Genomic DNA, 105,903 nt, shown 5'->3' on the forward strand with positions numbered 1-105,903 from the left:
GGCAAAAGCGAACAGAGCTGAAGGCTGCCCAAGGCAGCCTTCAGCTCTGAAAAGGTTTTACCGGACACTAGTGACGCAGAGCGTGGGAACGATCAGTGAGGTGTTAGATCGGGCACGTCACGCCAGTACCGCCAATCCCGCAATACCCCTCAGGATTCTTGGCCAGGTACTGCTGGTGATACGCCTCGGCGTAGTAGAACGTCGGGGCTTCGTCGATTTCGGTGGTGATGATGCCTTTGCCAGCCTTGGTCAGTTCCGCCTGGAACACTTTCGCGCTGTTCTTCGCCGCTTCCAGTTGTTCCGGTTTGGTGCAGTAGATCACCGAGCGGTACTGGGTGCCGATGTCGTTGCCCTGGCGCATGCCCTGAGTCGGGTTGTGCAGTTCCCAGAACATTTTCAGCAGCTGTTCATAGCTGACTTTTTCCGGCTCATACACCACGAGTACCACTTCGGTGTGCCCGGTCAGGCCCGAGCAGACTTCTTCGTAGGTCGGGTTCGGTGTGAAGCCGCCGGCGTAACCGACCGACGTGCTGAACACGCCTTCGCGCTGCCAGAATTTACGTTCCGCGCCCCAGAAGCAACCCAGGCCGAAGATTGCGAATTCTACGTTGCCCGGAAACGGGCCCAGCAGCGGGTTGCCGTTGACGAAGTGTTTCTCCGGAACCTTGATCGGGGTTTCGCGGCCAGGCAGAGCTTGTTCTTTAGTCGGGAGCACGTTTTTATTCACCAGAATTTCCGAGCGCAGAACCATGATCAGTCCTCTCAGTCAGGTTGAGATGTAAATACAGACTGCCAGTTTGCCCGAGTGTTACGTCGCTGTCAGGCGATTGGGCCGCGCGGGTAGCGTTTGAGCTTTTCGATCAGCTCGGAGCCCGGGATCGGTCGGTCGAACAGGTAGCCCTGGCCGACGTCGCAGCGGTGGCGGCGCAGGAAGGCCAGCTGCTCGGCCGTCTCGATGCCTTCAGCCACGACCTTGAGTTTCAGGTTGTGGGCCATGGCGATCACGGCGGAGGTGATTTCCATGTCGTCCTGGTTATCCGGGATTTCGTGGATGAAGCTTCGATCGATCTTGATGATGTCGATCGGGAATTTTTTCAAGTAGCTGAGCGACGAGTAACCGGTACCGAAGTCATCCATCGCCAGGGTCAGGCCCAAGCGTTTGAGCTGATCGAGCTGCAAGTGCGTGTCTTCGGTGGCTTCCAGCAGCAGGCCCTCGGTCAGCTCCAGCTCCAGCAGGTTCGCCGGCAGCGCTTCTTCCTTGAGGATGTTGGCGATGGACGCCACCAGGTCCGGGTCGGAGAACTGCTTGGGCGACAGGTTGATCGCCACTTGCAGGTTGCCCAGGCCAGCGGCGGTCAAATCCTTGCTCATGCGGCAGGCCTGGCGGGCGATCCATTTGCCGATCGGGATGATCAGGCCGGTTTCTTCGGCCACGCTGATGAACTGGTCCGGGCGGATCATGCCTTTTTCCGGGTGGTTCCAGCGCAGCAGCGCTTCCATGCCCAGCAAGCGACCGCTGCGCAGGCACAGCTTGGGCTGGTAGAACACGTCCAGCTCGTTCTGAGTCAGGGCGCGGCGCAGGTTGTTTTCGACGAACAGTTTGTAGCTGGCCTCGGCGTTCAGCGCTTCGGTGAACACTTGCACCTGGTGTTTACCGTTGGCCTTGGCCTTGTGCAGCGCCAGGCCGGCGTTGCGCATCAGTGTCTGTGGATCGCGGCCGTGCAGCGGCGCGCAGGCCAGGCCCACGGAGCCGGTGACGCTGATCAACTGGTTGTCGACGAACATCGGTTTGTCGAGGGTTGCCAGCAATTGATTGGCAACCTGCTGGCCCGCCGAGAGGTCAGTGTCGTCCAGCAGCACCGCGAATTCGTTACTGGCAAAACGCGCCAGACTGCCGCTCGAACTCAGGCTGTTGCGCAGGCGCCGCGCCAGGCTGATCAGCAGTTTGTCGCCGGTCTGGTGGCCGAGGCTGTCGTTGATCCGCTTGAAGTTGTCGATGTCCACCAGCAACAGGCTGATCGGCGTATCGCTGTCTCGGGCGAAGCGCTCATCGAGGTTGCGGATGAACGCCGGACGGTTGCCGAGGTTGGTCAGGTTATCGGTGTAAGCCAGACGCTCGATGCGCTGCTGGGCGAGCTTGGTATGGGTGATGTCTTCGTAGATGCCGATGTAATGGGTCAGCTCGCGGTTGTCGCCGTAGACCTTGGAGATCGACAACTGGCCCCAGTAGGGTTCGAGGTTTTTGCGCCGGCTCTTGAACTCGCCCTGCCAGCTATTGCTCTTGGCCAGCGCCGATGGGGCGTCGAACAGCAGTTCGCTGAGGTTCTCCAGCGCCGGCAGCTCCGACAGCCGCTGGCCGTGGACTTCCTCGGTGGTGTACTGGGTGATCGCGGTGAAGCTTGGGTTGACGTACTCCACCACGCCGTCGCAATTGACCAGCAGAAAGGCGTTGGCGCTTTGCTCCACAGCACGCTGGAACAGGTGCAGGGCGCTGGTGGCGGTGCGGCGGTTGTGGTTGTTGATGACTTGGGCGAATTGATCCGCCAGTTCGCCGGCAAAGGCGATTTCGTCCGACTGCCAGGCGCGAGTCGCCCCGATCTGTTCCAGGCAGAGCACGCCGACCACCTGGCCATCGACGCGGATGCTGGCGTCGAGCATGGCGTTGACGTCGCGCGGGCGCAGGTGCTCGGCGATTTCCCGGGTGCGCGGGTCGCGCATGGCGTTGTGGGCGTCGATGGCGCGGCCAGTGTGCAAGGCGTCGAGGTAATCGGGAAAACCACTGGCGTCGATCGGCTCCGGCAGTTGGCGACCCCGGGTGGCGCGGTGATAGGCCGAGATCGGCGTCAGTAGCGAGCCATCGAGGTTCCACAGGCTGGCGCAGTCGATTTCGTAGATATCGCAGGCGCTGCGGGTGATCAGTTCGGCAGCTTCTTGCAGGGAATTGTTGGTGCTGTAGCGCTGGCGGGTCAGCAGCAGGATCAGGTCTTGCTGAGCGCGCACCCGGTCCAGATGCTGCAGTTGTTCCTGCTGGGCACGTTGATTGAGTTCCAGGGCGATTTGCAGGCGTGAATTCTGGGTTTCCAGATCCAGCGCCGGCAGCAACGGTTCGCCTTCGAACAGACCGTCCACCACCATCAGGTAGCCGCGTAGCAGGTGTCGATTGTGTTGTTTGTAAGCTTCGCCCAGTTCCAGCAGGCTCAGAACGCCTGCGGCGGTGTGCAAGGTGTAGCGGATCAGGTAATGCGGGCTTTCGGTGAGTTGCTGCTGGATCGTGTCATGCAGTTGATAACGTGCTTCGGGTTCCATCAGGCTGGCGTAGGGCGAACCGACCAGAGCACAAAGCTCCACCGCCGGCAGGCCGAACTGTCGTTCGCAATTGGGATCGAGAAACAGCAGCGCCCAGCTCGGTTCATTCAGCCGTTCGAAACGCAGCATGCCGAGCCGCGAGGGCACAGGCAACTGCGTCACTACCTCGGCCACCATACGGCTGGCGGCATCGGGTTGGCTTTTCATTGAGGGAAACTCGCTTCGAATATGCTGATCGCGCCGGGCTCTCGCCCTCTTTACTGTTGCCTGCGGCAAGGTTGCATCATTGCGACACCGACTGACAAGAGACATGAAGGCCAAGTGCTATAAGAATATGTCGGCAGACGCGCAGTTTTCTCCAGCGAGGCGTCAAAAAGTAATGTTGCAGGTCAAAAGATCGCAGCCCGTAGGCGCCGCCGAAGGCTGCGATCTTCTCCAGGGGTCAACGCAATTTGATGCTGATCGACTGCAATGGCTTGCCATCCCGATCGTGATAATTGACGCGTACCTGCTCGGCCTCGACGATCAGATGCGCGAAGTTGTCCTGGCTGATCACCTCGCTGGTCAGTTCATGCCGATAGTCGCCCGCCGCTGTTCGGGCCAGGGCTTGATCGAGGATGAAGGTCGATGCCTTGGCGTACGGCAGCAATTTGCTGTTGCACAGCGGTGAAGACACGATGGTGTGGACTTCAAAATCCGGGTTCTCGCTGTGGGTCAGGCGACTGGTGAGGGAGCCGTGGACATCGCCGGAAATGAACAGGACGTTCTTGATACCGCGTGTACGAATCGTCTCCAGCAGCCGTAGTCGTTGCTCGGGGAAGGCTTTCCAGGCGTCATCGCCGTTTAGTTTGCGGTCGGGATAGAACATGACGCTGGTGACCACGAATTTGACCCGGGCCCGGCTATTGATCAGCCATTTGAGCAGCGCCTGTTCCTGTTCTTCGTCAAGGATGCGTCGGTCACTGTCCGACAGATTGCGTCGGGTTCGACTGTCGGTGATAAACCACTCGATATCGCCCTCGGAGAACTGATACCAATACTGTTCCAGTCTTCTGCTTACTTGCCCATTGGCCAGCAGTTCATACGTGGGGCTGTGACTGGCTTGATATAACTCATACGCTGCAATGGCATTTTTGTATAAGTGATCATCGTCCTTGCTTTTATTGGCGGGCCAGTTGTCTTCAATTTCATGGTCGTCGAGGATCATATAAGTCGGCATGCCTGACATTAACTTGGAGATGTGAGGCTGCGAAAAGGCTGTGCGGTACTTCTTGAGGATGTCCTGGTATTCCCGGTCGGGGGCCACGAGGTTCAGGTCATCGACGTAAATCTGGTCGCCAGTCATCAGCATGGCGCTGATGGGCGGTTCGGCGCTGTCCGCCAGGCTGTTGATCGAGGCAAAAATCCGGTCGCCCAACTGCGGGGTCGATGCAATGCCGGCGGTCATTCGCAGGTAACGACATGAGCCGACGACATAGGCCCGCGGCTGGGTGGTTTTGCTGGACTGTGTACGAAAGCGGTAAATCTCCCGCGGCCATTGCAGCGGCAGTTCCTGAACCGTCTCCACGGTATGCACCGGGTTCATGGGGCTGAACCAGCCTGCCTGGTATTCATAGTCGGTGTCGGTGGCCAGATCGTTGAGTGCAATCACATCAGACATGTCGCGCAAGACGGACAGTTTTGCAAATACGCCTTTGGACCAATACTGCTCACCGGTGCGTCGATAACGGATGCCCGCAAATACCAAGGCATCGTTCTGTAATTCACCGCGCAAGAAAATACGCGCATGGTTAGTTGTGGTGTGGCCGATAATTGGGCCGACAGTTGGTTTGAACATGTTCGAATCCATTCGAGGTAATGCTAACTAAGCAGATTAAGTCGTCGAGGTTTCTATAAGAAATCTCCCAACTAAGCCTAGTTATTGGCTGGAAAAAATATCGGGCGGAAGTGGACTGGGGTTGTAGGTGGCGTAAGCCGTGAATGTAGGAATAAAGTGCGAATGAGGGCTTTTTTCAGGCAAAAAAAAGCCCCGCCAAATCGACGGGGTTGAGGTACGAGCGTGGCGCTCGGAAAACGTGGAACGCGATTGGCCCTCCGCCAGGGGAGGGCCAGTCGGTGTTACAGCAGGATGGTGCGGATGTCCGCCAGCAGGTCGCTCAGACGCTTGGTGAAGCGTGCAGCAGCGGCGCCGTTGATCACACGGTGATCGTAGGACAGTGACAGCGGCAGCATCAGTTTCGGCTGGAAGGCTTTGCCGTCCCAGACTGGCTGGATGGTTGCCTTGGAAACACCGAGGATCGCCACTTCCGGCGCGTTGACGATCGGCGTGAAGCCGGTGCCGCCAATGTGGCCGAGGCTGGAAATGGTGAAGCAGGCGCCTTGCATCTCGTCCGACGAAAGCTTCTTGGTCCGGGCTTTTTCAGCCAGGGAAGCAGCTTCGGCGGCCAGTTGCAGGAGGCTCTTCTGGTCGACGTTCTTGATGACCGGTACCAACAGGCCATCCGGGGTGTCGACGGCGAAGCCGATGTTCACGTATTTCTTGCGGATGATCGCTTTGCCGCTTGGTGCCAGCGAGCTGTTGAAATCCGGCAGTTCCTTGAGCAGGTGTGCGCAGGACTTGAGCAGCAGCGGCAGGATGGTCAGCTTGACGCCGGCCTTCTCGGCCACGGCTTTCTGGGCGTTGCGGAACGCTTCCAGCTCGGTGATATCCGCCGAGTCGAATTGCGTTACGTGCGGCACGTTCAGCCAGCTGCGGTGCAGGTTGGCGGCGCCGACCTGCATCAGGCGGGTCATCGGCACTTCTTCGATTTCGCCGAAGCGGCTGAAGTCGACGACCGGAATCGGCGGGATGCCCGCGCCGCCGGTTGCACCAGCCGCAGCGGCCGGAGCTTCCTTGGCCTTCTGCATCATGGCCTTGACGTAAACCTGCACGTCTTCCTTCAGGATGCGACCGTGCGGACCGCTGGCGCCAACGGCGCTCAGCTCGACGCCGAACTCGCGGGCTAGTTGACGCACGGCAGGGCCAGCGTGAACTTTCGCGCCAGGCTTGGCAGGAGCAGCAGCCGGGGCAGCAGCAGGAGCGACGGCAGCCGGAGCAGCAGCGGCAGGCGCTGGAGTACTCGGCGCAGCAGCAGCAGCCGGAGCCGGGGCTGCAGCAGGTGCCGCGCCTTTGACTTTCAGCTTCAGGATCAGGTCGCCGGTACCGACTTCGTCATCCAGCTTGATGGAAACGCTTTCCACCACGCCAGCGGCAGGTGATGGGATTTCCATGCTCGCCTTGTCGGATTCCAGGGTGATCAGCGACTGGTCGGCGGCAACGGTGTCGCCAGCCTTGACCAGCACTTCGATGATCTTGGCCTTGCCAGCCGAACCGATGTCCGGGACGTGAATGTCCTGAACGCTGTCAGCAACCGGTGCAGCCGGAGCCGCGGCGGCTGGCGCCGGAGCAGCGGCAGCAGGCGCAGCAGCCTGGGCTGGCGCGGCAGCAGCAGGGGCCGCAGCACCCGCCACTTCCAGAGCCAGGATCAGGTCGCCCGTGCCGACTTCGTCGTTGAGCTTGACGCTGATGGCCTTGACCACGCCAGCGGCGGGCGAAGGGATTTCCATGCTGGCCTTGTCGGATTCCAGGGTGATCAGCGACTGATCAGCCTCGACGGTGTCGCCGACCTTGACCTGGATCTCGATGATCTGGGCCTTGCCCGACGAACCGATGTCCGGCACGTGCACTTGCTGAATGCTGGCAGCAGCCGGCGCGGCAGCAGGAGCCGCCGGCGCAGGTGCGGCAGCCGGTTTGGCTTCAGCTTTGGCAGCTGGCGCAGCGGCAGCCGCAGGGGCTGGCGCAGCAGCACCTTCGACTTCCAGTTCCAGCAGTTCGTCGCCTTCTTTCAGGCGATCGCCCAGCTTCACTTTCAGGCTCTTGATGATGCCGGCTTTAGGCGCAGGCACTTCCATGCTCGCCTTGTCCGATTCCAGCGTCAGGATGCTCTGATCGGCTTCGATACGGTCGCCGACCTTCACAAACAGTTCAATTACTTCACCTTCACCGCTGCCGATGTCAGGTACGCGAATGAGTTCGCTCACAGAGTGTCTCCTCAGCAGTCCAGTGGGTTGCGTTTTTCCGGGTTGATGCCGAACTTGGCGATGGCTTCAGCCACCACTTTAGGTTCGATGTCACCACGGTCAGCCAAGGCTTCCAGGGCTGCCAACACCACGAAATGACGGTCTACTTCGAAGAAGTGACGCAGCTTCTTGCGGCTGTCACTGCGGCCGAAACCATCGGTGCCCAGGACTTTGAATTCCTTGGACGGGACCCACTGACGAATTTGTTCAGCGAACAGCTTCATGTAGTCGGTAGAGGCAATGACCGGACCTTTACGGCCGTTCAGGCACTCTTCCACGTAGCTCAGCTTAGGCTTTTGGCCAGGGTGCAGACGGTTGGTACGCTCAACGGCCAGGCCATCGCGACGCAGTTCGTTGAAGCTGGTAACGCTCCAGACGTCAGCGCCGACGTTGAACTCTTCACGCAGGATCTTCGCTGCTTCACGGACTTCACGCAGGATGGTGCCGGAGCCCATCAGCTGAACGTGGTGCGCCGCTTCGCGGGTGTCTTCCTCGAGCAGGTACATGCCTTTCTTGATGCCTTCTTCGGCACCGGCCGGCATGGCTGGCTGCTGGTAGGACTCGTTCATTACGGTGATGTAGTAGAAGACGTCCTGTTGCTCTTCGGTCATCTTCTTCATGCCGTCCTGAATGATCACCGCCAGCTCGTAGCCGTAGGTTGGATCGTAGGTGCGGCAGTTCGGGATGGTCGCGGCCAGCAGGTGGCTGTGACCGTCTTCGTGTTGCAGGCCTTCACCGTTCAGGGTGGTACGGCCTGCGGTGCCGCCGATCAGGAAACCACGGGTACGGCTGTCGCCAGCGGCCCAGGCCAGGTCACCGATACGCTGGAAGCCGAACATCGAGTAGAAGATGTAGAACGGCAGCATCGGCTGGTTGTGGCTGGAGTACGAAGTACCGGCAGCGATGAAGGAGCTCATGGCGCCCGCTTCGTTGATGCCTTCTTCGAGGATCTGACCCTTCTGGTCTTCCTTGTAGAACATCACCTGGTCTTTATCGACTGGCTCGTAGAGCTGGCCGACGGAGGAGTAGATGCCCAACTGACGGAACATGCCTTCCATACCAAAGGTACGGGCTTCGTCCGGGATGATCGGTACGATGCGCGGGCCGATTTCCTTGTCCTTGACCAGTTGCGCGAGGATCCGCACGAAAGCCATGGTGGTGGAAATTTCACGGTCGCCCGAGCCGTCCAGGATCGCCTTGAGGGTGTCCAGTGGAGGGGTCGGGATGTTGAAGCTCTTGGCGCGACGCTGAGGTACGAAACCGCCCAGCGCATTGCGACGCTCGGCCAGGTAACGGGCTTCGGCGCTGCCTTCTTCCGGTTTGAAGAACGGCAGGTTCTCCAGCTCTTCGTCCTTGACCGGGATGTCGAAACGATCGCGGAACAACTTCAGGCTGTCGACATCGACTTTCTTGGTGTTGTGCGCAGTGTTTTTCGCTTCGCCGGCACCGGTGCCATAACCTTTGATGGTCTTGGCCAGGATGACAGTCGGTTGTTCTTTGTGGTTGACCGCTTCGTGGTACGCCGCGTAGACCTTGTACGGGTCGTGGCCGCCACGGTTGAGTTTCCAGATCTCGTCGTCGGACAGATCGGCAACCATCGCCTTGAGTTCTGGCGTGTTGAAGAAGTGTTCACGCACGAACGCGCCGTCTTTGGCTTTGTAGTTCTGGTACTCGCCGTCGATGACTTCGTCCATGCGGCGTTGCAGGATGCCGTCGACGTCCTTGGCCAGCAGTGGGTCCCAGAAACGGCCCCAGATGACTTTGGTCACGTTCCACTGAGCACCGCGGAACACGCCTTCGAGTTCCTGGATGATCTTGCCGTTGCCGCGAACCGGGCCGTCGAGGCGCTGCAGGTTGCAGTTGATGACGAAGATCAGGTTGTCCAGCTTCTCGCGGCCGGCCAGGGAAATTGCGCCGAGGGATTCCGGCTCGTCGCACTCGCCGTCGCCCAGGAAGCACCAGACTTTCTGTTTGCCTGGCTGGATGAAGCCACGGTGCTCCAGGTACTTCATGAAGCGTGCCTGGTAGATCGCCTGGATCGGGCCCAGACCCATGGATACGGTCGGGAACTGCCAGAAGTCAGGCATCAGCCATGGGTGAGGGTAGGACGACAGGCCCTGACCGTCGACTTCCTGGCGGAAGTTGTTCATCTGGTCTTCGGTGATGCGGCCTTCCATGAACGCACGGGCGTAAACGCCTGGCGAGGTGTGACCCTGGAAGTAGATCAGGTCGCCGCCGTGTTCGTCGGTCGGGGCCTGGAAGAAATAGTTGAAGCCGATGTCGTACAGGGTTGCGCTGGAAGCGAAGCTGGAGATGTGACCGCCCAGGTCAGAATCTTTCAGGTTCGTGCGCATCACCATGGCCATCGCGTTCCAGCGTACCAGCGAGCGAATGCGGCGTTCCATGAACAGGTCGCCAGGCATGCGTGCTTCGTGGGTAACGGGAATGGTATTGCGGTATGGCGTGGTGATGGCGTAAGGCAATTGCGAACCGCTACGGGTTGCGAGTTCGCCCATACGGGTCATCAGATAGTGAGCACGGTCTTCGCCTTCTTTGTCGAGAACCGATTCCAGGGCGTCCAGCCATTCCTGGGTTTCGACGGGATCGAGGTCTTGCATGGCTTGCTCCAGGGCGGAAAGGCTTCCAGAATCGGTTGCCTGAGTTTGCGACTGGCCTTGTGGGCAGACGATATAAATTCTTGGATTGCCGATAGGTTGTTCCGGCGGCGTGTAGTTTTACTACAAATCTTCGGGCATTTCAGCCTTTCGAATGTATAGACGAGTAGTAAAACTACAGATGATTGGCTTGTGGCCTCCGGCTGCGTTGTGAGAATAATCGTTAAGGTTGGTCTTTTGCCAATCGAAAAAGGTGGAAGCTTGATGATCGCTGCCAAAAATAAAGAAATTTCAGCTATTTCTAACCTTTGTTCGACAGTCAGTCACGTAGCGTGTTTTCACGAATCACTACATGCAGCCCTTCACACGCCGACCAAGGATAGACCATGAGCCTCCCTTCGCTTACCGAACTGCCCGATGGGCTCCTGCCGTTTGTCACCCGCGCCGAGCAGTCGTTCCGTACGACCGTCGGGGTTCTTCCCGACGACCATGGCCTGTCTGCCTGGACGCCTGAACGCTGGGCGCAGTTTGCCCGCGTCACCGCTGCCAGCGACTTTGTGATTGAACAGAGTCTGCGTGACCCTTTGATGTTGCTGGAACTGGTGCAGTCCGGCGAACTGGACCGCGCCTTGGCGCCGGGCGAGTTGTGCGCACAGATCGCCACGGCGGTGAGCGCCGCCGAAACCGACGACCAGCTAGGCCGTGCCCTGCGCCGCCAGCGTAATCGTCACCAGGTGCGGATCATCTGGCGCGACCTGACTCGCCAGGCTGATCTGGTGCAGACCTGTCGCGACCTCTCGGACATGGCCGATGCCAGCATCGATCAGGCCTATCAGTGGTTGTACTCGCGGCATTGCCAGCAGTTCGGTGTGCCCACCGGGCGGCGCAGCGGCGAGCCGCAGCAGATGGTCATCCTCGGCATGGGCAAGCTCGGCGCGGTGGAGCTGAACCTGTCGTCGGACATCGACCTGATCTTCGCCTACCCCGAGGGCGGCGAAACCGTCGGCGTGAAACGCTCGCTGGATAACCAGGAATTTTTCATTCGTCTCGGCCAGCGTCTGATCAAGGCGCTGGACCCGATGACCGTCGACGGTTTCGTGTTCCGCGTCGACATGCGCTTGCGGCCTTACGGTTCGTCTGGCGCTCTGGTGCTGAGCTTCAATGCGCTGGAACAGTATTACCAGGATCAGGGTCGCGACTGGGAACGCTACGCGATGATCAAGGCGCGGGTGGTGGCCGGCGATCAGGTGGCGGGCGCCCAGCTGCTCGAGATGCTGCGGCCGTTCGTTTACCGGCGTTACCTGGACTTCTCGGCCATCGAAGCGCTGCGCACCATGAAGCAGTTGATCCAGCAGGAAGTCCGGCGCAAGGGCATGGCCGACAACATCAAGCTCGGTTCTGGCGGCATCCGTGAAGTCGAGTTTATCGCCCAGGCCTTCCAGCTGATTCACGGTGGTCGCGACCTGAGCCTGCAACAGCGCCCTCTATTAAAAGTACTGAGTACCCTGGAGGGGCAGGGCTACCTGCCGCCGGCGGTGGTCAGTGAACTGCGCGAAGGTTACGAATTCCTGCGTTACACCGAGCACGCGATTCAGGCGATTGCCGACCGCCAGACCCAGATGTTGCCGGACGGCGCGCAGGATCAGGCGCGCATTGCCTTTATGCTCGGGTTTGCCAACTGGACGGCATTCCACGAACAACTGATGTACTGGCGTGGCCGGGTGGCCTGGCACTTTGGTCAGGTGATTGCCGATCCCGATGAAGAGCAAGGCACCGAGAGCGAAGTGGTGGTCGGCGGGGAATGGCTGCCGCTGTGGGAAGAAGCCCAGGACGAAGAAGCCGCGTGCCGCCAACTCGAAGAGGGCGGTTTCGCCGATGCCGGCAAGGCGCTGAAAGCATTGGCCAGTCTGCGCAGCAGTCCGCAATTGCGTGCCATGCAGCGTCTGGGGCGGGAGCGTCTCGATGCATTTATTCCGCGCTTGCTGGCCCAGGCCGTGGAGCACGCCAATCCCGATCTAGTGCTGGAGCGCGTGCTGCCACTGGTTGAGGCGGTGGCGCGGCGTTCCGCCTATCTGGTGCTGCTGACCGAAAACCCCGGTGCGCTGCGCCGTCTGCTGACACTGTGCGCGGCGAGCCCGTGGATTGCCGAACAGATTACGCGCTTCCCGTTGCTGCTCGACGAATTGCTCAACGAAGGCCGGCTATTCAAGCCGCCGCTGGCGCCGGAACTGGCGGCCGAGTTGCGCGAGCGTCTGACGCGGATTCCCGAAGACGACCTCGAACAACAAATGGAAGCCCTGCGGCATTTCAAACTGGCGCACCGCTTGCGCGTCGCCGCTTCGGAAATCGCCGGCAGCCTGCCGTTGATGAAGGTCAGCGATTACCTGACCTGGCTCGCCGAAGCGATCCTCGAACAAGTGCTGGCCCTGGCCTGGCGCCAGACGGTGGCCAAGTACGGTACACCGCTGCGCACCGACGGCAGCGTATGCGACCCTGGATTCATAATTGTCGGTTACGGGAAAGTCGGCGGTCTGGAATTGGGGCACAGTTCGGACCTGGACCTGGTGTTCATCCATGACGCGGATCCGCAAGCGGAAACCGACGGCCCGAAACCCATCGACGGCGCGCAGTTCTTTACCCGGCTCGGGCAGCGGATCATTCACTTGCTGACGGCCCAGACCAACTCCGGTCAGCTGTATGAAGTGGACATGCGTCTGCGACCGTCCGGTGCTTCCGGTTTGCTGGTGAGTTCATTGGGGGCGTTTGCCCGGTATCAGGAGAACGAGGCCTGGACCTGGGAGCACCAGGCGCTGGTGCGGGCGCGGGTGCTGGTGGGTAGTCAGGATGTCGGCCAGGCGTTCGAGAAGGTTCGCGCGACGGTATTGGCCAAATCGCGGGACCTGTCGACCTTGCGCCAGGAGGTCAGCGAGATGCGCGCCAAGATGCGCGATAATCTCGGCAGCAAGAGCACTGCGGCGGGGACGGCGGCAAATGCCTTCGAGGCCACGGCGCCGTTCGATCTCAAGCAGGACGCTGGAGGTATCGTCGATATTGAATTTATGGTGCAATACGCGGCTCTGGCGTGGTCTGAAACACATCCGTCATTGCTGCGCTATACCGACAATATCCGCATTCTGGAAGGGCTGGAGGAGGAAGGGTTGATACCTGCCGAAGACGCCAGCCTGTTGCGTGAGGCCTATAAAGCCTACCGCTCCGCCGCTCACCGGGAGGCCTTGCAGAAGGATGCCGGTGTGATACCGGGCGACCAGTTCGTGGATGAGCGACGGCAGGTCATGCGGATCTGGCGTGAGCTGGGGTTAAGCTGAAGCTGACTGTGGCGGGCTTTTGTGGCGAGAGAGCAAGCTCCCTGTCCACAGAGATTTATGCTAACTGACATGGATGTGTATTAATTTTATCCGACGAGCCCCAACCGGCTCGTCCAAATGACCTGGCGGCTCACCCCGCAGGTGCTGGATTCTCGAGGCGGGGAGGCGTATGCCTCCCCGGTTCGTTTTTGGAAACCACATGAAAATTCTGATCGTTGGGCCCAGTTGGGTCGGTGACATGGTGATGGCGCAGACACTTTTTCAGTGTCTCAAACAACGCCACCCGCAGTGCGAAATCGACGTGCTGGCCCCCGAGTGGAGCCGGCCAATCCTCGAGCGCATGCCCGAAGTACGCCAGGCCTTGAGTTTCCCGCTCGGCCACGGCGTGCTGGAGCTGGCGACGCGTCGGCGCATCGGTAAATCCCTGGCCGGTCAGTACGACCAGGCCATCCTGCTGCCCAATTCGCTGAAATCGGCCCTGGTGCCGTTTTTTGCCGGCATCCCGAAACGCACCGGCTGGCGTGGCGAGTTCCGCTACGGCCTGCTCAATGACGTGCGCACGCTCGACAAAGAACGTTATCCATTGATGATCGAGCGCTTCATGGCCCTGGCCTTTGAGCCTGGCATCGAGCTGCCGAAACCTTATCCACGACCGAGTTTGCAGATCGACCCGGTGACTCGCGACGGCGCGCTGGCCAAGTTCGGCCTGGCCCTTGACCGTCCGGTGTTGGCGCTGTGCCCCGGCGCCGAGTTCGGCGAGTCCAAGCGCTGGCCGTCCGAGCACTATGCCAAGGTCGCCGAGGCGAAGATTCGTGAAGGCTGGCAAGTCTGGCTGTTCGGCTCGAAAAACGATCACGCGGTGGGTGAAGACATTCGTGGGCGGTTGATTCCGGGGTTGCGTGAAGAGTCGGTGAACCTCAGTGGCGGCACTTCCCTGGCCGAGGCCATCGATCTGCTGTCCTGCGCCGACGCGGTGGTCTCTAACGACTCCGGTCTGATGCACGTGGCTGCCGCGCTGAACCGCCCGTTGGTGGCGGTGTACGGCTCGACGTCGCCGGGCTTCACGCCACCGCTGGCCGAGCATGTCGAGATCGTGCGCCTGGGCATCGAATGCAGTCCGTGCTTCGATCGCACCTGCCGTTTCGGTCATTACAACTGCTTGCGCCAGCTCATGCCCAAAGCGGTGAACGAAGCCTTGCAGCGTTTGCTGGGCACTGTGGTCGAGGTCAAATAGTTTGCGGGTACTGTTGATCAAGACTTCTTCGCTGGGCGACGTGATTCACGCGTTGCCAGCGTTGACCGATGCGGCGCGGGCGATCCCCGGCATCAAGTTCGACTGGGTGGTGGAAGAAGGTTTCGCCGAGATTCCGACCTGGCACCCGGCCGTGGGCAAGGTGATTCCGGTGGCGATCCGTCGCTGGCGCAAAAACATCTGGCAGACCATCAAAAGTGGCGAGTGGAAGCGCTTCAAGCAAAGCGTTCGCGCGACGAAATACGACTTGGTGATCGATGCTCAGGGCCTGCTGAAAAGTGCGCTGCTGACTCGCTATGCCAAAGCCCCGGTGGCCGGGCTGGACAAGAATTCGGCCCGCGAACCGATCGCCGCGCGCTTCTATTCCCGACGTCTGGCCGTGGCCCGTGGGCAGCACGCGGTTGAACGAGTGCGTCAGCTGTTCGCGTTGGCCCTGGGTTACGACCTGCCCAAAGGCCTGGGTGATTACGGCCTGAACGTCGAGCGGCTGGTGGAATTGCCGCGCAAGAATCCGTACGTGGTGTTTCTCCACGGCACCACCTGGGACACCAAACACTGGCCCGAAGCCTATTGGCGCGAGCTGGCCGAGCGGGTGGGGTATCTCGGCGTGGCGGTGAAGCTGCCGTGGGGCAACCCGGTCGAAAAGGCCCGCGCCGAGCGCATCGCCAAAGACATGAAACACGTCGAAGTGCTGCCCAAGCTGAACCTGGCGGGTGTCGGCAAAGTCCTGGCCGGCGCGCAAGCCTGCGTTGCGGTGGACACCGGTCTCGGTCACCTGGCCGCGGCGCTGGACGTGCCGACCCTGTCGCTGTTCGGCCCGACCAATCCGGGCCTGACCGGCGCCTACGGCAAATCGCAGATTCACATGGCCAGCGACTTCCCTTGTGCACCGTGCCTGCAAAAGAAATGCACCTATCAACCGACGGCCGACGATGCCCGTCGGTTCGACCTGAAACGCGAGTGGCCCCTGTGCTTCACGCGTCTGAATCCCGAGCGTGTTGCGAGCCGACTGAGCACGTTGTTACTGGCTGAGGAGCTGCGCTGATGCAATTGGCATTTGTCCTGTACAAGTACTTTCCGTTTGGCGGCTTGCAGCGTGACTTCATGCGCATCGCCCTTGAATGCCAGCAGCGCGGCCATCAAATTCGTGTCTACACGTTGATCTGGGAGGGCGACATCCCTCCGGGCTTCGAAGTGTTGGTGGCGCCGGTCAAGGCGTTCTTCAATCATCGGCGCAACGAGAAACTCACCGAATGGATGGAGGCCGATCTGGCCAAGCGTCCGGTGGACCGCCTGATCGGTTTCAACAAAATGCCGGGCCTGGACGTTTACTACGCCGCCGACGGCTGCTTCGAAGACAAGGCGCAAAACCTGCGCAACTCGCTGTACCGTCGCTGGGGCCGCTACCGGCACTTCGCCGAGTACGAACGCGCGGTGTTCGCCAAAGATGCCAAGACCGACGTGCTGATGATTTCCGAAGTCCAGCAGCCGCTGTTCATCAAGCATTACGACACGCCGATCGAACGTTTCCACCTGCTGCCACCGGGCATCGCCCAGGACCGTCGTCGCCCCGCGAACGCGGATGAAATTCGCGCCGGGTTCCGCGCCGAATTCAACCTGAAAGACGATGAGCTGCTGTTGGTGCAGATCGGTTCCGGGTTCAAGACCAAAGGCGTGGACCGCAGCCTCAAGGCACTGGCCGCGCTGCCCGCCGAGCTGAAAAAACGCACCCGGCTGTTTGTAATTGGCCAGGATGACCCCAAAGTATTCCAGTTGCAGAGCGCCACATTGGGGCTCGGTGACAACGTGCAGTTCCTCAAGGGCCGCAGCGATATCCCGCGTTTCCTGCTCGGTGCCGATCTGCTGATCCACCCGGCGTACAACGAAAACACCGGGACGGTATTGCTTGAGGCCCTGGTGGCCGGATTGCCGGTGCTGGTGAGCGCAGTGTGCGGTTATGCCCATTACATCGCCGAGGCCGACGCGGGGCTGGTGCTGGACGAGCCTTTCGATCAGGCGCAACTGACTCAATACCTGACCGGCATGTTGAACGACACTGATGCACGGGCGGCCTGGAGCCGCAACGGTCTGGCCTTCGCCGAGACGGCCGACCTCTACAGCATGCCGCAGCACGCGGCCGATGTGATTCTGGCGGAGCACGCTTAATGAAGTTGATGCTGGCTGAACCGTTCAAGAGCCGCTGGGCCGGACGCGACCCGTTCGCCGAAGTCGAGGGCCTCAAGGGTGAGGTGTACCGCGAGCTCGAAGCGCGCCGGACACTGCGAACTGAAGTGGACGGTCACGGGTTCTTCGTGAAGATCCATCGGGGCATCGGCTGGGGCGAGATTTTCAAGAACCTGCTGACCGCCAAGCTGCCGGTGCTTGGCGCGGGCCAGGAGTGGAAGGCCATTCAGCGCCTGCAAGAAGTCGGTGTGCCAACCATGACTGCTGTCGCATACGGCGAAAAGGGCAGCAACCCGGCGGACCAGCATTCGTTCATCGTCACCGAAGAGTTGGCGCCCACCGTCAGCCTTGAAGATTTCAGCATCGACTGGGTCAAGCACCCACCGGAGCCAAAGCTCAAGCGCGCCCTGATCGCCGAAGTCGCACGCATGACCGGCATGATGCACCGCGCCGGGGTCAACCATCGCGACTGCTACATCTGCCACTTCCTGCTGCACACTGATAAACCGGTGACCTGCGATGATTTCAAGTTGTCGGTGATCGACCTTCACCGTGCCCAGACCCGTCCGACGATTACCCAGCGCTGGCGCAACAAGGACCTGGCGGCGCTGTATTTTTCGGCGCTGGACATTGGCCTGACCCGTCGCGACAAACTGCGTTTCCTCAAGGGGTACTTCCAACAGCCTCTGCGCCAGATTCTGGTTGAGGAAGCCGGGTTGCTGGCGTGGCTCGAAGGCAAGGCCAACAAGCTTTACGAGCGTAAACAGCGATACGGGGATGCGCTCTGATGCCAGGTTGGAAACTGGAACCGGCCTACAGCGATCTGGCAGAAGATTTCGGCAGTCTTGACGCGGTGTTTGCCCTCACGGGCGAGCAAGTGACCTGCGATCCGCTGTCCGAGGTCATTCGTGTCCAGCGCAACGGTGTCAACTATTACGTCAAACGTTACGTCAGTGCAGGTAAAGGCCTGCGCCGCTACCTGGGCAAACCTCGGGTCAAAGCCGAGTGGCAAAACCTCAAGCGTTTCGCCAAGTGGGGCATTCCCACTGCCGAAGTGGTGGCCTGGGGGCTGGAGCGGCACGGCGTGACGTACGCCCGTGGGGCGATGATCACCCGCGAACTGCCGCAAACCGAAGACTTGTCGGCCCTGGCCAACCGGCATGATCCGAAGCTGGCGGACCGCGCCTGGGTCGATACCGTCAGTCGCCAATTGGCTGGTTACACCCGGACCATGCACGACAAGCGTTTTACCCATAACGATTTGAAGTGGCGCAATCTGTTGGTCGACGATGAGGCCCGGCTGTTCCTGATCGATTGCCCCAACGGCGATTTCTGGCGCGGTTTCTGGCTCAAATACCGTATCACCAAAGACCTGGCCTGCCTCGACAAGGTCGCCAAGTATCACCTGTCGGCCACCCAGCGCCTGCGCTTTTACCTGCAATACCGCCAATGCGCCCGGCTCAATGCCGCGGACAAGAAACGTATTCGGCACGTGGTGAGATTTTTTGAGGGACGCGAATGACTGATTTTCTGGCTGCTGAAGACCGTGCGCTGTTCGAGCGTCATGGTCTCGGCACCTTCGACGCACTTTGGGCCAAACAGCTCGATGCGGTGGACGAGCCCAACACCGGCCGGGGTGGCTGGAGCAGTGTGTTTCGGCTGGATCTGGACGGTCATGGCTACTACCTCAAGCGCCAGAGCAACTACCTGACGCGCTCCCGGCATTCGCCCTTTGGCGAGCCGAGTTTTGCCCGTGAATTTCGCAACATCAGTCGTTATCGGACACTGGGTATTCCGGCGCTGCAGGCGGCGTTTTTTGGTGAGCGCAAAATCGACGGCGAAGTTCGGGCGATTCTGCTGACTCACGCGCTAGACGGTTGGGATGATCTGGATTCGCTGTTGCAGCGCTGGTCGGAGCTGAGCGCGACACAGCACTCGGCTATTCTCAAGGCCTGTGGGCAACTGGCGCGACGCCTGCACGGCAGGCGCCAGGTCCACGGTTGCTTCTACCCCAAGCACATTTTTCTTCAGGCCACCGGCGACGGCTATCAGGCGCAATTGATCGACCTGGAAAAAACCCGGCCACTGTTTTTCGGCCGGCGTGACCGGATCAAGGACCTGGAGCCGTTGCTGCGTCGGGCGCCGGAATGGAGCGACAGCCAGCTGCGCGAATTGTTGGCGGTTTATCTGGATCAGCCGCTGGACAGTTCGCGGGTGGACCGTTGGGTATCGCGCCTGAGTGCGCGACGCAGTAACAAGGAGACGCGTTGATGCGTTTGTCCGAACTGAAAAACGCCGGCCGCAGCCCGAGCCTGCCGCTGAGCATTCCACTGGCCGATGCTGCGGGGCCTGCCGATTTGCAGCTGCTGAGTCTGCTGCGGGTGTTGCCGGGGCAGCGTTATGTGGGTGCTGGCGTCTGGCGCGGCCGGCCGGTGCTGGCCAAGTTGTTGGTTGGTGGCAAAGCGGCGCGGCATTTTCAACGTGAACTGGACGGCGTGCGTTTGCTGGCCGCTCAGGGGCTGACCACGCCGTTGTTATTGGCCGATGGCCTCAAGGACGGCGAGGGCGGTTGGCTGTTGTTCGATTTCCTTGAGGGCGCCGAGAGCCTGGGGGTTGCCTGGAAGCAGGTCGAACACTTGCCCGCATTGGCGGATGAACAATCCGCGGTGCTGGCCGAGGCGTTGGGCGCCATCGGCCAACTGCACAGCAAAGGCCTGTGGCAGGAAGACCTGCACCTGGACAACCTGCTGCGCCATGGCGGCCAGTTGTATTTGATCGATGGCGCCGGGATCTGTGTCGAAACGGCGGGCAAGCCGCTGTCGCAACAGAAAGTCCTGGAAAACCTTGGGGTGTTTTTCGCCCAGTTGCCCAAAGTGCTGGAACCCTTCACCGAAGAGTTGTTGGTGTATTACCTGCTGAGTAACGGCGAACACGCGTTGCCGATGGAGGCGTTGCAAAAACAGATCGACAAGGTCCGTCGCTGGCGCTTGAAGGACTTTCTGATCAAGGTCGGCCGTGAATGCACGCTGTTCAGCGTCCAGCGCGGTGCGTTCGGCTTGCGGGCGATTCGCCGTGAGGAAGAGGCCGCGATGCTGCCGGTGCTGGCACAGGCCGATGCCTTGCTCGATCAGGGTCATCTGTACAAGACCGGCGGCGCGGCGAGCGTCGGCAAGGTCGAGGTGGCCGGGCGCACATTGGTGGTCAAGCGTTACAACATCAAAGGCTTTGCCCACTGGTTCAAGCGTTTCTGGCGCCCGAGCCGCGCCTGGCACTCATGGCGCGAAGGCAATCGCCTGGCGTTCCTCGGTATTGCCACGCCAAAACCCTTGGCGTTGCTGGAGAAGCGCTTTCTCTGGCTGCGCAGTCGGGCGTACCTGGTGACCGAGTATTTGCCGGGGCCAGACATCATCGAGCGCTTTGCGCCGTACGTTGAGAGCGGGGACGCGCCAGAGGCTGAGCTGCAGGCTCTGGATTACCTGTTTGCCGAGCTGATTGGCGAGCGGATCAGCCATGGCGATTTCAAGGGCCATAACTTGTTCTGGCAACAGGATCGCTGGGCGCTGATTGACCTGGATTCGATGTGTCAGCATGGTTCGCTCAGCAGCTTTGCCCCAGCGTATGCGCGGGATCGGGCACGGTTCATGCGCAACTGGCCCGAGAGCAGTGCGCTGTACCAAGTGATTGATCAGCGTCTGCCCAAAGATATCTCCGGCGCTGCCTGAATCGGGTCTTCGACCCTTTCGCGGGACGCTCCCACAAGGTTAGCGCTGAACCTGTGGGAGCGGGCTTGCCCGCGATGGCGCCAGATCAGTCTCCCGAGATCTGGAGGACAAGTTCTTGTGAATCGTCCTACATGATCTGCAGAGCCCATGAACTATGCCCTGAATAGCCACGATGCTAGTTTGCCTGACGTTCTCGGAGGGCAGATTTTGACGATAAAAATGGCTGTGATGTTGAGCTCTTTTTCACTGGTGCTGTCTGGCTGCGGGACCGCTGTCACGGTGCTGCAGCATGACGAAGAGGCCGCCCGTGGCCTCAGAAAGCAAAAGACCTACTGTCAGTCCATTCCTCGCATCTACAGCGGTCTGGCTCACGACTTTTGCCTCTTGCACGCGCCGCCCGATCCCACGGGTATTCTGGTGCCGTTCGTATTACTGGATTTGACCCTTTCGGGGGTATTCGACACGGTTTTCTTGCCCTATACGATTTACCGGCAGGCTGCCGACGGAAATATCAGGATCTACTGGCGGCGGGGTCGCGGGTAATTCTTTTGTATTCCGACGTGTCAGTGCTACACCTAACGCACCTGGCTCGAAAAACAAAGGGTAAATAGCTCGTGTCGACCCCGATCTTGCCCTCTCAACAGTTTTTTCTTTTTGAAAACGAAACCTCAACTAATGTTGAGGCGAAAAAGCTTTCACCTCCGTTCGGGAGGTACAGCGATTTCATAATCTATGTGGATGAGAGCGGCGATCATGGGATGCAAACATTAGATCCAAACTATCCAATGTTTGTGCTGGCATTTTGTGTGTTTCATAAAAGACATTATTGCGAGAGGGTTATTCCTGCCCTTCAGAAGTTTAAATTCAATCATGTGGGGCACGACCTGATCGGTCTGCATGAATTGGAAATTCGAAAAGAAAAGGGCGCGTTCTCTAGTCTATTCACGTCGAGGCAACACAAACATGCTTTTCTCGATGAGTTGACGGGCATCATTGAAGCCAGCAATTTCGTCCTGATCAGCTGTGTTATCGACAAAGCTGCCCTTCGCGAAAAACAAGGTCCTGTCCACAATCCTTATCACGTCGCACTCGGCTTCTGCCTGGAAACGCTTTATGAGTATTTACAGGAAAAGAATCAACAGAGCGTTTTAACTCATGTGATATTCGAACGTCGAGGGAAGCGGGAGGATAACGAGCTTGAACTCGAGTTCCGTCGCATGTGCGATGGCGCGAACCGATTAGGCATTCAGTTGCCGTTCGATATCGTCTTTGCAACCAAGCAAGTGAATTCTACGGGGTTACAGCTAGCGGATCTTGTTGCAAGACCCATTGGTATGAGCGTTTTGCGGTCAGGGCAAGAAAATCGTGCCTTTGACGTACTCAAGCGCAAGTTCTACTGCAGTGGTGGGCGTAATAATGCGGGGGAGGGTTTCGAGAACTGGGGTTTAAAGATTTTCCCTCTCTCAGAAAGCGAAAAGCCCCGGTGAAACTCACCGAGGCCACAACGCCGACCGGGATCCCCCAGTCCATTTGCGCAGGAGTCTATGTCGAGGTCCTTCATCTGTCAACGCGCCGGCTTGCCACTTCCCGCTAGAGGCTTGCCGCCGCTTTTAAGCTATAATCCCGCCCTTTAGCTGTCTCTCGCCCCTTGCGAGGGCACATTAATTTTTGAGGCGCGTTGCGCCTGCATGCAGACTAAAGAGGCTAGACCCCTGTGGCATTGACGATTCTTGGCCTGTCCGGCGCCCTTAGCCATGATCCTTCCGCAGCCTTGTACATCGACGGCAAGCTGGTCGCGGCGGCTGAAGAAGAGCGTTTCGTGCGTGATAAACATGCAAAGAACCGCATGCCTTACGAATCGGCGAAATTCTGCCTCGAGCAGGCTGGCATCAAGCCATCCGACGTTGATGTGGTGGCGATTCCGTTCGCACCGATCAGCCTGTTCGGCAAGGCTCGCTGGCACTACGCCAAGCGCTACTGGTACGCCCCGGACCGCGCCCTCGACGCGATCCTGATGGGTAACCGTCGCTACAAGCGCTATCGCAACAAGATTGTCTGGTGCCTCGAGCAATTGGGCTTCGATCCGAAAAAGATCAAGATCGAGCCGGTTGAGCACCACTTGGCCCACGCCTCCAGCGCCTACCACTGCTCCGGTTTCAAAGAGAAAACCGCGATCCTGGGGATCGACGGCAAGGGCGAATACGCCACGACTTTCTTCGGTTATGGCGAAAACGGCAAGATCCACAAGATCAAGGAATTCTTCGATCCGGACTCCCTCGGCGGCCTGTACGGCGCGATCACCGAGTTCCTCGGCTTCGAAATGCTCGACGGTGAGTTCAAGGTCATGGGCATGGCGCCGTACGGCGACGCCAGCAAATACGATTTCTCCCGTCTGGCCTCGTTCGAAAACGGTGAGTTGGTGATCAACACCGACTACGCCAACGTCATCGGCCTGCGTCGTTATAAAGAGAAGGGCAAGGGCTTCTACTTCTCGCCGAAGCTGATCGAATGGCTGGGTCCGAAACGTGAAGGCGACATCGCCGACGAGCCCTACATTCACTACGCCGCCAGCATGCAAGCGCTGTTCGAGAAACTGGCGTTGCAGATGATCGACCATTACCTGGGCGATGTGCTCAAGGAAACCGGCAAGCTGGCCTTCGCCGGTGGCTGTGCGTTGAACGTCAAGCTGAACCAGAAAATCATTGCCCGCAACGACATCAAAGAACTGTTCGTCCAGCCTGCGTCCGGCGATGCCGGTACCGCGGTGGGTGCGGCGGCTTACGTGTCTCATGCCCGTGGTGTACCGGTCGAGAAGATGGAGCACGTCTACCTCGGCCCGTCCTACAGCAACGAAGACGTGATCGCGGCCTGCGCCCGTCACGCCGACAAGCCAAACTGGCGCAAGCTCGACAATATGCCGGAGCAGATCGCCAGGATCATGGTCGATGGCAACCCGGTGGCCTGGTTCCAGGGTCGCATGGAGTTCGGTCCGCGTGCCTTGGGCGGTCGTTCGATCATTGGCTGCCCGAGCGTGGCCGGCGTGGCGGATCGTATCAACCATCAGATCAAGTTCCGCGAGCGCTGGAGGCCTTTCTGCCCGTCGATGCTCGACACCGTTGCGCCGCAAATGATCAAGATCGATCACCCGGCACCGTTCATGACCTTCACCTTCGAAGTGGCTGAAGAGTGGAAAACCCGCGTGCCGGAAGTCGTCCATGAAGACGGCACGTCCCGGGCCCAGGTGCTCAAGCGCGAATACAATCCGCGCTACTACGACATGATGAAGGCGCTGGAAGTACTGACCGGCAACGGTGTGTCGCTGAACACTTCGCTCAACCGTCGTGGCGAGCCGATGATCTGCTCGCCGACCGACGCCTTGAACATGTTCTTCGGTTCCGACCTGCAGTACCTGATCATGGAAGACATTCTGGTGGTCAAAGAAGGCGCGGACGCTTATGACTCGCTCGGCTGAACGCCATGTGCTGCAGTTCTGTCACGGCTATGACGGGCCGTTTCTGGACTGCGCCCGGCAGTACGCCAGCCTGTTCGCGGGGACCGGTTATCGCGTGACCACGGTGTTCCTGACCGGGGCTGCAGATAGCCAAGTCGCCGCGAACTGTGCGTCCGACGAAGTGCTGTTCATGGAGTACAGCTCCAAGGCCATTCGTGGCCTGAAGCTGGGCGCCATCGGCGATCTGCGCAAGATCGCCGCATCGCGCAACTTCAGTTTCTGCATCGCTCACCGTTTCAAACCGATCTACATCGCCCTGCTCGGCACTTCGTTGCCGGTGATTGGCGTGCATCACGCATTTGGTGATTACCAGCGCCGCACCCGCAAACTGTTCGCGCATATTTTCCGTAAGCGCCTGAGCCTGCTCGGCGTCTCCGATGCGGTACGTGACGACATGCGCCGTTGCTTGCCGAAATGGCCGCAGGCGCGGATTCAGACGCTCTATAACCGGATTGATGTACAGGCGTTGCAGGCCAGTCAGGTGTCGGTTCGTGAGGCCCGGGAAACCCTCGGTCTGTCGATGGATGCCTGGATTGTCGGCAACGTCGGGCGCCTGCATCCGGACAAGGATCAGACTACGTTGTTGCATGGTTTTGCCACGGCATTGCCGGGGTTGCCGGCCAACAGTCAGCTGGTGATTCTGGGCAGCGGTCGGCTGGAGCAGGATCTCAAGGCCCTGGCGCGTGAACTGGGTATCGGCGATCGCGTGCTGTTCCTCGGACAGGTGCCCGAGGCGCGTCGCTACTTCCGCGCTTTCGATGTGTTTGCCTTGAGTTCCGATCACGAACCGTTCGGCATGGTATTGCTGGAGGCTATGGCCGCCGGTGTGCCGTTGCTCGCCACCGCGTGTGGTGGCGCCAGGGAAGTGGTCGAAGGTGTGGGCATTCTGTTTCCGCTGGGCGATGCCGGGCACTTGGCTCAAGGGCTGCAACATCTGGCCGCGATGGACGAGCAGCAACGCCGCCAGTGCGCCGAGCTGATGTTCGACCGCTTGCGTGAGCGCTTCTCCGATCGCGCTGTGCGCGATGCTTTCTGGCATTTGCCGCACGTTACCGAACTGGCACCGAGGGGCTGATGCTCAACCGATTTCAAGGCTGGCGCGAGCGTGGCTGGGTGCAGGTCGACGCCTCGACTTATGCACAAACCTGGCAGCGTTTTGGCGGCAGCGTCGCGACTCATCCTCTGGTGGTCGAGCGTCTGGCACAGTTGGCCGACATCCCGGTGCGTTACCTGGCTTGGGAGCAGGACGGCGAAGTGAAAGCCGCCATCCCGACCTGGGGGCGCGACCTGGCACTGTCCAAGGACGTGCTCAAGCGCACGGGTAAAAAGGGCCTGTTTGACCTCGGTAATGCCGAACTGATTCTGCCGGCCGCCGCCGATGCCCAGGCACCGCTGCGCCATCGCGGGCGTTACCTGTCGGCGCTGAGCGAAGGTCGTTTTACCGGTATCAAGTTGCAGACAGAACAACTGGCGCTGGCCCGCACACCTGAAGAGCTGTCGAAAAAGTTTCGCTATAACCAGCGCCGAGAGTTGCGCCTGCTGGAAGAGGCGGGCGGCGTGGTGCGGCCGGTCAGCGAGTTTTCCAGCAGTGAACTGGCGGCGATCTATTGCGACCTGTTCCAGCGTCGCTGGGGCTTTCCGGCTACCGGTGCCGAGCGCATGGGTGAGGTGATCGAGTTGTTGCGCGAGTTGCTGATCGGCTCGGTGGTTTTCCTCAACGGTGCACCGATTGCGACTCAACTGGTGTACCGCGTCGAGGCGCCGGAATGGATCAGCGTCGAATACGTCAACGGCGGTGTCGATCCCGAGACCCGCGAATTCAGCCCCGGCAGCGTGCTGAGCTTCCTCAACACCCAAAGCGCCTGGGAACATGCTCGTGCGTTGGATAAGCCCCTGCGGTTTTCCTTTGGTCGAACCGACCGTGAGTACAAGGACCGCTGGTGCAATTCTGTGCCGGTCTTCACGGTATGAGCCAACCCATGAGCCGCAAACAGCAACTGCTCAAGCGCCATCGGCGCAACAAACGTATTGGCCTGTTGATTGCGTTGATGCTACTGATCGCGATCGGCGTGCTGGTGGCCTGGTGGTTGCCGCCGGTGTTTGCGGTGCTGGGCTGGATCGCCCATGAGGCGTGGTTTGCCGACCATCTGTTTTATTCCCCCCAAGACGATTACCAATACAGCTTCCCGCCGTATACCCCGCAGCCCAAGATCCATCTGGACGGTGAACGGCTACGGCTGGATGAGGGCGTCATGGTGGTCGATGACGCCACGCTGATACTGGCGCTGCGGGTGAAAAGTACTTGGCTGGGGCGCTTTATCGATCCGGTGGTCGAGTTGCTGGGGGGCGATAATCCCGACCGGCAAACTTTCGAGCGCGGTGTAAACGGGCTGCGTTATCTCAACCTCAGTGGTCAGGCACGGGTGCTGTCACAGGGTGAATTACGTTTGCGCGGGCGTTTCTGCCGATTGCTTGGTGAGCCAGTGCTTTGGGCGTTTGAGCATCCGGATTACAGTCGTCAACGGGTGATGGTGATCGCCCCGCACGCCGACGACGCCGAGCTGGCGGCATTCGGGCTGTACAGCAGCGCAAGTCAAAGTTGGGTGGTGACCCTGACCGCCGGTGAAATCGAGGCCGGGTACTATCGACAGATGGGGCTCAATGACGTCGAAGCGTCCCGGATGAAAGGTTCACTGCGTGCCTGGGACAGTGTCAGCGTGCCATTGTGGGGAGGTGTGCCTCATGAGCGCTGTATACAACTGGGGTACTTCTGCCTGCAATTGCCCGCCATGCAGAGAGCACCGGCCGAGGCCGTAGCGTCCCGCGAGGCAGAGCTTGGCGATACCCGATATTTCCGACGGTTCAATCCGTTTGCCTTGGGCAGTGACGTTGATGGTCTGCCGTCCTGGAACAATCTGCTGGCGGATCTGCGTGAGTTGATCGAGCGCATCGAGCCTCAGATCATTGTTTTGCCGCATCCACGCTTTGACCCTCATCCAGACCATCTGTGCTCGCAGCAGGCAGTGATGCAGGCACTAAGCGGCACGACTTGGCAGCCCGACACCTTATTGCATTACGCCAATCATTTGCACGACAACGATCGCTGGCCAATGGGCGATGCCGGTACAGGCGTAGCGCTGCCACCGCAGATGGGTACGCATGAGCCGCTGCGGCCCTGGACGCTTTGTTTGTCTGCTGAAAAACAGTGGCACAAGGCCATGTCGTTGGGCATGATGCACGACCTTCAGCCCCGGCCTCCCTTCAAGCGTCTACTTCGCCGGGCAATACAACGTTGCCTGGCGGCCCGACGCTGGCCGGCATTTGGCGAAAACGAGTTCTTCCGTAAAACAGTGCGACGCCACGAGTTGTTTTGGGTCCAGGAGCAGTCTGGAAAGAGAGAGTCCAATTGAAAGTTCTGTTTCTGGTTCAGAAGGAGCAGCGAGCGATCCTTGACCGACTGTATGACGGGATCGCCGAGCATTGCGAGTGCGACAAGCGTGAATTGACCAGTGCAGAGCAGGACGACTTGCGTGGGTACTTTCGCAGGCATGTCGATGTGGCACTCTATGACCGGATCGTGTTTTTCCTGCGCTTCAAAAAAGAAATCAGACAGGTGAGGTTCATACAAACCCTGCCCAATCTGGTTATTCTTGAACACGATGCGTACCAGAATTACATCCCGTGCAAATACACCGGAAAATTCAGTGCCCATTACCGCAAGCTGCCTTGGGTACGGGTGATCAGCTCGGGTTTCATGGTCAGCCAGCGTTTGTGTGATGAAGGTTTTGACGCGCATTTCGTACCCAAGGGCTACGATCAGGCGCTGTTGCAAAACCGTCAACGTGAGCGTGATATCGAGCTGGGTTTCGTTGGCAGTCTCAATAGCGTGGCGTATGCCGGTCGCAAGGCCATGCTCGAGTCGGTGGCCGACGTCGAAAACTTACTGATCACTCGCACCAGCTCGGGTGAGGAGTACTGCGAGACGTTGAGCCGGATCCGTTATTTCGTGAGTGCCGATGTCGGCATGGGCGAATACATGATCAAGAATTTCGAGGCCATGGCCTGTGGTTGCGTGCTGTTTGCTTACGATCAAGGGGACGCAGAGAATCGCGCGCTAGGTTTTGTTGATATGCAGAATATTGTGCTCTATCGAACACGCGACGAACTCAGAGAGAAACTCGCCGTGTTGCGCGCGTCCTCGCAGCTGACCGAGGCCATTTCGTTGGCCGGTCAGGCTCTGGTAGAGCAGCGCTATACCTTCCGGGCGGTGGGGCATGCGATTGTCGATGCCATGCGTGCGCCGTTGCGCGAGCGGGTGCCGCTGAGCTGGAAAGAGAAACTACGCTTGTCGTTGGGGCTGTGAAGCCGGGCGATTAAACAATCAATGGTGCGGTGTAAATAAATGCTGTTCAGCGATACTAGCGACATTTCGATCGTCATCACCAGTTGCGGCCGCTTCGATCTGTTGAAGCGGACACTGGAGACACTTGACCGGTTCAACACGGCCCCCATCCGTAAAGTGTTCATTACCGAGGACTCCGGCGACAGTGCCGTAGAGGCCTGTATTCCGGAGCACTGGAGGGCGCACACCCAGTTCTTCATCAACAATCCGCGTCTGGGTCAATTGCGATCCATCGATGCCGCCTATGCTCAGGTGCAGACGTCATGGATCTTCCATTGCGAAGACGACTGGGATTTTTATCGCGAAGGGTTTATCGAAGATTCCCAACGCCTGTTGGAGGAAGATCCACAGGCGCTGCAGGTGTGGTTGCGCAGCTTCAATCATGACCTGATGGTTCACAGTCCTTATGTGTTCCTGGGCGAACGAAAAGTCAGCCATGGCGTTCCTTTCTACATGCTGGGCTCGCACAAGGCCGACTGGCAGGGTTTTTCCTTTAACCCGGGGCTACGCCGTCGCGCGGATTACCTGTTGCATGCACCGTATTCCGGGTTTTCCGGAGAGAAAGACTTGTCGCGTCTGTATGCCGGGGAAAACCGCTATGCGTTGATTCTGGAAAACGACGCGGTATTGCACACCGGCTTTGGTGAACATGTGGTGGTCCCACAGGAGCGTGCGGACAAATTGAAGCGCAAACGTCTCGATCGGCTCAAGCTGATGGCGGCCCTTATTATCGGTTTGGCAACAGGTTGGGTGCTCCATGGGATTTAGCGGCGCGAAGCCTGGAAAGATCACCGTCAAGTCTTATTTTGGAACGATGCTCTGTCTGTTTCTGCTGAGCTTCATAGTGGGCTGGTCGTCGAAGTGGACCAACAACCTGTTTTACGGACTGATGGTATTGCCGGGCCTGTTTTTCCTGATCAAGGAACGCGGTAACGGCTTGCTCAAGCAGCCGTTGATGTGGGGCTGGCTGGCATTTCTTCTGTGGTTTTTGGTGCCTGCGGCGATTGCCGGACACTTGCAGTTCTACAAACACATTTTCTATGTGCTGATGTTCGTCATGGTGCTCGGCGCATTAACCGAACCTAGGTTTTTCCGCAGCCCTCTGTTTGTTCGTGCGCAGTTCTGGATCCTGGCGGTGTACATTTTCGCCTGCGCGCTCTACAGCTGGGTAACCGGTGAGTATGCCGTCGGCAGTCGGGTGGCATTGCTTCCTGCGCGTTTGCAGAACGTCATATATGCCAGTATCTGGCTGTTGTGCGCGTTGGCGCTGGCGTTGCCATTCTGGCTCAGGGAACGCAAGTTCGTCGAAGCTGGCCTGGCCGTCGCTTTTTCGTTATTCGCGGTGGTCTACATCCTGCAGGCACGCACGGCGTTGGTAGGGGCGGCGTTCCTGGCGGGTGTCTGGGGGCTTTACGGTATCTACCACAAACCGCGGCTGGTCGGTGGCATCGTGGCGATTGGTCTGGTGCTCATGGGGCTGTTGTTCCTGACGGTGCATAACGACGCCTGGTACCAGGCACTGTGGACACGCGGCGATTCGTACCGCATCGAGATTTTCGATGTCATGGTTGGCGAATGGCACCGTTGCGGCTGGGTACTGGGTTGCGGCATCGACTTCCACACCACTCAGTTGCTCGATGGCGGGATGCCGATTCAGCATCCGCACAATATTTTCGTCTCGCTGGGGCTTTACAGCGGCGCAGTCGCACTGGTGTTGTTCATCGCACTGATGGCGGCCTCGCTTTGGCAGGCCTGGCGTATGCGTGATGAGTGGGGCGTGTACCTGGCGTGTGCGCTGGTGATGCTGAACTTCGACGGCAGCTTGTTGATCGGCAATCCCGACGAGCTATGGCCATTGGTGCTGTTACCGGCGGGGATGATCCTTTCTCGTGCGTTGCAAGCGCAGCGCCAGGCGCTAGTGTAATACCTGACCTTCGTCCCAGCCCCGGGGACGAAGGTGTCTGGATCATTTTTGCAGAGCGATGCTCAGTTCTTCCGGGGAGCAGGTGCTCTGCGTCTGGCCATAATTCTCCATGAAGACTTCGCCGCGACCGTCGAGCAGCCATAGGCGGTCTTGAGGGTATCGCACCATGTGCTTGAAGTTGCGCAGCCGTAGGCTCTTGCGCAGCGGACGGCGATAAACCCGCATGTCTGCAATATCGATCAGGCCCAGCTGATGCTCGGGCGTGAGCACTATATTGCCCAGGTGCGCCGAACGGAAGTAGATCCCGCGCTCATGCAAGGTGGCCATGAAGGCCCCCAGCTGACCGCGCAGTGGGTCGGCATCGTCCTGGGCATCCAGAAGTTGGCGCAGGGTCCGACCCGGTAACGGGTCGTAATGTACGGCATCGCGCTCGATGCTGGGGATGCGGTAGACCTGACGTATCGACGGGCAGGGAATCTGCCGCTCATGCAGTGCGTCGCAGTTGTCGGCAAAGCGTTTGGCGTAGGGGTACCAGGCAGCCGATGTCAGCAGGCGCTTGCGGCGAAACAGCTTGAGGATCGAGCCGTCCGTCAACCGCAGAACCTTGTCCCCGGAGCCATCGGCTTCAAGGACTTGTGCTCCCTCGCGCAGGGCGAGGTATCGGGGGTGGTCAAGCACTTGCATCAATACTCCAGGTTTCGACGCTGTGAGGCATGGATAGCCGGTAATGTTACCGCAGCTCAGTGACTAAAATGGCCTGTGTTACACTCGCGGGCTCTTTTCTCATACAACGGGTTCTCATGACTAGCCCTGATTCGCCTGCGCCGTCGAGCTTGAAGATTTACCTGCGCCTGCTGTCGTATGTGCGCCCGTACTGGGGCATGTTCGCCATCAGTATCGTCGGCTTCGTGATTTTTGCTTCGACGCAGCCCATGCTGGCCGGGATTCTCAAGTATTTCGTCGATGGCTTGAGCAACCCGGAAGCAGTGCTCTTCCCCAATGTGCCTTATCTGAAGGACTTGCAGCTGCTGATGGCCGTGCCGTTGCTGATCATTCTGATCGCCGCGTGGCAAGGCCTGGGCTCGTTTCTTGGCAACTACTATTTGGCGAAGGTTTCGCTGGGGCTGGTGCACGACTTGCGCGTCGAGCTGTTCAACAAGTTGCTGGTACTGCCTAACCGTTATTTCGACACCCATAACTCCGGGCATTTGATTTCACGCATCACCTTCAACGTGACCATGGTTACCGGCGCCGCCACCGACGCTATCAAGGTAGTGATCCGCGAAGGCCTGACCGTGGTGTTTCTGTTTGCCTACCTAATATGGATGAACTGGAAGCTGACCCTGGTCATGCTGGCGATCTTGCCGCTCATCGCGTTCATGGTCGGCAACACCAGCAAAAAATTCCGCAAGCAGAGCAAGAAGATCCAGGTGGCCATGGGCGACGTGACCCACGTCGCGTCCGAGACCATCCAGGGTTATCGCGTTGTGCGCAGTTTCGGTGGCGAGAGCTATGAAGAGCGCCGCTTTGCCGAAGCTAGCCAGGGCAACACGGACAAGCAATTGCGCATGACCAAGACCGGCGCAATCTACACACCGATGCTGCAGTTGGTGATCTACAGTGCCATGGCCGCGCTGATGTTCCTGGTGCTGTTCCTGCGCGGTGATGCGACCGCTGGTGACCTGGTGGCATACATTACCGCCGCAGGCCTGTTACCCAAGCCGATTCGGCAGCTATCGGAAGTCAGTTCGACGATCCAGAAAGGCGTCGCCGGAGCCGAAAGCATTTTCGAGCAACTGGATGTCGAGCCGGAGATGGACAAGGGTACGGTCGAGAAAGACCGGATCAGCGGTCATCTGGAGGTGCGCAACCTGAGCTTCACCTATCCGGGAGCCGACCGTGAAGTACTGAAAAACATCAGTTTCACCGCGGCGCCGGGGCAAATGATCGCACTGGTGGGGCGTTCCGGCAGCGGCAAGTCGACCCTGGCCAGCCTGATTCCACGCTTCTATCACCACGAAACCGGCGAGATCCTGCTCGATGACGTGGAAATCGAAGACTATCGCCTGCGCAATCTGCGTCGTCATGTTGCCCAGGTGACGCAACACGTCACGCTGTTCAATGACACGGTTGCCAATAACATCGCCTACGGTGATCTGGCCGGCGCGCCGCGTGCGGATATCGAGAAAGCTGCCGAAGACGCCTATGCCATGGATTTTATCGCCCAGCTGCCGCAGGGGCTGGACACCGCCGTCGGCGAGAACGGTGTGCTGCTCTCCGGCGGTCAGCGACAGCGTCTGGCGATCGCCCGCGCCTTGCTGAAAAACGCGCCTCTGCTGATTCTCGATGAAGCGACGTCGGCACTGGATACGGAGTCTGAACGGCACATTCAAGGCGCGCTGGATCGAGTCATGAAAGGTCGCACGACGCTGGTCATCGCTCACCGGTTGTCGACCATTGAGAAGGCTGACCTGATTCTGGTCATGGATCAGGGCCGGATCGTCGAGCGCGGCACCCATGCCGAGCTTCTGGCGCAGAACGGCTACTACGCCCGCCTGAACGCCATGGGCCTCGACGCCCCGGCTGAAGACATCGCCTGACTCGATGCGAGGGTGAGCCTGGCTCACCCTTGCGTTCACCGGCGTGCAACGCGTCCGGTGGATTGTATCCAGACCTTTACGCTTCTTGACCAAACCGGAATAAATCTCGGCAACGCGCTTGTTAAGGTTCCTGAACGAACTTTGACTTCAATCGAGGGGGCCAACCCTTTCGCGCGGGTACTGCCATGCTGCAACGTTATCTCTGGAAGCTCTTGCCCAAGCCGCAGCGGGATTTCCTGCTGGGCCGCCTGTCGGTCGTGGACCGTCAGGTGATCAACAAGTCGATGTCGGCCAGCCTGGGTTTCCCCCAGGCCTTCGAGCAGCGTTCCTGTCTATTCATTCATGTTCCCAAGTGTGCCGGGAGCAGCGTGTGTGCAGCGATGTTCGATGGCTGGAGCCCCGGGCACTTGCCGTTGTACTGGTACGAGCAGCAATTTCCCGAGCAGTTTGCCGCCAGTTTCAAGTTCGCCTTCGTTCGTGATCCGCTGGAAAGGGCCTATTCGGCTTATGCTTTTTTGCGCGGCAATGAGTTGAGCCGGCGCGATCAGGCGGCGCAGAAGCTGGTCAGCCACTACCGCGACTTCGATGATTTCGTCGCTCGCTGGCTGCATTCGGAGACGATCAGCCGGCAAATGCATTTTGCCGCGCAAACAGATTTTCTGACCGATTCCCTGGGTCATCTGGCCCTGGATTTCATCGGCTACCAGGAACATCTGGAGCGGGATTTTCGGCTGGTCTGCGAGCGGGTAGGCCACTCGGCGGTGTTGCCCCACATCAACGGCTCGCAGCAGCGGCGTCCGATGCTTGCCCGCGATTTTTGCTCGGTGCGTACCCGTCGGCTGGTGCGACGGGTGTACCAGCGCGATTACGAAATGCTCGGTTATGAATGAGACCCTGTCGATACCTGTTCCAGAGATCAGGCCTTACGATTTATCACTGTCGAACCGCGACCGCGCCGCAATCAAATCCCAGCACCCGCGTTGCCTCTGGCTGACGGGCCTGTCAGGCGCGGGCAAGTCGACCCTGGCCAATGCACTGGAGTTGCAACTCAATCGGCACGGGCTGCACACGTTCCTGCTCGATGGCGACAACCTGCGCAATGGCCTGTGCCGTGATCTGGGGATGAGTGCTGAGTGTCGCCGGGAAAACATCCGGCGCATGGCAGAGGTGGCACGGCTGATGGTCGACGCCGGTTTGATTGTGATTGTTGCGGCGATCTCGCCATTTCGCGCCGAGCGTGATGCCGCCCGTCGGTTGTTCGCTGAGGGCGATTTCATTGAAGTGTATGTGAGCACGCCCTTCGCGGTGTGTGCGCAACGTGACCCCAAAGGGTTGTATCAAGCGGCCCGGCAAGGACGGATCAAGGACTTCACCGGCATCGACAGCCCTTATGAGGCGCCGCTGACGGCGGAGTGCGAGATCGACACCCAGACACTGCAACTTGAGGATGCTTGCCGTCGCTTATCGCAATTTCTGTTCAATAAATGAACAGAAATCCCTGCCGATTCATCCGGTTGCAGCCGCTCCGCAAGCCAGCGCCAACCCTGTGTTAATATCGCGCCCCTGTTCATTTTGTATGTGGGTTGCTCCATGAAGTTGTCCATGCCGCGATTCAATCAAGCCCCTGTCTTGGTGGTCGGCGATGTCATGCTCGACCGTTACTGGCATGGTGGTACCTCACGGATCTCCCCTGAGGCGCCGGTACCGGTCGTCAAGGTCGAGCACATCGAGGACCGCCCGGGCGGTGCCGCCAACGTTGCCTTGAACATTGCCGCGCTCGGTGCGCCGGCCTCGCTGGTCGGTGTGACCGGCGACGACGAAGCTGCCGACAGCCTGGTCAATAGCCTCAAGGGCGCCGGCGTGCGTGCGTTGTTCCAGCGCATTGCGCACCAGCCGACCATCGTCAAGCTGCGGGTCATGAGCCGTCACCAGCAATTGCTGCGTATCGACTTCGAAGAGCCTTTCGCAACTGACGCCCTGGCGCTGGGCGAGCAAGTCGACGAATTGCTCGAAGGCATCAAGGTGCTGGTGCTGTCCGACTACGGCAAAGGCGCGCTGAAAAACCATCAGGTGCTGATCCAGGCCGCCCGTGCCCGTGGCATTCCGGTGCTGGCCGATCCTAAGGGCAAGGATTTCTCGATCTACCGTGGCGCGAGCCTGATTACCCCGAACCTCAGCGAGTTCGAAACCATCGTCGGCGGCTGCGCCGATGAGCACGAACTGGTGAGCAAGGGCGCGCAGCTAATGCACGACTTCGACCTCGGTGCGTTGCTGGTAACCCGTGGCGAGCACGGCATGACCTTGCTGCGCCCGGATCACCCTGCGCTGCACCTGCCGGCTCGTGCCCGTGAAGTGTTCGATGTGACTGGCGCCGGTGACACGGTGATTTCTACCCTGGCGGCGGCGATCGCTGCCGGCGAAGAACTGCCCCACGCGGTGGCCCTGGCCAACCTGGCGGCAGGCATCGTGGTCGGCAAGCTCGGTACCGCGGCCATCAGCGCACCGGAACTGCGTCGCGCAATCCAGCGCGAGGAAGGCTCCGAGCGCGGTGTGCTGGGCCTCGAGCAGTTGCTGCTGGCGGTCGACGACGCGCGTGCACACAAAGAGAAGATCGTGTTCACCAACGGCTGCTTCGACATCCTGCATGCCGGCCACGTGACTTACCTCGAACAGGCGCGCGCCCAAGGTGATCGCCTGATCGTGGCGGTCAATGACGATGCGTCGGTGAGCCGCTTGAAAGGGCCGGGTCGGCCGATCAACAGCGTCGACCGTCGCATGGCGGTACTGGCAGGTTTAGGCGCCGTGGACTGGGTGATCAGCTTCTCGGAAGGCACCCCGGAAAACCTGTTGCGTGCGGTCAAGCCGGATGTACTGGTCAAGGGCGGTGATTACGGGATCGACCAAGTGGTTGGCGCGGACATCGTCAACGCTTACGGCGGGACCGTGAAAGTGCTGGGGCTGGTGGAAAACAGCTCGACCACGGCGATTGTCGAGAAGATCCGCAATCACTGACGTGGCGCGGTCACTGTGGCGAGGGAGCTTGCTCCCGCTGGGTCGCGAAGCGGCCCCAAAGCCATAGACCGCGGTTTTTCAGATCGACCGCATCCAGCTGTTTTACGACTGCTACGCAGTCGAGCGGGAGCAAGCTCCCTCGCCACAAGTGTTCTATCGTGCTGCCTTGCGCGGCACGATTCTTTTCAGCAGTTGCTTCGCCTTCCCGCGTAACCGGGCCAAACCCGAATCCTTCCCCGGTGGGGTCAAACCCTGCTGTCGCACCCAATCCTTCCAGCGAATCCGCTCATCCCTCACCAGCCAGCCTTCCTGCCGGGCAAAACTCTCCGCCAGATACAACCCTCGGGTACTCGCCGGGTACAGGTGATCCTTTTTCAGGGTATAGAGCTCGGCCATCGGCTGACCGTCCTGCAGTGGCATCAGGTACAAATCGGGACGTTTGCGATCGAGCCGGGCTACCAGTTGATCGCCCTCCAGCCGCTCGTCGACATGGAACAGGCTCAGGGATTTGGCTTCCTTGGGCACGTCCAGGCGCAAATCGTAGATCAATTGCAGCGAGGCTGTCGGCAAGTGCACGTAGGCCCGGGGACGTTCGATCAGCGGCATGTTTGCGCAGCGCACCGGCCGCGCCGAGCCGGATAACGGCGTCAGGCGAAACGGCAAAGCCTCGCGATAGTGCAGCGCGGACGAGTAGGGCGCTGGCAGCCAGGTTTCGTTGAAGCGCCCGCTGAGCCAGCCTTCCGGGGTTTCCAGCAGGCACTCTTCGGCAATTTCCTGGGTTGCCGTGTGCAGCGGCAGGTTCAGCTCATGGGCCGGCACGTAACCGGAGATCAGCTTGAGCACCACGTCGCCGCGATCCTGCCGACGCTGACGCACCAACACCCAGTAATCGCGATTCTGCCAATGCAGGGTCAGGCGCACCGAAACCCCGAGGTTCGCCAGCTCCAGGGCAAACCGCTCGCTGTCGGCCACCGTCACCGGACGGCGGCGTTGCAGGGTCTGGGAAAAATTCAACGGCATCCCGACGCTCTGATAACTCAAACCTTCGGGCGTGGCTTCGACGAACAGCGGCAGGGTCTTGAAGTTGCTCGGGTTCTTTCTGATCAGCGTACGCGGCATGTCGGCTCCTGCTTAAGGCCGCGTGGGCGGCATCAATGGCTAGGGTCTGTTGACGTTTGGTGGCGAACCGCGTTGCGTGCCAAAGAGCGCGAGGCAAGGCGCGGGATGCCGCCCATGGTTGTTCCCTTGGCAAATCCCGCAACGCAGCCTCGCGCTCTTTGGCGCGCAACCCGAAGGGCCGGCGTCGCGGTCGTCACCAAACGTCAACAGACCCTATGAAGGACCTGGGCAACGGTCGCGACGTTGTGGGCGAGGTGCAGCGGATTGATGGTCCCGACAATAGCACTGGCCACGCCCGGGTGTTCAAACAACAACTCGAAGCTGGCACGCACCGGATCAACGCCCGGGCTCAGGCAGACGTGGCCGCTGGCCAGGGCCTTTTTGACCAGGATCGCTTTGCCGTGAGCAGCAGCATAGTCAATGACTGGCTTCTCGTTCTGTTCGTTCAGATTGTAGGTGACCATTGCGCAATCACCTTGTTCCAGAGCCTTCAAACCGCCTTCGACGGTTTTACCGGAGAAGCCGAAGCCGCGAATCTTGCCTTCGCGCTTGAGCTCGGCAAGGGTCGCATAGACCTCATTGTCGTTGAGGATCGCCAGGTCGTTGCCGTCGGAATGCACCAGCACCAGATCGATAAAGTCCGTTTCCAGACGTAGCAGGCTGCGTTCCACCGAGAACCGGGTATGCGCGGCGCTGAAATCATGGCGGGACTGACCATCGGCAAACTCTTCGCCGACCTTGCTGACGATCACCCAGTCCTGACGCTGACCACGCAGCAACGGGCCGAGACGCTCTTCGCTGCGGCCATAGGCCGGCGCGGTATCGATCAGGTTGATGCCCAGGTCGCGAGCGAGTTTGAGCAGCCGGTGCGCTTCGTCATCGTCGGGAATCTGGAAACCGTTGGGGTATTTCACTCCTTGATCGCGGCCAAGTTTCACTGTGCCCAGACCCAGCGGCGATACCAGCAGGCCGGTGCTGCCCAACGGGCGATGCAGATCATGCAGGGTCGGTTGGCTCATGGCAGCAGTTGCTCCCAGGCAGGGACACCCATCGGCGGTTTCGGCAGTTCCGGCAGCGGCGCGGCATGGCTTGGCTGAATGCCGTCGCGTTGCAACAAGGCGATGACGCGGTCAGAGAAGTCCGGTGCCAGGGCCAGTTTGGTCGGCCAGCCCACCAGCAAACGATTCTGCTCGGCGAGGAAGGCGTTGTCCGGGCGGGTCAGGCCAGATTGCAGCGGCTCGGCACGGTTAACCCGCAAGGTCGTCCACTGCGCGGTGCTCAGGTCGATCCACGGCAGCAGCTGGCCAAGTTCTTTCTGGGCGGCGGAGATTTGCGCGGCAGGCTCGCGGGCCACGCCTTCGGCTTCGGCAATGTCGCCACCTACGTACCAGATCCATTGGCCATCGGCAGCCGGATGAGTGGTCACAGTAATGCGCGGCTTCGGCCCACCGCCCAGGCAATGGGCGTACAGCGGTTTGAGGCCAGGGCCTTTGACGATGACCATGTGCAGGGGGCGGCTTTGCATGGCCGGCTGGCTCAGGCCCAGTGCTGTCAGCAGATCGGCGGTGCCGGCGCCGGCGCTGAGGACGATGCGTTGGGCGCGGATCTCGCGCTCATCTACTTTCAAACCGACCAGTTCGCCGTTTTCCAACAGTGGTTCGATGTGCTGACCAGCCAGCAAGCCGTTACCCGCCAGATCGGCCAAACGCTGGATCAGGCTCGGCACGTCAACCACCAATTCCGCCAGGCGATAGACCTTGCCCTTGAAGCGCTTGTCTTGCAGGGCTGGGGGCAGTTGCTCGCCCTTGACCTGATCGACCCGTCCGCGCACGGCTTTACTGGCGAAGAAACTGGTGAGGTTGCCGGCGAGAGTGCCAGGGGACCAGAGATAGTGAGCGTCAGACAACATGCGTACGCCGGACAGGTCCAGCTCGCCGTTGCCGGCCAGCGCTTCGCGCCAGCGACGGGGCATGTCGGCGATGGCCTCCGAAGCACCGGTCAGGGCACCGTGCAGTGCGTACTTGGCACCGCCGTGGATGATGCCCTGGGACTTCAGGCTCTGCCCGCCACCGAGGCTGGCGCTTTCCACCAGCACGGTCGAAAAACCCTGGCGGCGCAGGCGTGCATTCAGCCAGAGGCCGGCGACACCAGCGCCGACAATCAGAACGTCGGTGGAAATAACGGATGGCATGCAGCGACCTCAGTGTTCAAGACGAGGGCGCAGTATACAGACTCGATGCGCAGGAGATTTGTTGGTGATCAATAGAGCAGATGCAAAACCTGTGGCGAGGGAGCTTGCTCCCGCTGGGCTGCGAAGCAGTCGCAAATCCGGCTGCCTCGGTGTGTCAGGCGTATCCCGGATTCAGGTTTTGGGGGCTGCTGCGCAGCCCAGCGGGAGCAAGCTCCCTCGCCACAGGAGGTTGATGTCAGCAGTTAATGCCCCGCGGTTTTCGAGAACAGCTGAATAACCACGACGCCCAGCACAATCAGCGCCATCCCCAGCATTGCTGGCACATCCAGCTTCTGCCCGTAGATAAACAGCGCCGCGACGCTGACCATCACGATGCCCATGCCGGCCCACACCGCGTAGGCCACGCCCACCGGAACGCTGCGCACCACCAGGGTCAGCATCCCGAAAGCAATACCGTAACCGACGATGACCAGCAGCAACGGCAGTGGCGTGCTGATACCTTTGACCGCTTTCATCGAAACGGTGGCGATCACTTCGGCGCAGATGGCGATGGCCAGGTAGTAGTAAGCGGTCATGGGTCAATCCTCGTGTGAAGTGTTGCTTTCTGAGGTCGGCATTCTAGAGATGCGCCAGATGCGGTAAAGTCATTACCTATCTGTTCTGAAGATGGGTTGAGCCATGAACATGCAATGGAGTCTGGAACAGCTGCACTTGTTTGTCAGTGTCGCGGAGCAGCGTTCGTTTTCCGCGGTGGCGCGGGATCAGCGCAAAGCGCAGTCGGCGGTCAGCAGTTCGATTGCGCTGCTGGAAGAAGACTTGGGCGTCAGCCTGTTCGATCGCAGCAGTGGTCGTCAGCCGAAACTCACCGAAGCCGGAACTGCGCTGCTTGAAGAGGCGCGGGAAGTGCTGCGCCAATGTGAGCGCCTCAACGGCCGGGCATTGGCGATGATGCGCGGCCAGGAAGCGAGTTTGCGGGTGGCTCAGGATGAGGCAATGCCTTATCAAGCTGTGGTTGAGAGCTTCGAGGCCCTGGCCGAACGATTTCCCAGTCTCGAAGTGCAACTGACCAGTGCCGCCCAGGGCGATGTCGCGCGCAAACTGGTAGAGCGTCGGGCCGACCTGGGCTTGCTGTTTTATCACGAGCAGATTCCCGAAGCCCTCGAACGGCGGGTGTTGGGCAGCGTTGAAATGGTCACCGTGTGCGGCGTGGGGCATCCATTGGCGCAGCAGACACAGGTCGATTGCCAGCAATTGGCGCAGCATCGACAGCTGCTGATGTCCACGCAGTCCAGTGTCTATCCCGGCAGTGAGCCGGCCAGCCCGCAGGTCTGGCGTGCCGACAGTTTCTATGTGATGGCCGAATGGGTGATGCGCGGCCTTGGCTGGGCCTGGTTGCCGCGCCATGTGGTGCAGTACCCGGCGTATCAGAATCTGATGGTCGAACTGACCAGCGAATGGACGCCGCCAGCCTTGATTGTGGAACTGGTCTGGCGCCGCGACGAGCCCCTCGGCCCGGCAGCCCGTTGGCTAGCGGAACGTTTTGCCGTGCACTTGCAGGCGATCGGTTAAAAAACCGATAAACTCCGCCGCCATGAATAGAACTCTCTACACCGCGCTGTTTTACCTGGGGCTGCCATTGGTAGCGATTCGGCTCTGGCTGCGGGCGCGCAAGGCGCCGGCGTACGCCAAGCGTATTGGCGAGCGTTTCTCCCTCGCGCTTCCGGCGATGAAGCCGGACGGCCTCTGGGTGCACGCGGTGTCGGTGGGCGAAAGCATCGCCGCGGCCCCGATGATCCGTGCCTTGCTGCAACGTTATCCGACGCTGCCGATCACCGTCACCTGCATGACCCCGACCGGGTCCGAGCGGATCCAGGCGCTGTTCGCCAACGAGCCGCGCATTCAGCACTGCTATTTGCCTTATGACTTGCCCTGCGCCGCGGCGCGATTCCTTGATCGGGCCCGGCCGAAACTGGCAGTGATCATGGAAACCGAGCTCTGGCCCAACCATATCCATCAGTGCGCCAAGCGTGGAATTCCCGTGGCCCTGGCCAATGCGCGACTGTCCGAACGTTCGGCCAAAGGCTATGGCCGCTTCCATAAACTGACCCGGCCGATGCTCGCCGAGATGAGCCTGTTCGCGGTGCAGACCGAAGCCGAAGCGCAGCGTTTCCGCGATTTGGGGGCACGCCCGGAAACGGTCGAAGTGACCGGTTCGATCAAGTTCGACCTGACCATTGACCCGCAATTGCTGCAGCGTGCTGCCGAGTTGCGCGGACAATGGCAGGCGCAGGAGCGCCCGGTGTGGATCGCCGCGAGCACCCATGAAGGTGAAGACGAAGTGGTGCTCGATGCCCATCGTCGGCTGCTGGCCAATCACCCCGATGCCTTGCTGATTCTGGTGCCGCGTCATCCGGAGCGCTTCAACCCGGTGTTTGAGTTGTGCCGGCAAAAAGGTTTCGCCACGGTACGGCGTTCGACGGGCGAGCCGGTGACCGCAGACACTTCGGTGTTGCTGGGCGACACCATGGGCGAGTTGCTGTTTCTCTACGCCTTGGCCGACAGCGCTTTCGTCGGTGGCAGCCTGGTGCCCAACGGCGGCCATAACCTGCTGGAGCCGGCGGCCCTGGCCAAACCGGTGCTCAGCGGGCCGCACCTGTTCAACTTCCTCGAAATCGCCGCGCAGTTGCGCAGCGCCGGGGCGTTGGCCGAGGTCGATGATGCCGAAGGTCTGGCGCTGGCGGTGCAACGGCTGTTCGAACTGCCGCGCGATGCACAGCGGATGGCGGAGGCGGGGCTGAAGGTGATGCGCACCAATCAGGGCGCGTTGCAGCGGTTGCTGGATGGGTTGGGCAGGTTGATCGACAAGTCTTGAGTTTGTCACCGACCAATTGTGGCGAGGGAGCTTGCTCCCTCGCCACAGGTTTACCTTTTAATGAGCGGGATTAGCTCGTAACTGCTCCGCCGCAGCCTTCGCCAGATCCGGCGGCAGGAAGTCCTTGTCCGGGTTGTAATCGGCTTTGAGATAACGCGTCAGGTCCTGCAAGTCCCCTGGGTTCAAGGTGCCAGCGGCCTGCTTCAGGCGCAGGTTGTCGAGGATGTAGTCGTAGCGCGTGTTGTTGTAGTTGCGCACCGAGGTGTACAGCTGACGCTGGGCATCGAGTACGTCGACGATGTTGCGCGTTCCCACCTGATAACCGATTTCGGTCGCTTCCACCGCGCTCTGGTTGGAAATGATCGACTGCCGACGTGCCTGCACTTGCTCGACGTCGGTGTTGACTGCGCGGTGTAGGTTGCGGGTGTTTTCCACGACCTGACGACGCAAGGCTTCGCGTTGTTGTTCCGTTTGATCCAGTCGTGAGTACGACTCGCGCACCTGGGAGCTAGTCAGCCCGCCGCTGTAGATCGGAATGCTCAATTGCAGGCCGACAGTGCGCTGCTCGACATCGCCGCCGTAATGCACGCCGGTCGCGCTCGGGTTGGTAAAGCCGAGGGCGTCGTTGTCACCTTTCTTGTATTGCGCGACCGCATCCAAGGTGGGTGCATGCCCGGCCTTGCGCTGCTTGAGGGTTTCCTCGGCGGCGCTCACCGCATAATTGCTGGCCAGCAGGTTGAGGTTCTGCTTGGCGGCGGTATCGACCCAGGCTTTGGCGTCGTTCGGCGCCGGCGGCAGGATCGGCAAGGTGTGGACAATGCCCTGGATCGAGTTGTACTGACGGTTGGTCAGGGTGATCAGCGCTTCGAACGCGTCATCCACCTGACGCTGGGCGAGAATCCGGTTGGCCCGCGCCGTGTCGTAACTGGCCTGGGATTGCAGCACATCGGTCTTGTCCGACAGGCCGACGTCGAAGCGCTCGTTGGACTGGTCGAGCTGGCGTTTGAAGGCTGCTTCTTCGGCCTTGGTCGAGGCCAGGTTGTCCTGACTGCGCAGTACGTTGAAGTAGCTTTCGGCGCTTTGCAGGATCAGGTTCTGTTCGGTGGCCGAGAGTTGCAAGGCGGCCTGTTCGTTGACGTCCTTGGCGGCCTGGAACTGGAACCAGCGGTCGGCGCGGAAAATCGGTTGCGACAGGGTCGCCTGATACACCGTGCCGCTGCGGTTCGTGGTCACCGATGGCTGATCGAGCGCGGTACGGGTGTCGTTCATGTTGGCACCGGCCGACAGGTTGGGCAGCAGCCCGGCGCGGGCCTGGGGCACGACTTCCTTCTGGGCGCCGTATTGGGCGCGGGCGGCGGCGATATCGGCGTTGTTGTCCACCGCTTCCTGATAGACGCTGACCAGGTCGGTTTTGGTCGATAAGGGCGCTTCTGCTGCCCAGGCCATTCCATTGGACGCACAAGACACGGCAAGGGCCAGTGAGAGTTTGCGCAGCATGAGGCCATCCCTAAAAATTACGCTGATAATTTGAGCGCCAAGGCTACGGCGCGGCGCCCTGCAGCGTCAAGGCGCAGCACGGCGTAGCGAGTGTAGTTGCACGCAGGTACGACAACAATCCGCTAATTGCGCCATTCATCATGGCGTTTGCTGCGGTGTTGGCGTTCTTTGCCGGTTATGTCTAGACTGGCCGGGTTCTTGTCGGGGTGCCTTGCTATGAGGCTGAGATCGAATAATTTCGGATCCCGTTGAACCTGATCAGGTTAGCGCCTGCGTAGGGAACAAGATTTCTCGTCACCCGGCGAGTCCTCTTGTGCTTCGTCCGGGATGTTGTTCGACAATCGAACACCCCTCGAGCATCGAGCACAGCACCTGCTGGATTTTTCAGCGCCCGTGCGTCCATTCGTTTACAGGTTCGCTCCGACAAAAATCCACTGCCTGGATGTGTGTCTGGAGAGCCCGTGATGACTACAAAATCAAAAATCGCAACCAACCTGAGTGATTCGGCCAAGGTCGATCAGCAATCGGTTCAGCCGTTTACCCGCTCGCAAAAAATCTATGTTCAGGGCACACGCCCCGACATCCTCGTGCCGATGCGCGAAATCAGCCTGGACGTGACCCCGACCGACTTCGGCGGCGAAATCAACGCGCCGGTGGTGGTGTATGACACCTCGGGCCCGTACACCGATCCCAACGTCATCATCGACGTGCGCAAAGGCCTCGCCGATGTGCGCTCGTCGTGGATCGAATCCCGTGGCGACACCGAGCGCCTGTCCGGCCTGAGCTCCAACTTCGGCCAGGAACGCCTCGCCGATCCGGAGCTGACCAAGCTGCGTTTCGCCCACGTCAACAACCCGCGTCGCGCCAAGCCGGGTGCCAACGTCAGCCAGATGCACTACGCCCGCAAAGGCATCATCACCGCCGAGATGGAATACGTTGCCATCCGCGAAAACATGAAGCTCGAAGTGGCCCGCGCCGCTGGCTTGCTGGACCAGCAACACGCCGGCCACAGCTTCGGCGCCAGCGTGCCGAAAATCATCACCCCGGAATTCGTCCGTGAAGAGATCGCCCGCGGTCGCGCGATCATTCCGGCCAACATCAACCACACCGAACTGGAACCGATGATCATCGGCCGTAACTTCCTGGTGAAGATCAACGGCAACATCGGCAACAGTGCCTTGGGTTCGTCCATCGAAGAAGAAGTGGCGAAACTGACCTGGGGCATTCGCTGGGGTTCGGACACGGTCATGGACTTGTCCACCGGCAAGCACATTCACGAAACCCGCGAATGGATCATCCGTAACTCGCCGGTGCCGATCGGTACCGTGCCGATCTATCAAGCACTGGAGAAGGTCAATGGCGTCGCCGAAGACCTGACCTGGGAGCTGTTCCGCGACACGCTGATCGAGCAGGCCGAGCAGGGCGTCGACTACTTCACCATCCACGCCGGTGTGTTGCTGCGCTACGTGCCGCTGACCGCCAAGCGCGTGACCGGTATCGTCTCCCGTGGCGGTTCGATCATGGCCAAGTGGTGCCTGGCGCACCACAAGGAAAACTTCCTCTACACCCATTTCGAAGACATCTGCGAAATCATGAAGGCCTACGACGTCAGCTTCTCGCTGGGTGATGGCCTGCGTCCGGGCTCGATTGCCGACGCCAACGACGAAGCGCAATTCGGTGAGCTGGAAACCCTCGGCGAGCTGACCAAAATCGCCTGGAAGCACGACGTGCAGTGCATGATCGAAGGCCCGGGCCACGTGCCGATGCAGTTGATCAAAGAGAACATGGACAAGCAGCTGGAGTGCTGCGACGAGGCACCGTTCTACACCCTCGGCCCACTGACCACCGACATCGCCCCAGGCTACGACCACATCACCTCCGGTATCGGTGCGGCGATGATCGGCTGGTTCGGTTGCGCCATGCTCTGCTACGTGACGCCGAAGGAACACTTGGGCCTGCCGAACAAGGATGACGTGAAGACCGGGATCATCACCTACAAGATTGCCGCTCACGCTGCCGACCTGGCTAAAGGGCATCCGGGTGCACAGATTCGTGACAACGCCTTGAGCAAGGCGCGTTTCGAATTCCGTTGGGAAGACCAGTTCAACCTCGGTCTGGATCCGGACACCGCGCGTTCGTACCACGACGAAACCCTGCCGAAGGATTCGGCCAAGGTCGCGCACTTCTGCTCCATGTGCGGGCCGAAATTCTGCTCGATGAAGATCACCCAGGAAGTCCGTGAGTACGCGGCCAACCAGCGGATCGAAACCGTCGATGCCGAAGTCGCCAAGGGACTGGCGGAGCAGGCTGAACGGTTCAAGCAGGAAGGCAGTCAGCTGTACAAGAAGGTTTGATCCCGCACTGATCGTTCCCACGCTCTGCGTGGGAATGCCTCTTGTGACGCTCTGCGTCACGCTTTGGGACGCGGAGCGTCCAGGGCTGCATTCCCACGCGTAGCGTGGGAACGATCACAAAGAACAACACATGTTCCTCTGAGATAACACCCTTGAGCATTCAACCCAGCACTTACTCCCCGGACATCGCGGTGCCAACTGACAAACGCGTCTTCGGCGGTCGTGATCTGTTTTCCCTGTGGTTCTCCCTCGGCATCGGCCTGATGGTGTTGCAGACCGGCGCGCTGCTCGCACCAGGTCTGGGCCTGTCCGGCTCGGTGCTGGCGATTTTTCTTGGCACGCTGGTCGGCGTGCTGTTGTTGGCTGCCGTTGGCGTGATCGGCAGTGACACCGGCCTGTCATCGATGGCCGCGCTCAAACTCAGCCTCGGTGCAAAAGGCGCGAGCCTTCCGGCGGTGCTGAACCTGCTGCAACTGATCGGTTGGGGTTCGTTCGAAATCATTGTGATGCGCGATGCCGCCAGCCTGCTCGGCGCCCGTGCATTCAGCGAAGGCAGCCTGTGGTCGAATCCGCTGCTGTGGACGCTGTTCTTCGGTGCACTGGCCACCTTGCTGGCGGTCAGCGGTCCGCTGACCTTTGTGCGCAAGATCCTGCGCAAGTGGGGCATCTGGCTGTTGCTGGCCGCGTGCATCTGGTTGACCTGGAACCTGTTTGCCAAGGCCGATCTGGCTGCGTTGTGGGCGCAGGCCGGCGATGGTTCGATGCCGTTCGCCGTGGGCTTTGACATTGCGATCGCGATGCCGCTGTCCTGGTTGCCGCTGATTGCCGACTACTCGCGCTTTGGCAAGCGTGCGAAGAATGTGTTCGGCGGTACGGCGCTGGGTTTCTTTATCGGTAACTTCTGGCTGATGAGCCTGGGCGTGGCGTACACCCTGGCGTTCGCACCGAGCGGTGAAGTAAATGCCTTGCTGCTGGCTCTGGCCGGTGCGGGACTGGGGATTCCGTTGCTACTGATTCTGTTGGATGAATCAGAAAATGCCTTTGCCGATATTCACTCGGCGGCGGTGTCCAGCGGGATTCTGCTGCGCTTGAAAGTCGAGCATCTGGCCTTGGCCATCGGCGTGATCTGCACGCTGATCGCTTGCCTGGCGCCATTGGCCCAGTACCAGAATTTCCTGCTGTTGATCGGTTCGGTGTTTGCACCGCTGTTCGGCGTGGTGCTGGTGGATCACTTCATCCTGCGCAAACGCAGTAGCCAAGTGGCCTCGGCCGCCTTGCGCTGGCCGGCGTTGCTCGCCTGGTTGGGCGGGGTGAGTACTTATCACTTGCTGGCCAATCTCTATCCGGACATCGGCGCAACCCTGCCGTCGCTGGTACTGGCAGGGCTGCTGCAACTGGTGCTTGGTCGAGCCTTCAGCTACGGCCGGGAAACAGCTCAGGCTTGAGAATGCCGTTCAGGCGCGGGTAGGGGATCTTCAGTTCGACGTGGCCCAGCGCGTAAGGCGCGAGGGTGCTCACTTCGTACTTGAGGATCACCCCGCCATACGTCAACGCCACGTTCTGGGTTTTCACGAAGGGCCAGCTCTTGACGAACTCTGGCTCCTGATCGAGTTTGGTGCTGATCAGCCAGCTGTTGTGCGCCACTTGGGCCGCTTTCCAGAACGCTTCTTCCTGCCCCGGGATCACCATGTCCGACAGCGTCAGCACTTTATGCTGCTGACGCGAGTAGTTGATGAAACCGCGGCCCGGCGTGCCATGGGCACCGCCGTTGTCCAGGTAGCTGGACAATTCAATGATCACCAAGCCGTCATGCTGCTCACGTACCTTGGCTTGCAGGTAGCTGCTATAGCGCGGCTCGGCACTGCTCAAAAATTGTTCGCGATACGCCGCCAGCGTAGGTGCTACAGGGGCATTGGGCGAGGTGCGGGTCATTTGCAGCAAACGTTTTTCGATGATGCCGTCAAGCGCAGGCTCAGCCGGGAAGTGCAGCGTATCGATGTTCACCAGCGGGCAGTCAGGGTTGGCGCAACCCGGTTTCAGTTGTTCGGAAGCGTCGCGGGTGGTTTCCAGCGGCGCCCGGTAATTGGGCTGGAAAAGACTCTGGCACGCACCCAGGGTCAGGGCGATGGCGGCCACGGAGGCGATCTTGAAAAGCGACATGGGCGTCCTTAATGAAACAGGGGAAGGCGAAAAGTTACCCGCTTCGACTCTCAACGGAGCAGTCAGTTCGCCACTAAGCTAATTAGAGTTGGTTTCGCCCTCACCGTCTATCCCGCTGACTGTAAAGGGGCTGCATCAAACATCGCGGGCGCGTTAGGATGGCGCGAAGTCGAGGTTGCAAGTAACAAAAAGGAGCCTCGTAACGGATTTGCAGTAAAGAGGATTGTCATGACTGATTTTGCCAACGCCATTCCGACCGCCGTTGATATCGTTCGGCGCGAAAAGTGCTACGAGGGCTTCTACAAGCTCGACCGCGTGCACTTGCGCCACGAACTGTTCGCCGGTGGCATGAGTCGCGAGATCAATCGTGAAGTGTTCGTGCGCCACGATGCGGTGTGCGTGCTGCCTTATGATCCACAGCGCGACGAAGTGGTGCTGATCGAGCAGTTTCGCGTCGGCGCCATGGGCAAGACCGACAATCCGTGGCTGATCGAACTGGTCGCCGGTCTGATCGACAAGGAAGAAGTACCGGAAGAAGTTGCTCACCGCGAAGCGCAGGAGGAAGCTGGGCTTGTATTCGGGGCGCTCTGGCCGATGATCAAATATTTTCCATCGCCGGGTGGCAGTAACGAGTTTGTGCATTTGTATCTGGGGCGTTGCGACAGTGCCGGGGTTGGCGGCCTGCATGGGCTGGAGGAAGAGGCAGAAGATATTCGCGTCACGGTCTGGGCTTTCGAAGATGCCCTGCAAGCCGTGCGCGACGGACGTATTGCCAACGCGGCGAGCATCATTGCCTTGCAGTGGCTGGCTTTGAACCGCGTGGAAGTGAGGGGGTTATGGTCGTAAACAAGCTGCGCGATCGCTATCGGGTCGACCTCGTGGGGCTGCAAGCCTCTTGCGAGGCCAACTACGCGCGCCTGATGCGACTGTTGCCGGACATGCGCAACGATCCGGCGGCCCGGCGCATTGCCGTGACCCAGGGTGACCAGATGCTTGGCGTGCTGGCCCTGGAAGTGCTGCAAGCCTGTCCGTACACCACCACCCTGCAGGTGCGTCAGGAGCACAGCCTGCCCTGGTTGCCAGTGCCGCAACTGGAAGTGCAGGTGTATCACGACGCGCGCATGGCCGAAGTTATCAGCGCTGAACATGCACGACGCTTTCGCGGCATCTATCCTTACCCGAACGCCGCGATGCATCAGCCGGACGAAAAGGCTCAACTCAATCTGTTCCTGGGGGAATGGTTGAGTCATTGCCTGGCTTGCGGACACGAGTACGCCGTTGTGCGCTAAGAGTGCTGTGTAGTTGTGAACTGCTTCCGGTTCACAGGTTTCCTCTTTTGATCGTCCCCCAGCATAATTGCGGCACTTTCCAATCCCGTGATCACGCCCTGGGAGAACGCCTTGCCGAGCGTATCCACATTGACCACCGCCGATCCGGCGTTGCTGGTGCAACTCTCCGACAGTCATCTGTTTGCCGAGGCGGACGCGACGTTGCTGGGCATGAATACCCGCGACAGCCTGCAACAGGTGATTGAGCTGGTGTTGAAGCAGCAACCGCAGATCGATCTGATGATTGCCACTGGCGATCTCTCCCAGGACGGGACGCTGGAGTCATACCAGCTGTTTCGCGACCTCACCCGGCAGATCGATGCCCCGGCGCGCTGGATTCCCGGTAATCACGACGAGCCGCGGATCATGGCCGAGGCGGCGGTGCAGAGTGCATTGTTGAAACCGGTGGTAGACATCGGCAACTGGCGGGTGACGTTGCTCGATTCGGCGGTGCCAGGTTCGGTGCCGGGGTATTTGCAGGATGAGCAGTTGCAATTGCTCGTGCGCTCGTTGAGCGAGGCGCCGCAGCGGCATCATCTGGTGTGCTTCCATCATCATCCGGTGTCGATCGGGTGCGCGTGGATGGAGCCGATTGGATTGCGCAATCCAGAGGCGTTGTTCGCGGTGCTGGATCGATTTCCGCAGGTACGTGCGGTGCTTTGGGGGCATGTTCATCAGGAGATTGATCAAGTGCGCAACGGTGTTCGCCTGATCGCATCGCCCTCGACCTGCATCCAGTTCGAACCGGGCAGTGATGATTTCAAGGTGAGTGAGCAGGCGCCGGGGTATCGGTGGTTGCGGCTGTTGCCCGATGGTCAGCTTGAAACTGGCGTTGAGCGCGTGACCGGGTTCGATTTCCAGATTGATTACGGTTCCAACGGCTACTGACACTTACCGATTCCCCCTGTAGGAGCTTGTAGGAGCTGTCGAGTGCAACGAGGCTGCGATCTCTTGATCTTGCTTTTAAACAAAGTCAAAAGATCGCAGCCTCGTTGCACTCGACAGCTCCTACAGTAAACTCCGCCTTCTTTACCCGACGCACAGGGAGCTCAAATGTCTGGTTCGATCCTTTATATCCACGGTTTCAACAGCGCGCCTGCCTCAAAAAAGGCCACTCAGTTGATCGAAGTGATGGAGCGGCTGGGCTTGAGCGATCAGTTGCGTGTGCCGGCCCTGCATCACCATCCCCGCGAGGCCATCGCTCAGCTGGAACAGGCGATTGCGGAGCTGGGGCGGCCACTGCTGGTCGGCAGCTCACTCGGCGGCTACTATGCGACTCACCTGGCCGAGCGCCATGGCTTGAAAGCCCTGTTGATCAACCCTGCCGTCAGCCCACACCGGATGTTCGACGGGTTTCTGGGGACGCAGAAAAACCTGTATACCGATGAGACCTGGGAAATGACCCACGACCACGTGACGGCCCTGGCCGAGCTGGAAGTGCCGGCGCCCCAGGATCCGCAGCGGTTTCAGGTATGGTTGCAGACTGGCGATGAAACGCTGGACTATCGCCTCGCCCAACAATATTACCGGGCCTGTGCCTTGCGCATTCAGGCCGGCGGCGACCATAGTTTCCAGGGTTTTGCCGCGCAACTGCCGGCAATATTGAGTTTTGCCGGCATCGGCGCAGATTTGTATCAGGCGATCGATTTCACAGCACTGTGATTGCTCGCCTCTTTTTTTACTGACACTGACGACGAGACCCCATGGCCACTCCCAGCGCTAGCTCTTATAACGCAGACGCCATCGAAGTCCTCTCGGGCCTCGACCCGGTGCGCAAACGCCCCGGCATGTACACCGACACCAGTCGGCCGAACCACCTCGCCCAGGAAGTCATCGACAACAGCGTCGACGAAGCCTTGGCCGGGCATGCGACGTCGGTGCAGGTCATCCTGCACGCCGATCACTCCCTGGAAGTCAGCGATGACGGCCGTGGCATGCCGGTGGATATTCACCCGGAAGAGGGTGTGTCGGGCGTCGAGCTGATCCTCACCAAACTCCATGCGGGCGGCAAGTTTTCCAACAAGAACTACCAGTTCTCCGGCGGTTTGCACGGGGTGGGTATTTCCGTGGTCAACGCCTTGTCGACCGAAGTCCGGGTGCGTGTAAAACGTGACGGCAACGAATACCAGATGACGTTCGCCGACGGTTACAAAAAAACCGAACTGGAAGTGGTCGGCACCGTCGGCAAGCGCAATACCGGCACCAGCGTCTTCTTCGCACCGGACCCGAAGTATTTCGATTCGCCGAAATTCTCCATCAGCCGCCTCAAGCACGTGCTCAAGGCCAAGGCCGTTCTGTGCCCGGGGTTGCTGGTCAGTTTTGAAGACAAGGCCACCGGCGAGAAGGTCGAATGGCATTACGAAGACGGCCTGCGCTCCTACCTGGTAGATGCGGTCAGCGAATTCGAACGCCTGCCGGACGAGCCATTCTGCGGCAGCCTGGCAGGTAACAAGGAAGCCGTCGATTGGGCGTTGCTGTGGTTGCCCGAGGGCGGCGACAGCGTTCAGGAAAGCTACGTCAACCTGATCCCGACAGCCCAGGGCGGTACTCACGTCAACGGTCTGCGTCAGGGCTTGCTCGACGCCATGCGCGAGTTCTGCGAGTTCCGCAGCCTGTTGCCGCGTGGTGTGAAGCTGGCGCCGGAAGACGTCTGGGAGCGTATTGCGTTCGTGCTGTCGATGAAGATGCAGGAACCGCAATTCTCCGGTCAGACCAAAGAGCGCCTGTCTTCCCGTGAGGCGGCCGCCTTCGTTTCCGGTGTGGTCAAGGACGCCTTTAGCTTGTGGCTCAACGCGAACCCGGAAACCGGCATGTTGCTGGCCGAACTGGCGATCAACAACGCCGGCCGTCGTCTGAAGGCCAGCAAGAAGGTCGAGCGTAAACGCATTACCCAAGGGCCGGCATTGCCGGGCAAACTCGCTGACTGCGCCGGGCAGGACCCGATGCGCTCCGAGCTGTTCCTGGTGGAAGGTGATTCCGCTGGTGGTTCGGCCAAGCAGGCGCGAGACAAAGAGTTTCAAGCGATCCTGCCGTTACGCGGCAAGATCCTGAATACCTGGGAAGTCGACGGCAGCGAAGTGCTGGCCAGCCAGGAGGTGCACAACATCGCCGTGGCGATCGGTGTCGACCCGGGCGCGGCGGACATGAGCCAGCTGCGTTACGGCAAGATCTGCATCCTCGCCGACGCCGACTCCGACGGTCTGCACATCGCAACGTTGCTTTGCGCCTTGTTCGTCCAGCATTTCCGCCCGCTGGTGGATGCCGGTCACGTCTACGTCGCCATGCCACCGCTGTACCGTATCGACCTGGGCAAAGAGATCTATTACGCCCTCGACGAGGCCGAGCGCGACGGCATTCTCGATCGCCTGGTGGCCGAGAAGAAACGCGGCAAGCCGCAGGTCACCCGATTCAAGGGCCTGGGTGAAATGAACCCGCCGCAGCTGCGCGAAACCACCATGGACCCGAACACACGGCGTCTGGTGCAACTGACGCTGGGTGAAGATTTCGCCGAGACCTCGGAAATGATGGACATGCTGCTGGCGAAAAAACGCGCAGGCGATCGCAAAACCTGGCTGGAGTCCAAAGGCAACCTGGCCGAGGTTCTGGGCTGATGCGCTTTGGCTGGGCCCTGGCGTGTGCGTTGCTGCTGACTTCGGTGACGATTTGCGCGGAACCCGTGCCAGAGCTGCGCCTGTTGTCCGAACATGCCGTCGACGGCATGCGCGGCGGCAATCTGTCGGGGCTGGCCCAGTGTGGCAAGGAGCTGTGGACCGTTTCGGATCGCGACGATGATCAAATCTATCGCCTCGACACCCGCAACCCCACCTGGCAAGCCGAAACCGTGCACATCGACGTACCTTTGGTGCCCGACAGCGGTTTGCCCTGGGGCTTGCGTTCGCGGACCTGGGCGGCGTCGTTCGTACGGGGCGGAGACCTGGATTTCGAAGGTATCACCTGCGACAGTGCCGGCAATCGTTACATCGTCAGTGAAGGTCACGCCACGGTGTTGCAAGTACCGCCAGTCGGGCCTGCGTCCTGGCTGAAAATCTCGCCGATGCTGGTGCGCGAAGCGCGGGCCAGCGGCATGTTGTTGCACTTCAATGCGTTGTTCGAAGGCCTGGCGATCAATCCGGCCGGTGACACGCTGTGGCTGGCCGCCGAACGTGAGCGCCGCGGTTTGCTGCTGATCAAGCGCCAGCAAACGGTGTGGGACTGCGACGGTGGTTGTGTGCTGCTGAGTGAAGGCGGGGTGGAAATGCAACCAGCGCAATTTCCCAACGCCAAAGCGCGCCCCCGGGATTTTGCCGATCTGTCATTGTTCGACGGCAAACTGTTTACCCTTGAGCGCAATGCCTTCCAGATCTGCCGCCGTGATGCGGTGACAGCCAAGGTCGAGCGCTGCTGGTCGTTTGCCGTCGAGGCCTTGCAGGAAAATCGTCGTTATTCACAACCCTTTGGGCTGGCGGAAGCGTTGATCGTGGACGTCGACGGTGCCTGGATCGGTATCGACAACAACAACGGCGCGCGCGCCGACGGTGAGGTACGCCCGATTGTCTGGCGCTTTGCCGCGCCTGAAGGTGGCTGGAGCGCCAAGCCATGAGTCAGCAACCACCGGGCAAGCGCGCCGGTCGGGTGTTGATGGTGCTGGCCTGGTGCGCCGCGCTGTTTCTGGCGACGCGGTTCTTCGGTCAATGGGAGGAGCGTCAACAGAATCCCAACACCGTCGTCAGCTCTGAGCAGGGCCAGGGTTTTATCGAAGTGAAGCTGATCGGCAACAGCCAGGGGCATTTTGTCGCCACCGGCCAGATCAACGGCCAGCCCGTGGAGTTCATGCTCGATACCGGTGCGACCGATGTGTCGATCCCGGCCGAAATGGCTGAACGATTGAAACTGGAAAAAGGCTTCGGGGTGACCCTGAGCACGGCCAATGGCTTGAGCGAGGGCTATCGAACCCGCCTCGACCGGCTGCAATTGGGCGCCATCGTGCTGCGTGACGTTCGCGCGCTGGTGGCGCCCGGTTTGCACGGCAATCAAGTGCTGCTCGGCATGAGCGCACTGAACAAACTTGAATTTACCCAGCGCGGTGGCACCATGCTGCTGCGCCAGACCACGAAATAATGAGGCCCGCATGAGCGACTCCCTTGATCTCAGCCTGGACGGTGTAGAGCGCCGGTCACTGGCTGACTTCACCGAAAATGCCTACCTCAACTACTCCATGTACGTGATCATGGACCGTGCCTTGCCGCATATCGGCGACGGCCTGAAACCGGTTCAGCGACGCATCGTCTATGCGATGAGCGAGTTGGGGCTGGACGCCGATTCCAAGCACAAGAAGTCGGCGCGTACCGTCGGTGACGTGCTCGGTAAATTCCACCCTCACGGCGACTCGGCGTGCTACGAAGCCATGGTGCTGATGGCCCAGCCGTTCAGCTACCGCTACACGCTGGTCGACGGCCAGGGTAACTGGGGTGCGCCGGACGATCCCAAGTCCTTCGCGGCCATGCGATACACCGAAGCGCGGCTATCGCGCTATTCCGAAGTGCTGCTCAGCGAACTGGGCCAGGGCACCGCAGACTGGGGCCCGAACTTCGACGGCACCCTGGAAGAACCTCTGGTGTTGCCGGCCCGTTTGCCGAACATCCTGCTCAACGGCACCACCGGTATCGCCGTGGGCATGGCCACCGACGTCCCGCCGCATAACCTGCGCGAAGTCGCGACCGCTTGCGTGCGCTTGCTGGATGAACCGAAAGCCACGGTCGAGCAGCTCTGCGAACACATTCAGGGTCCGGATTATCCGACCGAAGCGGAAATCATCACGCCGCGCGCCGACCTGCTGAAAATCTACGAAACCGGTCGCGGTTCGGTGCGCATGCGCGCTGTTTATCACGTCGAAGACGGCGACATCATCGTGACATCGCTGCCGCATCAGGTCTCTGGCGCCAAAGTGCTCGAGCAGATTGCCGCGATGATGCAGGCCAAACCGTCGAAAGCCCCGCAGATTGCGGACTTGCGCGACGAGTCTGACCACGAGAACCCATGCCGCATCGTGATTATCCCGGTCAACAGCCGGGTCGATCACGAAGCGCTGATGCAACACCTGTTCGCGACCACCGAGCTGGAATCCAGTTACCGGGTCAACATCAACATCATTGGCCTCGACGGCAAGCCGCAGCTCAAGAACCTGCGTGCCTTGCTGGTGGAGTGGCTGGAATTCCGCGTTCGCACCGTGCGTCGACGCCTGCAATTCCGTCTGGACAAGGTCGAGCGTCGCCTGCACCTGTTGGACGGCTTGCTGATTGCCTACCTCAACCTGGATGAAGTGATCCACATCATCCGTACCGAAGAGCAGCCGAAGGTCAGCCTGATCGAGCGCTTTGCCCTGAGCGAAATCCAGGCCGACTACATTCTCGACACCCGCTTGCGTCAGTTGGCGCGACTGGAAGAAATGAAGCTGCGTGCCGAGCAGGATGAACTGCTCAAGGAACAGGCCAAGCTGCAAGCCCTGTTGGGTAGCGAAGCCAAGCTGAAGAAACTGGTGCGCAGCGAGCTGATCAAGGATGCCGAAACCTATGGCGACGACCGTCGTTCGCCAATCGTCGAGCGCGCCGAAGCCAAGGCAATGACCGAACACGATCTGTTGCCGAACGAGAAAGTGACGGTCGTGCTGTCGGAAAAAGGTTGGGTTCGCTCTGCCAAAGGTCACGAAATCGACGCCACCGGTCTTTCCTACAAGGCCGGGGATGGCTTCAAGACCTCGGCAGCCGGGCGTTCCAACCAGTTTGCGGTGTTTATCGACTCCACCGGTCGCAGTTATTCGGTTGCGGCCCACACCTTGCCATCGGCCCGTGGCCAGGGCGAACCGCTGACCGGCCGTCTGACACCGCCGCCAGGGGCGAGCTTCGAATGCGTGCTGATGCCTGAAGACGACGCGCTGTACGTGATTGCGTCCGACGCCGGTTACGGCTTCGTGGTCAAGGGCGAAGACCTGCAAGCCAAGAACAAGGCGGGCAAGGCCCTGTTGAGCCTGCCGAACAACGCCAAGGTTATTCTGCCGCGTCCGGTAGCCGATCGTGAACAGAACTGGCTGGCCTCGGTGACCACCGAGGGTCGCCTGCTGATCTTCAAAATCAGCGATCTGCCACAATTAGGTAAAGGTAAGGGTAATAAGATCATCGGGATTTCCGGTGAGCGTGTTGCCAGTCGCGAAGAATATGTCACGGACATCGCCGTTTTGCCGGAAGGTGCCACGTTGGTGCTGCAGGCCGGAAAGCGTACCTTGTCACTGAAGGCGGACGACCTCGAACACTACAAAGGTGAGCGTGGACGTCGCGGTAACAAACTGCCACGGGGCTTTCAGAGGGTGGATGCGCTGTTCGTCGAAAACCTCAATTAACCGTCCTAGAGCGCTCGATCTACGATTTAACGCGTAGATCGACGCTTTGGCGCTGGAGTCGGAACGCATATTCACGGATGATATGGCCTTTCAAGCGCCGGCGTAGCCGAGCGTTCTTCATATTTTTTGAGTATTTTCACTGTGGTGAGCCTTGTGGCAGCCACCTGGATGGGACGATGACTGCTCTGCGCCTTCCTTTTATTTTGATGCTCGCTGGCGTTCTTGGCCTGGCGGGTTGCAGTGTGCACCAGCCGGTGTCGCTGTATCAGCTGGACAGCGGAAGTCCGGCTCAGCCTGCGCAAAGCGCGGGCATGGCGGTTTTGTTGGGTCCGGTAACGGTTGCGGACTACCTGCAACGCGAAACCTTGTTGCAACGTCAGCCGGATGGCAGCCTTCAAGCATCGGCCGACGGTCGTTGGGCGGGCAGTCTGTCGTCGGACATCGATCAGCTGTTGCTGCGTCAGGTCGCCGGTCATCTGGACAGCCAACGCGTTGTCCTGGCACCTGCGACAGTGGGTTTCACGCCGGATGTCCAGGTTCTGCTGACCATCACCCGGCTGGACTCGGGTGTGTCGCAACCGGCGATCCTGGACGCGCAATGGCGCCTGATCGACCGTCGTGGTCAGGTGCGTGATAACCGCATCATTCATCTGCAAGAGCAGCACGCCGGCGGTACGGCGTCTCAGGTTCAGGCTCAGGGTGTGTTGCTGCAGCGTCTGGCCGAGCAACTGTCGACAGCGCTCAAGCCGCTGGCCAACCAGCCGCCGATCGCTGAGGCACCGCGCAAGCCCGCCGCCAAGCCTGTGGCGCCGACAGCAGAGCCGGAGAAGCAGCCGAAAATCCCGATGGCTTCGCCGATTCGTACGGATATGGAAGTGTTCAGGTTCTGAGCCTGGATTGAGTCCAGAACAAAGCCCGCCTTGTGCGGGCTTTGTTGTTTCTGCAGGTTGGAGATGATCGTTCCCACGCTCTGCGTGGGAATGCAGCCCGTGACGCTCTGCGTCACATCAGTGCAAGGTTCCGGGTGGAACGCGGAGCGTCCCTGGAGGCATTCCCACGCGGAGCGTGGGAACGATCAGCCCGCAGACGATCACTCGTCTGCGGGCTTCTTTGCAGCGGGGGGGCAGGTTTACGCCCGGCGTTCGTGCATCCGCGCCAGTTGCCGCTCCAGCATCGACGGATAAGGCTCCATCAGGCGTTCTACGCAGCACGCACCCTCAGGGCTTGCAATCGGGCGGATCCGCGCACGCTGGCGAATCAGCGCGTCGTCGCTGATCTTGCGCTCCACCAGCAGCAGGTTGCGGCTGTGTTGCGACAGGGCCAGCGCATCCTGAGCGGTTTCGGTCAGCAGCAGGTCGATCTGGCTCAAGCCGAACAGTTCGTCGCCCAGTGTCAGGCCCAACTGCAATTGCAGGGTGATGCCGCTGTCGGCGACTTCGATCTGCAATTGATGGCCCAGGGCGCGCAGCAACTCACCGCAGCAGATGGCGTTGGTCAGGTAGTCCTCGCCGCTGTCTTCGGTGTGGAACAGCATCAGCGTGCTGCCATCGTTCAGAGTGTGCAGTTCGCTCTGGTAGAGCGACGCCGCCTGATCGAGGCAATCACGGTAGCGTTTGAGCAGCTCTTCCAGACGTGCGCGGGGCAGGCGACGCAGTTGATCCTGTGCACCCAGTTGCACCGCCAGTACCGCGCTGTGTTGAGGTACGTTCGATACCTGCGGTTTTGCGACAGGTTTCGGCGCGCTGTCTGTCGAGTCGTCACGCAGATCGGCAAACGGATCTTCGTCGTCCTCGTCGTCTTCGACCGTGCTGACAATGCGTCGCGGTGCAGGCTTGAGACCTGCCACCGGTCGGGTTTCATCGAAGCTCGGATCACGCAGGTTGCGTACTTCGAAGGCCGGATCGGTCTCTTCGTCGTCATTGCTGTCGTCGAACTCGGGCTCAGGAACGGGCTCAGGCTCGGCCGGCTCAGGCGCGAAATTGGCGTGCAGCTGACGAGCGAGATCGCCGACTTCATCCTGACGCTCGGTGGCCGGGGTGTATTCGTCGATATTGCGCAGCCACACCCGCAGCTGCAGCAGCGGCGTGGAGATATTGCGCCCAAGGCGCAGGCTCAAAGCCAGGGACAGCGCCAGCAGAATCGCGCTCAGAATGCCCATGCTTTGCAGGCTGATCGTCATCGGCTGCTGGAACTGATCCATGTCCAGGCTGATGCGCAGTTGCCCGGCGGTCACGTCCTGGAAGGTGATCTTGCTCTGGTACATGCCTTCGGCTTCGCCCAGCAGGCCGTGCTTGGGACGCTGACCGGCTTCGGCGAGGATGCGGTTATCCACGCTGTAGATGGCAGCGTGGGCCACCAGCTTGTTCTTGGTCAGGTTGTTGAGCAGCACATTCAGGCTGAGGATGTCGTTGGACACCAACAGCTCCGTGGCCGACGTAGCCGTCTGGGTAGTCAGGCTTTCGCCCAGGGCATCCGCCTGCTCGTGCATGGCCTGCTTGAACTGCAAACCCATCACACAGGCATAGATCACCAGGGCCAGAGCGACCAGGATCACGTTATGGCTGGCAATGCGTAATGCGATCGGTACACGGCGATGACGCAGTGCCCGGAAGATCAGCAGAAAGAAGTTATCGGTTTTTACTGGCGTGGGCCGGTTCACTTGAGCTCGGCTCTTTGTCCGTGAAGTTGACGCGCAGTATAGCGACAGGCCCTAGGCCGTCAAAGCGCTCGCGGTGCCCGATGGTCACTGAAAATGGGTAGAATGCGGTTTTTTTCCACCTGCGGGGGTGCGCCTTGCGCGAAATCGTCCTGATAAACATCACGGGAGTCGACCGTCCGGGTCTGACTGCGGCCATAACCGGCGTTCTGGCCCAGGGTGGTGTGAACATTCTCGACATCGGTCAGGCGGTGATCCACGACACCCTGTCGTTCGGCATCCTGGTTGAAATTCCTGATACCGAGCGAGGCAACTCGGTGCTCAAAGACATCCTGTTCAAAGGCTATGAGCTTGAGCAACAAGTGCGTTTCACGCCGGTGTCCGAAGAGGATTACCAGCAGTGGGTCGGCAATCAGGGCAAGAAACGCCACATCGTCACCTTGCTGACCCGCAAAGTGACCGCCGAGCAATTGCAGCGTGTGAGTTCGATCACCGCCAAATATGGCCTGAACATCGACCATATCGATCGCCTTTCCGGGCGCATGCCGCTGGACACCCCGGCCGACAAGGGCAAGGGTTGCATCGAGTTTTCCGTACGCGGCGAGGCGGCTGACCCGCAAGCGTTGCGGGCTGAATTCCTCAGCGTCGCGCAAGAACTGAACGTCGACATCGCTTTCCAGGAGGATTCGCTGTTCCGCCGTAACCGTCGTCTGGCGGTGTTCGACATGGACTCGACACTGATCGAAGCCGAAGTCATTGACGAACTGGCCAAGGCCGCCGGCGTTGGCGACCAGGTATCCGCGATTACTGAGCGGGCGATGGCCGGCGAGCTGGACTTCCGCGCCAGCTTCAAGGAACGCCTGGCCCTGCTGCAAGGGCTGGACGTCAGCGTGCTGGATTCCATCGGTGCTTCCCTGCGCCTGACCGAGGGCGCCGAAACCCTGTTCGCCGAACTCAAGCGCCTGGGCTACAAGACCGCGATTCTGTCGGGCGGCTTCACCTACTTCGCTAAGCAACTGCAGGCCAAGCTAGGCATCGACTATGTGTTCGCCAACGAACTGGAAGTGGTCGACGGCAAAGTCACTGGCGTGGCGGTCGAGCCGATTGTCGATGCACAGCGCAAGGCGGATTTGCTGCGTGAGCTGGCGCATAAAGAAGGTTTGCGTCTGGAGCAGACGATTGCCGTCGGTGACGGTGCCAACGACCTGCCGATGCTGGCGATTGCCGGGCTGGGCGTAGCGTTCCGCGCCAAACCATTGGTCAAGCAATCGGCGAAGCAGGCGATTTCCACCCTTGGGCTGGATGGCGTGCTGTATCTGCTGGGCTTCCGGGATCGCGACGGGCAGCTCTAAAGAATCAAAAGATAATAAAGATCGCAGTCTTCGGCAGCTCCTACGCGCCTGTGGGCGCCGCCGAAGGCTGCGATCTTTTGCTTTTCGGCTCCCCCAATCAAAGCGACTTCCACAACGAATCAAACTCTTGTGCTGCCCCGACCACGCCGCTCTGCGCGGCGTTTTCATTTCTGGCTACCTCCAGCGAACGGTAGGCAAACTGATTGAAGCTGTTGGTGCTCGTCATCCGATGCTCCAGCTCGGCCGGGCGTTCCTGGCCATTGGTGTTGATCAACACCTTATTCCCTTCCTGGAACGGCAAGCGCGGCGTGAGCAGGGTGGCCGGCAGGTCGATGGCACTGATGGCGGGCAGTAACAGCCCGCGCAAGTACTGGCTGTGTTCGTCTTCGGAGCGAATCAGTTGCAGGCCGCAGGGTTCGGCGTAAGGCGCAACTTGCTCGATACCCATCTGCGTGCCGCCGCCCCGTACCTGGCGGATCCAGCGCACCACGGCAACGCTCCAGCCTTGACCGGCGGCATCCTCGATACCGACCATTTCACCGGCCTGCAACTCGGCGGGCACTGCGCCGGGCCAGGCCAGGCAATAACCGCCAGGACTGTGATTGATCACCGGTAGCGCGTAGGTCGGGAAATGCTGTTGGCCGAACGCCTCGTGGCTGTCATGTTTCTGAAGGTGTGGGTATTCGATTTCTTCGTAGGGCAGCAGCGTGTCTGCCGTGCCCTGGGGGGCGGCGTCGAAGGCTTGTTTCCATTGGTCCTTGGCGCGTCCTGCCGGTTCTGCTGCCGAGAACTGCGCGGGACGGGCGCCGGGTTTTTTCAGGATGTCGTTGAACGAGCGTTTGCCGCCGAGATAATAGTGCAGGGCGCTCATGCCCACACACAGGGTCAATGTGCCGTGGCCGACGGTACGCTGGAAGCCACGCTCGGAGGCCTGCCCCCAGGCAGCATGCAGGTGTTGCAGCGTATCCAGATTCAGTCCCATCGGAACCGGCAGCGGCGATGCCTTGTCGGCCGATTGTTGCAGATGGATTTCGATGGCTGCGACCAAGGGTTGCGGGTCGATCCCCAATAAGCGCTCCTGATATTCGGCAGGGAACTTGGCGCGATAACGCGGGCCGCTGTCGAGGTCCGGGGCGACGGCAAAAAGCCCGCTGTCCGGTTTGGCCGGTTGCAATTTGATCCATTGGCTCCAGGGCTCCAGCACCTCGGCGAGCCGGGCGATCTGGTTCTGGCGCAGTTGATTGCAGCGTGAAGCACCCAGCAGGAGGGCGACGACGTAGGTCTGCTCGATGCTCAGGCTTTGCGTCTGGCTGGCCAGTTCATCGCGCACGCTCTGATGTTGCAGCTGATGTTCGCAGCCGATCCGGTACAGCTGATGCAGTTCCAGCCACAGCCCTTCGGGCGCCGGGCAATAGAGTTCAGTGGCGCGGATCAACGTACCATTCAGGCAATGGACGGCCCGTTGCAATGCCTGGGTCAGCAGCGGTGCCCGGTCCTTGCCGAAGTGCTGCGTAATTCGGATGACGATCTGCTTGTAGCCAATCGCCAAGTGGCTCTGCAGCGCCTGGCAAAGGTTGGCGATTTTGCGCGAACGCTCGTCGAGCACAATAGCCTGATGCAGGAAATGCCGCTCCAGGTGCTTGCAGACGTAATACACCTCGGGCCGCAGCAGTTCGAGCAATTGCAGGCGATTGTCGCTGGGTGTGAGCAGTTGGTTGAGTTCGCTCAAGCCTTGATACAACTGGCGAGCGGTTTCACCGATGTTGGCTTTGGGCAGGTTGGCGATCCAGCGCTTGAGGTCGCGTGGCGTGGCTTCGCAGAAAGACAGGCGCGACAGCGTTGGGATCGGTGCGCGTAGCAGCGGGGCAGGATTGGTCTCATTCATGCCGTGGACAAACTCCGACCGGGGAAATGGGCAACGAATGACTTTGACTGTAGCAGCTATGAACGCTGGAGGAGGGTGTGCAGCGGGAGGAAATGTCCGACCCCACGAAAGGCGTTCGTGGGGTCGGATCGAGGGATCAGGCGGTTGGCAGACCGATGCCCTGGCCCATTTGCACTGGCGAAAGAGCGCCCAGCCCTTCAGCCCATTTCACTTGATCCGGCCCGAACAGCACGACCGCCGTAGAACCGAGTTTGAAACGACCCAGTTCCGCGCCTTTTTCCAAGTGAATCGGTGCACGGGCCGCTTCGTCGTAGCGGAAGGTTTTCAGCTCGCGTTTTGGCGGTGTGACCAAGCCAGCCCAGACGGTTTCGATCGACGCCACAATCATTGCGCCCACCAGTACCACGGCCATCGGGCCGCGCTCGGTGTCGAAAATGCACGCTACACGCTCGTTGCGGGCGAACAGTTCCGGAACGTTTTCAGCGGTGGTCTGGTTGACCGAGAAGATGCGGCCGGGGATGTAGACCATCTCGCGCAGAGTGCCGGCCAGCGGCATGTGCACACGGTGGTAGTCTTTCGGCGACAGGTAAATGGTGGCGAAATCGCCGCCCATGAAGGGCGCCGCGTTGGCTGCGTCGCCACCCAGCAATTCCAGCACGCTGAAGCTGTGGCCCTTGGCCTGGAAAACGCGGCCGTGTTCGATCGGTCCGAGCTGGCTGACGGCGCCGTCGGCCGGGCTGAGGATCGCGCCAGGCGTTTGATCCAGCGGGCGAGCACCGTCTTTCAAGGCGCGGGTGAAGAACGCATTGAAGTGCTCGTAAGCCGTCAGGTCTTCGACCAGCGCCTGGGACATGTCCACTTGATAACGCTTGGCGAACCAGGCGGTAAAGGCGTTCTTGAACCAGCGCACGCGGCATTCGGCAATGCAGCCGGCCAGTCGCGAGAGCAAGTGATGGGGCAGCAGGTATTGGCTGAGGATAAACAAACGCTTATTCATTAACTGTCCTTGAAAAACTTAAATCTCTACGGGCGTGTCGGGGTGGTTGCCCCATTCGCCCCAGGAGCCGGCGTAGCCTTTGACCCGCGGATAACCGAGCGCCTTGGCCACCAGATAGGTGAAGCCAGAACGATGGTGTGTCTGGCAGTGGGTAATGACTTCTTTGTCTTTGGTAATGCCGAGTTGTTCCAGGATTTTCGGCATGTCGGTGCGGATACGCAGGTTGCGCGCCTGGTCCATGCCGGCGGTCCATTCGAAATTGACCGCGCCGGGGATGTGCCCGCCCTTGGCCGCCAGCACTTTCTCGCCGGAGTATTCCAGCGGGCCACGTGCGTCCCAGATCGCCAGGTCAGCGGCGCCGAGGCGGCTTTGCAGGTATTCGCGGGTGGCGACAGGTTCGTCGTGCAGGGTCAGGGCGACCGGACCGCCGACTGCCGGCGGGATCTGGATTGACATGGGCAAGCCTTCTGCCAGCCAGGCCGGAAGGCCGCCGTCGATATAGTGATACTTGCTGTGGCCGATGACATCCAGCAGCCAGATAAAGCGCCCGGCCCAGCCGCCGCCTTCATCGTCATAGACGACATAGACCGCATCGGGGTTGTGCCCCAGTTCACCGAACAATGCTTCAAGCGCGGCGTGGGTCGGCAGCAGGCCCGGCGCAGGCGCCTGGCCCAGCTGAGTGCGTTTTGGATCGACAAAGCGTGCACCGGGGATATGCCCTTCGGCATAGCGGGCGCTGCTGGTCAGGTCCACCAGAATCAGTTCGCGGGAGTCGAGACGCGGGAGCAGGTCGCTCGGTTCGATCACCAGCGCCAAGCCAGAGAAGTCAGACATGTGAGGTCTCCAGAGCACAAAGGGGAGGATTGTAGCGCAGCGTCATGAGGGCCTGTTATCAGTTATTTTTTGGCAGGGAATAACTGTAAACAGGCCCTGATGGTTAATGCCTCGCCGTAGCAGCTGTCGAGCTTGCGAGGCTGCGTTCGGCTGCGAAGCAGTCGTGAATCCGGCTGACGCGGTTTGCCTGATGTACCGCAAGTTATGGTTTGACGACTGCTGCGCAGCCGAACGCAGCCTTCGGCAGCTGCTACACGGCCCTAGCGGTGGCTAAAGCTGTGCAGGGCCTTTTCGATGCATTGTGCGGTTTTGCCGAAGGCTTGCACGGTGATTTCCGAGAACGGTCCGCCGCCCTGATCCGCTACCACGATCATGATCACCCGGCCGTTGTTGACCAGTGAGCGCAGCAGCAGGTGTTCGCCGCTGAACTGTGAGCGCAGGCTGGCTGGCAGCAGGGCCGAGAATTGTGCGTTGTTGGCCGGCGTCAGGCGCACCTGGGCCTGTTGCGCGAGCAGGCGTTGCAGCACGGTGCTCTGGCTGACCACCAGGTTCAGGCCGGCCACTTCCTTGGGTAGCCCGGCGGTCTGGTGCACGCGCAAATTGGCGTGCGTGCGGTCGGCCATCAGAATCATCACCCGCCGCATGCCACACGCCACCAAGGCATCCAGGGCCGATGTGGTCAAGTGCATGGCATTGGTAAAACGGCTCGGCTCCACCAGCAATTCGGCACATTGCTTGCGCCACTTCGCCAGGTCTTCGGCGGTCGGCGCCGGGGCGGGCAACAAACCAGCGTGAACGCGGTTCGCACCTGGTGGCCAGATCAGCGATTCGGCCGGGTGCCAGAGGTCCGGCATGGCGTGTTGACGAGCGCTGTTGGCAGCCTGCTGGTGCAATTGTTGCTGCACCTCATCCATCAGCATTTGCAGGTAAAGGCTGGTCAGGTACTGCCAGCGCTCGCAGTGGGGACTGTCCCAGGCCTGTTGTGCCGCCAGCGCCAGACCGTTGGCCAGCAGCACGGTATTGGCGGGCTGATTGAGCCAGCGGCGCAACGTCGGGTCGTCATCGAGGCGGTTCTGTTGGCGCAATGGGTGATCGCTGTCACGCGCGATGCGCAGGACTTTCACCAGTTCACGTTGCTCGCTGCGCAGCAGTCGATAACCTTGCTGCACCCAGATTGGCAGGCGCCAGACGTCCACCAGCGCCAGACAGATTTCCAGTAGGCGCAGGCCGAACAATTGCTTTTCGACTTTGCGTGCCGACTCGCCTTTATGGATGACCCGCAGCTCCCATTCTTCAAGCAACTGGGGATGGGTCAACGCCATGGGCCAGAGCGGCGAGAGAAACAGCAGGCTGCCCCAGTGGATGTCCTGCCACAGTCGCGCCAGGCGACTGGCGAAAAAACCGTTGGCCTGTTGAGTGGCGTGTTGGCTGATCAATTGAAGCTGGCGCAGGGCGACGGGGATTTGCAATTGGGGTTCGGCGGGCAGGCGGTCGAGCAGTTCTTCGGTGCGTTTCAAACCGAGGCGATTGATCGCCACCTCAAGGTTTTCAGCAGGCTCGGTCATGCTGCCATGGGTGTGACGGTTGGCTTCGCGAATCACGCTCAAGGCCAGGGCCGGGCTTTCCTGCATCAGTTCGGCGATGTCGCGCAGTGAGCTGCGGTTATCGCGGATGGCTTTGCAGACCAGGTCGTGGCTGGCTTGCGGAACCGGCAGGCGCACGCCATCGAGAAGCTTGACCCATCCTTCAAGCGTGGTTGGTTTTGGCGTTGGGACGTTCGTTTCGTTAGCCATGTCTGGACGCGATCATCGTCTGCTTTACCTATGCCCTGAACGGGTCAAATTAGCTTTTCGCCTTAACTGGCTATAGTCTGGCGCAGTTTTGCCGATAAGTAGAAGAAGAGATTTTTTAACTTCCGAATATGACCTTGAACCCGACTCAGTAAGTGCTCTCCTACCTATGGCTAAAATTATCGGCATCATCGTCGTATTCGCGAGCGTGCTCGGCGGATACGTGCTTTCCCACGGCAAGATTGCCGCTCTCATCCAGCCTTTCGAGGTGATGATTATCGGCGGCGCGGCCCTTGGCGCATTCCTGCAGGCCAACCCCGGCCACATGACAATGCACGTGCTCAAGAAGTCCTTGGGCATGTTCAGTTCGCGTTTCAACCACACCTTCTACCTGGAAGTGCTGGGGCTGATTTACGAGATCCTCAACAAGAGCCGTCGCGAAGGCATGATGGCGATCGAAGGCGACATCGAAGATGCCGCCGCGAGCCCGATCTTCGCCAAGTACCCGGCGGTGCTCAAAGACGAACGCATGACCGCGTTCATCTGCGATTACCTGCGCATCATGTCCTCCGGCAACATGGCTCCCCATGAGCTGGAAGGCCTGTTCGACATGGAACTCTACAGCCTCAAGGAAGACCTCGAGCACCCGTCCCACGCGGTGAACGGCATCGCCGACGCCATGCCCGGTTTCGGTATCGTCGCGGCGGTATTGGGGATCGTGGTGACCATGGCATCCCTGGGCGAAGGCGACCAGAAGTCCATCGGTCTGCACGTGGGGGCGGCACTGGTCGGTACCTTCTTCGGTATTCTCGCGGCCTACGGTTTCTTTGGCCCGCTGGCCCACTCCCTGGCTCACGATGCCAAGGAAGAACTGAACACCTACGAAGCCATCAAGGCCTCGCTGGTGGCTTCGGCTTCCGGGATGCCGCCGTCGCTGGCGGTGGAGTTCGGTCGCAAGGTTCTGTACCCGGCGCACCGTCCTAGCTTCGCTGAGCTGGAACAAGCGGTTCGCGGTCGTTAAGTCATGGAAAATAACCAGCCGATAATCATCAAGCGCGTCAAGCGCATCGCCGGCGGACATCACGGGGGCGCCTGGAAAATCGCCTTCGCGGACTTCGCGACGGCGATGATGGCGTTCTTCCTGGTGTTGTGGCTGCTGTCCACCGCGACGCCTGAACAGAAGATCGCCATCGCCGGTTACTTCAAGGACCCGGTCGGGTTTTCCGAAAGCGGTACGCCGTACATCATCGACCTGGGCGGCACGCCGACCCTGGCGCCGGAGAACACTCTCAACCCGGAGGTGAAATCTCAGCCGCAGCCAGACAAGGTGACCATCGACGCCGAGCAGGTTGAAGGCATGGCCGAGCAGGTCGAGAAGGAACGCCTGGAGTTGTTGCTGCAAGAGTTGCAGAACAAGGTCAATGAAAACCCGCAATTGCAGAAATTCAAGGACCAGATCCTCTTCGAGATCACCCAGGACGGTTTGCGCATCCAGATCATGGACGCTGAAAACCGCCCGATGTTCGACTCCGGCAGTGCGCGTCTGAAGCCGTACTTTGAAGACATCCTGCTGGCCATGGCCGACACCATCAAAGCGGTGCCGAACAAGATCAGCATCAGCGGCCACACCGATGCCAAGCCGTACTCGGGCACCGGCGATTTCGGCAACTGGGAACTCTCGGCCAACCGCGCCAACGCGGCTCGTCGTGCATTGGTCGCCGGCAGCTATCCGGACGCTCAGGTGGCGCGCGTCGTGGGTTATGCCTCGTCGGCACTGTTCGACCGGGAGAACCCGTTCAACCCGGTCAACCGCCGGATCGACATCGTGGTGCTGACCAAAAAAGCCCAGCGCGCCATCGAAGGCGAACAAGGTGCCGAGCCGGCGCCAGTGCCGACGCAAGGGCAGGGTGGGCCAGGCGAAGTGCATGCCGATCCGAACGCATTGCCTGCGGATAAGGAACCGCTGCCGGCTCATGAGCTTCGCGAGCGTTTGAATCTGTTTGATAATCCGGCGCCGAAGCCGGCAGCGCCAGCCAAGTAGTGACCCACAAAAAAGCCGCGAATGATCGCGGCTTTTTTGTCTCTGCTGCTTCGTCCTGAATAAGGTTTACACCTTCTGGCTTCTTATCAGGAAGTCGTTATGGACAATCACTCCTTGCCACAGCTTCAACGGCAAAACCGCTGGATTGGATACCGCTAATCATTTTCGTGGCGTCACGAAAATGATCGGCAAAGGCGGGTAGCGACTGTCGATCTGGAACTCGAATAAGACAGCAACGAACGGAAGGTGGATTGATTGATTCACCGCGCGATGGGCTGACGGTGCCAGCGGTAAAAATCAAGGAATGAGGCTTGTTCGGAGAATGATGTAGGACAGTTCCGAGGCGTATTGGCCGGGTTTACTTCCCCAGATTGCTCACCTACAGTTCGCTCGTCGCTGACGAATCAGCGATCGATCTTAGCCGGTCGAAACAAAGATGAAACCTCACCCAAGTGACCGGAGTTAGACCTAATGGCTAAGTATCACCCCCTGCAAGGCAATTTCAGCGTCGGCCCGACTCTGTATATCGACACCGAAGCCAAAGTCTCGGATCTCCTCGAAACCGCCACTCACCGAATCAAAGCTGCGCGCAATCTGCTCAATAGCGTCACCTACCTGTGCATCAAAAACGTCGAAGGTCACGATCTGGAGCATTTCGCCAATGCTGCACACCTGTTGATTCAGGACGGCTGTGACGCCTTGGATGCTTTGGGCTGGAAGCTGGAAAAAGCCGCACGTTGAAAACCTCAAAGCCGCGATCGTCGCGCATCTGGTCGCGGTAGGGTTGTAGATAACTCTATCCCTACCGCGACTGTCACTCGCTCCTCGGCCATTATTTTTATCTCGCTTCGCAGAGACTCTGCATCAGAAGTCACGGGGGATATCAGGAATTTTGCACGCTATCAGAGCCTCTGATATCGTGATGAAATCGTGATACGGAAGAATGACCATGGTTGATTTTACCAGCTACGACCACGACCTCCATGAGAGGCGCGACCTGATCGAGCTCAAGGTCTATGTAGAGAGCGTGCTAGGCCTAAAGCTACGCTTAAAACCGTGGGAACACGTCAAAATCCTTCCGTATGTGCTGCGTGACCGATACGAATTTTTCGTCACGGAAATCTTGGGTGCCAAGTGCCTTATCCTCAAGGAGCGTCTACAACGGGAATCTAGCGTTGCGGATGTAGCCAAGCATATGCAGGCAATCAGCAAGCTGCTGGCGAAGAAGTCGCCCGAAACAAGTGACCTCATGGTTTTCGTCACAGACGCGCTCCCGAGCTATGACAGAAAACGGCTGGTCGAGAAAGGCGTCCAATTCATCGTGCCGGGAAACCAGCTTTATCTTCCCGCGTTTGGAATGGATTTGCGTGAGTACTACAGGCAGCGCCTGGAAAAACCTCAGGTTCTGAGCCCCGCCACTCAATCCATGCTTATTCAATTCTTGATCAAAGGATGGCAGCCCCGGTTACTGACCACTCGCTCTACTTTCGAGAAGTCCTTTACCTACGCAAAAATGACCGTTACCAGAGCCATCAAAGAGCTGACCGATCTGGACATCGTTCAGCCTGGAAAGGAAATGGGTGAAGCCGCGATCTTTTTTCACTTGTCTCCTAAAGAGACTTGGGAAATGGCGAAAGACTACATGCGTACGCCGGTCAAAAAAACGCTTTGGTTAAATGCAATTCCTGAGGCGTTTGACACCCCAATGCTGCTGGCGGGGGAGGCGGCCCTGGCAGAGATGAGCCTTCTCGTCAGTCCAAAAGTACCTGGCTTTGCAATGACGACTGCGCAGTTCGATCACATTCGAGAGCTTGCTCAGTCTGATCACCTCCAAAAAGTGAATACGGCATATGGGGTAGAGATCGGCTTTTGGGGCTCGACTTCAAAGACGGCCAAATCTAAACGCGAGACCACGTTTCCCTATTTTGAGGTGCCGCAAAACCATGCAGCGTGCTGCATCCAGTTTTGGAACTATGAGCCACTGCACAGCAACATAGCTATTGGAGCTGTCGACCCATTTTCTCTCTATCTAAGTCTCAAGGATGACCATGATGACCGGGTGCAAATGTGTTTGGATGAAATGATGGAGAACGTGAAATGGTAGTGGGTATCGACCGGTTTAGAGAGTATTTCAAAGACTATCAGGGCAGCTACGTTCTGATAGGCGGGGTAGCAGCCTCGATAACCATGGAGGATCTGGGTGAGCGATTTCGACCCACCAAGGATCTGGATGTCGTACTGGTCGTTGAGGCTCTCAATCGTGAGTTCGTAGGTCAGTTCTGGAAGTTCATCAAGGACGGCGGATATGCCATTCGCCAAAATGGAGACAGAGAAGGCGACTCCCCTGTTTTCTATCGCTTCCAGAATCCTGAGGACAAATCCTTTCCAGTTCAGATCGAGCTTTTTTCTCGTCTCCCAGATGGCTTGGAACACGAAGAAGCGGCCCGAATGACCAGAATCCCCGTAGAAGAGCAAGCCGCAAGTCTTTCTGCGATCATCCTCGATGATGAGTATTACAACTTTCTCCTGGCCGGCGTCGATCACACCCAGGAAATCAGTCACATTGGGGCCGACAGGCTCGTTCCGCTCAAAGCCCATGCCTGGCTTAACAAGAAGGCGCAGATCGAGAACGGCGTGCAAGTGGACAGTCGCGATATCAAGAAGCACTTCAGAGATGTGATCTTGCTTTCTGTCGGTCTTACGGAAGGAATGACCGAACTCCCTGAACGAATGGCTCTCGATTTGACGTCATTTCTCAGCCAAGTGCCCGCTGAACTTGCGTCAAACCCCCAAGGTTACAAAGGGGTGGATGGCGACCGCTTGATCAAGACCATTCAAGAAGCCTTCAGCCTCAATTAATTCATTTTTTTCGCACGGTATCACTAGCGCTGATAGCGTGCATAAATCCTGTTTTAGCCATGCGTACCTTTGTGGCGAGCGAGCTTGCTCGCGCTGGGCTGCGTAGCGGCCCCAAAATCTGACAATCATTGCCGATTTTTGTGAGTGCTACGCACTCAAGCGGGAGCAAGCTCCCTCGCCACAGGTTCTCTGGCTCAAGACTTTCTCAAGTGATCATCGCGGCTTTTTTGCACCTGTCAGTAACCCCGTCGGATGCGGTTTTTGAGCTGGTCGTGGAACACCTCGGCATTGCGTCTGTAGGTGCCGTAAAGGGATTCGCTGATCGAATCCAGCGTCATGGAGCGCTTGGTCGCCACTTCTTCACGGTAGGCATCAATGAAAAAATCCAGATCCTTGTCAGTGCTGAGCTTTGGCCATTTATCGAGGTACAGCGGCAGTTCCGCCGGTTCGGTCTTGAATGAGCAGATCCGCCGGTTGCTGATGGTCGCTTCGCCGATTTCGAACGGTACCCACCACGAGAGCGCAGTCTTGTCAGAGACCACCGCCATCAGATGCGTGCATGCGGTGATGTTGCGGGTGATGACCCCGGTGATGTCGTCGGTGGTCTGTGATTCCGGATCCAGCACGTCGAAGTAGGTCTTGATGTTGGCCTGTATCAGACGGCTGTTGATGGCGATCGCGTGGGGGCGATCCACGTGACGGTAGCTGATGAATACGGGCATCAGAAATGTCCTTTGAGGGCGAGTTCGCGGTAATAGGCGCCGAGTGCCGTGAGGCAGCAACCGGTGGAGTTGATGGCCGCGTAGTACATGTGTTCGGCGTCCACCGGTTCGATCAGGCTGTGGCGGTTGCACTTTTGCAGTTGCTTGAAGACGTCGCCGTGCTCCGGATCGAACGTCGTTTCCGTGGGCTCGTAGCTGGGATCGAGGGGGAACACGGACTCTGCTTCGGCGAACCAGTCGGGCAGTTTGCGCAGGATCTCCTTGGGGATCAGTGGCGACACTTCGCGCAGGGAAATGAACTGCGACACGTTGGTCTTGAACACCGGACGCTGCTCCCAGGCGTCGAGGGCGTTGTCGACAAACGAATAGAGGCTGCCGGGGGTGATCTTGCCGAGAATGTTCGCCGCGCCGCCGTGCAGGGCCTGGAGCAATAACCCGGTGAACACGCCGTGTTGCGCACCCTCCATGGCCGGCTCTTCCTTTTTGCAGGCGGTAAGAATCGTCATGCCTTCGCCGACCATGCTGCTTTCGCTGCGCAACGCGCGCACCTGGCCAGCCGAGCCGCTCTGGCAACAGTCGAGAATGATCACTTTGTTTTTGATCTTGGTGGCTTTGGTCGCCCAGTTGAGGATGTCGCTGATGCGAATTCCGTCCTTGGCGTTTTTGTAGTCCTGCGGGATCAGCATGCCTTCGTCGGTATCGGCGTCAAAGCCACCATGCCCGGCGAAGTACAACAGCGCGACATTGCAGTCACCGGAAAACAGCTCGCGGATCTGGTCTTCGAGTTTTTCCCGGCTCAGGTAATCCTCGGCGGAGGTCAGCACGATGTTCTTGAAGTTCGGATCGCCGTTGGCGTCGGTTTTCAGCACGGAAGCCATGGCGATGGCGTCATTGCTGCAGCCGCTCAAGCGCGAAACATGGGTGTAGTCGTTGATACCGATAAACAGTCCCTTGCGCATGATCACACCGCCGTATGCAGGCGAATCGCATTGACGATGCTCTTGGTGTTCCACGCGCATTCGGCGTGTGCGGCTTCGCGCACTACGTTGGAAATCCGCTCGGCGCCGAACGGTTTGATCGCGATGATCACTTTGCCCATGCGTTTGGCGATCTCGATTTCCTTGTTGATCCACTTGCTGTAGGTCGAATACATCCCGGCCATGATCAGCACTGCCGAGCAGGGGCGAATCTTGTTCTCGATGGCTTCTTCGAGCTGTTTGTCGGTGCGGGCACCCATGATCGGGTTGTGCGGTGGCACCGAGAAATTCTTGAAGCTGAAGTCCGGCTGTGCGCCCAGCAGGCGGACCAGATTGTCGTGGGCGTCTGAATAGTTCCACGAGTGGCTGATGAACAAATGATAGGTTTGCATGGCTGTCCCTCGGTATCGCTAATGTGCGAAGAGGGCTTGAATGTATGCAGTTGAATGGCTGGAACAAGGCCTTCACGGTTAAAGAGAAGTGCCCTTCAAACAGGTGTGCGGACGCCCTACAGAAATATCTGATGTTTAAGTCGACGGGTAGTTTTGTAGGTTGTTTTGTAGGTAGTTACGAGCGGCCAGCCGTCCGATTAATGTCGGGGCGGCTGGCGCGTCGGTTTAATAGCTGTTTTCAGGCAAGCTGGCGATGATCGAGCGGTAGCTGTTCATCCGCTGCTGCTGCACGCGGCCGTCTTCCAGGGCCCTGAGCAAGGCGCAGCCCGGCTCGCGGTCGTGTTTGCAGTCGCGGAAGCGGCAGGTGCCGAGCAGGTCGTTGAACTCGATGAAGCCGGCTTCGACGTCGGCACGGCTGACGTGGCCCAGGCCGAATTCCCGAATGCCCGGGGAGTCGATCAACTCACCGCCACCGGGGAAGTGGAACAACCGCGCGGTGGTGGTGGTGTGAGTACCCTGGCCCGACAGCTCGGACAGCGGGCCGACGCGGGTTTCGACTTCCGGCAGCAAGCTGTTGACCAGCGACGACTTGCCGACGCCGGACTGGCCGACGAACACGCTGATGCGCCCATCCAACAGTTTTTGAAGTTGCTCCATGCCGTTGCCGTGGTGCGCCGACACTTCCAGCACCGGGTAACCCAGCGTGCGGTAAACCGCCAGCAAGGCATTCAGCGCCGGGGCGTTCTGCTCGTCGATCAGGTCGAATTTGTTCAGCAGCAGCAACGGCCGGATACCCGCGTGTTCGGCGGCGACCAGATAACGGTCGATCAGGTTGGCGTGAGGCTCGGGCAGCGGGGCGAAGACGATGACGATCATGTCGACGTTGGCCGCCACCGGCTTGAGTTGGCCACGGCTGTCCGGGCGGCAGAGTTCGGTTTTGCGCGGCAGTTGCGCCACGATCACACCGATGCCCTGGTTGCCGGCACGCCACACGACCTGATCGCCGGTCACCAGCGCCGGCAGGTTGGCGCGCAAGTGGCAGCGGAATACCTGGCCGGCCAATTCGCCATCGAGGGCCTCGACTTCGACCTGTACACCGAAGTGCGCGATCACCAGGCCCGTCTGTTCCGGACCCAGGTCGCCACCTTCGAGTGCCTCGACAGCCGAGGACTCGCGTTTGGCGGCGCGGGCAGCGCGCTCGCCCTGAATCTTTTCGATGCGCCAGTTTTGACGACGATTGAGTTGGCGTTTGGCCATGGGTGTTCCGTATCGAGAATGCAGCGATTAGGTAAAACGGCCGCGAGTTTAGCACGCCCGGCCACCGGCCTAGGCTAAACTGCGCACCATTGCCTAGGAGCCGACACAATGCAAAACCCGCAGAATCTGATCTGGATCGACCTGGAAATGACCGGTCTGAACCCTGATACCGACGTCATCATCGAGATGGCCACTATCGTTACCGACAGTGATTTGAACACTTTGGCCGAAGGCCCGGTGATCGCCATCCATCACAGCGACGAGATCCTCGCCGGCATGGACGAGTGGAATACCCGTCAGCACGGCGGCTCCGGGCTGACCCAACGGGTTCGCGACAGCCGCATCAGCATGGCCGAAGCGGAAGCCGAGACCATCGCCTTCCTGGAGAAATGGGTGCCGAAGGGCAAGTCGCCGATCTGTGGCAACAGCATCTGCCAGGACCGTCGCTTCCTTTATACCCATATGAAGTCGCTGGAAAGCTACTTCCACTACCGCAACCTCGACGTGTCGACCCTCAAAGAGTTGGCCGCGCGCTGGGCACCGGACGTGCGCGACAGCTTCAAAAAAGGCAGCACTCACCTGGCCCTGGACGACATCCGCGAGTCGATCGCCGAGCTGCAGCACTACCGCAAGAATTTCATCAAGTTCTGATTGGGCGGCAACGAGGGCTTTTGTGGCGAGGGAGCTTGCTCCCGCTCGGCTGCGCAGCAGTCGTAAAGTCAGCTGGCGCGGTCTATTTGAAGAGTTGCTCTGTCAGCAAATGGGGCCGCTCTGCGGCCCAGCGGGAGCAAGCTCCCTCGCCACAGGTTCCCTTGCCCCCTTTTGGTGCCCTGACGATCTGAGTAGACTGCGCGCCTTCTCGTAAGGACCGCCACCATGTTGCTGATGCTCTACCTGATCGCCATTACTGCCGAGGCCATGACTGGCGCCCTGTCTGCGGGTCGTCGCGGCATGGACTGGTTTGGCGTGGTGCTGATTGCGTGTGTCACGGCGCTGGGCGGCGGTTCGGTGCGCGACGTGTTGCTCGGCCATTACCCGCTGACCTGGGTCAAACACCCGGAATACCTGGTGCTGACGTCGATCGCAGCAATGTTCACCGTCTTCGCGGCCCGCTGGATGCGCCACCTGCGCTCGCTGTTTCTGGTGCTCGACGCCGTGGGCCTGGTGGCGTTCACCCTGATCGGCTGCATGACCGCCCTGGAAATGGGCCACGGCATGCTGGTGGCCTCGGTCAGCGGCGTGATCACCGGGGTATTCGGTGGCATTCTGCGGGACATCTTCTGCAACGACATCCCGCTGATCTTCCGCCGCGAACTCTACGCCAGCGTCTCGTTTGCCGCGGCATGGTGCTATTTATTCTGTGTCTACCTGCAATTGCCGGGGGAGCAGGCGATCCTGATCACCCTGTTCGGCGGCTTCCTGCTGCGCTTGCTGGCGATCCGTTTCCACTGGGAAATGCCCAAGTTCGTTTATAACGACGAGGCTTGACCGATACACGGCCCCTGTAGCAGCTGCCGAAGGCTGCGTCCGGCTGCGAAGCAGTCGTAGATGTTCAGATCCGCCGCGAGTCCTGCGGCCTCGAACGCAGCCTTCGGCAGCTGCTACAGGAGGCCGTGTTGTTTCAGCGCCCATTCGACATGTTCGCGCACCAGTTCCGACGGATAGTCCCGCCGGGCCTTCAACGCTTCCAGCACCGGAATGCTCGACGGCGCATTGCCCAGGCCGACCGCCAGATTGCGCAACCAGCGCTCGTAACCGGCTCGACGCAACGGCGAACCTTCGGTGCTGCTGAGGAATTTTTCTTCGTCCCACATAAACAGTTCGGCCAGTTCGGCGTTGTCCAGGTTGTGCCGGGGTTTGAAGTCGCTTTCCCCGGAAGGCCGGGCGAAGCGGTTCCAGGGGCAGACGATCTGGCAGTCATCGCAACCGAACACCCGATTACCGATCAGCGGTCGTAAATCTTCAGGAATCGCGCTTTTCAGTTCGATGGTCAGGTACGAAATGCAGCGCCGGGCGTCCAGTACATAGGGACCGACGAAGGCGTTGGTCGGGCAAATGTCCAGGCACGCCGTGCAGCGGCCGCAGTGTTCGGTGGCGTGGGGCGGGTCCACCGGCAGCGGCAGGTCGACGAACAGTTCGCTGAGGAAGAAGTAACTGCCGGCCTTGCGATTCAAGACCAGCGTGTTTTTGCCGATCCAGCCCAGGCCAGCCTGTTCGGCGATGGCCTTTTCCAGTACCGGGGCGCTGTCGACAAAGGCGCGGTAACCGAACGGGCCGATCACTGCCTGGATTTTTTCCGCCAGTTGTTGCACGCGTTTACGAATTAATTTGTGGTAATCGCGGCCCAAGGCATAACGCGAGACGTAGGCTTTTTCCGGTTGGGCCAGCCGCTGTGCCATGTGCGTGTCGCCCGGCAGGTAGTCCATGCGCAGGGAAACCACGCGCAGGGTGCCCGGCACCAGTTCTTCCGGGTGCGAGCGTTTGCTGCCGTGGGCGCCCATGTAATCCATTTCGCCGTGGTAGCCGGCGGCGAGCCAGCGCTCCAGGTGCTGCTCATGCTCGGCCAGGTCGAGGCCGCTGATGCCGACTTGCTGAAAGCCCAGCTCGCGGCCCCAGTCCTTGATGGATTGGGCGAGGGCGGGCAGGTCTGTGGTAATAGCGGGCATGAGGCGAGAGAAACCGGAGCTGAGATGCGTATAATTCTGCCAGACATCGGAGCCTGAAGACGCATGCCGCACACTAAAGATGAATTACCCGACGCGCTGTATAGCGCCGCGCAAGTCCGAGGGCTCGATGCGAGCCTGATCGCGGCCGGTACACCGGGCTTCGAATTGATGCAGCGTGCGGCGCGGGCGACCTGGCGTGCGTTGGTCCGCCATTGGCCGACCGGGCACGAATTGAGCGTGGTGGCCGGCCATGGCAATAACGCGGGCGACGGTTACCTGGTGGCCGTGCTGGCCCGACGTGCCGGCTGGCATGTGCGGGTGCTGGCCGTCGGCGACCCCGGGCGTTTACAGGGTGATGCCGCGTCGGCGCATGCCGAGGCGGTGGCCGAAGGCGTGGCCATTCAAGGCTGGAGCCCGCACTCCGAATTACGCGGTATTGTGCTGGATGCCTTGCTCGGCACCGGCCTGACCGGTGAAGTGCGTGAGCCGTATGCCAGCGTTATCGCCGCGATCAACGCCAGTGGGCTACCGGTTGCGGCGGTGGATATCCCCTCAGGGCTGTGCGCCGATACGGGGCGCCAGCTCGGCATTGCGGTTCGAGCAGACCTGACGGTGACGTACATCGGTTTGAAGGTAGGGCTGTTCACCGGTGACGCGGCGGATGTGGTGGGCGATTTGGTATTCAACGATCTGCACGTCGCCCCCGAGACATTTATCGGGGCCGAGATCAGTGCACGTCGCCTGACGGCCGGTAATGTGCCGCGTCTGACCGGCCGCGCTCCAACTGCCCACAAAGGTAAGTTTGGCCACGTATTGCTCATCGGCGGTGATCGCGGTTTTGGCGGCGCCATCCTGCTCAGTGCACAAAGTGCCCTGCGCAGCGGTGCCGGCATGGTGTCCGTGGCCACGCGCAGCGAGCACGTTCCGGCCGCCCTGGCGCGTTTGCCGGAAGCCATGGTGCTCGGTACGTCGTCGGCCAATCAATTGATGGGCCTGCTGGAAAAGGCCACGGTGCTGGTGGTCGGCCCGGGTCTGGGGCAGGCCGCCTGGGGGCGCAGCCTATTGTCGGCCGCGGCCAATGCGTCGCAGCCACAAGTCTGGGATGCCGATGCATTGAACCTGTTGGCCGAAGGTGGCGTGAGCTTGCCCACAGGCTGTGTCATCACCCCGCATCCTGGCGAAGCAGCGCGATTGCTGGGGATATCGACGGTCGAGGTTCAGGCTGATCGTCCGGCAGCAGCTCATGCGTTGAGCAAAAAATATACAGCGGTGGTGGTGCTCAAGGGCGCTGGCAGTCTGATCGCCAGTCCCGATGGGCGTCTGGCGTTGTGTCATCAGGGCCATCCGGCCATGGCCAGCGCAGGCTTGGGCGATGTGCTGGCCGGTCTGGTCGGTGCCTTGCTCGCTCAGGGCATGGACGCGTATGACGCGGCCTGCCTGGCGGTCTGGCTGCACGCCAATGCCGGCGAGCAACAAGGTAAATTCGGCCGCGGGCTGGCGGCCAGTGATCTGATTCCAGCCATTCGTCAGTTGTTGGAGGAGCAAGCACCGTGTCTGAAGTAACCCTGTACCTGGCCGACGAGCAGGCCATGAGCGACTTTGGCGCACGTATCGCCAAAACCACCCAAGGGCACGGTCTGATTTTTCTTGAGGGGGATTTGGGCGCGGGGAAAACCACGCTGTCCCGGGGCATCATCCGTGGCCTGGGGCATACAGGCGCGGTAAAAAGTCCGACCTTCACCCTGGTCGAGCCTTACGAGATCGGCGCCATCCGCGCCTTCCATTTCGACCTGTATCGATTGGTCGACCCCGAGGAGCTGGAATACCTCGGCATCCGCGACTATTTCGAAGACGACGCATTATGTCTTATTGAATGGCCCCAGAAGGGTGCAGGCTTTTTGCCAAAGCCCGACCTGACCATTACCATTAGCCCGCAAGACAGCGGGCGTTCGCTGACAATTTTGCCCCAGGGCTCGCGTGGCGAGTCGTGGTGTGCCGTTTTGGCATTGGAATTCAATTAAATGATGGGGTTAGGTATGCGCTTTCGCGCGTTGGTTGCTGCCGTAGGATTGTTGTTTTTGGCGGTGACCGTCGACGCTGTGGCCGAGACGAAGGTCAACAGTGTTCGCCTGTGGCGGGCGCCGGACAACACTCGACTGGTGTTCGACCTGACGGGGCCTGTGCAGCACAGCGTCTTTACCCTGACCGCACCGGATCGGCTGGTGATCGACATCAATGGCGCGACGCTCGGTTCGCCACTGAACGTCTCCACGGCCAACACGCCGATCACGGCAATGCGCTCGGCTCAGCGTACGCCGACCGATTTGCGGGTGGTCATCGACCTGAAAAAAGCCGTCACGCCGAAAAGCTTTACCCTGGCGCCGAACGCCCAGTACGGTAATCGCCTGGTAGTCGACCTGTTCGACAACGCGGCCGACGCCGCGCCACCGCCTGCGCCAACACCGTCTGTGGCCACGGTACCCGCCGTACCCGTCACGCCGTCCGAGCCTTCGATCAAGCTGCCACCCGCACCGGCTGGCAAGCGCGACATTATTGTGGTGATCGATGCCGGTCACGGCGGCGAAGACCCGGGCGCCTCGGGCTCTCGCGGTCAGCGTGAAAAAGATGTGGTGCTGGCGATCGCCCGTGAGTTGCAGCGTCAGGTCAATGGCATGAAAGGCTTCCGCGCCGAGCTGACGCGTACCGGCGACTACTTCATTCCGTTGCGCGGCCGTACCGAAATCGCCCGCAAGAAGGGCGCCGACCTGTTCGTTTCGATCCACGCCGACGCCGCGCCTTCAGCCGCCGCGTTCGGTGCGTCGGTGTTTGCCCTGTCTGACCGCGGCGCTACGTCGGAGACCGCCCGTTGGTTGGCCGACAGCGAAAACCGTTCCGACTTGATCGGCGGTGCCGGCAACGTCAGCCTCGACGACAAGGACCGGATGCTCGCCGGCGTGCTGCTCGACCTGTCGATGACCGCTTCCCTGACTTCCAGCCTGAACGTTGGCCAGAAAGTCTTGAGCAACATCGGTCGCGTCACGCCGCTGCACAAACAACGTGTCGAGCAAGCCGGGTTCATGGTGTTGAAGTCGCCGGACATCCCGTCGATCCTGGTGGAAACCGGGTTCATCTCCAATGCCAACGAAGCCTCGAAACTCGCGGCGTCGAGCCACCAGCAGGCGCTGGCGCGCTCCATCAGCAGCGGCGTGCGGCAGTTCTTCCAGCAGAACCCTCCGCCGGGCACCTACATTGCCTGGCTGCGCGATTCCGGCAAGATCGCCCAAGGCCCGCGTGACCATCGTGTGAGCCCCGGCGAAACCCTGGCGATGATCGCCGTGCGTTATCAGGTGTCTGCGGCCACCTTGCGCAGTGCCAACAACTTGCAAAGTGACGAGCTGAAGATTGGTCAGACGTTGACCATTCCAGGCACAGAACTGGCGGCCAAAGAATGAACCAGGTGCTGACAAACACGGCGCGTATCGAGCTACTCAGCCCACGACTGGCGAACCAGATTGCCGCCGGTGAAGTAGTTGAGCGCCCGGCCTCGGTGATCAAGGAGTTGCTGGAAAACAGCCTCGACTCCGGCGCCAGGCGCATCGATGTCGATGTGGAGCAGGGTGGCGTCAAGCTGCTGCGGGTGCGCGACGATGGCAGCGGCATTTCTGCCGATGACCTGCCTTTGGCCCTGGCCCGTCACGCCACCAGCAAGATTCGCAACCTGGAAGACCTCGAACAGGTCATGAGCTTGGGGTTTCGTGGTGAGGCGCTGGCATCTATCAGTTCCGTGGCGCGCCTGACCCTGACCTCCCGCACTCGCGATGCCGATCAGGCCTGGCAGGTGGAAACCGAAGGCCGGGACATGGCGCCTCGCGTGCAACCGGCGGCGCATCCGGTGGGCACTTCGGTGGAAGTGCGTGATTTGTTCTTCAATACCCCGGCGCGGCGCAAGTTTCTCAAGACCGAAAAAACCGAATTCGATCACCTGCAAGAAGTGATCAAGCGTCTGGCGCTGGCGCGCTTCGATGTGGCGTTCCATCTGCGCCATAACGGCAAAACCATCCTCAGCCTGCACGAAGCCCATGATGACGCGGCCCGCGCCCGGCGTGTGTCGGCGATCTGCGGGGCGGGTTTTCTGGAGCAGGCGCTGCCGATCGAAATCGAGCGCAATGGCCTGCATTTGTGGGGCTGGGTCGGGTTGCCGACCTTCAACCGCAGCCAGGCGGACTTGCAGTATTTCTTTGTGAATGGCCGTGCCGTGCGCGACAAGCTGGTGGCGCACGCGGTGCGTCAGGCTTATCGCGACGTGCTGTTCAACGGTCGGCACCCGACATTCGTGCTGTTTTTCGAAGTCGATCCGGCGGGCGTCGACGTCAACGTGCACCCGACCAAGCACGAAGTACGCTTCCGTGACGGGCGCATGGTTCACGACTTCCTTTACGGCACCTTGCACCGCGCCTTGGGCGACGTGCGGCCGGAAGACCAGTTGGCCGCGCCTGTCGCGACGGCCATGGTCCGGCCGACCGGTATCGAAGCCGGCGAGTTCGGCCCACAGGGTGAGATGCGTCTGGCGGCCAATGCGCTGCTGGAGCAGCCTCAGGCCCAGCCGTCCTTCAATACCTCGGCGGGTACTGGCGCCGGTGCCGGTTATCAGTATCAATACACGCCGCGGCCTCAGTCTGGCGTGCCCGTTGCTGAAGCCCAGGCGGCCTATCGCGAGTTCTTCGCGCCGTTGCCCGAGGCCAACGCAGTCGCGCTGCCGGCCGGGCAGGACGACATCCCGCCGCTGGGCTACGCACTGGCGCAGCTCAAGGGCATCTACATTCTTTCGGAAAACGCCCAAGGCCTGGTGCTGGTAGACATGCATGCCGCCCATGAGCGGATCATGTACGAACGCCTGAAAGTCGCCATGGCCAGCGAGGGGTTGAGCGGTCAGCCGTTGCTGGTGCCGGAATCCCTGGCGGTCAGCCAGCGCGAAGCCGACTGCGCCGAAGAAAACGTCGCCTGGTTCCAGCGTCTGGGTTTTGAATTGCAGCGTCTTGGCCCGGAAACCCTGGCCATCCGGCAAATCCCCGCCTTGCTGAAACAGGCCGAGGCTAACCGACTGGTCAGCGACGTTCTGGCGGATTTGATGGAGTACGGCACCAGCGACCGGATTCAGGCACACCTGAACGAACTGCTCGGCACCATGGCCTGCCACGGCGCGATTCGCGCGAATCGGCGCCTGGCCTTGGCGGAAATGAACGGCCTGCTGCGGGACATGGAAAACACCGAGCGCAGCGGTCAATGCAACCATGGCCGACCGACCTGGACCCAACTGGGCCTGGACGATCTGGACAAACTGTTCTTGCGCGGTCGTTGATGAGCCAGTTCCCTCCCGCGATTTTCCTGATGGGGCCGACGGCCGCCGGCAAGACCGACCTGGCCATCGAACTCACCAAGGTCCTGCCTTGCGAGCTGATCAGCGTCGATTCGGCGCTGGTTTATCGCGGCATGGACATCGGCACCGCCAAACCCTCCAAAGAGATTCTGGCCGAATTCCCGCACCGCCTGATCGATATTCTCGATCCGGCCGAGAGTTATTCCGCCGCGGATTTCCGTCGCGATGCATTGCAAGCCATGAGCGAGATCACCGCGCGGGGCAATATTCCGCTGCTGGTGGGCGGCACAATGCTCTATTACAAGGCTTTGCTCGAAGGCTTGGCTGACATGCCTGCAGCCGATGCGGACGTTCGTGCGCAAATTGAAGAAGAGGCTGCACGCCTTGGCTGGCAAGCCCTGCACGATCAATTGGCGGTGATTGATCCGCAATCCGCGGCGCGAATTCATCCGAACGATCCGCAGCGCCTTAGTCGTGCACTGGAAGTTTATCGCGTCAGCGGTCAGAGCATGACTGAGCTACGCTTGCGACAATCTGCGCAAAGTACTGAAGCAGCCGCTTCGGGACTGCAACAATTGCCCTATACTGTCGCGAACTTGGCCATCGCTCCGGCAAATCGCCAGGTACTGCACGAGCGCATTAAACAAAGATTCACAAATATGTTGGAACAGGGATTCGTCGACGAGGTCGTAGCCCTGCGAGATAGAGGTGACTTGCATTCCGGGTTGCCGTCTATACGTGCTGTAGGTTATCGACAAGTCTGGGATTACCTGGATGGCAAGCTGACGCAAGCCGAGATGCAGGAGCGTGGAATCATTGCCACGCGCCAATTGGCGAAGCGCCAGTTCACCTGGCTGCGCAGTTGGGCTGATTTACACTGGTTGGACAGCCTCGATTGCGACAATCTGCCGCGCGCCTTGAAATACCTCGGGACCATCTCCATATTGAGCTGAGTCCTTGCAATTGCCGTCTATCCTTGGGGGTGTGACGGCCCCAAGCCATCTGTTTACCTATTTTTTATATTGAATCCTTAAAGGAGTGCGGCACATGTCAAAAGGGCATTCGCTACAAGACCCTTACTTGAATACTTTACGTAAAGAGAAAGTGGGGGTTTCCATCTACCTGGTCAACGGGATCAAACTGCAAGGCACGATCGAGTCTTTCGACCAGTTCGTTATCCTGCTGAAAAACACCGTCAGCCAGATGGTTTACAAACACGCTATCTCTACAGTGGTGCCAGTTCGTCCAATTCGTCTGCCTAGCGCAACCGAATCCGAAGCAGGTGACGCTGAGCCAGGTAACGCCTGATAGGAGTCTCCTTTGTTCTTTGAGCGCCACGGTGGTGGTGAGCGGGCAATTCTCGTTCACTTGGATGGTCAGGACCCTGAGGCGCGCGAAGATCCGCAGGAGTTTCAGGAGTTGGCAATTTCGGCAGGTGCCGAGACCGTCGCGTTTTTTAACGTGCCGCGTCATCGGCCAACCGCCAAAACCCTGATCAGCAGCGGCAAGGTCGAAGAGTTACGCGACCTGGTCAAAGCCGAGCAGGTCGATCTGGTGATTTTCAATCACATCCTCACGCCCAGTCAGGAACGTAACCTCGAACGTATTTTCGAGTGTCGCGTGATCGATCGCACGGGTCTGATTCTCGATATCTTCGCTCAACGCGCCCGCACCCATGAAGGCAAGCTCCAGGTCGAACTGGCCCAGCTTGAGTACATGAGTACGCGACTGGTTCGCGGCTGGACTCACCTTGAGCGGCAGAAGGGCGGTATCGGTCTGCGCGGCCCGGGTGAAACCCAGCTGGAAACCGACCGGCGCCTGTTGCGGATTCGTCTGCGGCAGATCAAGGGGCGCCTGGAAAAGGTCCGAAGCCAGCGCGAGCAGTCCCGTCGCGGGCGCAAACGTGCTGACATCCCGACGGTTTCACTGGTGGGTTATACCAACGCCGGCAAATCGACGCTGTTCAACTCGGTCACCGATTCCGACGTCTTCGCCGCCAACCAGCTATTCGCGACCCTCGACCCGACCTTGCGCCGACTCGAGCTCGAGGACCTCGGGCCGATCGTGCTGGCCGACACTGTGGGCTTCATTCGTCACCTGCCGCACAAACTGGTCGAGGCATTTCGAGCTACGCTCGAAGAGTCGAGCAACTCCGACCTGTTGCTGCACGTGATCGATGCGCACGAGCCTGATCGTATGGCCCAGATCGAACAGGTCATGGTGGTGCTTGGGGAGATCGGGGCACAAGACTTGCCGATCCTTGAGGTATACAACAAACTCGATTTGCTCGAGGGGGTTGAGCCGCAGATCCAGCGCGATGCCGATGGCAAGCCGCAGCGGGTCTGGTTGTCGGCCAAGGACGGTACCGGTCTGGACTTGCTCAAGCAGGCAGTGGCGGAGCTGTTGGGCAGCGATTTGTTTGTTGGCACCTTGCGCTTGCCGCAACGTTTTGCTCGACTGCGTGCGCAGTTTTTCGAACTCGGTGCGGTGCAAAAAGAAGAACACGACGAAGAAGGCATCAGCCTGCTGGCCGTTCGCTTGCCACGGATCGAATTGAATCGACTCGTGAGCCGCGAAGGTCTGCAACCGATGGAATTCATCGAGCAACACACTTTGCAATAAAAGCCTGAGAAAGCGGTTGTGCCGCGGTGACAGGCATTCTGTAGCATTGGTCGGCGCGCCGTGGGTGCGTCTTTGCTTTATCAGATGGAGAGCGCTATGGCTTGGAATGAGCCGGGTGGCAACTCGAATAATCAGGATCCTTGGGGTGGCAAGCGCCGCAATAACGGCGACCGCAAGGGGCCACCGGATCTCGACGAGGCCTTCCGAAAGCTGCAGGAAAGCCTGAACGGGTTGTTCGGTGGTGGCAAGAAACGCGGTGACGAGGGCGGTGGGCCGGGCAAGAGTGGCGGCTTTGGCGGCCTGCTCGGCATCGGCCTGACCGTGCTGGCAGCCGTGTGGCTGTACAGCGCTGTCTACGTGGTCGACGAACAGGAGCAGGCCGTAGTGCTGCGCTTCGGCAAATACTATGAAACCGTCGGCCCGGGCCTGAACATCTATTTCCCGCCGATCGATCGCAAGTACCTGGAAAACGTCACGCGTGAGCGTGCCTATACCAAGCAGGGTCAAATGCTGACTGAAGACGAAAATATCGTCGAAGTGCCGCTGACCGTGCAGTACAAGATCAGCAACCTGCAGGACTTCGTGCTGAACGTCGATCAGCCGGAAATCAGCCTGCAGCACGCGACCGACAGTGCCTTGCGTCATGTGGTGGGTTCCACCGCCATGGACCAGGTGCTGACCGAAGGTCGCGAATTGATGGCCAGCGAAATCAAGGAACGTCTGCAACGTTTCCTCGATACCTATCGCACCGGTATCACCGTCACTCAGGTCAACGTACAGAGCGCAGCTGCACCGCGTGAAGTCCAGGAAGCCTTCGATGACGTGATTCGCGCCCGTGAAGACGAGCAGCGTTCGCGCAACCAGGCTGAAACCTATGCCAACGGCGTCGTGCCGGAAGCCCGTGGTCAGGCCCAGCGCATCCTCGAGGATGCCAACGGTTACCGCGACGAGACCGTTTCCCGCGCCAAGGGTGAGGCCGACCGCTTCACCAAGCTGGTGGCCGAGTACCGCAAGGCGCCTGAAGTTACCCGTCAGCGTCTGTACCTGGACACCATGCAGGAAATCTTCAGCAACACCAGCAAGGTTCTCGTGACCGGCAACAAGGAAGGCCAGAACAATCTTCTGTACTTGCCGCTGGACAAGATGATCGACAGTGGTCGCAGCTCCGGTGCTCCAGTGACCGGCGCGGCAGCCAGCAGCAATGAAGTGAATGTGCGTGCGGCAGCTGATCTGCAGCAACAGCAGGCACGTACCAGGGAGAGTCGCTGATGAGCAATAAATCGCTGATCGCCCTTATTGTCGGCGTCGTCGTGGCGATCGTTGCCTGGAACTGCTTCTACATCGTGGCTCAGACCGAGCGCGCGGTGTTGCTGCAGTTCGGTCGCGTGGTTCAGGCCGATGTTCAGCCGGGCCTGCATGTGAAAGTGCCTTACGTTAACAAGGTGCGCATATTCGACGCGCGCCTGATGACGCTGGATGCACCGACACAGCGTTTCCTGACGCTGGAAAAGAAAGCCGTGATGGTCGATGCCTACGCCAAGTGGCGCGTGAAAGATGCCGAGCGCTTCTACACCGCGACTTCCGGCCTCAAGCAGATTGCCGACGAGCGTCTGTCTCGTCGTCTGGAGTCGGGCCTGCGTGACCAGTTCGGTAAACGCACTCTGCACGAAGTGGTGTCCGGTGAGCGTGATGCGCTGATGGCGGACATCACCGCTTCGCTGAACAAGATGGCGGAAAAAGAGCTGGGCATTGAAGTTGTCGATGTCCGGGTCAAAGCCATCGACCTGCCGAAGGAAGTGAACCGCAGTGTGTTCGAGCGCATGAGCACCGAGCGTGAGCGTGAAGCTCGCGAGCACCGCGCCAAGGGTAACGAGCTGGCCGAAGGCATTCGTGCCGACGCTGACCGTCAGCGCCGCGTGCTGCTGGCTGAAGCCTATCGTGAATCCGAAGAGGTTCGCGGTGACGGTGACGCCCAGGCTGCTTCGATCTACTCCAAGGCATACGGCCAGGATCAGGAGTTCTACGCGTTCTACCGTAGCCTGCGCGCCTACCGTGAAAGCTTCGCGAACAAATCCGACGTCATGGTCCTGGACCCGAGCAGTGACTTCTTCCGTTACCTGGAAAAAGCCAAGCCTTGATACGACGTTGACCTGAATCATCCCCCGCCTGGCGGCTAAAGCCTCGGGCGGGGTGATCCTTTGGGAAAACGTGTGTATGATGCGGCAGCCGGGAAATTCCCGGCTTTTTTGCGTCTGCACGTTTGATTGCTGTTTTTATGCAGGCGCCCGAGTTGAATGACTCGACAGGTTTTTCGAGGAAAGTGGTTGGCGAAGCCGGTTTCAGGCTTTTCGCCACGTTGTTCATGCGCGGGGTTTATGCACATGAGCCGATCATTTTCTGCTTCACTCAAGGCTCGCCCAAAGGCTTGCTGCCCGGATCATAGGGGAATGGCGTAATGGCAACGGTAGACCGCTGGCTGCTGCCAGATGGCATCGAAGAAGTACTGCCACCGGAGGCTGCGCGCATTGAAGTTGCGCGTCGCCAGGTGTTGGATCTGTTCCAGAGCTGGGGTTACGAGTTTGTCGTGACTCCCCATATCGAGTACCTGGAATCCCTGCTGACCGGCGCAGGCCAGGACCTCGATCTGCGCACCTTCAAGGTCATCGACCCGCAGTCGGGCCGGCAGATGGGTTTCCGTGCCGACATCACGCCGCAAGTGGCGCGCATCGATGCGCACACCCTGCGTCGCGAAGGCCCGAGCCGTCTGTGCTATGCCGGTAGCGTGCTGCATGCTCAGCCACGTGCGTTGTCGTCCTCGCGCAGCCCGATTCAACTGGGCGCCGAGTTGTACGGCGATGCCAGCCCGAGCAGCGACGTGGAGGTCATCAGCCTGATGCTGGCCATGCTGCAACTGGCCGATGTGCCGGATGTGCACATGGACCTCGGGCATGTCGGCATCTACCGCGGCCTGGCCCGCGCCGCCGGTTTGTCCGGCGAAGTCGAGCAACAGTTGTTCGATGCATTGCAACGTAAAGCCATCGACGAGGTCACTACCTTGACCGAAGGCCTGCCTGCCGATCTGTCGGGCATGCTGCGAGCGCTGGTCGACCTGTGTGGCGGTCGTGAAGTGTTGAGCGCTGCCCGCGAGCGTCTGGCCAATGCGCCGGCGCCTGTTCTGGCGGCCCTGGACGATTTGCTGGCGATTGCCGAGCGTCTGTCCACGCGTTTCCCGGAGTTACCGCTGTACTTCGACCTGGGCGAATTGCGCGGCTACCACTACCACACTGGTGTGGTGTTCGCCGTGTTCGTGCCAGGTGTTGGCCAGTCCATCGCTCAAGGCGGTCGTTACGACGACATCGGTGCCGACTTCGGTCGCGCCCGTCCGGCGACAGGCTTCTCCACCGATTTGAAAACCCTGGTGACCCTGGGGCGTGCTGAGATCGAGCTACCGTCTGGCGGTATCTGGATGCCTGACAGTACGGATGCAGCACTCTGGCAGCAGGTTTGCCAGTTGCGCAGTGAGGGTCAGCGTGTCGTTCAGGCATTGCCTGGGCAACCTTTGGCCGCCGCCCGTGAAGCGGACTGCGACCGGCAATTGATTCAGCAGAACGGGCTTTGGCAAGTATCGCCACTGGCTTCTTGAGTTTTCCTGCCGGCCGCCGCCGGCACCAAGTTTGCGCGAATGAGGACAAGTGTTATGGGTAAGAATGTCGTAGTCCTGGGCACCCAATGGGGTGATGAGGGCAAAGGCAAGATCGTTGATCTGCTGACCGAACATGCTGCCGCCGTAGTGCGCTACCAAGGTGGCCACAACGCTGGTCACACCCTGGTGATCGACGGCGAAAAAACCGTCTTGCACCTGATCCCGTCTGGCGTGCTGCGCGAAGGCGTGCAGTGCCTGATCGGTAACGGCGTGGTGGTTGCACCCGACGCCCTGCTGCGGGAAATCAACAAGCTGGAAGAGAAAGGCGTTCCGGTGCGCGAGCGCCTGCGTATCAGCCCGTCCTGCCCGCTGATCCTGTCCTACCACGTAGCGCTGGACCAGGCCCGTGAAAAGGCCCGTGGCGAGCTGAAGATCGGCACCACCGGTCGTGGCATCGGCCCGGCTTACGAAGACAAGGTGGCCCGTCGCGGTCTGCGCATCGGTGACCTGTTCCACCGTGAGCGTTTCGCCGCCAAGCTGGGCGAGTTGCTGGATTACCACAACTTCGTACTGGTCAATTACTACAAAGAGCCAGCGATCGACTTCCAGAAGACACTCGACGAGTGCATGGAATACGCCGAGCTGCTCAAGCCGATGATGCTCGACGTCACCGCAGAGCTGCACAACCTGCGTCGTGCCGGCAAGGACATCATGTTCGAAGGCGCCCAAGGCTCCCTGCTGGACATCGACCACGGCACCTACCCGTACGTCACCAGCTCCAACACCACCGCTGGCGGCATCGCCACCGGTTCGGGTGTTGGCCCGATGTTCCTGGACTACATCCTCGGCATCACCAAGGCCTACACCACGCGCGTCGGTTCCGGTCCGTTCCCGACTGAGCTGTTCGACGACGTCGGTGCGTTCCTGGCCAAGCGTGGCCACGAGTTCGGTGCCACCACCGGCCGTGCTCGTCGTTGCGGCTGGTTCGATGCCGTGATCCTGCGTCGCGCCATCGATGTGAACAGCATCTCGGGCCTGTGCCTGACCAAGCTGGACGTGCTGGACGGTCTGGAAACCATCAACATCTGCGTAGGCTACAAGAACGAAGATGGTGCAGTGATCGACGCGCCGACCGACGCCGACAGCTACATCGGCCTGGAGCCGGTGTACGAGCAGATGCCGGGCTGGAGCGAGTCGACCCTGGGTGCCAAGACCCTGGAAGAGCTGCCTCAAGCCGCGCGCAACTACATCAAGCGCATCGAAGAGCTGGTCGGCGCGCCGATCGACATTATTTCGACGGGCCCGGACCGCAACGAAACCATCGTTCTGCGTCACCCGTTCGCTTAATAAGTCGTTGATGTAAAACACAAAGGCCCCTTAATCGGGGCCTTTGTCGTTTATGCCTGTTGGACGGCATGACCTTTGCTGTGAATATCGCCTTCAGAATGCCATCAATTTAATGGCGTTAGAGTAGAGGGATTTCCTGTGTCGGCCGTTCTCTCACTGTTACAAAGCCGTTTGTTGCGGCCCGTGTTCGTTACCCTTGGTATCGCCCTTTTGGTGCAGGTGCTGGTGGCTGTCGCTCTGACCCGGAGCACGGTGACTGCGCTTGAAGCCGATCTGGGTGCGCGCCTGAGCGCCGATAGCCAAAAGCTCTCCGGTGAGCTTGAGCAGGCCGGGCGTGAAGTCACGTCGAGCCTGGATAACCTGTCCAGCAGTACCCGTCAGCGCCTGACTGCCGGGCTGTCTTCACGTCTGAAAGACGAGCAGGCACAATTGCGTACGACGCTGGAGAAGGACCTGAAGGAATCGGCCAACGACATGGCGCAGCTTCTGGCCTCGGTCGCACCCCGCGCCATGTGGGACAGTGACATTCCTACCCTGTCTGAATTCGCTCGCCGCGCCCAGCGCAATCCCAACGTGCTGTTCGTGGTCTATGACGACGCCACGGGCCAGCACCTGACGCGCTACCTCAACCGAGAGAACCCGATCAACAAGGTGCTGCTGGAGAAAGGCCAGGGCGAGCGGGCGCTGGACAAGGTGCTGGATGCAGCGAAGAGCGATCCGTCGGTCTACTACCTCGAAGCCTCGATCAGTCCCAATGGCGTGGAAATCGGCAAGGTCTTGATGGGGGTCTCAACTGCCTCCGTGGAAACCGATCTGGCGGCGCTGGACAAGCGCTTCTCGGCGCTGATCGCCAGCAGCGATCAATTGGTGGGTGACAGCCTCAAAGGTGCGGCGGCCGACAGCGCAACGGCGATGCGCGGGCGTCTACAGTCGGCGCAGTCTACCGCTTCTGAAATGAAAGCCAACACCACGGGCGCTGTGCAGGATGCCGCTGGGGCTTTGCGCTGGCGCATCGGCATGGGCCTGGCGGTGGTGGGTTTCGGTGTGCTGCTGTTACTGGCGGTGGTGCTGGGGCGTCGAGTGGTCAATCGCCTGAAAATGCTCATTGTCGCGATGGATGACCTGGCAGCGGGTGAGGGCGACCTGACCAAGCGCGTGCAGATCAACAGCCAGGACGAGATCGGCGACATGGCCTCGGCGGTCAATCGCTTTGTGGATAAGTTGCAGCCGATCGTGCGTGAGGCGGGCGATGTGGCTCAGCGTACCGGCGTGGAAATCGGCGCCATGACCTTACGCAATGCCGGTGCCGATGCGGCGGCTGGCATGCAGCGCGATGAAGTGGCCGAAAGCCTGCGCGCGTTGTCGCAAATGGCTGATGAGGCTCAGTCTGAAAGTCACGCCATGCAGGCCGCTTTGCGGCAGGTGGTGGACATTCGTCAGGCCACGGATGAGAACACCCGGACTTCGGCGAAAGTCGGCAGTCTCATCGAGGCATTGGCCGGACAAGTCGACACCGGTGCGAAAGTTATCGAGCGTCTGGCGCAGCAGAGTGAGCAGATTGAAGTGGTGCTGACGGTGATTCATGGGATTGCTGAACAAACCAACTTGCTGGCGCTGAACGCGGCGATTGAAGCGGCGCGTGCCGGCGAGACCGGTCGCGGGTTTGCCGTGGTGGCGGACGAGGTGCGGGCGCTGGCGAGCAAGACCCAGAGCTCCACCGGTGACATTCAGGCGCACATCGTTGCACTGCAGCAGGGCGCGCGTGAGGCTGTTGCGGCAATCGGGCAGGCTGGGCGTCAGGCCAGTGAAGGCCTGCTGGTGTTGCGCGACAGTGCGCGGTTGCAGCAGTCGGTGCAGGCGTCGGTCGAGCAGGTGCATGCGGCGATCGGCCTGGCGACCCAGGCCGCGGCGCATCAGGCGCAAGGTGCACAGGCAGTGCGTGGGCGGGTTGAGACCATTCATGCTCAAGCTGAGAAGGCGGCTCAGGCGGTGGTGGAGACCACGGCCAGCGGCAAGGTGCTGGATGGGTTGGCGGCGCAGTTGAAGGCGAGCCTGGGGCAGTTCAGGGCTTAGTTTCTCGTTCGCAGGTCCGGTGCCTTCGCGGGCAAGCCTCGCTCCTACAAGGGCTACGTAATCCTTGTAGGAGCGAGGCTTGCCCGCGAAGCTTTTCAGCGGCTCAAATACATCCGCGTCGTCAGTAGATACACAGGCAACCCCGACACCACAATCAGCAACGCCGCATAAGGCGCCGCCGCCGCAAACTCCACATTCGCGGTATGCGCCCAGACTTCCGTCGCTAGTGTATTGAGCCCGGTCGGACTCAGCAGCAGCGTCGCCGTCAGTTCCTTCATCGCATCCAGGAACACCAGTGCAAACGCTGCGCCCAGGGCGGGGAAGATGATGGGCAGAGTCACCCGGCAAAACGCGCTGAAAGACGACGCCCCCAGCGTGCGTGCGGCTTCTTCCAGTTGCGGCGCGGCCTTGTTCAGCGCAGTGCGAATCGGCGCCTGCGCCAAGGGCAGAAACAACAGCGCATAAGCAATCAACAGCAGCGCCGAGGTTTGGTACAGCACTGGCACATAATGCAGGGCGAAATACACCAGGGTCAGCGCAATCACCAATCCCGGCAGTGCATGCAGCAGATACGGCAAGCGCTCGGCCCAGATTGCCAGTCGGCCTTTATGGCGCACCACCAGTAACCCCACCGGGACAGCCAGCACCAGGCACAGCGCTGCGCCACCGAGCGACAGCGCCAGCGATGACAGCAATGCCTCGCTAATCGCGGCCACCGGGAACGCCGCCGACGAACCCACCATCAGCCAGTACGCCAGCATTCCCAGCGGAATGCCGCTGCCGATGATCGCCAGCAGCAAGCAGTAAAGCTGTCCGACTGTCGCCCACCGCCCCAGACGAACCTGTTCTGCATGCCGCGCCGCGCCCTGACCGGTGCGTACGTGACGGCCTTTGCCGCGCACGCGTAACTCAAGCCATAGCAGCACCAGGCACAGCGCCAGCAACACCGCAGAAAGCATCGCTGCATTGGCGTTGCTGAATTCCAGTTCGAACTGCTGATAGATCGCCGTGGTAAAGGTTTGCAGGCCGATGATCGACAGCGCGCCGAACTCCACCAGCATGTGCAGCGCAATCAGCAGTGAGCCGGCCAGCAGTGACGGCCAGAGCAAGGGCAGGGTGATTTTGAAGAATACGCCCCAACGATTCTGCCCCAGGGTCCGGGCGGACTCTTCAAGAGAGGGGTCGAGATTGCGCAACGTTGCCGCCACCGGCAGAAAGATCAGCGGGTACTTGGACAGCGTCATCACCAGAATCGCCCCGCCCAGCCCTTCGAAGTGAGCGCTCAGGGACACCCAGGTGAAGCTGCTGACAAATGCCGGCACCGCGAACGGCAGGCACAGAATCACGCCCCATAACCGCCGTCCCGGCAGATTGCTGCGCTCCAGCAGCCAGGCGAGTGACAAGCCAATCACACCGCAGGCCAGTGTCACGCCCAGCATCAGCGCCAGGGTATTGCGCAGCAGGCCAAACACGTAGGGCCGCCACAGCAGATGCAGTGCCTCGGCCCAGCCGGCTTGCCAGGTTTTGAGACCGACATAGGCCAGTGGCAACAGGCTGAGTACCACCAGCAGCAGAACCGGTAGCAGCAGCCAGATCGATGGCCGCTTGCGCCGTGGCATGTAGCCCCCACGCGAGGCGGGGGCGGATAACGAGGTGCTCATCAGTTCAAGCCAACGTCACGTTCCAGGTCCAAGGCTTCTTCGGCGTTGCCGAGGTCGGCTGGCGTGACGTTCGGCGCTTGCAGTTCGCTGAATGGCTTGAGCCCGCGATCCGATGCCATACCCTTGTGCAGTGGGTATTCGGCGGTGGTCTGGGTGATCACGCGTTGACCTTCTTCGCTGGCCATGTAGGCGAGCAATTGCTGGGCTTCTTTTGGATGTTTGCTGGATTTCAGTACGCCAGCGCTGGAAACGGTGATCAGTCCGCCGACGTCGCCACCGGTGAAATAATGCAGTTTCGAGTCGAGCTGGCCTTTTTCACGCTGCAAGGCGAACCAGTAATAGTTGTTCACCAGCACGGTGGCGACTTCGCCATTTTCCACGGCTTTCAGTGCAACCATGTTGTTGCTGTAGGTTTTACCGAACGCGCGCAGGCCGGTCAGCCATTCTTCGGCGGCGTCCATCCCGTGGACCTTGATAATCGCCACGGCCTGTTCCTGGAAGGCGCCGCTGGATGGCACAAAGCCGACCTTGCCTTGCCATTTCGGATTGGAGAACTCCATCACTGACTTGGGCAGGTCTTTCTCGTCGATCAGTTTAGGGTTGAAAGCGACGACCCGGACCCGCGCAGTGATGCCAATCCAGGTGCCATTGCCGGCAACGTAATCCTTGGGCAGGACTTCAAGCGTGGCGGCATCGGCTTTTGCCAGCAGGCCTTGTTCGCCGAGCTTGTTCAGCGGTGGCGATTCTTCGGTGTAGATCACGTCGGCGGGAGAGCGATCGCCTTCTTCGACGATCTGGCTGGCGAGCTGGTTGCTGCTGCCCTTGCGTACATTGACGTGAATCCCGGTCTTGGCTTCGAAGGCTTTGGCGACCGCGTCGCCGACTTCCTTGTGTTGACCGTTATAGAGTGTCAGGGAAACCGGATCGGCGGCTTGGGTGAGGGGCGTGGCGAGTGTCAGGCCGAGGAGGGTGATGATCAGGCCGCGGCGCAGGGTATTTCGAAACATCATTCGCAGGGTTCCTCACTGTCGCATTGCAAAAACTTGAAACAATGATAAACGATATTGTTTCTCAAGTGCGCCTTGCAGGGCGGGTGAGGGTTTTGCTAGAGGGCCTGGTGCAGACTTCTGTGGCGAGGGAGCTTGCTCCAGCTCGGCTGCGGAGCAGTCGCAAAACCGGGCAATAAGGTTTGACTGAAAGAATGAGGGGGTCGCTTCGCAGCCCAGCGGGAGCAAGCGCCCTCGCCACAAAGGGCGGCTATGGCTTCAAAGGCCAGAAACGCAAAAACCCGCTTTCGCGGGTTTTTGTGAAATTCAAGATCGTGACCTTGAATTTGAATTGGTGCCCAGAAGAAGACTCGAACTTCCACGACCTTGCGGTCACCAGCACCTGAAGCTGGCGTGTCTACCAATTTCACCATCTGGGCATGATCTTCAGCGTTGCCGCTGTTGATGTGGCGCACTATACGGAGAGCATTTTGATCTGTAAACCCCTGATTTAATTTTAATAATTCAGAAGCCTGGAATGCAAAAACCCGCTTTCGCGGGTTTTTGTGTGAGCCTTGAAATTGATCTAATCTCAAGCTCGAAATTGGTGCCCAGAAGAAGACTCGAACTTCCACGACCTTGCGGTCACCAGCACCTGAAGCTGGCGTGTCTACCAATTTTTCACCATCTGGGCAGTATCGGCAGCGTTAGTGCGTCGTCGATGGCGCGCACTATACGGAGCGTCTTTTTAACTGTAAACCCCTGTCATCAAAAAAACCTGGAAAATTTTACCGACGGCATTCAAATCAGCTTCGCGGTGTCGATAAAGGGCTTTAGATGGGCTGTCACAGCCTGAAATTTCCCGTTTCATTACGCCTATGCCAAACTAACCCGCATATAGACAAGGTGAAAACTCTCTAATGGCCGATTGGCAGTCCCTCGATCCCGAGGCCGCTCGTGAAGCGGAAAAATATGAAAACCCTATTCCTAGCCGCGAACTGATCCTTCAGCACCTTGCTGATCGAGGTTCGCCTGCTAACCGCGAGCAACTGGTCGAAGAGTTTGGTCTGACCACAGAAGACCAGATCGAAGCCCTGCGCCGCCGCCTGCGCGCCATGGAGCGCGACGCTCAACTGATCTATACCCGTCGCGGCACTTATGCGCCGGTGGACAAGCTTGACCTGATCCTGGGCCGCATCAGCGGTCACCGTGACGGTTTCGGCTTCCTGGTCCCGGACGACGGCAGTGACGACCTGTTCATGAGCCCGGCGCAAATGCGCCTGGTGTTCGACGGCGACCGTGCCCTGGCCCGTGTTTCCGGCCTCGACCGTCGGGGTCGCCGCGAAGGCATGATTGTCGAAGTGGTGTCCCGTGCCCACGAGAGCATCGTCGGTCGTTACTTCGAAGAGGGCGGTATCGGTTTCGTCGTCGCGGACAATCCGAAGATCCAGCAAGAAGTGCTGGTGACGCCAGGTCGCAACGCCAACGCGCAGATCGGTCAGTTCGTCGAAGTGAAGATCACTCACTGGCCGACGCCACGCTTCCAGCCGCAAGGCGACGTGGTCGAGGTCGTGGGCAACTACATGGCGCCGGGCATGGAAATCGATGTTGCCCTGCGCACCTACGATATTCCGCACGTCTGGCCTGAAGCGGTCTTGAAAGAAGCCGCCAAGCTCAAGCCTGAAGTCGAAGAGAAAGACAAAGAGAAGCGCATCGACTTGCGTCATCTGCCGTTCGTGACCATCGACGGCGAAGATGCGCGTGACTTCGATGACGCGGTCTACTGCGAAGCCAAGCCGGGCAAGCTGCGCCTGTTCTCCGGTGGCTGGAAGTTGTACGTGGCGATCGCTGACGTTTCCAGCTATGTGAAAATCGGTTCGGCGCTGGATAACGAGTCCCAGGTTCGTGGCAACTCGGTGTACTTCCCTGAGCGCGTGGTGCCGATGCTGCCTGAGCAGCTGTCCAACGGCCTGTGCTCGCTGAACCCGCACGTCGATCGCCTGGCCATGGTTTGCGAGATGACTATCTCCAAATCCGGCGAGATGACCGACTACTGCTTCTACGAAGCGGTGATTCACTCCCATGCCCGCCTGACCTACAACAAGGTCAGCACCATGCTGGAGACGCCGAAAGTCACCGAAGCGCGTCAGCTGCGTGGTGAATACACCAACGTTCTGCCGCACCTCAAGCAGCTGTACTCGCTGTACAAGGTTCTGCTGGCGGCCCGTCACGTGCGTGGCGCGATCGATTTCGAAACCCAGGAAACCCGGATCATCTTCGGCTCCGAGCGCAAGATTGCCGAAATCCGTCCGACCGTTCGCAACGATGCTCACAAGCTGATTGAAGAATGCATGCTGGCGGCCAACGTGGCCACCGCCGAATTCCTGAAAAAGCACGAAATTCCTGCGTTGTATCGCGTCCACGACGGTCCGCCACCGGAGCGTCTGGAAAAACTGCGCGCCTTCCTCGGCGAGCTCGGCCTGTCCCTGCACAAAGGCAAGGACGGCCTGTCGCCGAAGGATTACCAGGCTTTGCTCGCGGGCATCAAGGATCGTCCGGATTTCCACCTGATCCAGACCGTCATGCTGCGCTCGTTGAGCCAAGCGGTGTACAGCGCCGATAACCAGGGCCACTTCGGCCTGAATTACGAAGCCTATACCCACTTCACTTCGCCGATTCGCCGCTACCCGGACTTGCTCACGCACCGGGCGATTCGCAGCGTCATCCATTCGAAAATGGACACCCCGCACGTTCGCCGTGCTGGCGCGATGACCATTCCGAAAGCGCGGATCTATCCGTACGACGAAGCGATCCTGGAGCAGCTCGGCGAGCAGTGCTCGATGAGCGAGCGCCGTGCCGACGAAGCGACCCGCGACGTAGTGAACTGGCTCAAGTGCGAGTTCATGAAAGACCGCGTGGGCGAATCGTTCCCGGGTGTGATCACCGCCGTGACCGGTTTCGGCCTGTTCGTCGAACTCACCGATATTTATGTCGAAGGCCTGGTGCACGTCACCGCGCTGCCGGGCGACTACTACCACTTCGATCCTGTACACCACCGCCTCGCCGGTGAGCGTACCGGTCGTAGCTTCCGCCTGGGCGACACCGTTGAAGTGCGCGTGATGCGCGTCGACCTCGATGAGCGCAAGATCGACTTCGAGATGGCCGAAAAAACCATCAGCGCGCCGATCGGTCGCAAAAAGCGCGGCACTGAAACCACGGTGCCTGCTGCCGCTGCTACAAAATCGGCTGCCGAGCCGGCACTGGCCAAAGCCGGGCGTCGTCCTGCCAAGGAAAAGGCCGTCGAGGCCTATCGTCCGAGCGATGCCGCGGCAAAAAATGCCGAGTTGCGCAAAAGTCGTGAAATGAAACAGGCATTGCTGTCTGAAGCGAAAAGCGGCGGTAAAGCGGCGTCTGGGGGAAAGACCGGGCGGTCGGCGCCTGACAAGGCCTCCGGCGGCAAGCCAGCCAAACCGAGCAAACACCGTAAAGGCCCGCCAAAAGCGGGTTCCGCTCCAGCTGCCAGAAGCGGCGGGGCGCGTAAACCTAAGGCCAAGTCATGAGTCAGTTGGAAAAGATCTACGGCGTGCACGCGGTAGAAGCGTTGCTGCGTCACCATCCAAAACGCGTCAAGCAGATCTGGCTGGCTGAAGGCCGCAGCGATCCGCGCGTTCAGACGCTGATCGAACTCGCTGCCGAAAATCGCGTGGCCGTCGGTCAGGCTGAGCGCCGTGAGCTGGATGCCTGGGTTGAAGGCGTGCACCAGGGCGTGGTGGCGGACGTGAGCCCGAGCCAGGTCTGGGGCGAGGCGATGCTCGACGAGCTGCTCGATCGCACCGAAGGCGCACCGTTGCTGCTGGTGCTCGACGGCGTGACCGATCCGCACAACCTCGGCGCTTGCCTGCGTTCGGCCGATGCGGCCGGCGCGCTGGCGGTGATCGTGCCGAAGGACAAATCAGCCACGCTGACCCCGACGGTTCGAAAAGTTGCCTGTGGCGCGGCGGAAGTGATTCCGTTGGTCGCCGTGACCAACCTGGCGCGCACTCTGGAAAAACTCAAGCAGCGCGGCTTGTGGGTCGTCGGTACGGCGGGCGAGGCTGAGCAGGATCTGTATCAACAGGACCTGACGGGCCCGACCATCCTGATCATGGGTGCCGAAGGTAGCGGCATGCGCCGCCTGACTCGCGACCTTTGCGACTATCTGGTACGCCTGCCGATGGCCGGCAGCGTCAGCAGCCTCAACGTGTCCGTCGCCACCGGCGTCTGCCTGTTCGAAGCGCTGCGCCAGCGTGGCGTCAAAGCCGCCGGGATCGCCAAAAAGTCCTGACACTCCTTTGCAGGAGCCGCCGCAGGCGGCTCCTGCAAGTGTCCGGCTTTCCAGTCGAAGTGATTGTTCAAATAATCACCAATTGCCTTGCACCTCCCTCGACCCTTCTCTACAATTGCGCCCCTTGCTGTGACGGCAGGCACGCATGTGTCTATCGCAAGCAAGTCCATAAGTGTCATTCACTCCTTGTCTGACCGCTTTTGAGCGGCAGGCTACAACCCGTAAGGAGCATTCATGCGTCATTACGAAATCATCTTTTTGGTCCACCCGGATCAAAGCGAGCAAGTCGGCGGCATGGTTGAGCGTTACACCAAGCTGATCGAAGAAGACGGCGGCAAAATCCACCGTCTGGAAGATTGGGGCCGTCGTCAACTGGCCTACGCAATCAACAATGTTCACAAGGCTCACTACGTGATGCTGAACGTTGAGTGCACTGGCAAGGCCCTGGCCGAGCTGGAAGACAACTTCCGCTACAACGATGCAGTGATCCGTAACCTGGTCATCCGTCGCGAAGAAGCCGTTACCGGCCAATCCGAGATGCTCAAGGCTGAAGAAAACCGCAGTGAGCGCCGTGAGCGTCGCGACCGTCCTGAGCACTCCGACGCTGAAGGCGTTGACAGTGATGACAGCGACAACAGCGATAACGCTGACGAGTAATCCACGGACCTTTTGAGGAGCCTATTACATGGCACGTTTCTTCCGTCGTCGTAAATTCTGCCGCTTCACCGCTGAAGACGTGAAAGAGATCGATTACAAAGATCTCAACACTCTGAAAGCTTACGTATCCGAGACCGGCAAAATCGTTCCAAGCCGCATCACCGGTACCAAAGCACGTTATCAGCGTCAGCTGGCCACCGCTATCAAGCGCGCCCGCTTCCTGGCCCTGCTGGCCTACACCGACAGCCACGGCCGCTGAGACCGGGCAGTCGACACGTAGCAAAGGATTGAATGCATGCGCGCCTTAGCTGAGTTCATCATGCGCGGCCGTATGCAGGCCACTCTGGTAGTGGCCGGATGCGCAACATTGCCGTTGTTGTATTGGTTGGGTGCTGCCGCTGGATGCCTTGTGCTCCTGCGGCGCGGATTGAAGGACGCCGTTGGCGTACTTGCTCTGGGACTGCTGCCGGCGTTGATCTGGTGGCTTTTCTTCGACGACCCACGGGCACTTCTGGTGCTGCTGGGGTCTTCGAGCCTTGCGTTGGTTTTGCGCGCAAGCGAGTCCTGGAACCGCGTGTTGCTGGTCAGCATAGCGATGGGATTGGTGTTTTCAGTGGTGCTGGGGGCGGCTTTTGCGCCCCAGATCGAGATGCTGGCGCAGGCTTTGATAAAAGTCATGCCGTCGCTACTCGGTGAGGTCTACCAGCAATTGTCGGTAGACGAGCAAGCGCGCTTTGCGTCCCTGATTGCACCGGTCCTGACCGGCCTGATTGCGGCCTTGTTGCAAATCGTCAGTGTGCTGAGCCTGATTGTCGGGCGCTACTGGCAGGCGTTGTTGTACAACCCGGGTGGTTTTGGTCGCGAGTTTCGCGCCATCCGAATCCCGCTGGGACCGGCGATGTTGCTGCTGGCGTTAATGCTTCTGGGGCCAAATCTTGGCCCGCAGATGGCCATGTTGACGCCGTTGTGCAGCGTACCGCTGGTGTTCGCCGGGCTGGCCCTGATTCACGGGCTGGTGGCGCAAAAGCGACTGGCCAGGTTCTGGCTGGTGGGGTTGTACGTCACGCTGTTGCTGTTCATGCAGCTGATCTATCCGTTGCTGGTGGTTTTGGCCATCGTCGACAGCCTGATTGATTTTCGCGGTCGTTCGGCACCGAAAGATGCCGATAGCGCGAACGGTGAAGGTTAAAAGTTAAGAGGATTTTCACATGCAACTGATCCTTCTGGAAAAAGTCACCAACCTGGGCAACCTGGGTGACAAAGTGAACGTTAAGGCTGGTTACGGTCGTAACTACCTGCTGCCATACGGCAAAGCTACCGCTGCGACCCCAGCCAACCTGGCTGCGTTCGAAGAGCGTCGCGCTGAGCTGGAAAAAGCCGCAGCAGACCGTAAAGCATCGGCTGAAAGCCGCGCCGCCCAACTGGCTGAGCTGGAAGTGACTATCACTGCCACCGCCGGTGACGAAGGCAAGCTGTTCGGTTCGATCGGCACCCACGACATCGCTGATGCACTGACCGCCTCTGGCGTTGAAGTTGCAAAAAGCGAAGTTCGTCTGCCGAACGGCACTATCCGCAACGTAGGCGAATTCGACGTAGCCGTGCACCTGCACGCCGAAGTTGAAGCCACCGTACGCGTTGTCGTGGTAGCAGCTTAAGCAGCACTTGTCGGCTGGCACCCTCGGGTGCTTGCCGGTAACATCGGGCACGATCCTGTTTACAGGTCGTGCCCTTTGTCTTTCTGCAGTTCCTGATTTTCACAACTCCTGCTTTTCCTGAATAAACCAAGTGGCCATGAACGATATCTCCGCTCCCGAGCAATACGATCTGCAAACCGCTGCCCTGAAGGTGCCGCCGCATTCCATCGAGGCCGAACAGGCCGTGCTCGGTGGTCTGATGCTGGACAACAACGCCTGGGAGCGCGTGCTCGATCAAGTCTCCGACGGCGATTTCTATCGGCATGACCACCGCCTGATCTTCCGGGCCATCGCCAAGCTGGCGGACCAGAACCAGCCGATCGACGTCGTGACCCTGGCCGAGCAATTGGACAAGGAAGGTCAGACGTCCCAGGTCGGCGGTCTCGGTTACCTTGGCGAACTGGCAAAAAACACGCCGTCCGTCGCCAACATCAAGGCCTATGCCCAGATCGTTCGCGAGCGGGCTACCCTGCGCCAACTGATCGGCATCAGTACCGAAATCGCCGACAGCGCTTTCAACCCTGAAGGTCGCACAGCCGCCGAGATTCTCGACGAGGCTGAACGGCAGATCTTCCAGATCGCCGAGGCCCGTCCGAAAACCGGCGGCCCGGTCAGCGTCAACGACCTGTTGACCAAGGCCATCGACCGCATCGACACCTTGTTCAACACCGACAACGCCATCACCGGCTTGTCTACCGGCTACACCGACCTCGACGAGAAGACCAGCGGCCTGCAACCGTCCGACCTGATCATCGTCGCCGGTCGTCCGTCCATGGGTAAAACCACCTTTGCGATGAACCTGGTGGAAAACGCCGTGCTGCGCAGCGAGAAGGCTGTCCTGGTTTACTCCCTCGAGATGCCAGGCGAATCGCTGATCATGCGTATGCTGTCGTCCCTCGGTCGAATCGACCAGACCAAGGTCCGGGCCGGTCGCCTGGAAGACGACGACTGGCCGCGCCTGACGTCGGCGGTCAACCTGCTCAACGATCGCAAGCTGTTCATCGACGATACGGCCGGTATCAGCCCGTCGGAGATGCGCGCCCGGACCCGTCGTCTGGTGCGTGAGCACGGTGAGATCGGCCTGATCATGATCGACTACCTGCAACTGATGCAGATCCCGGGTTCCAGCGGTGATAACCGGACCAACGAGATTTCCGAGATCTCCCGGTCCCTGAAAGCCCTGGCCAAGGAATTCAACTGCCCGGTGGTGGCACTGTCCCAGCTCAACCGTTCCCTGGAACAGCGCCCGAACAAGCGTCCGGTGAACTCCGACTTGCGGGAATCGGGAGCGATCGAGCAGGACGCCGACGTGATCATGTTCGTTTACCGGGACGAGGTGTATCACCCGGAAACCGAACACAAAGGCATTGCCGAAATCATCATCGGCAAGCAGCGGAACGGCCCGATCGGCTTTATCCGCCTGGCCTTCATCGGCAAATACACCCGATTTGAAAACCTGGCGCCGGGTAGCTACAACTTCGACGACGATGAGTAACTGTGGCGAGGGCTTCTGTGGTGAGGGGGCTTGTCGGAACGCCGCACCGCCCCGTTCGGCTGCGAAGCAGTCGTAAGTTCTGAATACACAGTCTCGCCAAATGAATGCTGGGGCCGCTTCGCAGCCCAACGGGGGCAAGCCCCCTCGCCACAAGGGTTATATGTAGCCCCGGGATTTTTGCGAAAACAGCTCCACCGATTTCCGACCATAGCCGTCGGAATTGGTCAAAATTTGTGCTATATTCCGCGCCCGCGAAATTCAATGAAAGCCAACACCGGTTATCGACATGCAAGCAGCCAAGCCGTTATTTGACTATCCAAAGTACTGGGCCGAATGTTTCGGGCCAGCGCCATTCCTGCCGATGAGCAGGGAGGAGATGGATCAGCTCGGCTGGGATTCCTGCGACATCATCATCGTCACCGGTGATGCCTACGTCGACCATCCGTCGTTCGGCATGGCGATCATCGGCCGGCTGCTGGAGGCCCAGGGCTTCCGCGTCGGGATCATTGCGCAGCCGAACTGGCAGTCCAAAGACGATTTCATGAAGCTTGGCGAGCCGAACCTGTTTTTCGGTGTCGCGGCCGGCAACATGGACTCGATGATCAACCGCTACACCGCCGACAAGAAAATCCGTTCCGACGACGCCTACACCCCCGGTGGCCTGGCGGGCAAACGTCCGGACCGCGCGAGTCTGGTTTACAGCCAGCGCTGCAAGGAAGCCTACAAGCACGTACCGATTGTGCTCGGCGGCATCGAAGCCTCCCTGCGCCGCATCGCCCACTACGATTACTGGCAGGATCGGGTGCGCAACTCGATCCTGATCGACGCCTGCGCCGACATCCTGCTCTACGGCAACGCCGAGCGTGCGATCGTCGAAGTCGCCCAGCGCCTGTCCTATGGTCACAAGATCGAAGACATCACCGATGTGCGCGGCACCGCGTTCATTCGCCGTGATACGCCGCAAGGCTGGTACGAAGTCGACTCCACGCGCATCGACCGTCCGGGCAAGATCGACAAGATCATCAACCCGTACGTGAACACCCAGGACACCCAGGCCTGCGCCATCGAACAGGAAAAAGGTCCGGTCGAGGATCCGAGCGAAGCCAAGGTCGTACAGATCCTGGCCAGCCCGAAAATGACCCGCGACAAGACCGTGATTCGTCTGCCGTCGGTGGAAAAGGTCCGTGGCGATGCGGTTCTCTATGCTCACGCCAACCGCGTGCTTCACCTGGAAACCAACCCGGGCAACGCCCGTGCTCTGGTGCAAAAGCACGGCGAGGTAGACGTCTGGTTCAACCCGCCGCCGATTCCGATGACAACCGAAGAGATGGACTACGTGTTCGGCATGCCTTACGCGCGCGTTCCGCACCCGGCGTACGGCAAGGAAAAGATCCCGGCCTACGAGATGATCCGTTTCTCGGTGAACATCATGCGTGGCTGCTTTGGTGGCTGCACCTTCTGCTCGATCACCGAGCACGAAGGCCGGATCATCCAGAACCGTTCCGAAGAGTCGATCATTCGCGAAATCGAAGAGATCCGCGACAAGGTCCCGGGCTTCACCGGCGTCATTTCCGACCTCGGCGGCCCGACCGCGAACATGTACCGCATCGCCTGCAAGACCCCGGAAATCGAATCCGCGTGCCGCAAGCCTTCATGCGTGTTCCCTGGCATTTGCCCGAATCTGAACACCGATCACTCGTCGCTGATCCAGCTCTATCGCAGCGCCCGTGCCTTGCCGGGTGTTAAGAAGATCCTGATCGCCTCCGGCCTGCGCTACGATCTCGCGGTCGAGTCGCCGGAGTACGTCAAGGAGCTGGTGACCCACCACGTCGGTGGTTACCTGAAGATCGCCCCGGAACACACCGAGGAAGGTCCGCTCAACCAGATGATGAAACCGGGCATCGGCAGCTATGACAAGTTCAAGCGCATGTTCGAGAAGTACACCAAGGAAGCCGGGAAAGAGCAGTACCTGATTCCGTACTTCATCGCCGCTCACCCGGGCACCACCGACGAAGACATGATGAACCTGGCCCTGTGGCTCAAGGGTAATGGTTTCCGTGCCGACCAGGTGCAGGCGTTCTACCCGTCGCCGATGGCCACCGCTACCGCGATGTACCACTCGGGCAAGAACCCGCTGCGCAAGGTCACTTACAAGAGCGACGGCGTGACCATCGTCAAGAGCGAAGAGCAGCGTCGCCTGCACAAAGCGTTCTTGCGTTATCACGACCCGAAAGGCTGGCCGATGCTGCGTGAAGCGCTGACCCGCATGGGCCGCGCCGACCTGATCGGGCCGGGCAAGAACCAGTTGATCCCGTTGCATCAGCCCGCGACCGATAGCTACCAGAGTGCCCGTCGCAAGAACTCGACGCCGGCTGGCAGCCACAAAGTGGCCAAGGAAACGACCACCAAGATCCTGACCCAGCACACCGGCCTGCCACCGCGTGCCAGCGATGGCGGCAACCCGTGGGACAAGCGTGAACAGGCCAAGGCGGCGGCATTCGCCCGCAACCAGCAGGCAGCCAAGGAGCGCAAGGACGCGGCTAAAGGCAAGGGGCCGAAGCCTGCGCGCAAGCCGGTTGTACCGCGCTAAACCTCGCTTGAGCTGAACAGAACGCCAACCTTCGGGTTGGCGTGATCGTTCCCACGCTCCGCGTGGGAATGCCTCAAGGGACGCTCCGCGTCCAGTGACGCGGAGCGTCACGGGCTGCA

At 60.0% G+C, this 105,903-nt stretch carries 86 protein-coding genes, 2 tRNA genes and 1 riboswitch; of the genes, 62 read left to right on the forward strand and 26 right to left on the reverse strand.

Translation table 11 applies throughout. The annotated features are described in order from the left end of the window. Window positions 1–103 precede the first annotated feature (103 nt). The 5 genes from msrA to aceE form a co-directional block, all read right to left on the reverse strand. Window positions 104–751: a peptide-methionine (S)-S-oxide reductase MsrA gene (gene msrA / locus AC1RO5_RS24195; protein ID WP_018928566.1), complete on the reverse strand. Its 648-nt coding sequence runs from the start codon at window positions 749–751 to the stop codon at window positions 104–106. A 68-nt stretch (window positions 752–819) separates the two neighbouring features. Continuing rightward, complete coding sequence (locus tag AC1RO5_RS24200) at window positions 820–3,513, reverse strand: putative bifunctional diguanylate cyclase/phosphodiesterase (protein WP_493178054.1); 2,694 nt, start codon at window positions 3,511–3,513, stop codon at window positions 820–822. 235 nt (window positions 3,514–3,748) lie between these two features. Then, window positions 3,749–5,143 (reverse strand): alkaline phosphatase D family protein, encoded by a 1,395-nt coding sequence (locus tag AC1RO5_RS24205; protein WP_493178055.1) that lies wholly within the window; start codon window positions 5,141–5,143, stop codon window positions 3,749–3,751. Between the two features lie 281 nt (window positions 5,144–5,424). Next, on the reverse strand, window positions 5,425–7,386 hold the full coding sequence (gene aceF, locus AC1RO5_RS24210; RefSeq protein WP_493178056.1) for a dihydrolipoyllysine-residue acetyltransferase: 1,962 nt from the start codon (window positions 7,384–7,386) through the stop codon (window positions 5,425–5,427). An 11-nt stretch (window positions 7,387–7,397) separates the two neighbouring features. Further along, a complete protein-coding gene (gene aceE, locus AC1RO5_RS24215) occupies window positions 7,398–10,043 on the reverse strand; it encodes a pyruvate dehydrogenase (acetyl-transferring), homodimeric type (protein WP_493178057.1) in 2,646 nt (881 codons plus the stop codon). 383 nt (window positions 10,044–10,426) lie between these two features. Between aceE and glnE the strand changes: the two genes are divergently transcribed. The 17 genes from glnE to AC1RO5_RS24300 all read left to right on the forward strand — a co-directional run bounded on the left by glnE (window position 10,427) and on the right by AC1RO5_RS24300 (window position 30,361). After that, window positions 10,427–13,366 carry a bifunctional [glutamate--ammonia ligase]-adenylyl-L-tyrosine phosphorylase/[glutamate--ammonia-ligase] adenylyltransferase gene (glnE, locus tag AC1RO5_RS24220; protein WP_493178058.1) on the forward strand — a complete coding sequence of 980 codons (2,940 nt, stop codon included), beginning with the start codon at window positions 10,427–10,429 and terminating at the stop codon, window positions 13,364–13,366. A gap of 199 nt (window positions 13,367–13,565) precedes the next feature. Then, the gene (gene waaF, locus AC1RO5_RS24225; RefSeq protein ID WP_018928560.1) at window positions 13,566–14,600 is read left to right on the forward strand and encodes a lipopolysaccharide heptosyltransferase II; all 1,035 of its coding nucleotides are present in this window, start codon (window positions 13,566–13,568) and stop codon (window positions 14,598–14,600) included. A 1-nt stretch (window position 14,601) separates the two neighbouring features. Next, on the forward strand, window positions 14,602–15,663 hold the full coding sequence (gene waaC, locus AC1RO5_RS24230; RefSeq protein WP_428631159.1) for a lipopolysaccharide heptosyltransferase I: 1,062 nt from the start codon (window positions 14,602–14,604) through the stop codon (window positions 15,661–15,663). After that, window positions 15,663–16,784 (forward strand): glycosyltransferase family 4 protein, encoded by a 1,122-nt coding sequence (locus AC1RO5_RS24235; RefSeq protein WP_493178060.1) that lies wholly within the window; start codon window positions 15,663–15,665, stop codon window positions 16,782–16,784. The genes waaC and AC1RO5_RS24235 overlap by 1 nt, the downstream gene beginning before the upstream one ends. Continuing rightward, window positions 16,784–17,590 (forward strand): lipopolysaccharide core heptose(I) kinase RfaP, encoded by an 807-nt coding sequence (gene rfaP, locus AC1RO5_RS24240; RefSeq protein ID WP_493178061.1) that lies wholly within the window; start codon window positions 16,784–16,786, stop codon window positions 17,588–17,590. Before AC1RO5_RS24235 ends, rfaP begins: the two co-directional genes overlap by 1 nt. Then, window positions 17,590–18,324 carry a lipopolysaccharide kinase InaA family protein gene (locus tag AC1RO5_RS24245; protein ID WP_493178063.1) on the forward strand — a complete coding sequence of 245 codons (735 nt, stop codon included), beginning with the start codon at window positions 17,590–17,592 and terminating at the stop codon, window positions 18,322–18,324. Before rfaP ends, AC1RO5_RS24245 begins: the two co-directional genes overlap by 1 nt. After that, complete coding sequence (locus AC1RO5_RS24250; protein WP_493178064.1) at window positions 18,321–19,073, forward strand: lipopolysaccharide kinase InaA family protein; 753 nt, start codon at window positions 18,321–18,323, stop codon at window positions 19,071–19,073. Before AC1RO5_RS24245 ends, AC1RO5_RS24250 begins: the two co-directional genes overlap by 4 nt. Beyond that, the gene (locus AC1RO5_RS24255; RefSeq protein ID WP_493178065.1) at window positions 19,073–20,524 is read left to right on the forward strand and encodes a lipopolysaccharide kinase InaA family protein; all 1,452 of its coding nucleotides are present in this window, start codon (window positions 19,073–19,075) and stop codon (window positions 20,522–20,524) included. Before AC1RO5_RS24250 ends, AC1RO5_RS24255 begins: the two co-directional genes overlap by 1 nt. 207 nt (window positions 20,525–20,731) lie before the next feature. Then, a complete protein-coding gene (locus AC1RO5_RS24260; protein ID WP_493178131.1) occupies window positions 20,732–21,067 on the forward strand; it encodes a YceK/YidQ family lipoprotein in 336 nt (111 codons plus the stop codon). A 71-nt stretch (window positions 21,068–21,138) separates the two neighbouring features. Beyond that, window positions 21,139–22,011, forward strand: coding sequence for a DUF3800 domain-containing protein (locus AC1RO5_RS24265; RefSeq protein WP_493178066.1), 873 nt, complete (start codon window positions 21,139–21,141; stop codon window positions 22,009–22,011). Between the two features lie 227 nt (window positions 22,012–22,238). Next, window positions 22,239–23,996 (forward strand): carbamoyltransferase family protein, encoded by a 1,758-nt coding sequence (locus AC1RO5_RS24270; protein WP_493178067.1) that lies wholly within the window; start codon window positions 22,239–22,241, stop codon window positions 23,994–23,996. Then, the gene (locus AC1RO5_RS24275; protein ID WP_018928551.1) at window positions 23,980–25,110 is read left to right on the forward strand and encodes a glycosyltransferase; all 1,131 of its coding nucleotides are present in this window, start codon (window positions 23,980–23,982) and stop codon (window positions 25,108–25,110) included. The genes AC1RO5_RS24270 and AC1RO5_RS24275 overlap by 17 nt, the downstream gene beginning before the upstream one ends. Beyond that, window positions 25,110–26,006, forward strand: a complete 897-nt coding sequence (locus AC1RO5_RS24280) for an antimicrobial resistance protein Mig-14 (RefSeq protein ID WP_493178068.1) — start codon at window positions 25,110–25,112, stop codon at window positions 26,004–26,006. Before AC1RO5_RS24275 ends, AC1RO5_RS24280 begins: the two co-directional genes overlap by 1 nt. A gap of 8 nt (window positions 26,007–26,014) precedes the next feature. Further along, window positions 26,015–27,445, forward strand: a complete 1,431-nt coding sequence (locus tag AC1RO5_RS24285) for a PIG-L deacetylase family protein (RefSeq protein WP_493178069.1) — start codon at window positions 26,015–26,017, stop codon at window positions 27,443–27,445. Beyond that, window positions 27,442–28,398: a glycosyltransferase family protein gene (locus AC1RO5_RS24290; RefSeq protein WP_493178070.1), complete on the forward strand. Its 957-nt coding sequence runs from the start codon at window positions 27,442–27,444 to the stop codon at window positions 28,396–28,398. Before AC1RO5_RS24285 ends, AC1RO5_RS24290 begins: the two co-directional genes overlap by 4 nt. 39 nt (window positions 28,399–28,437) lie before the next feature. Next, window positions 28,438–29,205: a glycosyltransferase family A protein gene (locus AC1RO5_RS24295; protein ID WP_493178071.1), complete on the forward strand. Its 768-nt coding sequence runs from the start codon at window positions 28,438–28,440 to the stop codon at window positions 29,203–29,205. After that, a complete protein-coding gene (locus tag AC1RO5_RS24300; RefSeq protein ID WP_493178072.1) occupies window positions 29,195–30,361 on the forward strand; it encodes an O-antigen ligase domain-containing protein in 1,167 nt (388 codons plus the stop codon). Before AC1RO5_RS24295 ends, AC1RO5_RS24300 begins: the two co-directional genes overlap by 11 nt. Window positions 30,362–30,403: 42 nt before the next feature. On the opposite strand, the gene AC1RO5_RS24305 is transcribed toward AC1RO5_RS24300, so the two are convergent. Next, window positions 30,404–31,045, reverse strand: coding sequence for a BUD32 family EKC/KEOPS complex subunit (locus AC1RO5_RS24305; protein WP_493178073.1), 642 nt, complete (start codon window positions 31,043–31,045; stop codon window positions 30,404–30,406). Window positions 31,046–31,161: 116 nt separating this feature from the next. Here AC1RO5_RS24305 and msbA point away from each other — a divergent pair, with 116 nt between their 5' ends. The 4 genes from msbA to hldE all read left to right on the forward strand — a co-directional run bounded on the left by msbA (window position 31,162) and on the right by hldE (window position 35,973). Next, on the forward strand, window positions 31,162–32,961 hold the full coding sequence (msbA, locus tag AC1RO5_RS24310) for a lipid A export permease/ATP-binding protein MsbA (RefSeq protein ID WP_493178074.1): 1,800 nt from the start codon (window positions 31,162–31,164) through the stop codon (window positions 32,959–32,961). A 185-nt stretch (window positions 32,962–33,146) separates the two neighbouring features. Further along, window positions 33,147–33,851, forward strand: a complete 705-nt coding sequence (locus AC1RO5_RS24315) for a sulfotransferase family 2 domain-containing protein (protein WP_493178075.1) — start codon at window positions 33,147–33,149, stop codon at window positions 33,849–33,851. Further along, window positions 33,844–34,449 carry an adenylyl-sulfate kinase gene (gene cysC / locus AC1RO5_RS24320; protein WP_493178076.1) on the forward strand — a complete coding sequence of 202 codons (606 nt, stop codon included), beginning with the start codon at window positions 33,844–33,846 and terminating at the stop codon, window positions 34,447–34,449. Before AC1RO5_RS24315 ends, cysC begins: the two co-directional genes overlap by 8 nt. Window positions 34,450–34,551: 102 nt before the next feature. Next, window positions 34,552–35,973: a bifunctional D-glycero-beta-D-manno-heptose-7-phosphate kinase/D-glycero-beta-D-manno-heptose 1-phosphate adenylyltransferase HldE gene (gene hldE, locus AC1RO5_RS24325; RefSeq protein ID WP_493178077.1), complete on the forward strand. Its 1,422-nt coding sequence runs from the start codon at window positions 34,552–34,554 to the stop codon at window positions 35,971–35,973. A 153-nt stretch (window positions 35,974–36,126) separates the two neighbouring features. Here hldE and AC1RO5_RS24330 read toward each other — a convergent pair whose 3' ends face one another. From AC1RO5_RS24330 to AC1RO5_RS24345, 4 genes are all read right to left on the reverse strand, one after another. Beyond that, window positions 36,127–37,092, reverse strand: a complete 966-nt coding sequence (locus AC1RO5_RS24330; protein WP_493178078.1) for a metal ABC transporter ATPase — start codon at window positions 37,090–37,092, stop codon at window positions 36,127–36,129. A 203-nt stretch (window positions 37,093–37,295) separates the two neighbouring features. Then, window positions 37,296–38,111 (reverse strand): aldo/keto reductase, encoded by an 816-nt coding sequence (locus tag AC1RO5_RS24335; protein ID WP_493178079.1) that lies wholly within the window; start codon window positions 38,109–38,111, stop codon window positions 37,296–37,298. Next, window positions 38,108–39,283: an NAD(P)/FAD-dependent oxidoreductase gene (locus AC1RO5_RS24340; RefSeq protein WP_493178080.1), complete on the reverse strand. Its 1,176-nt coding sequence runs from the start codon at window positions 39,281–39,283 to the stop codon at window positions 38,108–38,110. Before AC1RO5_RS24340 ends, AC1RO5_RS24335 begins: the two co-directional genes overlap by 4 nt. A 242-nt stretch (window positions 39,284–39,525) precedes the next feature. Next, window positions 39,526–39,858 carry a DMT family transporter gene (locus AC1RO5_RS24345; protein WP_007939639.1) on the reverse strand — a complete coding sequence of 111 codons (333 nt, stop codon included), beginning with the start codon at window positions 39,856–39,858 and terminating at the stop codon, window positions 39,526–39,528. A 103-nt stretch (window positions 39,859–39,961) separates the two neighbouring features. Between AC1RO5_RS24345 and AC1RO5_RS24350 the strand changes: the two genes are divergently transcribed. Together AC1RO5_RS24350 and waaA are read left to right on the forward strand one after the other, a co-directional pair. Next, window positions 39,962–40,852 (forward strand): LysR family transcriptional regulator, encoded by an 891-nt coding sequence (locus AC1RO5_RS24350; protein WP_493178081.1) that lies wholly within the window; start codon window positions 39,962–39,964, stop codon window positions 40,850–40,852. Window positions 40,853–40,874: 22 nt separating this feature from the next. Next, complete coding sequence (waaA, locus tag AC1RO5_RS24355; RefSeq protein WP_493178082.1) at window positions 40,875–42,155, forward strand: lipid IV(A) 3-deoxy-D-manno-octulosonic acid transferase; 1,281 nt, start codon at window positions 40,875–40,877, stop codon at window positions 42,153–42,155. A gap of 57 nt (window positions 42,156–42,212) precedes the next feature. Here the strand turns inward: waaA and AC1RO5_RS24360 are convergent, their stop codons facing one another. Beyond that, window positions 42,213–43,652: a TolC family outer membrane protein gene (locus AC1RO5_RS24360; protein WP_493178084.1), complete on the reverse strand. Its 1,440-nt coding sequence runs from the start codon at window positions 43,650–43,652 to the stop codon at window positions 42,213–42,215. A gap of 192 nt (window positions 43,653–43,844) precedes the next feature. Beyond that, window positions 43,845–43,950: riboswitch (TPP riboswitch) on the forward strand. A gap of 166 nt (window positions 43,951–44,116) precedes the next feature. Between AC1RO5_RS24360 and thiC the strand changes: the two genes are divergently transcribed. Both thiC and cytX read left to right on the forward strand, forming a co-directional pair. Next, a complete protein-coding gene (gene thiC / locus AC1RO5_RS24365) occupies window positions 44,117–46,006 on the forward strand; it encodes a phosphomethylpyrimidine synthase ThiC (protein ID WP_493178085.1) in 1,890 nt (629 codons plus the stop codon). Window positions 46,007–46,158: 152 nt separating this feature from the next. Then, window positions 46,159–47,451: a putative hydroxymethylpyrimidine transporter CytX gene (gene cytX, locus AC1RO5_RS24370; RefSeq protein ID WP_493178087.1), complete on the forward strand. Its 1,293-nt coding sequence runs from the start codon at window positions 46,159–46,161 to the stop codon at window positions 47,449–47,451. On the opposite strand, the gene AC1RO5_RS24375 is transcribed toward cytX, so the two are convergent. Then, on the reverse strand, window positions 47,420–48,166 hold the full coding sequence (locus AC1RO5_RS24375; RefSeq protein ID WP_493178088.1) for an RsiV family protein: 747 nt from the start codon (window positions 48,164–48,166) through the stop codon (window positions 47,420–47,422). The two genes, cytX and AC1RO5_RS24375, sit on opposite strands and share 32 nt — an antisense overlap. A gap of 228 nt (window positions 48,167–48,394) precedes the next feature. On the opposite strand from AC1RO5_RS24375, the gene AC1RO5_RS24380 reads away from it, so the two are divergent. From AC1RO5_RS24380 to AC1RO5_RS24420, 9 genes are all read left to right on the forward strand, one after another. Then, a complete protein-coding gene (locus AC1RO5_RS24380; protein WP_493178090.1) occupies window positions 48,395–49,012 on the forward strand; it encodes an NUDIX domain-containing protein in 618 nt (205 codons plus the stop codon). Then, window positions 49,003–49,455 carry a DUF1249 domain-containing protein gene (locus AC1RO5_RS24385; RefSeq protein ID WP_007939629.1) on the forward strand — a complete coding sequence of 151 codons (453 nt, stop codon included), beginning with the start codon at window positions 49,003–49,005 and terminating at the stop codon, window positions 49,453–49,455. The genes AC1RO5_RS24380 and AC1RO5_RS24385 overlap by 10 nt, the downstream gene beginning before the upstream one ends. Window positions 49,456–49,566: 111 nt before the next feature. Further along, complete coding sequence (gene cpdA, locus AC1RO5_RS24390) at window positions 49,567–50,382, forward strand: 3',5'-cyclic-AMP phosphodiesterase (protein ID WP_493178091.1); 816 nt, start codon at window positions 49,567–49,569, stop codon at window positions 50,380–50,382. Window positions 50,383–50,547: 165 nt separating this feature from the next. Further along, on the forward strand, window positions 50,548–51,156 hold the full coding sequence (locus AC1RO5_RS24395; RefSeq protein WP_258672172.1) for a YqiA/YcfP family alpha/beta fold hydrolase: 609 nt from the start codon (window positions 50,548–50,550) through the stop codon (window positions 51,154–51,156). 41 nt (window positions 51,157–51,197) lie between these two features. After that, a complete protein-coding gene (gene parE / locus AC1RO5_RS24400; RefSeq protein WP_007939624.1) occupies window positions 51,198–53,105 on the forward strand; it encodes a DNA topoisomerase IV subunit B in 1,908 nt (635 codons plus the stop codon). Then, entirely contained in the window at window positions 53,105–54,094 is a 990-nt protein-coding gene (locus AC1RO5_RS24405) for an esterase-like activity of phytase family protein (RefSeq protein ID WP_493178092.1), read from the forward strand. The genes parE and AC1RO5_RS24405 overlap by 1 nt, the downstream gene beginning before the upstream one ends. Beyond that, window positions 54,091–54,612, forward strand: coding sequence for a retropepsin-like aspartic protease family protein (locus AC1RO5_RS24410; protein ID WP_476216014.1), 522 nt, complete (start codon window positions 54,091–54,093; stop codon window positions 54,610–54,612). The genes AC1RO5_RS24405 and AC1RO5_RS24410 overlap by 4 nt, the downstream gene beginning before the upstream one ends. A gap of 10 nt (window positions 54,613–54,622) precedes the next feature. Beyond that, window positions 54,623–56,887, forward strand: a complete 2,265-nt coding sequence (gene parC, locus AC1RO5_RS24415; RefSeq protein ID WP_493178094.1) for a DNA topoisomerase IV subunit A — start codon at window positions 54,623–54,625, stop codon at window positions 56,885–56,887. A gap of 176 nt (window positions 56,888–57,063) precedes the next feature. Continuing rightward, window positions 57,064–57,777 (forward strand): PqiC family protein, encoded by a 714-nt coding sequence (locus tag AC1RO5_RS24420; RefSeq protein ID WP_493178096.1) that lies wholly within the window; start codon window positions 57,064–57,066, stop codon window positions 57,775–57,777. Window positions 57,778–58,016: 239 nt separating this feature from the next. Here AC1RO5_RS24420 and AC1RO5_RS24425 read toward each other — a convergent pair whose 3' ends face one another. Beyond that, a complete protein-coding gene (locus AC1RO5_RS24425; RefSeq protein WP_493178098.1) occupies window positions 58,017–59,546 on the reverse strand; it encodes an AhpA/YtjB family protein in 1,530 nt (509 codons plus the stop codon). Between the two features lie 134 nt (window positions 59,547–59,680). Between AC1RO5_RS24425 and serB the strand changes: the two genes are divergently transcribed. Further along, window positions 59,681–60,895 (forward strand): phosphoserine phosphatase SerB, encoded by a 1,215-nt coding sequence (serB, locus tag AC1RO5_RS24430; protein WP_413697142.1) that lies wholly within the window; start codon window positions 59,681–59,683, stop codon window positions 60,893–60,895. Between the two features lie 97 nt (window positions 60,896–60,992). Here serB and AC1RO5_RS24435 read toward each other — a convergent pair whose 3' ends face one another. The 4 genes from AC1RO5_RS24435 to AC1RO5_RS24450 all read right to left on the reverse strand — a co-directional run bounded on the left by AC1RO5_RS24435 (window position 60,993) and on the right by AC1RO5_RS24450 (window position 66,404). After that, on the reverse strand, window positions 60,993–62,780 hold the full coding sequence (locus tag AC1RO5_RS24435; protein WP_493178100.1) for a cyclic-di-GMP receptor FimW-related protein: 1,788 nt from the start codon (window positions 62,778–62,780) through the stop codon (window positions 60,993–60,995). A gap of 136 nt (window positions 62,781–62,916) precedes the next feature. Next, the gene (asd, locus tag AC1RO5_RS24440) at window positions 62,917–63,777 is read right to left on the reverse strand and encodes an archaetidylserine decarboxylase (protein WP_007939614.1); all 861 of its coding nucleotides are present in this window, start codon (window positions 63,775–63,777) and stop codon (window positions 62,917–62,919) included. A gap of 18 nt (window positions 63,778–63,795) precedes the next feature. Beyond that, on the reverse strand, window positions 63,796–64,611 hold the full coding sequence (rhdA, locus tag AC1RO5_RS24445) for a thiosulfate sulfurtransferase (protein ID WP_493178102.1): 816 nt from the start codon (window positions 64,609–64,611) through the stop codon (window positions 63,796–63,798). Between the two features lie 260 nt (window positions 64,612–64,871). Then, complete coding sequence (locus AC1RO5_RS24450) at window positions 64,872–66,404, reverse strand: HDOD domain-containing protein (RefSeq protein WP_493178103.1); 1,533 nt, start codon at window positions 66,402–66,404, stop codon at window positions 64,872–64,874. Between the two features lie 166 nt (window positions 66,405–66,570). On the opposite strand from AC1RO5_RS24450, the gene motA reads away from it, so the two are divergent. The 5 genes from motA (at window position 66,571) to AC1RO5_RS24475 (ending at window position 71,301) form a co-directional block, all read left to right on the forward strand. Next, window positions 66,571–67,422: a flagellar motor stator protein MotA gene (gene motA / locus AC1RO5_RS24455; protein WP_018928515.1), complete on the forward strand. Its 852-nt coding sequence runs from the start codon at window positions 66,571–66,573 to the stop codon at window positions 67,420–67,422. A 3-nt stretch (window positions 67,423–67,425) separates the two neighbouring features. Then, window positions 67,426–68,442 carry a flagellar motor protein MotB gene (motB, locus tag AC1RO5_RS24460; protein ID WP_493178104.1) on the forward strand — a complete coding sequence of 339 codons (1,017 nt, stop codon included), beginning with the start codon at window positions 67,426–67,428 and terminating at the stop codon, window positions 68,440–68,442. Between the two features lie 471 nt (window positions 68,443–68,913). Beyond that, window positions 68,914–69,183: a hypothetical protein gene (locus AC1RO5_RS24465; protein ID WP_019650703.1), complete on the forward strand. Its 270-nt coding sequence runs from the start codon at window positions 68,914–68,916 to the stop codon at window positions 69,181–69,183. A 208-nt stretch (window positions 69,184–69,391) separates the two neighbouring features. Next, complete coding sequence (locus AC1RO5_RS24470; protein ID WP_493178105.1) at window positions 69,392–70,546, forward strand: hypothetical protein; 1,155 nt, start codon at window positions 69,392–69,394, stop codon at window positions 70,544–70,546. Then, the gene (locus AC1RO5_RS24475; RefSeq protein WP_493178107.1) at window positions 70,540–71,301 is read left to right on the forward strand and encodes a hypothetical protein; all 762 of its coding nucleotides are present in this window, start codon (window positions 70,540–70,542) and stop codon (window positions 71,299–71,301) included. The genes AC1RO5_RS24470 and AC1RO5_RS24475 overlap by 7 nt, the downstream gene beginning before the upstream one ends. Window positions 71,302–71,537: 236 nt before the next feature. Here AC1RO5_RS24475 and AC1RO5_RS24480 read toward each other — a convergent pair whose 3' ends face one another. The 4 genes from AC1RO5_RS24480 to rsgA form a co-directional block, all read right to left on the reverse strand. Next, entirely contained in the window at window positions 71,538–72,023 is a 486-nt protein-coding gene (locus tag AC1RO5_RS24480; protein WP_258672184.1) for a toll/interleukin-1 receptor domain-containing protein, read from the reverse strand. Then, window positions 72,023–72,982, reverse strand: a complete 960-nt coding sequence (locus tag AC1RO5_RS24485) for a caspase family protein (protein WP_258672187.1) — start codon at window positions 72,980–72,982, stop codon at window positions 72,023–72,025. Before AC1RO5_RS24485 ends, AC1RO5_RS24480 begins: the two co-directional genes overlap by 1 nt. A 2-nt stretch (window positions 72,983–72,984) precedes the next feature. Continuing rightward, window positions 72,985–73,392, reverse strand: coding sequence for a TIR domain-containing protein (locus AC1RO5_RS24490; protein ID WP_258672190.1), 408 nt, complete (start codon window positions 73,390–73,392; stop codon window positions 72,985–72,987). Between the two features lie 225 nt (window positions 73,393–73,617). After that, window positions 73,618–74,649 (reverse strand): small ribosomal subunit biogenesis GTPase RsgA, encoded by a 1,032-nt coding sequence (gene rsgA / locus AC1RO5_RS24495; protein WP_493178109.1) that lies wholly within the window; start codon window positions 74,647–74,649, stop codon window positions 73,618–73,620. Between the two features lie 108 nt (window positions 74,650–74,757). Here rsgA and orn point away from each other — a divergent pair, with 108 nt between their 5' ends. Then, window positions 74,758–75,300 (forward strand): oligoribonuclease, encoded by a 543-nt coding sequence (gene orn, locus AC1RO5_RS24500; protein ID WP_007939601.1) that lies wholly within the window; start codon window positions 74,758–74,760, stop codon window positions 75,298–75,300. A gap of 225 nt (window positions 75,301–75,525) precedes the next feature. After that, window positions 75,526–76,137, forward strand: coding sequence for a trimeric intracellular cation channel family protein (locus tag AC1RO5_RS24505; RefSeq protein ID WP_007939599.1), 612 nt, complete (start codon window positions 75,526–75,528; stop codon window positions 76,135–76,137). A 113-nt stretch (window positions 76,138–76,250) separates the two neighbouring features. Here AC1RO5_RS24505 and queG read toward each other — a convergent pair whose 3' ends face one another. Further along, the gene (queG, locus tag AC1RO5_RS24510) at window positions 76,251–77,315 is read right to left on the reverse strand and encodes a tRNA epoxyqueuosine(34) reductase QueG (RefSeq protein ID WP_007939597.1); all 1,065 of its coding nucleotides are present in this window, start codon (window positions 77,313–77,315) and stop codon (window positions 76,251–76,253) included. Between the two features lie 63 nt (window positions 77,316–77,378). Between queG and AC1RO5_RS24515 the strand changes: the two genes are divergently transcribed. The 12 genes from AC1RO5_RS24515 to AC1RO5_RS24570 all read left to right on the forward strand — a co-directional run bounded on the left by AC1RO5_RS24515 (window position 77,379) and on the right by AC1RO5_RS24570 (window position 92,377). Next, a complete protein-coding gene (locus AC1RO5_RS24515; protein WP_493178111.1) occupies window positions 77,379–78,878 on the forward strand; it encodes an NAD(P)H-hydrate dehydratase in 1,500 nt (499 codons plus the stop codon). Further along, on the forward strand, window positions 78,866–79,336 hold the full coding sequence (gene tsaE / locus AC1RO5_RS24520; protein WP_493178112.1) for a tRNA (adenosine(37)-N6)-threonylcarbamoyltransferase complex ATPase subunit type 1 TsaE: 471 nt from the start codon (window positions 78,866–78,868) through the stop codon (window positions 79,334–79,336). The genes AC1RO5_RS24515 and tsaE overlap by 13 nt, the downstream gene beginning before the upstream one ends. Continuing rightward, window positions 79,337–80,767, forward strand: a complete 1,431-nt coding sequence (locus AC1RO5_RS24525) for an N-acetylmuramoyl-L-alanine amidase (RefSeq protein ID WP_026345978.1) — start codon at window positions 79,337–79,339, stop codon at window positions 80,765–80,767. Then, window positions 80,764–82,674, forward strand: a complete 1,911-nt coding sequence (gene mutL, locus AC1RO5_RS24530; RefSeq protein ID WP_493178114.1) for a DNA mismatch repair endonuclease MutL — start codon at window positions 80,764–80,766, stop codon at window positions 82,672–82,674. The genes AC1RO5_RS24525 and mutL overlap by 4 nt, the downstream gene beginning before the upstream one ends. Continuing rightward, window positions 82,674–83,645 (forward strand): tRNA (adenosine(37)-N6)-dimethylallyltransferase MiaA, encoded by a 972-nt coding sequence (gene miaA, locus AC1RO5_RS24535; protein WP_019582201.1) that lies wholly within the window; start codon window positions 82,674–82,676, stop codon window positions 83,643–83,645. The genes mutL and miaA overlap by 1 nt, the downstream gene beginning before the upstream one ends. Before the next feature lie 94 nt (window positions 83,646–83,739). After that, window positions 83,740–84,000: an RNA chaperone Hfq gene (hfq, locus tag AC1RO5_RS24540; protein ID WP_007902656.1), complete on the forward strand. Its 261-nt coding sequence runs from the start codon at window positions 83,740–83,742 to the stop codon at window positions 83,998–84,000. Between the two features lie 12 nt (window positions 84,001–84,012). Next, window positions 84,013–85,314 carry a ribosome rescue GTPase HflX gene (hflX, locus tag AC1RO5_RS24545; RefSeq protein WP_007939591.1) on the forward strand — a complete coding sequence of 434 codons (1,302 nt, stop codon included), beginning with the start codon at window positions 84,013–84,015 and terminating at the stop codon, window positions 85,312–85,314. A gap of 96 nt (window positions 85,315–85,410) precedes the next feature. Further along, a complete protein-coding gene (gene hflK, locus AC1RO5_RS24550; protein ID WP_493178115.1) occupies window positions 85,411–86,583 on the forward strand; it encodes an FtsH protease activity modulator HflK in 1,173 nt (390 codons plus the stop codon). Continuing rightward, window positions 86,583–87,452 (forward strand): protease modulator HflC, encoded by an 870-nt coding sequence (gene hflC, locus AC1RO5_RS24555; RefSeq protein ID WP_493178117.1) that lies wholly within the window; start codon window positions 86,583–86,585, stop codon window positions 87,450–87,452. The genes hflK and hflC overlap by 1 nt, the downstream gene beginning before the upstream one ends. A 317-nt stretch (window positions 87,453–87,769) precedes the next feature. Then, a complete protein-coding gene (locus tag AC1RO5_RS24560) occupies window positions 87,770–88,957 on the forward strand; it encodes an ATP phosphoribosyltransferase regulatory subunit (protein WP_493178118.1) in 1,188 nt (395 codons plus the stop codon). Between the two features lie 54 nt (window positions 88,958–89,011). Continuing rightward, window positions 89,012–90,304, forward strand: coding sequence for an adenylosuccinate synthase (locus AC1RO5_RS24565; protein ID WP_018928499.1), 1,293 nt, complete (start codon window positions 89,012–89,014; stop codon window positions 90,302–90,304). A gap of 138 nt (window positions 90,305–90,442) precedes the next feature. Next, window positions 90,443–92,377, forward strand: coding sequence for a methyl-accepting chemotaxis protein (locus tag AC1RO5_RS24570; protein ID WP_493178119.1), 1,935 nt, complete (start codon window positions 90,443–90,445; stop codon window positions 92,375–92,377). Window positions 92,378–92,472: 95 nt separating this feature from the next. Here AC1RO5_RS24570 and AC1RO5_RS24575 read toward each other — a convergent pair whose 3' ends face one another. The 4 genes from AC1RO5_RS24575 to AC1RO5_RS24590 all read right to left on the reverse strand — a co-directional run bounded on the left by AC1RO5_RS24575 (window position 92,473) and on the right by AC1RO5_RS24590 (window position 95,718). Next, window positions 92,473–94,038 carry an ABC transporter permease gene (locus AC1RO5_RS24575; protein WP_493178121.1) on the reverse strand — a complete coding sequence of 522 codons (1,566 nt, stop codon included), beginning with the start codon at window positions 94,036–94,038 and terminating at the stop codon, window positions 92,473–92,475. Beyond that, a complete protein-coding gene (locus tag AC1RO5_RS24580) occupies window positions 94,038–95,048 on the reverse strand; it encodes an extracellular solute-binding protein (protein WP_493178122.1) in 1,011 nt (336 codons plus the stop codon). The genes AC1RO5_RS24575 and AC1RO5_RS24580 overlap by 1 nt, the downstream gene beginning before the upstream one ends. A 329-nt stretch (window positions 95,049–95,377) precedes the next feature. Next, a tRNA-Leu gene (locus AC1RO5_RS24585) sits at window positions 95,378–95,464 on the reverse strand. A 165-nt stretch (window positions 95,465–95,629) separates the two neighbouring features. Next, window positions 95,630–95,718: transfer RNA gene (locus AC1RO5_RS24590), tRNA-Leu, on the reverse strand. A gap of 226 nt (window positions 95,719–95,944) precedes the next feature. Here AC1RO5_RS24590 and rnr point away from each other — a divergent pair. The 8 genes from rnr to AC1RO5_RS24630 all read left to right on the forward strand — a co-directional run bounded on the left by rnr (window position 95,945) and on the right by AC1RO5_RS24630 (window position 105,784). Next, a complete protein-coding gene (rnr, locus tag AC1RO5_RS24595; RefSeq protein WP_493178124.1) occupies window positions 95,945–98,584 on the forward strand; it encodes a ribonuclease R in 2,640 nt (879 codons plus the stop codon). Beyond that, window positions 98,581–99,348: a 23S rRNA (guanosine(2251)-2'-O)-methyltransferase RlmB gene (rlmB, locus tag AC1RO5_RS24600; protein ID WP_493178126.1), complete on the forward strand. Its 768-nt coding sequence runs from the start codon at window positions 98,581–98,583 to the stop codon at window positions 99,346–99,348. Before rnr ends, rlmB begins: the two co-directional genes overlap by 4 nt. Window positions 99,349–99,582: 234 nt before the next feature. Beyond that, window positions 99,583–100,005 (forward strand): 30S ribosomal protein S6, encoded by a 423-nt coding sequence (gene rpsF, locus AC1RO5_RS24605; protein WP_007939579.1) that lies wholly within the window; start codon window positions 99,583–99,585, stop codon window positions 100,003–100,005. Window positions 100,006–100,033: 28 nt separating this feature from the next. Beyond that, window positions 100,034–100,264 carry a 30S ribosomal protein S18 gene (gene rpsR / locus AC1RO5_RS24610; protein ID WP_002551829.1) on the forward strand — a complete coding sequence of 77 codons (231 nt, stop codon included), beginning with the start codon at window positions 100,034–100,036 and terminating at the stop codon, window positions 100,262–100,264. Window positions 100,265–100,300: 36 nt separating this feature from the next. After that, the gene (locus tag AC1RO5_RS24615; RefSeq protein WP_493178127.1) at window positions 100,301–101,194 is read left to right on the forward strand and encodes a hypothetical protein; all 894 of its coding nucleotides are present in this window, start codon (window positions 100,301–100,303) and stop codon (window positions 101,192–101,194) included. Window positions 101,195–101,213: 19 nt separating this feature from the next. Further along, window positions 101,214–101,660, forward strand: a complete 447-nt coding sequence (gene rplI / locus AC1RO5_RS24620; RefSeq protein WP_007939577.1) for a 50S ribosomal protein L9 — start codon at window positions 101,214–101,216, stop codon at window positions 101,658–101,660. Between the two features lie 136 nt (window positions 101,661–101,796). Then, window positions 101,797–103,194, forward strand: a complete 1,398-nt coding sequence (gene dnaB, locus AC1RO5_RS24625; protein WP_253417023.1) for a replicative DNA helicase — start codon at window positions 101,797–101,799, stop codon at window positions 103,192–103,194. A gap of 286 nt (window positions 103,195–103,480) precedes the next feature. Further along, window positions 103,481–105,784, forward strand: coding sequence for a YgiQ family radical SAM protein (locus AC1RO5_RS24630; protein ID WP_493178130.1), 2,304 nt, complete (start codon window positions 103,481–103,483; stop codon window positions 105,782–105,784). Window positions 105,785–105,903: the final 119 nt, after the last annotated feature.

Source organism: Pseudomonas sp. GW822-FHT02G04 (assembly GCF_058802085.1).

Excerpts from the sequence above, each read along its gene's own strand:
- msrA (WP_018928566.1), bottom strand. The coding sequence starts at position 751 with ATGGTTCTGCGCTCGGAAATTCTGGTGAATAAAAACGTGCTCCCGACT.
- AC1RO5_RS24200 (WP_493178054.1), bottom strand. The coding sequence starts at position 3,513 with ATGAAAAGCCAACCCGATGCCGCCAGCCGTATGGTGGCCGAGGTAGTG.
- AC1RO5_RS24205 (WP_493178055.1), bottom strand. The coding sequence starts at position 5,143 with ATGTTCAAACCAACTGTCGGCCCAATTATCGGCCACACCACAACTAAC.
- aceE (WP_493178057.1), bottom strand. The coding sequence starts at position 10,043 with ATGCAAGACCTCGATCCCGTCGAAACCCAGGAATGGCTGGACGCCCTG.
- glnE (WP_493178058.1), top strand. The coding sequence starts at position 10,427 with ATGAGCCTCCCTTCGCTTACCGAACTGCCCGATGGGCTCCTGCCGTTT.
- waaF (WP_018928560.1), top strand. The coding sequence starts at position 13,566 with ATGAAAATTCTGATCGTTGGGCCCAGTTGGGTCGGTGACATGGTGATG.
- AC1RO5_RS24235 (WP_493178060.1), top strand. The coding sequence starts at position 15,663 with ATGCAATTGGCATTTGTCCTGTACAAGTACTTTCCGTTTGGCGGCTTG.
- rfaP (WP_493178061.1), top strand. The coding sequence starts at position 16,784 with ATGAAGTTGATGCTGGCTGAACCGTTCAAGAGCCGCTGGGCCGGACGC.
- AC1RO5_RS24245 (WP_493178063.1), top strand. The coding sequence starts at position 17,590 with ATGCCAGGTTGGAAACTGGAACCGGCCTACAGCGATCTGGCAGAAGAT.
- AC1RO5_RS24250 (WP_493178064.1), top strand. The coding sequence starts at position 18,321 with ATGACTGATTTTCTGGCTGCTGAAGACCGTGCGCTGTTCGAGCGTCAT.
- AC1RO5_RS24255 (WP_493178065.1), top strand. The coding sequence starts at position 19,073 with ATGCGTTTGTCCGAACTGAAAAACGCCGGCCGCAGCCCGAGCCTGCCG.
- AC1RO5_RS24275 (WP_018928551.1), top strand. The coding sequence starts at position 23,980 with ATGACTCGCTCGGCTGAACGCCATGTGCTGCAGTTCTGTCACGGCTAT.
- AC1RO5_RS24280 (WP_493178068.1), top strand. The coding sequence starts at position 25,110 with ATGCTCAACCGATTTCAAGGCTGGCGCGAGCGTGGCTGGGTGCAGGTC.
- AC1RO5_RS24285 (WP_493178069.1), top strand. The coding sequence starts at position 26,015 with ATGAGCCGCAAACAGCAACTGCTCAAGCGCCATCGGCGCAACAAACGT.
- AC1RO5_RS24295 (WP_493178071.1), top strand. The coding sequence starts at position 28,438 with ATGCTGTTCAGCGATACTAGCGACATTTCGATCGTCATCACCAGTTGC.
- AC1RO5_RS24300 (WP_493178072.1), top strand. The coding sequence starts at position 29,195 with ATGGGATTTAGCGGCGCGAAGCCTGGAAAGATCACCGTCAAGTCTTAT.
- AC1RO5_RS24305 (WP_493178073.1), bottom strand. The coding sequence starts at position 31,045 with ATGCAAGTGCTTGACCACCCCCGATACCTCGCCCTGCGCGAGGGAGCA.
- msbA (WP_493178074.1), top strand. The coding sequence starts at position 31,162 with ATGACTAGCCCTGATTCGCCTGCGCCGTCGAGCTTGAAGATTTACCTG.
- AC1RO5_RS24315 (WP_493178075.1), top strand. The coding sequence starts at position 33,147 with ATGCTGCAACGTTATCTCTGGAAGCTCTTGCCCAAGCCGCAGCGGGAT.
- cysC (WP_493178076.1), top strand. The coding sequence starts at position 33,844 with ATGAATGAGACCCTGTCGATACCTGTTCCAGAGATCAGGCCTTACGAT.
- hldE (WP_493178077.1), top strand. The coding sequence starts at position 34,552 with ATGAAGTTGTCCATGCCGCGATTCAATCAAGCCCCTGTCTTGGTGGTC.
- AC1RO5_RS24330 (WP_493178078.1), bottom strand. The coding sequence starts at position 37,092 with ATGCCGCGTACGCTGATCAGAAAGAACCCGAGCAACTTCAAGACCCTG.
- AC1RO5_RS24335 (WP_493178079.1), bottom strand. The coding sequence starts at position 38,111 with ATGAGCCAACCGACCCTGCATGATCTGCATCGCCCGTTGGGCAGCACC.
- AC1RO5_RS24340 (WP_493178080.1), bottom strand. The coding sequence starts at position 39,283 with ATGCCATCCGTTATTTCCACCGACGTTCTGATTGTCGGCGCTGGTGTC.
- AC1RO5_RS24345 (WP_007939639.1), bottom strand. The coding sequence starts at position 39,858 with ATGACCGCTTACTACTACCTGGCCATCGCCATCTGCGCCGAAGTGATC.
- AC1RO5_RS24350 (WP_493178081.1), top strand. The coding sequence starts at position 39,962 with ATGAACATGCAATGGAGTCTGGAACAGCTGCACTTGTTTGTCAGTGTC.
- waaA (WP_493178082.1), top strand. The coding sequence starts at position 40,875 with ATGAATAGAACTCTCTACACCGCGCTGTTTTACCTGGGGCTGCCATTG.
- AC1RO5_RS24360 (WP_493178084.1), bottom strand. The coding sequence starts at position 43,652 with ATGCTGCGCAAACTCTCACTGGCCCTTGCCGTGTCTTGTGCGTCCAAT.
- thiC (WP_493178085.1), top strand. The coding sequence starts at position 44,117 with ATGACTACAAAATCAAAAATCGCAACCAACCTGAGTGATTCGGCCAAG.
- AC1RO5_RS24375 (WP_493178088.1), bottom strand. The coding sequence starts at position 48,166 with ATGTCGCTTTTCAAGATCGCCTCCGTGGCCGCCATCGCCCTGACCCTG.
- AC1RO5_RS24380 (WP_493178090.1), top strand. The coding sequence starts at position 48,395 with ATGACTGATTTTGCCAACGCCATTCCGACCGCCGTTGATATCGTTCGG.
- AC1RO5_RS24385 (WP_007939629.1), top strand. The coding sequence starts at position 49,003 with ATGGTCGTAAACAAGCTGCGCGATCGCTATCGGGTCGACCTCGTGGGG.
- AC1RO5_RS24395 (WP_258672172.1), top strand. The coding sequence starts at position 50,548 with ATGTCTGGTTCGATCCTTTATATCCACGGTTTCAACAGCGCGCCTGCC.
- parE (WP_007939624.1), top strand. The coding sequence starts at position 51,198 with ATGGCCACTCCCAGCGCTAGCTCTTATAACGCAGACGCCATCGAAGTC.
- AC1RO5_RS24405 (WP_493178092.1), top strand. The coding sequence starts at position 53,105 with ATGCGCTTTGGCTGGGCCCTGGCGTGTGCGTTGCTGCTGACTTCGGTG.
- AC1RO5_RS24410 (WP_476216014.1), top strand. The coding sequence starts at position 54,091 with ATGAGTCAGCAACCACCGGGCAAGCGCGCCGGTCGGGTGTTGATGGTG.
- parC (WP_493178094.1), top strand. The coding sequence starts at position 54,623 with ATGAGCGACTCCCTTGATCTCAGCCTGGACGGTGTAGAGCGCCGGTCA.
- AC1RO5_RS24420 (WP_493178096.1), top strand. The coding sequence starts at position 57,064 with ATGACTGCTCTGCGCCTTCCTTTTATTTTGATGCTCGCTGGCGTTCTT.
- AC1RO5_RS24435 (WP_493178100.1), bottom strand. The coding sequence starts at position 62,780 with ATGAATGAGACCAATCCTGCCCCGCTGCTACGCGCACCGATCCCAACG.
- asd (WP_007939614.1), bottom strand. The coding sequence starts at position 63,777 with ATGAATAAGCGTTTGTTTATCCTCAGCCAATACCTGCTGCCCCATCAC.
- rhdA (WP_493178102.1), bottom strand. The coding sequence starts at position 64,611 with ATGTCTGACTTCTCTGGCTTGGCGCTGGTGATCGAACCGAGCGACCTG.
- AC1RO5_RS24450 (WP_493178103.1), bottom strand. The coding sequence starts at position 66,404 with ATGGCTAACGAAACGAACGTCCCAACGCCAAAACCAACCACGCTTGAA.
- motA (WP_018928515.1), top strand. The coding sequence starts at position 66,571 with ATGGCTAAAATTATCGGCATCATCGTCGTATTCGCGAGCGTGCTCGGC.
- motB (WP_493178104.1), top strand. The coding sequence starts at position 67,426 with ATGGAAAATAACCAGCCGATAATCATCAAGCGCGTCAAGCGCATCGCC.
- AC1RO5_RS24465 (WP_019650703.1), top strand. The coding sequence starts at position 68,914 with ATGGCTAAGTATCACCCCCTGCAAGGCAATTTCAGCGTCGGCCCGACT.
- AC1RO5_RS24470 (WP_493178105.1), top strand. The coding sequence starts at position 69,392 with ATGGTTGATTTTACCAGCTACGACCACGACCTCCATGAGAGGCGCGAC.
- AC1RO5_RS24475 (WP_493178107.1), top strand. The coding sequence starts at position 70,540 with ATGGTAGTGGGTATCGACCGGTTTAGAGAGTATTTCAAAGACTATCAG.
- AC1RO5_RS24480 (WP_258672184.1), bottom strand. The coding sequence starts at position 72,023 with ATGCCCGTATTCATCAGCTACCGTCACGTGGATCGCCCCCACGCGATC.
- AC1RO5_RS24485 (WP_258672187.1), bottom strand. The coding sequence starts at position 72,982 with ATGCGCAAGGGACTGTTTATCGGTATCAACGACTACACCCATGTTTCG.
- AC1RO5_RS24490 (WP_258672190.1), bottom strand. The coding sequence starts at position 73,392 with ATGCAAACCTATCATTTGTTCATCAGCCACTCGTGGAACTATTCAGAC.
- rsgA (WP_493178109.1), bottom strand. The coding sequence starts at position 74,649 with ATGGCCAAACGCCAACTCAATCGTCGTCAAAACTGGCGCATCGAAAAG.
- orn (WP_007939601.1), top strand. The coding sequence starts at position 74,758 with ATGCAAAACCCGCAGAATCTGATCTGGATCGACCTGGAAATGACCGGT.
- AC1RO5_RS24505 (WP_007939599.1), top strand. The coding sequence starts at position 75,526 with ATGTTGCTGATGCTCTACCTGATCGCCATTACTGCCGAGGCCATGACT.
- queG (WP_007939597.1), bottom strand. The coding sequence starts at position 77,315 with ATGCCCGCTATTACCACAGACCTGCCCGCCCTCGCCCAATCCATCAAG.
- AC1RO5_RS24515 (WP_493178111.1), top strand. The coding sequence starts at position 77,379 with ATGCCGCACACTAAAGATGAATTACCCGACGCGCTGTATAGCGCCGCG.
- AC1RO5_RS24525 (WP_026345978.1), top strand. The coding sequence starts at position 79,337 with ATGATGGGGTTAGGTATGCGCTTTCGCGCGTTGGTTGCTGCCGTAGGA.
- mutL (WP_493178114.1), top strand. The coding sequence starts at position 80,764 with ATGAACCAGGTGCTGACAAACACGGCGCGTATCGAGCTACTCAGCCCA.
- miaA (WP_019582201.1), top strand. The coding sequence starts at position 82,674 with ATGAGCCAGTTCCCTCCCGCGATTTTCCTGATGGGGCCGACGGCCGCC.
- hfq (WP_007902656.1), top strand. The coding sequence starts at position 83,740 with ATGTCAAAAGGGCATTCGCTACAAGACCCTTACTTGAATACTTTACGT.
- hflK (WP_493178115.1), top strand. The coding sequence starts at position 85,411 with ATGGCTTGGAATGAGCCGGGTGGCAACTCGAATAATCAGGATCCTTGG.
- hflC (WP_493178117.1), top strand. The coding sequence starts at position 86,583 with ATGAGCAATAAATCGCTGATCGCCCTTATTGTCGGCGTCGTCGTGGCG.
- AC1RO5_RS24560 (WP_493178118.1), top strand. The coding sequence starts at position 87,770 with ATGGCAACGGTAGACCGCTGGCTGCTGCCAGATGGCATCGAAGAAGTA.
- AC1RO5_RS24565 (WP_018928499.1), top strand. The coding sequence starts at position 89,012 with ATGGGTAAGAATGTCGTAGTCCTGGGCACCCAATGGGGTGATGAGGGC.
- AC1RO5_RS24575 (WP_493178121.1), bottom strand. The coding sequence starts at position 94,038 with ATGAGCACCTCGTTATCCGCCCCCGCCTCGCGTGGGGGCTACATGCCA.
- AC1RO5_RS24580 (WP_493178122.1), bottom strand. The coding sequence starts at position 95,048 with ATGATGTTTCGAAATACCCTGCGCCGCGGCCTGATCATCACCCTCCTC.
- rnr (WP_493178124.1), top strand. The coding sequence starts at position 95,945 with ATGGCCGATTGGCAGTCCCTCGATCCCGAGGCCGCTCGTGAAGCGGAA.
- rlmB (WP_493178126.1), top strand. The coding sequence starts at position 98,581 with ATGAGTCAGTTGGAAAAGATCTACGGCGTGCACGCGGTAGAAGCGTTG.
- rpsF (WP_007939579.1), top strand. The coding sequence starts at position 99,583 with ATGCGTCATTACGAAATCATCTTTTTGGTCCACCCGGATCAAAGCGAG.
- rpsR (WP_002551829.1), top strand. The coding sequence starts at position 100,034 with ATGGCACGTTTCTTCCGTCGTCGTAAATTCTGCCGCTTCACCGCTGAA.
- AC1RO5_RS24615 (WP_493178127.1), top strand. The coding sequence starts at position 100,301 with ATGCGCGCCTTAGCTGAGTTCATCATGCGCGGCCGTATGCAGGCCACT.
- rplI (WP_007939577.1), top strand. The coding sequence starts at position 101,214 with ATGCAACTGATCCTTCTGGAAAAAGTCACCAACCTGGGCAACCTGGGT.
- dnaB (WP_253417023.1), top strand. The coding sequence starts at position 101,797 with ATGAACGATATCTCCGCTCCCGAGCAATACGATCTGCAAACCGCTGCC.
- AC1RO5_RS24630 (WP_493178130.1), top strand. The coding sequence starts at position 103,481 with ATGCAAGCAGCCAAGCCGTTATTTGACTATCCAAAGTACTGGGCCGAA.